Raw genomic sequence first — 115,343 nt, forward strand, 5'->3', positions numbered from 1 at the left:
AACAAATATGATGATGCAAATTTCTTTTCTGCGTATGAGCAGATGCCACGATCAGTCAAAGGACTTGAAGCTGCCGGAGAATGGCATGTATTAAAAGAGCTAATGCCAAATCTGCATAATAAGAGAGTACTTGATTTGGGATGCGGTTTCGGCTGGCATTGCCGATTTGCCCGAGAGCAACAGGACAGTTCCGTCGTTGGTGTAGATATTTCTGACAATATGCTTCGAAGAGCACGTGAAAAAACGGATGACCCTTTCATTTCATATATTAAAATGCCAATTGAAGACATCGATTTTTCCGGCTCTGAATTTGATGTGGTTATCAGTTCATTGGCTTTTCATTACATTGAGTCATATGAGGCAATCTGCAAAAAGGTGCATGATTTTTTAAAGCCCGGAGGCACCTTTGTTTTCTCGGTTGAACATCCAATCTTTACTTCTCGAAACGAACAAGCTTGGTATGTAGATGATCACGGAAATCATCTGCATTGGCCAGTTGACAACTATCAATCCGAAGGTGTGAGAGAAACAACCTTCTTAACTGAAAACGTAGTAAAGTATCACCGTACGATTTCAACATATATGAATGACTTGATTTGTGCTGGTTTCAGTATTAAAGCAGTAAAGGAACCGATGCCTTCAGATGAAATGTTAAAAAGTGTTCCTGAAATGTTAGATGAAAATCGAAGGCCCATGTTTTTAATCATTTCAGCAGTAAAGGAAACAATAAATTCTTTTAATGAAGGAATCAAATAAACGGGAAAAAGGCGTTTCTACGAAAGTAGGGACGCCTTTTTAGTTATTAACATTAATTTTTAAGCAATAAAGCGTTGATTATCGGCTTTAATTAGGTAATGATTAAAACAGTAAAATATGGAAAAGAGAACTTTGGAGGAGGGAAATAGGATGGAGAAGGTATTTCCGCTTATTGAAACACGACGATTGATTTTAAGAGAAGTAACAATAGAAGACGCGGGTGATATGTTTAAATATCTATCTGATATGGATGTAGTGAAGCCAATGGGGTTAGATCCATGCCAAACAGTAAATGACGTTTGGGATGAAATTAAGTGGTACGAATCTATATTCCAAGAAGGTTCGGGAATTAGATGGGGAATTACATTAAAAGATTCCGGTAGGGTTATAGGAAGTTGTGGTTTTCTTAATATGGTCACCAAACATCATCGAGCTGAAATTGGATATGAATTAACTAAAGATCAATGGGGAAAAGGCATTGCGAGTGAAGCGTTGGAAGCCGTTGTTCTGTATGGTTATCGTCACTTTCACCTAGAAAGGATTCAAGCTTTAATTGAACCTGATAATCACCCATCCCAAAAACTAGTGGCAAAACAGGGGTTTAGAAGAGAAGGATTGCTAAGGCATTATGAATATACTTGTGGCAAATTCGATGATTTATATATGTACTCACTCATAAAAGAAGATCTAAATGACATTTCCTTTAATTCATTATCATGATTTTAAAAGAAAACGTTGATATCCACTTCAGGCACTCGCTTTCCGCGGGCTGTCGGGGAGCCTCCTCGGCGCTCTTTGCGCCTGTGGGGTCTCCCCTAGACGCGCATTCCCGCAGGAGTCTCGTACCTTCCGTTCCAATCAACTTTGTTTTGAAATTTATATAGAAACCTTTTTGTCTATAAATTGGAAGTGGATTTCATTATATCGTTTTCTGCATATATAAACTCGATAATAATTGAATTTGTTCTACAGTTTTATTGATGATTTGTTAAATTTGAACGTTGATATCCACTCCAGGCACTCGCTTTCCGCGGGTGGTCCGCCCTCGGCACTCTTTGCGCCTGTCGTGCCTCCCCTAGACGCGCATTCCCCGCAGGAGTCTCGTACCTTCCGTTCCAATCAACTTTTTTATGAAATTAGATAGAAACCCTTTTGTCTATATAAGGGGGTACTGAACAGTCTCATCCCGAACCAAGATTTTAAAACAAGACTAGGTTATACTCTAGTTTTTTGTTTTAAGACCCCCTCAATAGATTGAAGAAATTTGGGACACTCCTGCCGAATAACTGACTAGCCAAGACCCCACAGACGCCTGCTTTGATGCGGCTTGGCAGACAGTCTGCGGAAAGGGAGCGGATTTTTGAAATCATCGGGAACGTTTATTAAAGAAAAAACTGCAGGCAAACTCGCTTTTCTTCGAGTTTGTCTACAGTCTGAGACCGCTAAAAAAGCGGTCTTTTTCTATAGCTGAAAATGCATAAAAATTATGTATGTACATGAAATCTTAGTTTCCTTATTTGCTTGTATAATCTCTTTCAACCTTACAAATTCGGGTTGAGTATGACGAGTACCAATCTTTCATACCTTTTTCTTGTGCCTTTTTGTGAGCAGCATTTTCTTTCCAAATCTTTATGGCATCCAGGGACCTCCAATAGGATACGGTAATTCCTATCCCGTTTTGATCTCTTACGCTTTCGACTCCTAAATAGCCATCTTGTTGAGCGGCAAGTTCGTTCATGAATTCCGCGGTTGAATTGTAGCTTTCGGCATCCTTATCGCTTCTTTGAGAAGTGAAAATACAAGCGTAATAGGGTGGTTCGGGAGTATTTGCAAGAAACATGAAATGATGCCTCCTTTTAACTTAATATTCAAAATAATACCACATAGGCGAGAATATGGATAGATGCCCGGTAACGCGGGACCTTGATATCCAGCCAAGAAAAACAAGGAGGTAGGAAGCAGTATAATTCACTGACACGGCAATTTTACGAAAGGGATTTTATTCCTGATTCACGAATATATATTATTTTGACGGTTTTACAAGAAAAGGAGATGGTTTTGTGTGCGGGATTCGTTAGCAAACATTTAGAAAGAGATGCATTTTTACCGAAACAACGCGATATACTTTTGGAAAATGCATTAAAAGATTTATCAGCAAATCCTGATGTTTTGGCAATTTACCTAGCTGGTTCATTAGTAAAAAGAAACGATGATAACTACTCTGATATAGATTTGCACACCGTTGTTAATTCAAAACGGAAAGCAGATTTTTTAAAGGGAAAAAGGAATAGGGCAAATAACTGGGTAAATGTTACATTTCACGAAGACTACAATACTTCTTCACCGTATGTCGTCACTCTTTATAATACCTTTGTGAAAGTGGATAGCTGGTATCACGCATCTGAGGAAATTGTTCCCTCCATCTGGTTAAAAGAGGTTGAAGTCATTTATGCTCCTTTTAATGTTATGAGTCATGTTATTAAGGAATCCGCAAAGCTAGTTTATAAACCTTCAGCTGATGACGTTGAGCATTGGAGAGTTTTGTCCATGAAACATACAGAGCCGTTATGAGAAGAGAAATGTTATATGCACTATCCAATCTTGATAGGATACGGTGGCTGATTGTGTCTGGGTGGTATATGGAAATGGAAGAACATGTAGATGTGCCCTTTGGAGTATGGACAAAAATCGAGGGCAATAGAAGTAAATTAGATGGTAAGCAATTATTCCTGTTTGAAAGTTGGGATTGTGACCGCAATTCAAATGAAATTATTAAAACGTTGAGACGTAGGATTCCAGAATTCCTTAGACTAAATAAATACCTATGAACTCAAGTGGGTGTCGAAACAAATGAACACAATTTCAAAAGAATATTGGCTATGGCTATCTGATACCTTTTATAAAGATTATGGGACATCGTTCATATGAGGCTTATTAAATTACGTAAGCTTAAAATGTGTAATCACTTTTGGAGGGATGAATAGGTGGCAGAATTGGTATATCATGTAGCAGTTTCACTGGACAATTTCATTGCCGACCAAGCAATGTTGGATGGGAATATCAATCATTCTTTATTCTTATTTGAAGGAGATCATGTTCCAGATTTTTTATCCGATATCCAGCAATATGAAGCGGTGTTGATGGGAAGTAAAACATATGAATTTGGATTTCAATTCGGAGCTAAACCGGGTGAACCAGGTTATAAGGGTTTGAAACATTATATATTTTCAAGCTCCCTTCAGTTTGAATCGAATGAGCAGGTAGAACTTATCGAAGGAAACGCCGTTGCGTTTATTAAAAACCTCAAGCAGCAATGTGACGGAAAGCTCTGGCTTTGCGGGGGCGGAGAACTGGCTGGAACGTTATTAAAACATAAACTCATTGATCAATTGGTGCTGAAAGTGAATCCAGTCATAATCGGTGAAGGCATCCCTCTTTTCGGCAGCGTTAAGCCAAGTCTAAAATTAGATTTAGTTGAAATGAAACAATATCCAAACGGAGTGATTAAACCCACATATAATATTATTTATACTTAGTAATATGGTAGAGGGCTGCTAATACTTCATTCGTAAATTCAGGGGGGCTTTCCTTCAATAGTTAGGGCTGCGCTGGCGCAGCCTTTTTCTAATGCAACAAATCTTCATACGGAGGGGCTGAATAGCAGCTCAAGGGCTTTTATTATAATAAAACTTCCATCAATATTATTCTTTTCAGATAGTTTGCCTTATGCAACATAGTTATATATCACTTACTTATATAAAGCGATACAAAAAGGTTGCTATAGACCCACCCATTTTTAAGTTGATATTATATTAAGGTACTTAATTGTGGGGGGAAGTTGAATGGAAGAACAAAAATATAATGACCTCAAATTAGGCGAACGTGGTGCAATCATTAGTATAATTGCTTATATTTGTCTATCAATCATGAAGCTGGCTATCGGATACATAAGCGACTCAGCGGCCTTAAAAGCGGATGGTTTGAACAACACGACTGATATTATCGCGTCCATTGCTGTATTGATCGGTTTAAGGCTAGCTCAAAGACCCCCCGATAAAGATCATGGTTATGGTCATTGGAAAAGTGAAACCATTGCTTCGATGGTAGCTTCTTTTATCATGTTTGCTGTTGGTGTACAAGTTTTAATAGATGCAGTTGCTTCCATGCTTAAAGGTGGAAAGGAATCACCTGACATTATTGCAGGGTATGTAGGTGTTTTATCAGCAATAGCCATGTATTTTGTATACCGATATAATAAAAAGCTTGCTATAAAAATTAATAGTAAGGCCGTTATGGCAGCTTCAAAAGATAATATTTCCGATGCTTGGGTAAGTATTGGAACAGCTATAGGGATTTTCGGTTCCCAATTAAATATGCCTTGGCTGGATTCCCTTACTGCCATCATTGTTGGATTATTAATATGCAAAACAGCCTGGGATATATTCATTCAAGCCTCGCATGAACTTTCTGACGGATTTGATGAAAATAAAATTCATCTATATAAGGATGTAATTACAAATGTGGATGGAGTCAAGGGCATAAAAGAAATTAAAGGGAGAAATTACGGGAATAATGAAGTGATTGATGTTGTGATCCTTGTCAATTCTACCTTGGATATTAAAGAAGCACATGATATTGCGACCCATGTAGAGAAAGTGATGAAGAAAGATCATGGAGTGTATGATGTTCATGTCCATGTTGAGCCCAATTAATTCACTCTTTTTTATGAGCGTTAATAAAATAGGGAATAAATTGGCTTTACAAACATATGAATAATATGCAATCATTAATTCATTACATTGGAAGGAAAAGGTACCTCATACAATGAAGCAGTAATCTTATCAAATAAACAGTAAATCTAAATCTATTTCAATGGGTGTTATCGGTTAGATATATTCAATGAAAATACGCTTCACTATGTTTGCTTACCGGATTTATTGGTGAGTAAAGTGAATTCACTTTTTCATTTGAACAAGAATCTTTTTGATACCCATGTGAGATTTTTAATGATTATGTTTAGAGATGGATTCGTCTGTTCGTTTATAGGTACTAATTCATATACAACTACTTTTTCTGTTGTCAAATCAGATGAGGTATACTTGGTTTATGTATATTAATTTAGTAACAGGCGATCTCTCTCTAGAAAAATAGAGGGGGATTTTTTATGTTATTTTTAAAAGCGAATGATTTAAAGAAAAGCTACGGGAACCGTGAAGTTATTTCCGTTGATACACTTCATCTTTACAGTCATGACCGTGTTGGGTTAGTTGGTAGGAATGGAGAAGGAAAAACGACCCTTCTTTCTATACTAGCGGGGTTTAGGAAACCCGATTCCGGTCATATAGAGAGCTATGGAACAGTCAGCTATATCCCGCAAATAGAAGAAACTGAACAAGAAATAAGCGGGGTATTGACGAGCATATGGAAACTGCCCAATGAGAATCAAGAAATCATAAGCGGCGGTGAACGTACTCGAAGAAAAATCGCCGCAGCTCTGTCTTCCAATGCGGATGTATTGATTGCGGATGAACCTACCAGCCATTTAGATGTTTCCGGAATTGAACAATTAGAAAAAGATTTAAAGTCTTTTAATGGCGCTATTTTGCTTACTTCACATGATAAAGCATTCTTAAATCATCTGTGTAATACAATATGGGAAGTTGAGCAAGGCAAGGTAACTGTATATGAAGGGAATTACGAGGCGTATATCAAACAAAAGCAAGCAAAAACAGAAAAGGAAAATCAGCAATATGAAGAGTATACCCGCGAAAAGAACCGGTTGAAAAAGGCTGCACAAAACCTCCAAGCCAAATCTGATTCAATTAGGAAAGCCCCTAAACGAATGGGCAATTCAGAAGCAAGGCTGCATAAACGCAGTGCGGGGAAACAGAAGGCGAAATTGAACCGTTCTGCTGAAGCGATTGAAACTCGAATCGAAAAATTAGCAAAAAAAGAAAAACCGAGGGAAGATCCCCCTATCATCTTTGATATTTCAGAATTTCCATCTTTGCATAGCAAAAGGGTCATTCGATTTAATGGCTGTTCCCTGAAAGTCGGATCAAGGATGCTGAAACAACATATTTTTGGAGATGTCCCCTTAGCATGCAGACTCGCCATCAATGGTCAAAATGGTTCAGGAAAAACGACATTATTGAAAAAGATAATAGAACGGCACCCAGATTTATATGTCGCGAAGCCAGCAAAGATTGGATTTTTTGCCCAACAACAAGAAAATTTGAATGAAAGTAAAACGGTTCTTGAAAATATATTGGATGACAGTCCCTACAATCAACCCTTTATTCGTACGCTATTATCACGATTAGCTTTTAAAGGAAATGACGTTCACAAACAAATATCACTTTTAAGCGGTGGGGAAAGAGTCAGGGCTTCCCTAGCAAAAGTTTTTTTGGGAAACTATAATGTTCTGGTTTTGGATGAACCTACAAATTATCTGGATATTCATACTAAAGAGGCTTTAACCGAAGTGTTAAAAGCATATCCAGGAACCATCGTTTTTGTGACTCATGATCGTTCATTGATCCAAACGCTTGCAACCCATTTACTTTCATTTGAAGATGAACCTCCGAGAGTAAGTGCGATCAATCAGGAATCAACAAAATTGGCTAATCGCAAGGATGGTCATCAAGATAAACAGGCCGAACTTCTTATGATTGAAGTGCAAATCATCGAGACACTTGGGAAACTGTCCAGTGTTATGAAGGAAGAGGAAAAAGAGGAATTGGATAGGGAATACCTCCAACTCTTAAACAAGAAAAAGGAGCTTGAAGGTTAAGTGCAATCCATTAAAGGCCCCTCTCAATCGAGAGGGGCCTTTTTTATGGATAAAGAGCGGTTAAAGTAGGTAGAGAGTTATTTTACACTTAAAATACCAATAAAATGGATTAGTAAAATTAATAAAAAAAAGACAGGGAATGTTAAAATTAACCAAGCGCATGAAGGAGAGAATCATCTTGATGGGGATTCGATAAATTTGATCATTTTAGATTGACAAAAAAACCTGTTTATTTTGGATCTGGTTTGAACTAGAAGAGTTGGTAAACAATAGAAGGAGAAAGTAAGTAAGAAGGGGGACAATCATGAAACCACGTATTACTGTCGTTACATTAGGTGTGGATGATTTGGAAAAATCGCTGGAATTCTATCGGGATGGCCTGGGATTTCAAACAGAAGGAATAGTGGGCAAAGAATTTGAGCATGGAGCCGTTGCCTTTTTCGACCTGCAAGAAGGCCTAAAGCTTGCCATTTGGAGTCGAAAGGATATAGCGCATGAGGCCAAGGTTCCTTTGTCTCCGACAAGTTCTACTGAATTTACCATTGGTCACAATGTAGGTAGTAAAGAAGAAGTGAATATTGTGTTGGAAAAAGCAAAAAAAGCTGGCGCGATCATAACCGATCCGGCACATGACACTTTCTGGGGAGGATACTCTGCACACTTTCAAGACCCTGATGGACACCTTTGGGAAGTCGTTTGGAATCCGCAGTGGGACATTAAAGAATAATGAATGCCTGAGTTGGCAGCGTCATCTCCAGAATAAGGAGAATGCAGAAAGCGAATGAGGTAAAAAATTGAAAAAAGCACTTTACCTAGGGGTTAAGTGCTTTTTTTTTGCAACAAAGCATGACTTTTGGTTGGTCCCTCACACTGTCAAGGTTTCCTAACATTTTTATCAGTTACGGCGGCATCTACCGTTCCAGCTTATCTTTCTTCTTTAGTAATCGCATATTTCGCCAACCTGCGCATAAATAATGACTGAGTAACGCCCAGTGCTTTTGCCGCATCGCGGGTTGTTTTATGATGATGGAATGCTTGTGTGATCATTCTTTTTTCGACGCTTTCCAAAACTTCATGTAAAGAATTTCCTGCATTTAAAGAGATTGAAACGTTTTCGCAGACTGAATCGATCAAGCGTTTTGGCAAATCCTGAATTGCAACTTCATTCTCTTTTGCCATAATGACAAGCTGCTCAATTATATTTTCCAATTCTCGTACATTTCCAGGCCAATGATAGTTTTGAAGCACTTCGACCACTTTTGTAGAAAGCACTCGTTTATGGTTATGCAAGTAATTAAACTTCTCCAAATTATACTGAAGGAGACAAAAGATGTCTTCCTTCCGCTCACGAAGCGAGGGTACGCGGATCGGTAAAATATGGAGGCGATAATATAAATCAGCCCGGAATTTCCCTTCTTTGACCATATCCTCCAAATTACAGTTGGTAGCTACAATGATACGCACATCGGCTTTTACCGTTTGGGAAGCTCCAATCGGCATGTACGTTTTATTTTGCAGCAATTGAAGGAGTTTGGGTTGTAAAGAATGTGAGAGTTCGCCAATCTCATCTAAGAAAAGGGTGCCTTTCTCCGCAAGTTTGACAAGTCCGGTTTTGCCGTTCGCATTTGCTCCGGTAAACGCTCCTTTTTGATAGCCGAACAGTTCGGATTCCAGGAGCAATTCCGGAATCGCTGCGCAATTAAGATGGATAAACGGACGATCTTTCCGGTCACTCAGATGATGAATACGTTCCGCTATAAGCGTTTTTCCAACACCTGTTTCCCCTGTAATAAGAACGGTCGTTTCCACACAGGCAACTTTTTCAATTGTTTCCTTGAGCATATCATAGACCCGGCTTTGTCCGATAAAAAAAGGGACTTCTTTGGTCCGTACAAGTTTCGCTTTGAGTTTTTGTAATTCTTGTAAATAATACCGAAAAGCAGAATCCAATTCTTCAATTTTAATTTGAGAACTATAACCGACGAAATCTGGAATATCATAACCCAATGTGACTGCATATTTTGGTTCATCATTCTTGTCCAATATGAGATGTCCTGTAATTACCCCTGTTCCTTCTCCACCTTGTTGAATGACGCTGACATTTTGTTTCTTATCTAAAACTATTTTTGCAACAGACGGCTTGAAGAACCCCTCTTTTTCCAATTGTGAGACGTTTTTTCCGATTAGCTCCTCTTTCTTTTTCCCAATCAGCTTACAGCTCATGTCGCTAACAAAAAGAATCATACCGTTCTTATCGGTTATATAAATAGGTTTATTCATAAAGTTCATGATTTTGAATAAATATTCCGGTTCGATGGTTGACATATTCTGATTCATCACTTGTCTCTCCTTTGATAACGGATGGATCCACCGTTTATTTTGAATCGAAAATAATTCAAAGTTCATCATTATTTTGAGTAGCGTTGATTCAATTTCGATTCATTTGAATCGATTCATAAAAATTATACTCTAAATATTTAGAAGATTCACATAAAACAACCCGTTTACGTCCTTTTTTTATTGTAAAGTGATCTTTTTCTTGGCATAAAACTTGCATAAACAATTTGGTGTAAAGGAGGTTATGAGATCCATAAGAAAACAAAAAATAATGCACTTGAGTTAGTAAATTCGTAAAGAACTAAATTGAAGAACTGTCGTAAGAGGAAGTTGCCTTTTTACAGAAACTTGGTGCAAGCTGCAATCCATTATTTGCTGGGCATCATAAAGGGGAGGTTATGATTTGTGAAGCGTATGGCTGTTCAAGGGGACAACAGGAAGTTCATTTTGTCTCTCCTATTTGTGGGTTATATGGTTTCTTATATGGACCGGTTAGTTATGACTCTTGCTGTGGTACCGATCGGTCAAGAATTCAATCTTAGTCCGGCTGCCACGGGAACAGTAATCAGCGCCTTCTTCTTGGCTTACGCCATCATGCAAATTCCGGCCGGCTGGCTGACAGATCAGTTGGGTTACCGAAGGGTGATTATTTTTTCTATTGTCCTCTGGTCGCTTTTTACAGTCTTCACCGGTTTCGCTTGGTCGTTTACCGCTTTAATCGTGATTCGTTTTTTGTTCGGAATTATGGAGGGGGGATATCCTGCTGCCTGTGCAAAAGCCATCGCTGAGTATTTCCCTCAGAAAGAACGAGGTAAGGCACAGTCCATCTTAATGTCATCGAATTCGTTTGGCGGTCTAATTACGGGTGTTCTTGTGCCAACACTCCTGATCTGGTTAGGCTGGAGGAACTTGTTCTTTGCTCTTGGAGCAGCAGGTGTGATTATTGGAGTACTGCTTTGGAAATACATTCGGAGTCCGATTCAATTGGAAGAAGCAAAAGAACAACAACCAGTAAACAAGGATTCCATGCTCTCTTTATTGAAAATTCGTCAGACATGGGCATTGGTCCTAACGTGGTTTTCAATCAGCATTGCTTCGTGGGGCACGTCTTCATGGTTGCCCATGTATATGGTAACAGAACGCCATTTAGATTTGGTTTCCGCAGGGTTGTTGGGACTCCTTCCGACTACGGCCGCAACTCTGGGAACGGCAGCGGGTGGTTGGTTGCTGGTCAGATTTTCCGGTAGGGAGAAAATGTACTTTTTAATGAATGGACTTTTTTACACAGTATTTTTATTTTTAGCACTCTTCGCACCTAATGTTGGAATGGTCTTTACCTATTTAACACTGTCATCAATCTTTTATGGTTTTGTGTTTAGTGCAGTATACGCACTCCCTCACAAATTGTTTGACAAGAGTGTGATTGGTTCCGCCATTGGAATTATGAATTTGGGATCGATGATTGGTGGATTCATTGCACCGATCATGATGGGTGTACTCATCTCAGCATTAAAAGGTTCTTATGACGGCGCTTTCTGGTTCTTAATTGCGGCTGGTTTGTCCTCCGCGCTGATCGGACTAACCATTCGAAACAGCAATCATGTTTCTCACGGGGACGTGGCTGATCAAATACAGTCGAATGTCAAAGTAAAATAGTGGTCTTTGGCTAATGGGAATACAAATTTAGTAAGGTGGAATGGAAATGTTGATCACGAATATCAGCAATCCGATGGATTAATGCTATAACAAATAACGGGGTGATAATGATGCTAAAAAACTTATTTAGTAGACTTCAAGAGGTATATCCGGAGTTGGTTAGATTTCGCAGAGATCTTCATATGTATCCCGAACTATCCTTCCATGAGGTAAATACCCCAAAAAAGATCGCTGATGTATTAACAAACTTGGGATTGGAAGTAAGAACTGAAGTTGGCGGAAGAGGAGTAGTTGGAATCCTGAGAGGAGGGAAACCGGGCAAAACAGTAGCGCTGCGGGCGGATTTCGATGCATTGCCGATATCAGACGAGAAAGACGTGGAATACAAGTCCCGTATTTCTGGGGTGATGCATGCCTGCGGCCATGATGTTCATACAGCTGCTTTGATTGGAGTAGCCAAAGTATTAAGCGAAGTGAGGGATGAGCTCGAAGGAAATGTTGTCTTTATCCATCAGTTTGCGGAAGAGGTAATTCCAGGAGGAGCAAAGTCCATGATTGAAGATGGCTGTCTGGATGGAGTCGATGTCATTTATGGAGCCCATGTATCTTCCATTCTCCCGCTTAGTATTGTTGCAGTTGGAGAGGGATATTTAATGGCGGCCGGGGATACATTTGAAATTGAGATTTATGGGAAAGGCGGGCATGGAGCAGCTCCTCATTTGACGGTAGATCCAATTGTGGTGGGTAGCCAACTGGTGCTCAATTTGCAGCAAATCGTCAGCCGCCGCGTTGATCCATCTAAAACAGTTGTTGTCTCGGTTGGTTCTTTTCAAAGCGGACAGGCTTCTAATGTCATTCCCGACACGGCCAAAATTACCGGAACGGTACGAACCTTCGAGGAAAGCGTTCAAGATTTGATAGAAAAAGCCATTGGGCAAATTGCAACATCCACCTGCGAAGCCGCAGGAGCCACTGTGAAATTTAAGTACGAGAGAGGATATCCCACTTTGTGGAATCATCCGGATGAAACAATAAAAGCGGACAAGTTAGCAAAAGATCTTCTGGGAGAGGAAAAAGTGATACAAATCCCGCCGTATACGTTAACGGGAATGGAAGATTTCGCCTTTTATCTGCAGAAGGTTCCTGGAACATTTTTCTATGTGGGAGGTGCGAATCCGGCGATGAATGCGATATACCCGCATCATCATCCGAAATTTGATGTAGATGAAGAGTCAATGTTGTACATCGGAAAAATGTTTATTGCATTGGTTTTTAATTATCTCTCAAACAGTATTATTGATGCTGATTCTATTACTCAAGTAGAAGCTTAGTAGAAATCAATTACGTTTTGTAGGCTGAATTGGCTGAAAAACTAGAACCCCACAAAGCATAGTCATTAGAACTTGTTTATAGAAAAATAAGAGGTGATCGTATGTTTGCTGATGTTGTATTTTTAAACGGACAAGTCATTACCGTCGATTCGGGCAATCGGATCGCAGAAGCAGTTGCCGTTAAACGTAACCGAATAGAAGCCGTCGGAACAAACAAGGAAATCAAACGTTGGATTGGAGAAAGCACCAAAGTGATGGATTTGCAAGGTAGGACTCTACTGCCAGGATTTATAGATTCGCATTTGCATCTACTCGGTTATGGACTTACAAGGCTAGCGATTAATTGCAAAGACGCATCGATTCAATCCAATGCAGATTTTATCGGTGAATTGAAACGGAAGGCGGAATCTACCCCTGAAGGAGGGTGGATCGTAGCAGTAGGTTACAACGAAATGTTCATGTTGGAAGGGCGGTACCTAACCCGCAATCAGCTGGATGAGGTGTCGACGGAACACCCGATTCTAATTGTGCGACAATGTGGCCACATTATGATTGCGAACAGTAATGTGTTGGAATTGACAGGTGTAAACGACCAATCGGTCGATCCGGAAGGTGGAGTGTTCGGTCGGGACGAGTCCGGGAGATTAAACGGGCTACTAGTGGAAGCAGCCATGGATCCGGTAAAACGTGTCATGAATCCGACGGAAGAGGTCTTGGCCAGAGCGGCGGAAATCGCTTCGCACGATTTCGTATCGTTAGGCATTACGACAATTCATGATGCGGGTGGGTACGAGCCGGTCAATCTTCGCATCCTGCAGCAAGCGGTTCGTTCTGGCCGCTTAAAGGTTCGAGTGTATGCAATGGTCGTTCACGAGCCTAACTTTATCCGAATGAGAGAGACGTGCCTGTCCACTGGGTTCGGCGACGATCGATTTCGTATCGGTCCGGCGAAAATCTTTATAGACGGTGCCAGCACCGCGCCGACGCTTGCGACGCGTCAGCCATATGAGACGAATCCGGAAGACAGCGGCATTCTGTACTACACGCAAGAGAATATGAACGACGCGCTCATCGCAGCCCATCGAGATGGTTATCAAATTACGGCTCACGCCCAGGGCGATCGGGCGATCGAGATGTTGTTGAATACGTTCGAAGAAGCGCTTAGACAATATCCGCGACACAATCACAGACATCGAATCGAGCATGCCGGTTTGGCGATGCCCGATCTCATCGAGCGAATGGCTAAATTGGGCATAGTGACCGTTCCTAACCCGAACTTTTTCACTGAATTTGGAGATATATACATTAAACACTTCGGCGCTCGCAGCGACTATTTTTACCCAATTGGAGCCTGTTTAAAAGCTGGCATTGTCGTAGCAGGCGCCTCGGACAGCCCGGTCTCGAACTGCAATCCGCTTATCGGCATTCATGGGGCGGTCAACCGACTGACGCCGTCCGGCGCGGTCATTGGGGAAGAGCAGAAAATTTCCGTCATGGAAGCGATTAGGCTGTACACTTGGAACGGAGCCTACGCAAGCTTCGAGGAAGACCAAAAAGGAAGCATCGAGGTAGGGAAATTAGCCGATTTGATTGTGCTAAACGACCGAATATTGGATGTAACAATCGACAGTATTGATCAATTACGGGTTGAAATGACGATGATTGACGGGGAAATCGTTTACGAGCTGGGGAAATCTCCGGATGCAAATGATGCGTTGGAAGAAACCATTAATTTCATTATGTAAATATTCAACTACGCTATATCATTCTATTTTAAAAAGTGTAAAGAAAATATATGAATTTGATACTAGGAAAAGAAAAAAATGAGCTCTAGACTAGGCTAGTCTAGGGCTACAGATTGTCATAAAAAATTCCTTTTAAAAAAATGTGATTTCAAAAAAGAAAGCAGGAAATTGACAATGATCAATTTCCTGTTTTTTTTTAGTGTTCTAGGGGAAGCCACGAGAACACCTCTTTTTTCAGCAGAGGCTAATTAACTGCACTATGTATTCCTATGATTTAAAAGTTTGTAACAGAAACCATATTTTCAATAAAAATATTGACATAATCAATATAACGTTATAATGTTTATTTATTGTAATTGTTTGTTTTTTCAGACTCTTATTTAAAAGGGGGAAAAGTTATTGAATAATTTTATGGGGATACTAGAAATGAAAGTGCTTCCAGTTGCAAACAAAATTGGTTCACAAAGACATCTACTGGCAATCAGGCACGGTGTTCTAGCAACACTTCCACTGACGATCATTGGCTCATTCTTTGTTATTTTGTTGAATTTTCCAATCGATGGATATGATGAATGGATTGCACCTTATCGTGCTGCTTTGGATGTTCCGTTTCGGTTTACAGTGGGAGCAATGGCTTTATATGCAGCTTTTGGGGTGGGGTCAGCTCTTGCTGGCCATTATAAATTAGATCAGCTCAGTGCAGGCCTTCTTTCAGTCTTAGCTTTTCTGATTACATGTGTTGTGCCTACCCAAGTCATGGAATCCGTTCCAGGAGTGATAGAAGCGGGCCGCTGGTTACCTATCAGCTCTTTGAGCGCAGCCTCTTTATTCGGAGCAATAGTAACATCGCTGATTTCCGTTGAGATTTTTCATTTTTTAATTAAACGCGATATAAAAATCAAATTGCCGGAAAGCGTTCCGCCAATGGTTTCGAATTCCTTTGCTGCCCTTATTCCAACATTAGTCGTGGTTCTTCTTTTCTGGGGCATTCGTTATGGTTTAGGCTTTGACATTAACTCAATCATCACCACTTTGGTGTCTCCTCTTAAAAATTTATTGGTTGGTAATAGTTTAATAGGTGGTCTGCTTACAGTCTTTCTCATCGTTTTCTTCTGGTCGCTGGGAATTCATGGACCGGCCATATTAGGTCCGATCATAAGGCCAATGTGGGATTCGGCAATCCTCGAGAACATGGATGCATTTGCAAGAACGGGTAATGCGGCGAATTTGCCCAATCTATTTACCGAACAATTCATTCAATGGTTCGTATGGATCGGCGGGGCAGGATCGACCTTATCGCTTGTAGTACTGTTCTTATTTTCAAAATCAAAGTATTTGAAAGAACTGGGTAAACTGTCCTTTGTTCCAGGGATTTTTAATATTAACGAACCTATCATTTTTGGAGCGCCAATTGTCATGAACCCCATTTTAATGGTTCCGTTCATTGTTGCTCCCTTGGTAAATGTCATCGTTTCTTATACATTCTTTCAATTAGGGTTGATACCGATGATAATGGCTAAACTGCCGTTTACGGTCTTTAGTCCAATTGCAGCTGTCATCAGTACAAATTGGACAATCATGGCCGGGGTTCTGGTTATATTGAATTTCGTCATCTCATTAATGATTTACTTTCCATTTTTCAAGATGTTCGAGAAGCAACATCTACGTGATGAAAATAAAATAGAAGCGGGACCAGAAGATAAAAAAGCGGGCATTAAATATGCTTGAAATAATTTTCGCAACCCTATCATTTATAGGGGCTCAAATCATTTTTTCCAGAACAGGGCTAGGTGAAAAATTAACACCCTGGAAATCGGTTGGCCTGTCTATTTTAATCATTAGCTTTTCAATCATTCTGTTTAGCGCATTGGGATCGACTTATTATTTAATTGTCATTATACCAACGGTTATTTGTTCTGTAATGGTTTCCTCCCGCTACCGTGACTATTTAATGGGTTTACAGGCCAAGCGGGCTCAATGGAAAGAAAGTAGAAAAGGAGTGAATGATAGCTTATGAGAAGATTGGGTATTTCAATTTATCCGGAACATTCTACACCTGATAAAGACAAGCAATATATTAAACTTGCACATGGTTACGGTTTTGAACGAATTTTCACATGTTTATTATCGGTTTCAAAACCTTATGAAATGGTCATGGAAGAATATAAAAATATTATTTCTTATGCGAAAACATTACATATGGAAGTCATTCTTGATGTTGCGCCTGCCGTTTTCGACAAGTTTGATATTAGTTATGATGATTTAAGCTTTTTCGCAGAAATGGGAGCTGACGGTGTTCGTCTAGACCTTGGGTTCGATGGCCTGAAAGAAGCTAAAATGACATATAATCCTTATGGATTGAAAATCGAATTGAATATGAGTAATGATGTTGATTATTTATCGAATATTCTGACGCATCAGGGGAATAAAAATCTAATGATTGGCTGTCATAATTTCTATCCCCAAAAATTCACAGGTCTCCCTTACGACTTTTTCATCTCCTGCAGTAAACGTTTTAAAGAACATGGCATTCGTACAGCTGCATTTGTTACTTCACAAACTGGTGATATAGGTCCTTGGAGTATAAATGATGGATTATGCACATTAGAACAGCACCGTGAACTTTCTATTGATGTACAGGCCAAGCATCTCTGGGCAACTGGTTTAATTGATGATGTCATCATCGGGAATGCTTACGCGAGTGAAGAGGAATTAAGAATGCTGGGTTCATTACAGCGTGACATGATCGAGCTGAAGGTAGAACTTCATTCGGATGCGTCTCCAATTGAGCAAAAGGTTGTATTGGATGCATTACATCTTCGCCGTGGTGATATCAGTGATTATATGGTCCGTTCAGTCGAGGTTCGGAAAAAATATGCAAATGAAGATTTTGCAGTCCGGGAAAGTATCCCACAGCGAAAAGGGTCTGTTTTCATCGGCAATGATTCTTTTGGTAAGTACAAAGGGGAACTTCAAGTCATTTTAAGGGATATGCCATTGGATGAACGAAAAAATGTAGTCGCCCATGTAGTAAAAGAAGAACATTTTTTAATGGATTATATTAAACCATGGGGAACATTTAAATTAATTAAATAACCTGTATCTAATTTTTAAGGAGGAATTCGGATGAATATATTATTATGCTGTTCTGCAGGAATGTCCACTAGTCTATTGGTTAATAAGATGGAGAAAGCGGCGGCGGAAGAAGGATTGGACGTGAAAATCCAGGCGATTGCCACTATGGAAGTAAGGAATCACATAAATGAAGTGGATGTTATACTTTTAGGTCCTCAAGTTCGTTATTTACTTAATGATATAAAGAAAATAGGGGATGAAAAAGGAGTACCTGTAGATACGATAAATCCAATGCATTATGGATCATGCAATGGCAAGGAAGTATTGCGTACGGCCCTCCAATTAATTTCAAAATAACATACTATCAAAAGGGGTGTTAATATGACGAAAACGAAAGAGGATCTATCAGAATTATCATTTCAATTAATTCTCCATAGCGGGAATGCACGCAGTTGTGCAATGGAAGCCATCGCCTTGCAAAAACAAGGTAAATCAAGCGATGCCCAAGATAAATTAAAGGAAGCGGAACATGAGTTTGTTGCTGCACATAAAATCCAAACCGCATTGATTCAACAAGAAGTGAACGGTGAGAAATTCGAAATTCCAATGCTTCTGATTCATGCTCAAGATCACTTGATGACTTCCATGACAACAAAAGATTTAGCGATAGAAATCGTGGAATTACACGAGAAAACACAAAAGAACTAACAATATTCAGGAGGTTGCTGCGGCAGCCTTTTTCTTATGGCATGAAAGGATCACTCAAGATTAGGATTCTCCGAAATTTTAAATTATACTAAGGTTCATGGCAGTAGCAAATGATACTGACACAGATTACGAAGGTTAATCATGATAGAAAGCAGTACTAGGTAAGCCATAACAAACAACTAATTAGCAAGGTCAATCATGATATAAAAGGGGAGAAAAATATGCAAAGAGTCAATCTAACTGAGGATTTTAGTCTTTCACGCATTGTACACGGTATGTGGAGATTGGCAGATTGGAGATTTTCTACCGAGGAAATCCTATCTCTTATTGAACATGGAATGGATCGGGGCGTCACTACATATGATCACGCCGATATATATGGCAGCTATACGTGTGAGGAGATTTTTGGGAACGCACTTTCATTAAAGCCATCTTTACGAGATAAAATGGAGATCGTTACGAAATGTGGCATAGTGCTTAAATCAGAAAACCGTCCATCTCATAAAAGTCACCATTACAACACTAGTAAAACCCATATTATCAAGTCTGTTGAACAATCTCTTATGAATCTTAAAACGGATTATATTGATCTGTTACTTATTCATCGTCCGGATCCCCTGATGGACCCGGCGGAAACGGCTGAGGCGTTTAATCAATTAAAAGAATCAGGAAAGGTCCGTAACTTTGGCGTATCGAACTTCAAGAAACTGCAATGGGATATGCTTCAATCTTATCTTGAATACCCGCTTGTGACGAATCAGCTGGAACTTTCTGCGTATAATCTTGAAAACTTTGAAGATGGAACCATTAACTTATGTCAGCAAACGGGCGTGGCTCCAATGGCATGGTCACCACTTGCTGGAGGAAGCATCTTTGAGGAATCGAATGAAAAGGCTGCCCGCTTAAGAAAAACGTTAGAAATCGTAAAAGAAGAAATCGGGGCAAATGGAATAGATGAAGTGATGTATGCATGGCTGTTGAGACATCCTGCAAAAATCATTCCGATTGTTGGATCCGGTAGGAAAGAACGATTGGACAGCGCCATTGAATCACTGAACCTAAGCATGGAAAAAGAACAATGGTTTAACATTTTAACCAGCTCGATGGGACATGATATTCCGTAATGATCCTAACCTTTGAACGCAAAGAATGGAACTTCCCAATAGGGGGTCCCATTCTTTTTGCGTGAAAAAATAATTGGGGATTATTCAAGTTAATGGTAAACAAGCGAGGCCACTAAGTGATTAGTGGCCTTTGCTAATTAAAGATTGGTCTTGGCAGAGAATTTTTTTTATTTCCCAAAAAAATCTTTCATTTCAACTATAAAGCCTTGAGTCGAACAGCGGGACATATGTCCTTTCCGGAATCTTTTATCTGTTATTTAATAATGGAAAGAAAGAAGGTGGGAGACACTGTGAAAGGGATTTTCTTATCATTTTTAGGCGGAGCTTTCCTAACGTTGCAAGGTGTAGCCAATTCCCAGATCAGCCGGGACCTTAGCACGTGGCAAGTAGCAACAATCACACAGTTCATTGGTTTCATCATCGCCGGGTTGATTTTAATTATGATGCGTAAAGGGGATTCTCTAGAATTAAAAAAAGTTAAACCATTGTATTTGTCGGGTGGAACCTTAGCAGCGGTGATTATTTTCAGTAATATTTCGGCTTATAAACAGATCGGAGTGACTTTTTCGGTGTCAGCTCTATTGCTGGCTCAGCTAAGTCTTAGCTTTGTCATTGATAGCAAAGGGTGGTTTGGGGTAACGAAACAGAAGATGCAACTACCACAGTTCATTGGGCTTGGGTTGATGATGGCAGGAATCATTTTATTAGCGTTATAATTGTAAGGATATAAGTAATAGGCAGGAAGTGAATTTTAATCAGATGAAAGATATAATGGATTCGGAAAAACTCGATCACTATTTGAAGGTCCATCAGTTGAAAAACATTTTTAATGGAGCCTTGATGCCCTATTTATCTCTCTACCAGGTTGAGTCAGGTGAATGCATTTGCTCCCAAGGAGATCGAGTGAATTATTTGTACGTGCTGGTTAAGGGAAAAGTTAAAGTGTATACGACATCAGTTGAAGGCAAGAATCTGATCCTGTCATTCAAGACCCCTCTCGAAGTAATTGGCGATATTGAATACATACAGGGAATCGATATCATTAATACTGTTGAAGCGGTATCGGATGTCTATGTAATCGGCATCCATCATCAATGGTTAAAAAAGTATACCGAAGGTCAACCGGCCTTCCTCCAATTTTTACTAAGGGTCATCACCCAGAAGTTTTATGTTAAATCCAAGTCACTTAGTTTCAATTTAATGCATCCAGTTGAAGTAAGGCTTGCAAGTTACCTCCTATCTGTCTCGTTCGATGAAACAAATGCCCAAATTACTGGAAGGTTGAATACAGAGAGCTTGAAGGATACCGCAAACTTTATTGGGACAAGTTACAGGCACCTGAATCGAGTCATCCTGCAGCTTTGTAGGGACGGTTTGATTGATCGGTCCGATGGGTTCATCCAAGTTAAAGACTGGGAAGGGTTAAAGGCACTGTCAAGCCATAATATCTATGAGTAGATAGTTTATATGATTTGGAGGAGGCGTTACGATGTTACTTGGATTAAGTTGGGCAATCCTTGCGGGTTCACTGGTCAGTTTACAAAACGTTTTCAATAGTAAAGTAAATGAACATGTCAATCCATGGTCAACGACTACACTTGTATTAGGGTTGGGCTTTCTTGCCTCGTTTTTAAGTGGGTTCGCATTTGAGGGAATGGAGCTTTTTCAACTGCATAATATGAAGCCCTGGTATTGGCTCAGCGGGTTGGTTGGCATAGGCGTGGTCATTTGTGTGACACAGGGAGTTAAGCTGCTGGGACCGACCTTCGCCATTTCAATCGTGATGGCGGCACAGCTTGTATTTGCTCTAGCTTGGGATTCCACAGGTTTGTTGGGGCTGGAGAAGGTTCCCTTTACATTCAAGCAGTTGGCGAGTATCCTGATTATCATTGCTGGGATGATAATATTCAAAATAGGAGGGAAAAGGAAAACGGCATCTTGAAATGCTCAAAAAAGACTATGGTTTGGTCACGAGGTATTCAAAGTAGGATGGAAACATTGAATGGAGCGATACACATGAACAGGTACAAAGCTTTATTTTTTGATATAGATGATACACTTTTAGATTTTCGGAAGGCTGAAAGTGATGCACTGCGCTTACTTCTCAAGGAGCAACAAGTATTGTATACACCGCAAGCGGAATCGCAATATAAAACAATCAACCACAACCTTTGGAAGTCATTTGAAAAGGGGGAAATATCGCGGGATGAGGTAATCAATACACGATTTTTAACTTTTTTTAAAGAATATGGCCGGGCGGTGGACGGGGTTGCACTGGAAAAAACCTATCGTAGTTACTTGGAACAAGGGCACAAGGAGGTTAATGGGGCACATGAATTGGTAGCGAATTTAGAGCTGCACTACGATTTATATATTGTGTCAAATGGAGTCTCCAGGACCCAAGATAAACGCTTGCGGGATTCGGGCTTGCATGCATATTTTAAACAAATTTTCATTTCAGAGGATACTGGATATCAAAAGCCGATGAAAGAGTTCTTTGATTACGTATTTGCCTGTATTCCTGATTTTAAACCGGATCAAGGATTGATAATCGGGGACTCATTAAGTGCAGACATAAGAGGAGGACAACTTGCCGGCATGGATACCTGCTGGTTTAATCCTGAACAGAAGCAGAATGAAACGGGAATAGAGCCAACCTACGAAATCAAGCAGCTTAGTGATCTATATTCCATAATCAACAAAGAATGTGACTTGAGTTGCAAAAGCTAGTTGCTATATCATTGTACTCGCAATCAGTACATAGACGATAAAGAATAGATAAATAATCAAGTATAACCTGAAGAAAAGAAGTGAAATAAATGGCTGAGCCCTTAAAGGATTTATATAATGAAACGTTCATTCGTGAATTCGGTGAAAAAGTAAGAGGGGTCCATCAGTCCTTCTCTACTGAATCGTTTGTAGAGGAAGTGATTGATGAGTATTGGGACGAGAGGAAGTTAAAAGAACGAATTAGACATATTTCCATTACTCTTGGAAAGCACCTTCCTAGTGATTATCAAGAGGCTTTGGGTATATTGTATCGACTTGATAAGGATTGTGAAGGTTTTAGATATTTATTTTTCCCAGATTTTGTCGAGGTACATGGATTGAGTAAGAAAGATTGGCCGTTATCGCTTGATGCGTTGGAGCGGTTTACTTCAAAGTCCTCCTCCGAGTTTGCAATCCGTGCTTTTATCTTGCTTGATCCCGTTTTTATGATCGAGAAGATGAAGGAATGGACCAAGCATGATGATGAACATGTCCGTAGGCTGGCTAGTGAGGGGTGCAGGCCCAGGTTACCTTGGGGACAAGCTTTACCGATGTTCAAATCCGATCCGGCACCCGTCTTGGAATTAATTGAGAACCTGAAAAACGATCCATCCCTATATGTTCGCAAAAGTGTTGCCAATAATTTGAATGATATTGCCAAAGACCATCCGAAAACCGTAATAGAAACAGCCAAGCGCTGGCATGAAAGCGGAGAACCCAACACGATTTGGATTATTAGACGGGGATGCAGGACCTTAGTTCGCCAAGCAGATCCAGAAGTCCTTTCTTTATTTGGATACACGGATATATTGAATAATTCGAATATCATTACAAACGCTTTTATTAGAAATGAACCAGACTCGATTTTTATTGGGGAAACCAGTGAACTTTATTTCGGGTTTCAAGTGCACGCGAAGAATACGGAGAAACTTCGTATTGAGTACGCCATCGATTTTGTGAAAGCCAATCAGAAGACATCGCGTAAAATATTCCTTTTGGCAGATAGGAATTTCACGGATGGAGAACGAGTCGAGAGAGTGAGAATCCACAATTGGAAGGATTTGACCACTCGTCGTCATTACACGGGAATCCATCGAATATCCCTTCTCGTAAACGGAGTGGAAGTTGCAGAAACACATGTAAAACTAAACGCTGAATCTTAATTGTTTATTGATAATATCGAATGAACAGAACAGTAATACTTCTATTTTAAGTCAAAAAAACTGTAGACAAACTCAATTATATCGAGTTTGTCTACAGTCTGAGAGGAGCACCCTAGCTCCTCTTTTTGTTATTTAGATATAAGTGCAGATTATTCATTTTTCACCGATTTTGAATACACTTCGTTAAAATCGTTTATCGCATCAAAAGGCTTATACGTTTATTTACATCAAATCCAAAAAGTTGGATAGTTCCGATTGCTGCGCAAATTATTAATTAACAGTGCAAGGAAAACGATTATCACGGAGCCAATTAACACAGGCGTAAATAAATAGCTCCAGCTATAATGACCAAGCATAACAACAAGTGGGTCTGCCCCTGCTGGTGGGTGCGTCGTTTTTGTCAGCATCATCACGGCAATTGCTAATCCGACAGCTAAGCCGATTGCCCATGGCTCATCGCCTATAAATTGATAGGAAGCTAAACCTACGAATGTTGAAATAAAATGGCCGCCAATAATATTCCGTGGCTGTGATAACGGCGCGTTCCATAGCCCGAATGCCAGTACACAACTAGCACCAAATGGAGCCATTAACCACACTGCAGATGTCATTTTTGTTAAAAGAATTAAAGCGAAAATTGTTAAAAATCCACCGATTAGCCCGGTTATTGCGTCTTTTACATTTATCTGTAAAGGACTTTTTCCTTTTCCCTTCATTTTAGATAAATACCGTATATGAAATGAACGTGTTTCTTGTTGTCTCGCTACTGTTATGCGGTCCATTATTCCCCCTCCTTTAATGTACATTTACACTTTACACGAAATAAACTAACCTGTCAAAATCATTTTTAACAGTTAGTTAAAAACTGCAAAAAAAACCAACTCTTTTATTAAGTTGGCTTTTCATTCATCATCAGATTTCCGTTGTTGAAATCGGGCGACCTTTTTTCTATTACCGCATATTTTCATAGAACACCATTTGCGTCTTCCACTTTCATCAATAAATAACAGTACGCAATCATTATTCGAGCATCGCTTTAATGAGGTCAGCTTATTTTCTTCAATTAAAGTTAATACGTCAAAAGCAATATAAGATAGCAGGATATCTTCTGCTTTTCCAACAGGGATGGGAACCAGTTTTTGATCCATTAATTTATAAGTGAATGGTGCCTTATCGATTTTTTTTTCTAAAAAAGCGATAAAATCATCAGGTATCGGATTCCCATCTGCTATTATTTCGAATTGTCTTCTTAAAATTATACGCATTTCTAATAGACATACTAATACCTGTCCGATTCTCTCTTTAACTTTTAAGCATAGCCGATCATCCCACAATGAGTTTTGCTCTTTTATTACAGTAAGCCAGTCCAGCACATCACGTTCTGATAGTAATAAGTCTTGCCGTTGGCCACGACTGACCAGTTCCGTATTCACTAAATCCAGAGAAAGATTCCCTGATATAAGTGGAAATTTATTAGTTTCAGACATAAGTTCATCTCCCATTTCCCTGCTAAAATCTAACCATTAAAATATTAATTGAGAGGTTATATCTTCATTATACCTTATTTCTGAATTTTTCAGCTACTCGTCTTAAATTACGGGATAATATGAATGCTATCAAAATCCAAATGAGCAAGAACAGAATCGTAAATGAAAGGCCATGATAATCAATTCTTTTAAAGTCAGGAAAAAAGTTATTGACAAAACCTGTACGTACAGGATAATATGAAAGCGTATACAGAACCTATACGTACAGGTTATAAAATCAACTATATTTTGCTTTCTAGGGAAGGGAAGTATTGAAATGGGTAAATACACAGAACCAGCAAGGGATTTGCTCCAACATGTCGGAGGGAAGGAAAATATTGCGACGGTTACGCATTGTGCGACAAGAATGCGATTTGCGTTGAAAGACCCCGCTAAGGCGGACGTAACGAATATTGAATCGATTAAGCTAGTAAAAGGAACTTTTACACAAGCTGGCCAGTTTCAGGTCATAATCGGGAATGAAGTATCATCGTTTTATAATGAATTCGTTTCCATGGCTGGTTTACAAGAAGCGTCAAAAGAAGATGTGAAAAAAGCGGCTAAACAGAATATGAGCTGGCTACAGCGTATGATTGCACATCTAGCTGATATTTTTACCCCACTGATTCCTGCCATAGTCGTTGGCGGACTCATTCTTGGATTCCGCAATATCATTGGCGATATCAAAATGTTCGAAGACAGTACGAAGACTCTTGTTGATATTTCACAATTTTGGGCAGGGGTCCACGCCTTCCTTTGGCTGATAGGTGAAGCTATTTTTCATTTTCTTCCTGTTGGGATTACATGGTCCATCTCGAAGAAAATGGGCACAACTCAAATTCTCGGCATCGTCCTTGGTTTGACCCTGGTTTCTCCACAACTTCTTAATGCATATGCAGTGGCAAACACAAAGGCAAGTGACATACCTTTTTGGGATTTCGGTTTTGCCCAGGTCGATATGATCGGCTACCAGGCTCAAGTTATCCCAGCAATACTTGCAGGGTTCGTCTTGGCGTATTTAGAACGGTTCTTGAGAGATAAAGTGCACAATTCCATTTCCATGATCGTCGTTCCATTTTTCGCTTTACTTCCAACTGTAATCATTGCCCATACCATTTTGGGGCCATTAGGCTGGAAAATCGGTTCAGTCATTTCAACGGTTGTATATTCCGGACTGAATTCATCAGTTGGCTGGCTATTTGCTGCCGTCTTCGGCTTTGCCTATGCACCACTTGTCATAACAGGCCTGCATCATATGACAAACGCAATCGATCTTCAGCTTATGAGTGAACTAGGCGGAACGAATCTATGGCCAATGATCGCTTTATCCAATATTGCTCAAGGAACGGCCGTGCTTGCGATGATTTACATCAACAGAAAGGATCAGGAGGAAAGACAAGTTTCCATCCCCGCCACAATTTCATGTTATCTAGGTGTAACAGAGCCAGCCATGTTCGGAATTAACCTGAAATACGGCTTTCCGTTTTTAGCCGGTATGATTGGTTCACTTTTCGCAGGCATCATTTCAGTCGGATCTGGAGTAATGGCAAACTCAATTGGTGTTGGGGGGATCCCAGGTATCCTTTCCATCCAGCCAAAGCATATGGGAATGTTTGCACTCGCTATGCTGGTTGCTTTCGTTGTGCCATTCATTTTGACTATAGTATTCTCCAAGCGCCCTCAAATGAACTTGAAAACAAGAACGAAAGCAACGAAATTAAATGCGTAATAATGCGGAGGGGGAGCATTCTCCCTCTTTTTTATCATAGAGACAAAAAGATACATCCGGGAAAGCAGAGGAGGATTTACAATGAAGGATTTTAAAAAAAGTACCATCTATCAAATTTATCCGAAGTCTTTTAAGGACTCCAACGATGACGGCATCGGGGACATAAATGGTGTTATAGAAAAACTTGATTATCTGAATAAACTGGGAGTGGATTATATTTGGCTGACTCCATTTTATCGTTCACCTCAGAATGATAATGGATATGATGTAGCGGATTATACATCCATCGATCCTGTTTTTGGGACGATGGATGAATTCGAAAGATTGGTGAAGGAAGCTAATTCACGGGATATCCAAATCATGCTGGATATGGTATTCAACCATACATCAACAGAGCATGAATGGTTCCAAAAAGCATTGGCTGGAGAAAAAGAATATAAGGACTATTATATTTTCAGGAAATCGAAAGATGGAGAGCCCCCTACGAATTGGATTTCGAAATTTGGAGGCCCTGCATGGGAATATGTAGTCGAACATGATGAATATTACCTCCACTTGTTCGATCGGACACAAGCTGACCTTAACTGGGAAAATCCCAGAGTAAGGCAGGAAATCTTCAATGTAGTAAACTTCTGGATGGATAAAGGTGTCAAAGGATTCCGTTTGGATGTCATCAATCTTATTTCGAAGCCTGACTTCTATGAAAATGACAAAGATGGAGATGGACGATGTTTTTATACAGATGGTCCTAAAATTCATCAATTCCTTAAAGAGATGAATGAAGAAACTTTTGGGAAGGATGTAGAGGTGATGACTGTAGGGGAAATGTCATCGACGACCATTGACCATTGTATCAAATATTCATCTCCAGTTGAAAAGGAGCTGTCCATGGTATTCAGTTTCCATCATCTAAAGGTGGATTATAAGGATGGGGAAAAGTGGTCACTTGCAGATTTTGACTTCAGGCAGTTAAAGGAGATCCTAAGCAGCTGGCAATATGGGATGCAAGAAGGAAATGGGTGGAATGCCCTGTTCTGGTGCAACCATGACCAGCCGAGGATCGTATCAAGGTTTGGGAATGATCAAGAGTATCAAAAGGAATCTGCCAAGATGCTGGCAACAGCCATTCATATGCTTAGGGGAACCCCTTATATTTATCAAGGGGAGGAAATAGGGATGACCAACCCGAAATTCAATGATATAGGACAATATCGGGATGTGGAATCGATTAATTATTACAATATTTTAAAAGAGGCAGGCAAGGATGAAAAGGAAATAATTGAAATCCTTCAAGCTAAATCCCGTGATAACTCGCGAACTCCCATGCAGTGGGAAAATGCGGAGCATGCAGGCTTTACAAAAGGGACGCCATGGATTTCAGTACCTGATAATGCTAAGGTCATCAACGCTGAGCAGGCACTGAAGGATCAGGATTCCATTTTTCATCATTACCAAAAACTTATATTCTTACGCAAGAAACATGATATCATTGCATATGGGGACTATCAGGAAATTCTTGGCGACCATGACCAATTGTTCGCCTATGTACGCAGTTATGAAGACGAGAAACTTTTGGTCATCAATAACTTTTATGCAAAAGAAGCATCCTTCGAAATTCCAAAGGATATAGACCTATCAGGATACAACTCAGAGCTCCTTCTCTCAAACTATATCGATTCGAAAGAACTTGCAGGTGCTTTTATGCTCCGTCCCTATGAATCGGTTGTCTATTTGTTGAAAAAGGACGAGTAGCAGACTTAGAAAAATATATTGTGGTGATGAAATGAACAGCAAATATCTATCGCTATATGGTGATATCGTTTCAAAAATTGAAGAAGGAACCTTTCCGACAAATTCAAAGCTTCCTTCTGAAAGCAGCTTTATGGAAGAGTATGACATATCCAGGGATACTGTAAGAAAGTCCTTACAGTTGCTTGAACAAAATGGATATATCCATAAAATCAAAGGTAAGGGTTCCTTTGTCTTGGATTTCAGCAAATTTAATTTTCCTGTAGCAGGGTTGATTTCCTATAAAGAAATGGTGGAAAAGTTGAATTTGCATTCCAAAACGATCATTCATAAGTTGGAGCTTGAGGCACCCGACTCAAAAATGACCAAGCTTCTTGATTTAACTGATGATGGTAAAATATGGAAAGTGTTCCGGGTACGGCAAATCAATGGGAAGAAAATCATACTGGACAAAGACTATTTCAAAAGCGAGTTCGTAACTAATCTGACAAAGGAAATTTGTGAGGATTCGATTTATGGATATATCGAAAAGGAACTCGGGCTCCAGATTGGTTTTTCCAATAAGGAAATTACCGTGGAGCCATGCAGTGAAGAAGATAAACAATTATTGGACATTGAAGAATTCGATATGGTGGCAGTTGTGAAAAGTACGGTCCATTTAATTGATGGAAGCTTGTTTCAATTTAGCGAATCCAGGCATAGACCCGATAAATTCAAGTTCACAGACTTTGCACGAAGGACTTGGTAAAGGTTAAAAGTATATCATGGTAGACAAATATACAAATGTAAAAACAATTAGGTAGAAAAAGACTGTGGAATTTTATTCAATGGTAGGTTGGATTCTTGAAAGTTCAGCTCCATTTAAAAGGTAAGGTTGCCGTGCCGGTCTTTTCTAATGTAGTTCAAGGTATCGTGTTTTTCTTATAATTTTTGAATGAGCGGGGGCAGGAGGATTGTCAAACCATTAGTTTGACGATCCTTCTGCTTGTTTGGGATTATGGGAACCATTTAGTAAAACAACCCCCCCAATGATTAATACTAAGCCACCCAATGTAGTGATACTAAATGGCTCATCCCATAATAGTACACCAATCATTGCTGTTAAAGCTGTGCCTATTCCTGACCAAATGGCATATGCTAAGCTTAACGGAATTGTTTTTAGACATAAAGATAAGCTATAAAATGCTATTCCAAAACCTATTATAACCCCAAAAGAAGCGAATAAATGAGTGAATCCTTCAGACAACTTAAGCATGGTCGTACCAAATACTTCGCTTATGATAGATATTCCTAAAGCTATGTATCCTTTCATAATATTACCTCCGATAACTAGAATGTTAGTGAGAGCTCCCACTTGAGAGTTTCAAAACAACCACTCCTCCTATGATCAGGACTAAACCTAAAAATTTTTTCAGGTTAAAGCTTTCTTTATAAACGATAACTCCTACTAAAGCAGTTAAAGCTGTGCCTATTCCCGACCAAATGGCATAAGCCGTTCCAAGCGGAATGGTTATTAGAGATAACGAAAGGCAATAGAAAGCCAAACACATTCCTATTACCACACCAATGGAAGGGAATAACTTTTTAAATCCGTTTGATACTTTTAACATCGAACTGCCAAACACTTCACTTAGGATAGCTATGGCCAAAAATGCATAAGGATTCAAGATGAACTCCTCCTAAATATTGAATACTATTTTTTATCACTTCCCCCAAGAATCTTATCATCTAAAGGACTCATATTAAACTAATACCACCTATAGTTAGTCACATATTTTCTAACATAGCAGAATATATCCTACCTTTCTCAAAATTAGGCTGAAAGTGATACAATAAGCCACTTTAGTCTTGGAACCTGAAAGCAACATATAAGAAGGTCAAACAGTAATTATTAGGATTTTTGTCGAATTATTCGCATAGCTGCAAAAGAGTTTTAAAAAACAAAACTTTAAAAAGTATAGGGAGTTTGCATTTAGACAGTTGTTAATCCCTTGAATGTCAATTTTCAAAGGTTGAAGGAAGGAATTAATAAAAACCCCGAATCGGGGTTTTTTAATTAATATCTTAACATTCTTCTCGAAAATCTAGGGGGTTGAGGAACTCCACAAACAAAGCTTTGGGAATAACACTCTTTCACGATACTTCGGGTATGTGGTATATATGTGTTGAAGTGTTTATTCACGGTAGTTGTATGTGTCGGGTGAAAAACTGGAATCACAGTGTTAATGACATTGGATTTAACATATTTCTTTGTTGGTGAGATTTGAGGTGGATTATACTGAGTGGGCATTCTGTGAGGTGGGCAATGACCGCCTTTCGGATGCCCCCAGGGCTTAATATACATTTAAACACCTCCTGGATTTTTTTTGAAAGTCATTCTTAGTTTATGAAAATAATTGATAAAGGGACTGGTATAAATGCCTTTATCAAAAATTCTTGGGCATATCAGATATTTACTCATTTTAACAAAATTGAATAAACATTAATTTAAACGAATTCGGTTAATCGCTTGACCAACAAATGACTTGTGTCTTTTCCGCCAGTTATTTTCCTTGCTTTTTTCCAAGCCCCATTCAGGAAATGTGGATAACCGTAATGCGGCAAATAATTGCCAGAAGGGTAAGTTTGTAAAATTCACCTCTGGCATCATGGATTTATATTGATTGGTGAAGTCATTCATCGCTTGCATTCCATAATGATATAAAATTTCGAGTTGACTATTGGCAAGGTCAGCCAAAGGGTCCCCTAAGCCTGAGTCTTCCCAATCAATAATGGAAACTAGTTTATCCTCTTTCCATAATATATTTCCTGGCCAATAATCACCATGAAGGATTACTTCTTTATTGATGGAGCGTAATGGCATGAAAGATTTTAACAAATCTCTAATTAAGCTCTGATTTAATGTTTCGTCCAGGATTACCCTATCTTTAGTATTTAACATCTCGACATATGTATTTTCTAGTTTAGGCAGAAATGATAAAGATAGATTTGCACAATCAACACGATGGATTTTTGCTAGATTGATAGCCAATTGTAAGATATGATCATTAAGGTTTGAAGGGGTGAATTCTGACATACCCTCAATAAACTCGATAAGTATACATGGCTTGGAAAAAATCTCGCAGGATTGCTCGAAGTAATATGGCATCGGTACAGGTAAACCGGCAGCATTCAATATCCCTAATAGCTTGTATTCATCTGCTGCAATATTTGGATTCCGTTTCAAGTCAATACCACCATGCTGACGAGCGATCATTTTTACGATCCGCCCTGAAGGTTGTAATATTTCAAGTCCTGTCACCTGCGCAGAAATACCGCCATTTAATTCCCATGCACGAATTAGCTTGTTTCCTTGATCAAACTTTTGAACCAATTGCTCAAACTTACCATATTCATCCATCATACTATCTCTCCTTTTAAAATCCCGTTCAATGTTTAGGAATTTAAGTTCACCTTATATTAAGTGTCCATTTTTCCAATAACTTTCTTAAAAAAGAATACATTTAGCATTTGACTAAATCTTCAATAAATGAAACCAAAAGCTTGATACACACGTAAAGCAATGTAAACAAAGTGAGGTGTGAAGACATTGAAAATAGAAAAATATAAAGTGGAAACACCAAAAGGGGCGTTACAATATAATATTAGTGGAAACGGCCAACCTAATATAGTTTTAATTAACGGTGGTTCGGGACCGATAGAGGGGTGGACGAAAATCCTACCGGCAATTTCGGAATCCTCATCAGTATTTTCCTATAATCGTTTTGGTGTTGCTGGCAGCGATAAACCGAAGGAAAGCCAAGACGGGATGAGTATTGTTAATACTTTACGAGAAGCATTAACAATCGTGGGGTTTGCCCCTCCATACTTGTTGGTTGGACATTCGCTAGGCGGATTATATGCTAATTTATACGCCCGACTTTACCCAAATGAAGTAGCGGGAATCGTTTTTTTAGAATCCAGTACCCCGAAAGATATTAGCCTTAATGAATATCAAGGCAAGGCAGTTAAAACCATTAATAAGATGTTCAAGATGTTTGATTCCTTATCTTCACATAAACAATTCAATGAAGTTAATTTTGTGGAAAAAACCGTGAATCAAATCCATCAAACTGATACTTTTCCCGAAATACCTGTATTTGTCATTACTGGTGGACAGGAAAATCGAATGATGCCAGAGGAAGTTCGAAGAAAACGACTTGAGAATCAATTGGAATTACTTTCATTGTCAAGAAACAGCAAACACATTGTAGCTGAAAAAAGTGGGCATTTTCCACAATTATCAGAACCAACCATAGTGATTGACTCAATCAATGATTGTGCAGAAGTAATGAATAAAACAAACAATAAAAATAAATGAATATGCTTTTTGTTAGAGTATTTTTGTTGATGTTGACTTTTTTTAAAATCTCTCTATCTCTTTCATCACTCTGTTTAAAGGTGGCTTATGCTCCATTAATTCCTGATATCAAAGTTATAAAAATGGAAGAAAGCTTTTTCAAAAGATTCTCGTTCATTGGGCGAATATCATAATATATAATATGCCATAAACACCTTTAGGGGTGTATTTTTTTTGGGGATGGCCGCCGGGAAGAGGAATTCTATATTATTTTGAAATTACATTAATCCGATAGTTATGTGTACAAGCTTTTGTTAATACGTAACATAAGATTAATAGAGGTGATAGAAATGGTAAAAGTATTTATTGACCCCGGCCATGGCGGTACAGATCCAGGCTCGGTGGGGAATGGATTGAGAGAAAAGGATTTAACTTTATCCATTGCAACTCGAATCAAAGACATTTTATTAATAGAATATAATAACGTTTCTGTAAAAATGAGCAGGACCCAAGATACGTACCCCTCCTTAAACGATCGTACAAATGCAGCGAACGCGTGGGGAGCTGACTTTTATCTCTCCATCCACATTAATGCTGGCGGCGGAACTGGGTACGAGGATTACATTTATACGTCCTCTAACCAGATAACGAAAACGTATCAAGATCATATTCATTCAGAAGTCATGAAACTTATCAACATCCAAGACAGAGGACAAAAAACAGGAGATTTACATGTGCTCCGTGAAACGGACATGCCTGCACTCCTGACTGAAAATGGATTTATCGATAATGTCAATGACGCATCCAAATTGAAAACGGCATCCTTTATCGAATCACTGGCTCGCGGACATGTAAACGGTTTAGTTAAATGCTTCAATCTTACAAAGAAAAGTACAGCTGTATACCACACTGTCGTTAGTGGGGATACCGTATATTCCTTAAGCGTTTCTTATGGAAGTACGGTTCAGCAAATTAAAGATTGGAACGGTCTTGACAGTCAGTACACCATTACAGTAAACCAGAAATTGCGGGTGAAATGAATAATTAATAATTAATAATTAACTGGCTAATTTATTCATAACTTCCAGAAAGCACACCACGCAGGAAGCCCTTCTCAAAAAGAGAGGGGCTTTTCTTGGTTCAGGAGGTTCAGGAATATGCATGTAATGAAATAATCATGTACATTCTACCGTACTGATTTGATCCATTACTTCGATAATAGAGGAAGGGGTGTAGGGGGAATTTAAGAACTGGCATAGATACCAGCATCCATACAAAGGAAAATAATAAATTTGCACAGTAGGCAAAAGTGGACTTTGTGCAAATGGGAGTCACTTTCTGGCTGTATATATAATTGCAGTTTATCAGGAAACAAGCCTCTGACGGGATTCGAACCCGCACTCCTTTCGTAAGCATAGGCTAGGGGAGAACACGCTTCCCTACGGATTTTCACCGGCAGGAATTCCACCTGCCTCAGCTTATTTGCTTTTCGGTGCTTCTGAAACCCTTACCTTGCGACCCGGGGCTACAATGTTTTCCGGCGCTCTTCCCTTCTAGAGCTACAGAGGCAAATGCTTATCATTCAATTATAAGATTTTATATGAGAGTGTGAACCCAATAATAAAAATATGATAATTTGATTACCCAATATAGGCAATTTTATTGTTTCTGCATGTAAAGAAAATTACTGGAAAAAGCGTCCTAGGACGCATATAGTTTCCAAATACATTCACTCAATGATATGAGTAAGCTAAAGAAAAATACTAAAAAGCACAAACCATGATGGCTTGTACCTAAAATGTAGAATTGAATCTATGTATTGTTGCACATTATTCATTTATTTTCATTTTCGTCAAGAAACCCTCGAGATGGATATTAATCGTATATTTTAATGGCTTGAACCACTTTTCCTAAAATTCGGACTCTATCATTTTTGATGTTATAGGTTTTTTCTTCATAAAAAGGATCTGTGCTGCAGGGAGTGAGTGTGATGTTTTCTTCAATGATATTCACTTTTTTGACCGTAGCATCGTGACCATTTACTAAAACCACACCAATTTTTCCGTTTTCGACGTAGGTTGTTTTTTCAACGAGAATCAATGATCCATCACTGAATTCTTTGTTCATGCTATTGCCATTCACTCTAAGGAAAAAATATTCTTTATTCGATTTTAGCATCGAATTTAATGTCGGCATATAGGCTTCTATATATTCGTTTGTAAAATTAGGCTCTCCAGCAGGGATATTTCCGTAGACACCAATTAATCTTACATTCTTTTCATTTAGAAATTCCATTCCAGGATTATTTCTAACGATAGGTGCTCCTTCAATGAGGTGGGATAGGGGTATTTCAAAGCATGTCGACATCATGCTCAATTTATCCATTAAAGGTTTATTACGTCCGGATTCCCAAGCTGATACTGCCGTTGGGGCCACTTTTAATATATTTGCCAAATCTTCTTGTGTCATTTTTCTTTCTTTTCTTAACATTTTAATCCGTTCACCAATGTGCATATTTCTTCACCTCTTACTTGAATATACACTATGAGTGAAAGTGAGTAAACTTAAAGTGCGTGAATTTTTCGAAAAATTGTTGGTAACTATACTTCAAGTGTGATATTATTTTTTTAGACAGGTGGTGACAAGATATGACAAACGTTAAGTTCACACTTAAACAAGCGAGGAAGTATAAAGGATTAACTCAAGATGAAATGGCTAAAGTGCTGAAGATGGCCAAGAGGACTTACATTGACTATGAGCAATATAAAATTCCTTTACGAATCGATAAGGCTTATTTATTTGCTGAATGTGTAGGATTCTCGATTGATGATATCATTTTTTTTGATCCTCACCTACACTTCAAATGTAGTTGAAGGTTCAAGTGTACCATCATTTCTTCACCAGATGGGCCATTCGGAATGTAAAGTCTAATCAATACAATCCTAACTTACATGGTACAAGATTCAAGAAATGATGGAAAGAAGGTGAAATAAGTGGAAAGGTAAATTAATTCTTTTGAAGTTGCAGTAGGAGTTGCCGCTGTTAGTATATTTAAGATTGGAAAGGAAATTCGTGGAGAGGTCATTTTAGTACACGACGGTGTTGTCAAATTGTACAATTGGAAGGACGAACTTATCACTGAAATTATTGATACTGTTCTCATGGGGAATAAGGGTATGTAGGAGGGGGGATTGCTTAAAGGAGAAAAAATCCAAACTTCTCACGTTCTTAAAAAAAGGTCCAGCTGTATCCCCAATTGGAGCATGCTGATATTTTGTATGAAATAGACGATTGATACTTGAGATCCTCATGAATGACAGCCAATTGCTGTGAAAGTATTTTATTTAATTAAGGAATAGGACGGACTTCAAAACACCATGAATAGGAGCAATTGGACAATGGCATATTCGAAGGAAAAGTCAATATGGATGAACAAGCCCTCTATCCTTTGCAGGATAAGGGCTTGTTCTCTTTTTTCGTGAATATGAAGCATTCGATTTAGTACGTCTTCATAAAAAGAAAAAGACTGCATCCATAAATGAATTGAAGGTTAGTCTTCATACTTTATCTCCATTTTTAATGAACTTCTTCTAGTTTTTTTCTCCCATCTTTATGAAGATAGCAGGTAATGGTATGCAAACGTACAAATATATACTAATGAAGGCATGGGAAGGAGAGCATTGATAATAGGATGAGTTCGAAAAAATACCACAGGATATTGGAGGAGATAACAATTGAAAAGGAATGTAATCAATTATGTCGTTTTTCTTGTCCTCATTCTAACCATATTAATTGTGGCTAAGCCAGACATTTCCTCAGCCGGAAAATTGAAACCGCCCTCCGAAACCTTCAGTCCAGGGGATTGGTTTCTAGGAAGTATTCCTCCCAATCTTGACACAGAGAAACCACCGATCGTGTTTGTTCAAGGGAAAAACAGCAGTTCAACCAGCTGGTACGGTGAAACGGAATATCATGGTGTCAATGATATGTATACCAAGGCGTATGAAGCAGGCTACCAAACTGTTTTTGTTCAGCTTCATGATTCAGCTGGAAATGGATCAGTGAGCCAATATGCTAATGGAAGGCTCTTAGCTCAAATGCTTTCAGAAATTAGTAACCATTTCGGGGGCGAAAAAGTAAATATTATAGCTCACAGCAAAGGAGGGCCAGACACCCAAGCTGCTCTAGTACACTATGGAGCACACCAATATGTTGGAAGGGTCATCACTTTAGCTTCTCCACATCATGGTTCTTACTTAGCTGATTTGGCTTATAGCTGGTATGCGGGCTGGCTTGGTTCCTTATTAGGTCAAAAAGATGATGGAACTTATTCCTTACAAGTTGGTAAAATGGCGGAATTTCGTTCTGTCACAGATAACCATGTTAACGCTCGTAAAAACATGTATTTTACTGTGGCAGGTATGAACAGAGGCCCGGTTCTTTCAGCTTTATCAATGGGGGGACAATATTTATCTTCATATGGAGAAAATGATGGTCTAGTGAATGTTTGGAGTACAAAAATACCTTACGGAACACATTTATTTACGGATCCCAACTTTGATCACGACAATATTCGAGTCGGTTCAGCTGTATTTTCAAGAATTGAACCCTATTTAAGAAGCACTTCCATCGCTGGGGTTCCTGAATTTAATGTCAACTATAAAGAACGAGTAGAAGATGATGTCATCACAACCGCACTCGCTCAAACCGTTCTGGGTGATGTCCTGAAACAAAATGTCTGGATCGAACAAAGTTTCCATGTAAATGAAGCAGCCCCAGGTAAAATAACCATATATACAGCCTCAAATGATGTTGAGGTTGAATTAATTTCTCCATCCAATAAAAAGTATTCACCTTCCTTAAAAGTTCATTCAGCACAGAATGAAATTTCCTTTTTTAATGGCGCAACCATCCAATCATTCAATAGAAATAACCTTGAAATTGGGGACTGGAAAGTGCGAATGAAGACTAAATCGCCAAAAGACGCCTACTTGTTCACAGCACAATTTAACGAAAAGAATCCCATTACATTAAGTATGGCCGGTAAAGTCAAGCAAAAAGATGCAAAATTTTTAATAAATAACCCAATGAATGATAAAAAAAGGCCTATCAGCACAACATTTTTGGTTCATCTAATAGATGAAAGCGGTAATGAAATTAGTGAAAAAAGCTCCATTAAGATAATGGATACCGAAAATTTTACTGGTGCCCTTCCAGAAGTACCTAAGTCAGGTGTTTATAATGTAACAATTGATGTCAAGGAAAAAAATGCGGATGGTACTGAAAGAATCCGGACGCTGATTCGTTCGGTCTATATTGAGAAATAGTGAAAGGCCTTCTCTTAATTGGGAGGGTATCAGAATGTAGATAAATTCGCATCAGGGGAGACCCCACAGGCGCAAAGAGCGCCGAGGGCGGACGCCCGGGAAAGCAAGTGCCTGGAGTGGAAATCAACGTTCAAGTTTAAGAAACCCTCAAAAAAAAGTCCAGCCGTTTTCAGAAATCAGCTCCCTTTCCGCCGACTCACTGCCAAGCCCCCTCACCGCATGCGTCTGTGGGTCCCGTCTAGCTAGATATTCGGCAGTAGTTTCACAATTTTCTTCAATCGAGTGAGGGTTTCCTCAGTATAAACGAGTAAAAAACATGAAGGATAACCAAGTTTACTTTTAAAATCATGCTTCGAGGTGAGAGCATTACGAACCTCCTTTTGTCGACAGCTAATACCTTCTCTTTATTGAGAAGGTATTATTTTGATGAAATGAGAGGGAGGTGCGAAATGATAGGGTTAACAAGGGTGATGGTGATTCAGCCAAAGGAAACAGCCAGGTGGTAATTGTTAATTTTAGGTGTAAATTTATGGGCGTTATATGGGGATATAATCAAGTCAGGTCTCCTGGAAATAATAAGGATTGATGAAATGCAACGAGGATAACCTGTATAGATTTAATCCGTCTTTTGATAGGACTCTCTATAAGACAAAATACCAGTTTTGAGTGCAGCATAATTGCCTATGCTTGCATAGCCATAAAACCAGCCCATGAAAATTCCTGCAACCAAATGATGACGATGGCTAATGAAAATGGAAATGAATAATCCAAGACCCAAAGCGATGCTTGGGATAAATTTAGGAGGAACATGAAACATGACCTTTATAAGTTGAGTAAGAATCATGATGGTAGGAATGGCTATCACTGCATCCCAAAAGTTTGTATGGATGGTTGGGAAGTCCATAATTTCACCACCTTAACATTGAAAGTTTTTAAAATTAATTTTTACTATTTATCAAGGTTTTATACCATAGTATATGAATACATATTTAAAAATTAATTATTGAAAGGTTATACAAAATAAGTTTTGAAGATTTTCAGAGTTCAATTTAAAATCCATAAATCCATTAATTTTTGGATTGACGGCTTTTTCTGTAATGGTTTAATAAAACGCGGAGAGAGCCACTTTAGGCATGTTATCCATAGTAAACAATTTTCTGAACTTTCTTTGTTGGACAAGCTGTAACCTTTCCCATAGTTTAGAATACGATAAGAATGAAGATAAACAGTAAATAATAAAGTGTTTCTAATAATGGGGAGTTCTTATGAGCAAGGAAACGTTTATTAAGGAAATTGCTCCTTATGCCCAGAAAATTCAAAAGGAATTTAAAATTTTACCTTCTGTTGTCATTGCACAAGCTTGTTTGGAGAGTGGATATGGGACAAGCTTGTTAGCAAATCAAGGAAAAAATATATTTGGTACAAAAGGTGACTTTAAGGGAGAGTCTGTCATTATTCAAACAATGGAATATGTCAACGGTGTGCCCGTTCAAGTATGGAACAAATTCAGAAAATACCCAACTGGAAGAAAGTCTTAGAGATCTTGCCAATCTATATGAAATGGGGACTTCGTGGAATAGAAGTCTATATACAGCTGTAATTGGAGAAAAAGATTACAAAAAAGCACTCAAAGCAATATTCGATGCGGGTTACGCCTCGGACCCGAAATATATAGAAAAACTGGTAAACCTAATCGAAACAAGCGATTTAACTAAATATGACGCAAACATCGAAGAGGTTTATCATATTGTCAAAAAGGGGGATTCAGTCTCTGGGCTTGCAAAGGCATATGGTTCAACACAAGTACAGATTCAGCAGTGGAATGGCTTGGTCGATCTAAACCTTATAAAAGTGAACCAAAGTTTAGAGTAAAATGAAATTTAACTGGGAGCGGTAATTTACCGCTCTCCTTTTTTAGTTGAAATAGGTTTCTTTCGAAAGTACATATATCAAGACAGTCAATAATATCCTTTCATCCGATATAAAGGATGTTAATATTCCCATGAAAAATTGATTCTATTAAAAATATCTCAAAATCTACTCTTCCATATGCATATTGAGAGAATCTGGGACATAAATTAAACAAACAAAAAAAAAGCGCGGTTAGCGCTTTTAGTGTATTTGTCTATATAAGCCTATTACTTTTCCAAGTATCGAAACATCTCGTAAAATAATTGGTTCCATATTTGAGTTTTCAGGCTGAAGCCTTATGTAATCCGGTTCCTTAAAGAATCGTTTTACAGTGGCTTCATCATCTTCAGTCATGGCCACGACGATATCTCCATTATTGGCACTGCTTTGTTGTTTCACGATGACATAATCTCCATCATGAATTCCTGCTTCGATCATACTTTCACCCATGATTTCCAGCATGAATACATGGTCATCATGTGGAACCATGCTTTCAGGAAGCGGAAAGTATTCTTCTATGTTCTCAATGGCCGTTATAGGCATGCCCGCTGTTACTTTTCCAAGTAACGGCACGTTCACGACATTAACTTTGGGAATATTGTTCGCTTCCTCGGAATTCATTATTTCAATGGCCCTTGGCTTGGTTGGGTCACGTCTAATCAGGCCTTTACTTTCCAGGCGGGATAAATGTCCGTGTACTGTTGAACTTGATGCAAGTCCCACTGCTTCACCAATCTCCCGTACGGAAGGTGGATACCCTTTTTGTCGGACCTCTTCTTTAATGAAATCAAGAATATCTTGCTGCCGTTTTGATAGTTTAGTCATTTGTGCACCTCTTCCCCAATGTTCTTTGCTACATTATAGCATGGCCCCCAACTCTATACAAACATAAGTTCGAATTTTGTTGTTGACTGAAACAAACGTTCGTATTATAATTCGATCATAACATACGAACGAACATTCGCTTTGGAGGGAAAATAATTATGAAAAAATTATACAAAAATTATATTTATACGATTCTATTAGCGGGATCAGTATTCATCTTTTCAGTTTTATTCTCTTGTACATTGAACAATGATCAAAAAAAAGATTTCCTTTCTATAGAAGTAAGTGAAGGTGACACCCTTTGGGGAATTGCTGAAGAATATGAAGAAGCAAATTTGACAAAAAAAGAATTCATTGGTTGGATAGAAGAGCATAATGGAGTCAGGGCGGATTCGATTAAACCTGGTCAAGTCATCGTCATACCGGTTAAAGATGAGGAACTTGTCCAGAATTTGGCCAGTGAGCAGTAAGTAGTGAAGGTAGGGTATTATGAAGGCGGTAATCTATTGTAGGGTCAGCACAGAAAAAGAGTCACAGGAAACATCATTGGCAAGGCAGGAAGATGAATTAGTCAAATTGGCAGAAAAGATGGATGTGGAAGTTGTTTCCATAATAAAAGAACAGGCAAGTGGTTATGAGTTGAATCGGGATGGCATTTTTGACATGCTCGAACTATTTAAAACCAAAGAAGCTGAAGTACTATTAATCCAGGACGAAACAAGACTGGGAAGAGGGAATGCCAAAATAGCCCTTTTCCATGTCATACTTAAAGAAGATGTGAAAATTTATACACTCTCACACGATGGGGAGCTTGAGTTATCGGATTCGGATGCCATGGTCATCCAGATAGTCGGTATTGTAGAAGAATATCAAAGGAAACTACATAATCTTAAAATAAAGCGCGGGATGATAAGAGCCGTTGAAAAAGGGTACCGACCTCAAAAAAATCTTCAGAATCAAAGGAATTCCACTGGAAGGGACCGTATGGAAATTCCTATTGAAGAAATTATTAAACTTCGGGCCAATGGATTGACATTCTCAGAAATCGCAGCCACTTTAAGGGGCTTTGGATACAATGTATCTAAGGCTACTGTGAACAGGCGTTTTCTCGAACATCAAATGAATACAAAGGAAAGTAAATCATAGAACTTGTAATTTCGCTATTTTTTTAATACCATGACAATATCCGCAGATTATGAAGGAGCGAAATTATGTTATCAAAAGAAAAAATAGCCCGTATTAATGAACTTTCTAAAAAGGCAAAGGCTGAAGGTTTGACGGAAGCTGAGGCGAAAGAGCAAACTCAATTGAGAAGTGAGTATTTGGAAACATTCAGAAAGTCCATGACTGATACGTTGGAGCATGTGAAAGTCGTGGATCCAGAAGGTAATGACGTCACTCCTCAAAAGATAAAAAATATAAAAGAAAAAAGAAATTTACATTAATTCTTGGATTCTTCTGATGGAACATTCCATTTAAGGATTCTATTAGCATTTAGGAATGAAAAGAGAATGCATTCATGTATGTATTCTCCTATTTAGTTTAATCTAAATAGGGGACTTCTTTTATTTCTAGAAAATTGTAATATTCGGGCAGTAAATGGTGATTTTAGTTGTGATATTATGCTTGTCACTATAATATAAAGAGGTACATTACAGGAAGGGATGTTTTTACGATATGTTAGATAAATTAGATGCACTTTCTATTAATACGATTCGTACATTATCAATTGATGCAATTGAAAAGGCTAATTCTGGCCATCCAGGTATGCCAATGGGTGCAGCGCCGATGGCGTATAAACTATGGACCGATTATATGAACCATAACCCGAAAAATCCAGATTGGTTTAATAGAGACCGCTTTGTTCTTTCAGCTGGTCATGGGTCTATGCTGTTATACAGCCTTCTTCATTTATCGGGCTATGGCTTATCTATCGATGATTTGAAAGGCTTCCGTCAATGGGGCAGTAAAACTCCAGGACATCCTGAATACGGACATACGGCTGGTGTAGATGCAACTACCGGGCCGCTTGGACAAGGTATCGCAATGGCGGTCGGAATGGCAATGGCAGAACGTCACTTGGCAGAAAGCTATAACCGCGATTCTTATAAAGTGGTCGATCATTATACATATAGCATTTGTGGAGATGGAGATTTAATGGAAGGCGTTTCTGCAGAAGCAGCTTCATTAGCTGGACATCTACAACTAGGAAGACTTGTTGTTTTATATGATTCTAACGATATTTCCCTTGACGGCGACTTAAGTCAGTCATTTAGTGAAAGCGTGGCAGACCGGTTCAAATCTTATGGATGGCAATATATCCGCGTTGAGGATGGGAACGACCTTCAGGAAATTGCTAAAGCGATTGAAGAAGCGAAAACCGAAGATGCACGCCCAACATTAATCGAAGTGAAAACGGTTATTGGTTACGGTTCACCAAATCGTTCAGGTAAATCTGCTGTTCACGGCGCTCCGCTTGGTGCAGATGAGCTGAAATTGACAAAAGAAGCATATAAATGGACATTCGAAGAGGACTTCCATGTTCCTGAAGAAGTGTATTCACACTTCAATGAAGCTGTTGTTGATGCAGGCGCTCAAAAGGAAGCAGCTTGGAATGAATTGTTCAAAAATTACAAAGAAGCACATCCTGAGTTAGCACAGCAATTGGAGCTTGCCATCAAAGGTGAACTGCCTGCTGAATGGGATCAGGAAATTCCGGTCTATGAAGAAGGTAAGACATTAGCGTCCCGTGCATCAAGTGGGGAAGTACTGAATGCGATTGCCAAAAGGGTTCCTAGCTTCATTGGGGGTTCTGCGGATTTAGCCGGATCTAATAATACTGCCATCAAAGGTGAGACTGATCTATTACCTGGTAATTACAGTGGCCGTAATATATGGTTCGGTGTACGTGAATTCGCTATGGGTGCGGCTTTAAATGGAATGGCACTTCATGGTGGACTAAAAGTATACGGAGGAACATTCTTCGTATTCTCTGATTATCTACGTCCTGCCATAAGAATGGCAGCACTAATGGGATTGCCAGTAAACTATGTTTTCACTCATGACAGCATAGCTGTAGGGGAAGACGGCCCGACTCATGAGCCAATTGAACAATTAGCATCATTGCGCGCAATGCCTAACCTAGGGGTAATCCGTCCGGCTGATGGCAATGAAACGGCAGCAGCTTGGAAAGTGGCTATGGAGTCTACAAATAAACCAACTGCTCTTGTACTGACTCGTCAAGGTTTGCCAACAATAAAAGACACTTCCGAAACTGCGTATGAAGGTGTTTCAAAAGGGGCTTACATCATCTCTGCTTCTAAGAAAGAAGTAGCCGATGCATTACTTCTTGCGACTGGTTCAGAAGTGAACTTGGCTGTGGAAGCACAGAAAGCTTTAGCAAACGAAGGAATTGATGTTTCGGTAATCAGCATGCCATCATGGGATCGATTTGAAACTCAATCTAAAGAATATAAACAAAGCGTAATCAATCCGGCAGTGAAAAAACGTCTAGCTATCGAAGTGGCTTCACCGTTTGGTTGGGATCGTTATGCAGGTGATGAGGGTGAAATATTGGCCATCAATCATTTTGGAGCTTCTGCACCAGGCGGTAAGATCATGGAGGAATTCGGTTTCACTGTAGATAATGTAGTTGCTCGTGTTAAGGAAATGATTAAATAATAGTAATGTGGAACTGACACCAACTAACTTGGTGTCAGTTTTTTTACAAAAACAATCTTATTTTATATTGAATGTGCTCTATTCTAAAGGAAATCTTCCATTCGACAAAAAAAGAAGAAAATTTCTCCAGTAAACAACATATCTTTTTAGTTTGTCAATATATAATGAGAATAAATAAAATTCGTTTAAATGTGTCAGTTAAAGGGGAAAGTTATCAATAGTGGAAAATAGTGGAGATGGTCCTGGTGGTTAGATGTTTTCTTGACTAAAATAGGAAAGCTAGGAGGCATTGGCTGATGAGAACCTATCAGATTTATTTAATCGAAGATGAATTTGCCCATCATTATTATGGAAGAGAAAAGCTATTTTTCAATTTGTTTTTGGAGTATATTCAAGCAAGGGGCAGACTGAAGAGTATTTTGCAAAAACAAATCGAATATGTCACCAAAACAGTCCCGATTATCCAGTTGCAGTTAGCAATTGAACAACGTTTGCAAAAAAAGATGAATTATTGGGCTCAAAATGGAAAATACTATTTAGAAAAAACAAACGGATCAAGTAAAGCAGATTTAATTATTCAGAATGAGTCCATTACTCTTAAAGCTGAAGGAGACTATGAAGCGGAGACGGCCTTCTTTGAAAGTATTCGAAAATATGAAGCGAGTTTTCTGGCCATTGATTTTGAACATGAAAAATACGGTTGGTTAAAACCGATAAAAGAAAGAAAATTTGTCTAAATGGGGGACTTTTCGGTAGCGGGTATTGTATAATAACCTTTGGTCTAGTACACTGATGTTAGACAACACGAAGGAGGAAATAGTATGTGGGTTTACATTCTAGTTGGCGTACTGGCATTGATTGCTGGAGTAGTGCTGGGATTTTTCATCGCTCGTAAATACATGATGGATTACTTAAAGAAAAATCCGCCAATTAACGAACAAATGTTGAAAATGATGATGATGCAAATGGGTATGAAACCATCCCAAAAGAAAATTAATCAAATGATGAGCGCCATGAATAAACAACAAACAAAATAAGATAGCATGAAACCTTGATATATCAATGTTCTTGGAAGATTGGATGCAAAATTTTATATAATATCGATATGGTTGATCCGTTTATACTGAACTTTCCACCGATTTTATATAAAATTTTGGTTTATCTTTCATTTTTGTTTCTTAAACCACTTTTTCTGAATGAATGGTTCAGTAAAGGTGGTTTTTGTTTTTGAATTTATAGATAAAAGCATAACATTATTTACTGATTGAAGAAATTTATAAAGAACTCATAGTTAATAAATTATTAGTGTGAAAGGTAAGTCCTCATTCTATGTGAGGGCTTTTTTATTTGGAAAGTAAACACGCAAACAGAAAACAATACTTGTCCACACCTTCTATCAAAAGATGCATATACAGTATTAAGGAGGGTGTTAGAATGATAAATGATTTTGTAAAAAAATGCTTTGAGGATACTTGTTCGATGTGGTTTCCTAAATGTGAACATAAATTTGAACACAAATGTAAATTTAAAGACAACAAATGGGAATCTAAATTCAAATGGAAATCCAAATGTAAATGTAAAAAATAAAAATCTTTTCTATTAATCTTTTTATTAAAGCACTTAACCAATAAAGAGTCAGTGAATATATAAAATTGATTAAAGTTAGCATCCGAGTAATCGTGTGTTTTTTATTTTATTGCACATAACCTGAATTGGTCGAGTGCTTTTTTGTATTTATATAGGATGGTTTTATTTCTGATGCCCAAATTAATTTCATAAAGGATCTATATTCATCATTCGCACCGTTATAAACCATATATGTCTTAATATTAAAAGAATCAAAATTTTTTTCAGTAAAATCTAAAGATGAAAAAAGAATGATTGAATCGTTGTCATTAATTGTGAATTTAGTTTATCTATAATTAAGGTTTAGGTTATTCAATAGTTTTTACACCGAGTCTTTTTGTCTTTAACTTCGGCAATATTAAAAGAGTAAAGTGGGGAATTCATTGCAATAATAATGTAATCAACAAAGTTGAGGAACCTGTTGAGTTTTTTGAGTTGACATTATCAACTGTAAATATTAATATTACAGTAATCTCCTTGAGGAGGATGCATAAAGTGAATAGTGATTTTACAATAGCTGTGCATAGTTTGGTCTATTTAGCTTATTTACCAGATCATATGGCAAGCAGTGAGTCTATCGCAGAAAACGTTTGTACAAACTCGGCAAGGATTCGGAAAATGATGAGCTGCTTAAGAAAAAAGGGATTTGTTAAGACAAAAGAAGGTGTGGGCGGAGGCTATATTCTAGACTGTAACCCTGAAGAGGTAAGTCTGGCGGATATTTATATAGCGGTCTCACATGGAACCTTGAAACCAAAGTGGTGTACAGGTGATCCTGAGAAAAAATGTGTCATATCTTCCAATACCCAGGTAGTCATGGATCAAATATTCGATGAAGCTGAATTATATTTTGAAAAATATTTAGAAGATATAACTCTAAGCACTTTTTTGGAAAAAATTAAACAATGTCCATAATATTGATTTAGTTTTTTCTTTGTACTAAATGTATATTTTATTATTACAGTTAATAACTATAGTTTGAATATCAAATGAACATATAAGGGGTGTTAAGGAAATGGTTGAAAATAATCAGTTCATAAATGGGGATTGGGTACAGGGAAAATCAAGAGATGGGGAACTTATCCATGGTTTCATTGAAACCGTAAGTGATGATCGAGAAATCGTTAAAGTGAATGTGGTGGAAAGTGACAATGAAAAAGCTGTTGGGAAATCGATTTGGATTCCGAGTAAATGGACCGAAAAATTGCCAGATCTTGAAATCAGTAATGAAACTCATCTTTTGGCCTTAATTGATTTGGCGTTACTTTCTAAAGATGAAACATGGTTTATGGAGTTATCCGGTAAATTGGAATCCATCAAAATCCATCCAAAAATAAATGCGAGGAAATCTGAATTTTTTATGCCGGGAAATAGAATCGCAAAAATTGATTTAAATAGATGATGAGTAAAGACCATAAATATTTCGGATAATACAAGGAGGAAATGATCATGACAATAGAACATGTAACAGATGATAATTTTGCTAATGAAATCAAGGAAGGTTTAGTATTGGTTGATTTTTGGGCACCGTGGTGCGGTCCGTGTAAAATGATTGCCCCAGTGCTTAATGAAATAGACGTGGAAATGGGTGATCGGGTTAAGATCGTAAAACTTAATGTGGATGAAAATTCAGATACGACAAGCGAATATGGAGTGATGGGAATTCCAGCTCTAATTTTATTCAAAGATGGAGAAAAGGTAGATCAAGCTATTGGCTTCCAGCCAAAAGAAGCCATTTCGGCATTAATCACAAAACATGCATGATTATTATCATAATATGCGCATGTGTATTGTGAATTAAGGACTTATACCAACCAACATGGTGGGTAACTAAATGGAGGATTACTAAATGAATTCTAACTATACACCATTATTTGAATCGTTCAATTTAGGAAAGAAATTAGAAGTGAAAAATCGATTGGTGATGGCGCCTATGACAAATTTCTCTTCTAATCCTGACGGGACTGTAACTGACGCTGAAGTTAACTATTATGAACGTCGGTCAAGCGGGGTTGGGATGGTTATAACGGCATGTACTTACGTGACGGATAATGGCAAAGGTTTTCATGGGGAATTTGGCGGAGATCAGGATGAATTGATACCTAGTCTAAGTCGTTTGGCATCAGCGATTAAAGCGAAAGGTGCAAAGGCAATTCTTCAGATTTTTCATGGCGGCCGTGAGGTTCCACCGGAATTAATACCAAATGGCGATGTTGTCAGTGCAAGCAATATTCCATCGGAAGGAGAAGGGAAAGCAGTTCCGCGCCCACTATCTGAAAAGGAAATAGAATCGATTATTCTCGACTTTGGTGAAACCACCCGACGTGCCATTGAAGCGGGATTTGACGGTGTCGAGATTCACGGTGCAAATGGTTACTTGCTACAGCAATTCTTTTCGCCTCATTCAAACCGTCGTGAAGACAAGTGGGGAGGCTCCCTTGAAAAGCGCCTGACTTTTCCATTAGCGGTTGTGGAGGAAGTGAAAAAGGCTGTTGCTGAACATGCCAAGGATCCGTTCATCGTAGGATATCGTTTTTCACCGGAGGAACAGGAAACACCAGGAATCACCATGGAGGATACACTTGCATTAATTGATGGACTTGTAACAAAGGATCTGGATTATCTTCATGTTTCATTAATGGATTTCTGGTCGAAAGCAAGACGGGGAGCCGAGGTTGACCGACCTCGGATAGAGATTATTAAAGAACGTATCGGAGATCAAGTTCCCTTAATTGGTGTTGGTTCCATCTATACAGCGGATGATGCGATCAAAGCACTGCAATCGGGGGTTCCGTTAATCGCATTAGGCCGTGAAATCATAATCGATCCGGAATGGGTACAAAAAGTGGAACAAGGCAGGGAAGCTGAAATCGTGACAAAAATAAACAAAGATAATCAGCAGCAACTTGATATTCCAGACCAATTATGGCAAGCGATCATCCACTCTCCAGGATGGTTTCCGGGGATTGATTAAATAGACGTTCATATATTAGTGAAATAAAAAATGCATAATGGTTTTCATAAAACCCCGGATAAGGTAGACATATAAAAGTGTTCCTTATCCGTTTTTTTTTTATGTTAATGGAAAGTCATTTATTTGAATGACAATCTATTAAGTGAATTTCAAATTAAATCCTTAAAAGAATGAATAACTGAGCATTCTATTTCTAAGCTGTTTCGGAAAATAAAAAAAAGGGAAAGAATTACGAATTTTCATTGACCAGCAATTAAGTCCAACGGCAGATACATTTGGGAATTTTGGTGAGAAAAGGGACTTTCTTTACGGAACGCTTGGAAAAGTAAGGAGGACACCGCTCTTCCAGGTCACAGTCATTAGAGGAACAACATAGGAAAGCCCTTACATCAGAAGAGCAACCATTAATGGCTGCTTTTCTGGTGTTATCTTCTTTTTAACAGAATAGCTAATATCAAAGATATTTGCAGAGTAATGATAAGTAAAAGAGACAATATAAAATGTTCATCTAAAGATGCATCATAGCTAAAGATAAAAAATAAGATTATTGATATTACTAGAATGAAAATGAAATTAATAATGATTTGCCTCATGGTTCCCCAGCCCTGATATCATATGAACCAGCAACACCAGCACTTGGTTCCCAATTACTTGGAGAATACTTGATTGCATAATCTATCCAACGCCCATTTCCTTGTTGATCTTGAGAATATCTGTGCTGGTGTTGTTTTACTTTCCCTCCACTAGTTGGCAGATACAGTCCTGAACTTGAAGGGAAACCAATTGTCATTTTATCCACTAAAGTATATGAAGGTGTTTTTAGCCAATGAAAGTTACCGTATATATAAAATTTCTCTTCTTTTGAACGATCACTTTTTACTTTATATACAGTTCCCCCTAGTTTTAAAGTTGTTGAAGCGATAGATGCAAAAGTACTGATTTGCGCTGGTTTAGTAACTTCTGGATCATATATAACCATAAATTCCGATCCAGAATTTATAACTTGAGCCTCCTCTTCAATTAATCGTCTTGAAACTTCAACAGGTAAATCCTCGGATTCTTCTTGAGTATTGCCGACTTCATTTACAAGATAATCCAACTCTACTGGTGTCAGTGTTTCTTCGCTAACGCTTGAACCATTTTCCTTGGCAAATCCTACTGCAGCAAGACTAAAAGAAAATAAAAATACTGCTATAAATTATAAAAACTTCATTTATTTTTATTTTGCCCCCCTTTTTCTTTTTATTACTGGATTTTCCTGTTTTCAAGTGTTAAAAATTATTAATCGAAGTATGTTTAGGAAAGAGTAAATGATTATGTCATCACTCGGGGATTAATATTGTTTATCTAGGTATGATCTTTTTTTTACTAGAGTCTATGTATCTATCGTTTGTATACTGAAAGCCATAGGAACAAATTAAAGTACCATTGATTTCTATTTTCTCCAGGAGGGGATAGTAGCACTTTAACTGTCTCTGAGGGAATATATATAATTAGTTCTATAAAAATAGCGGTTTTTTGATTCAGTGAGGACACTACGGAGATAAAAGAACATTAGGTTATAATCAATCTCATTATTACTGTACACTTTTTTTCCTGATTTTGAGTTTTAGTTTTTAGTCATGTTAGTTCAAATTAGGAACTTTTGTTTTCGATCCGGAATTTCATTTTTTCTTTTATTTAGGCACTAGTCCTGTGAAAATCTGCATCAATATGGAAGAGGAGCAACGGAATGAAAAGGTTTCGAAAGTATTCTATAATTTAATGGCATTATTCCGACTCATTTGTGAAAATTACCGTTCAACAGTGATGTACAAGTAGTTTGTATTTCAATATTGAAACCATCTAATTTAAATATGGGACAACCTATGTTCCTATTTCCTCAACACTATAATTGAAATATCCATTACTCGAGTTTTAAGCTTTGATAACCAATATAAAAATTTCTGAGCAATGGGGAAAAAGAAAAAACACGGAGTGGTTTTATCCAACTCCGTGTTTTTCATAATGCAGGGATTAGCAAGCCCAAGCGATTTCCTTAAAAAAGAAAGGAATCAAGTGAGTATGGGCCAGCTCCGGTTATCGCAACGCCAATAGCAACTGCAAGAATGGCAAGATTATATTCATAACCGTTTTGAGTTGCCCAGTAGCCATTTGCTCCATGGACTTTAACGATCGCAACAAGCATTGTAAGTGCAATTAATATACCTGCAAAGGGTGTAAGGAGACCTAAAGCAAATAAAGCTCCGCCAATTAGCTCTGATAGACCGGCAAATAGGGCCATGGTAACTCCTGGCTTCATGCCAATCGAATCAAACCAGCCTCCAGTACCTTTCAAGCCATGACCGCCAAACCAACCAAATAATTTTTGAGCTCCATGTCCAACAAACGATAACCCGATTACTACTCGAATAACTAATAAACCTATACCAATCATTTATGATTCCTCCTGGAATTATATTTTGAATTTAGATATCTTTGATTCGAGATTTATATCAAAAAAATAAGAGATTTTATCTCGAATTAATTTATCTTAAATTAAAGATAATATTTTTTGAACGATTTGTCAAACACAATTTTTATCATTTTCACCTTTAATAATTGAAGTTCCTTTTGCTTTTTTTGTGAAAATTAAATGAGATGAAAAAAACCTTGCTAAACATACAATATAATAGGGAACTGCGTAAAATCTTGAGAGGGAAAACTAGCGTCTGCATAAGAAAATAAGGGAGAATGTTCAATGTCAGCTATTACAATTAAAGCGGTACTTCAAGCAAACTCAAATTAAGAGGAACTTCTGCTTCAGAATCTGTAGGGGGAGGAAACTCCTTCACGTGAAGATGAAGTGTTTATTACCTATGATATTCTTCAGAAGATAATTCTGGCGTATTTATTTTTTGTGAGTCTTGGAAAGACCAAAGTGCACGAGAGATCACATAAAATCCAATCATTATCAAAAATACGGAATCCTTGATTGAAGCTCGTGAATTATCTCCCTATACATTTTATAAAAGGTAGTCTTGTGATCACTGTTCCGGACGGTTCTTTCATCTTAGCTGGATCTACTATTGTTCTTGTTTTGACAAACTAAGCACCGACATCCGATGGTGATACTGCTACATGATTCATATGCATTATTTTAATTGAAAAAACAGGAAAACAGGCAGCGCACTTAGCGCTTGCCTGTTTTTTTAAATAGCAAAGGTCATGCTTAAGTATTTCAAATTGAGAAATAGTGTAAAAAGGGGAGATTGACTGAAAAATATTTCATATAATAATATATGTGGTTATCAATGGGAGATGAACTGAGTTAAAAACCTGTACCGGTTTTATAAAAAAGTTCATTATATTTATTTAATAATTGATCAAGTTGCTGGCTATATTCAACGGCAACATGCGAGTTTAAACCATCTTTAGCGACAATCTTGATAAGTTCATTTCTCTTTAATTCAATCTGTTCGAGAAATTCATTCTTTTTAGCCATTATATTTCCTTTCTGGCCCCAACATTTATTCAAGGTACCCTTAATTTATGTGTCCGTTGTAAAATCTGTATGAATATAACAATTATATCGGCTTGGACTAATGAATTCAAATAAGTTAACTTAATCCGTCACCCCATCCAGTTATAAGCAATTGGTTGTCATGAAATATTCACAGTTCCATAAATGTATTTTTTTATCTTATTTGTTACAATGTTTATAGGTTGACATACATAGGAGTGAGCTTATTTGAATGATATTAATATGTTTTTAGCATTTGGGGCGGGCTTTCTTAGTTTTATTTCGCCATGTTGCTTACCGCTATATCCGGCCTTTTTATCTTATATCACTGGTATGAGTGTTGGTGAAATCAAATCCGAGAACGCCATGCTCCAAAGAAGAAGCATGCTGCATACTTTATTCTTCCTTCTTGGGTTTTCTCTGGTTTTTATTGCAATAGGTTTTAGCACAACATACCTAGGTTCTTTTTTCGCGAATTACAAAGAATTAATTCGTCAGATTGGTGCCATCCTGATTATCATTTTTGGTTTATTCATTGTAGGAATCTTTCAGCCGAAATCTTTGATGAAGGACAGTCGTTTTGAATTTAAGAATCGACCTAGCGGATATATAGGTTCCATTCTTATCGGACTTGCCTTTGCTGCTGGATGGACCCCTTGTGCCGGTCCGCTATTAGGTGCTGTCATTTCACTGGGGGCAACTAATCCTAGTGCTGCCATGAGCTATATGACTGCCTATATTTTAGGATTTGCCATACCGTTTTTCATATTATCCTTCTTTGTCGGAAAATTGAAATGGATCAAAAAGTACAGCCAATACATCATGAAGATTGGCGGATATTTGATGATTGTAATGGGTGTAATTTTGTTTTTTAATTGGATGACCAAAATAATTGCAGTCCTGTCTAGACTATTCGGTGGCTTTACGGGGTTTTAGTCCATAATAAGCTATTTTTTCAATAATATTCTATTTGAATTGCCTGCTGTTAGGTCTTATGGTGTGTTATTTCTTTCTTTTTTTGTATCATTTCTGTTGATTATGCGTCTAAATTCATATATCCTAAAAAATATTATATATAAAAATCATTATATTTCTAACGCGTGCTTTTGTTTTGAATGAGGAGAAACAGCTATGGTGATTCTAGGTATAAGAGAATGACACTTTCAATTTGAATCTTGACCTTGTAACGATGGATATTACCATGCTAATCATGAGCGGGCTGGATGCCGTTAAAGAAATTAAGATGGAATTTCAGGCTGCAAAGGTTATATTGTGCTCTGCCATGGGTCAACAAAAAATGGTTGTCGTGGCTATAAAAGCCGGGTCGCTAGATTTTATCTTCAATCCTTTTGACGAGGGCAGGGTATTGGATGACAAAAGGGCGCTTAATTAATGACACTCTCCTTGTTTATCTCAAATAGGTAATATATACTTTGTTTATAAATTGAAGTCATATATAATTTTTAAGGGTACTTACCTATTTTTAGTTTAAAGGGATGGTTAAGAGATGATATATATATCAACAGGTATAGCGATTGTGATGGCTATAGGTGTTTTCATGTTACGGATGAAGGAAACGAAAAAACCAGTGAATGAAAAGAAAATCATCTTACCGCCTCTGTTTATGAGTACGGGTGCTTTGATGTTTATTTTCCCGATGTTTAGGGTGACTCGATACGAATTGTTGGAGGCTCTTGTTGCAGGGATGTTATTTTCCATCTTATTGATTAAAACATCTAAATTTGAAGTTAGAGATGAAAAAATTTATATTCTGCGCTCTAAAGCGTTCATATTCATATTGATTGGTCTTATGGTGATTAGACTGGTGGCGAAACTGATGCTGGGAAGCACGATTGAAATCGGTGTATTGAGCGGAATGTTTTTCTTACTTGCTTTTGCGATGATCGTTCCGTGGAGAATTGCCATGCTTTACCAATATAAGAAAGTTAAAGCAGCCAGTTTCGGCGGAAGTAGCATGCTGTGATTCATGTATTATAGGATTTAATCAAAACGATAATCAAAAAACCTGAGTCGATATTCATAATGACTCAGGTTTTTCATTTGCCCGGAGAATAAAAAAATCAAACCAAAAACCTAGTAATTTCATCCGGATTATATTATATTATATTAGTATTATTATTATTTTACTTAAGGAGGAAACGGTTCATGTTACAAATGATTGTGTTCGGGATTATTTGTGGTTTACTGCTGGGATTTGTGCTTCAAAGAGGCCGTTTCTGCGTTGTTGGTGCATATCGTGATTTGATTTTAGCTAAAGATGGACGGATGTTCTTAGCTACATTTATTGTTATAGCGATACAAAGTATTGGTGTTTATGCATTAAATGATACAGGGGTCATTCAGTTAGGAAATGATGGTTTTCCTTGGTTGGGAACAATCGTCGGTGGCTTTATTTTTGGTATTGGTATGGTTCTGGCAGGAGGTTGCGCCACTGGAACATGGTATCGTGCCGGGGAGGGAATGATCGGAAGTTGGGTTGCCCTTTTTGGATATATGCTAGGGGCAGCCATGACGAAATATGGTGTATGGAAAGTGGCTGGAGATAATCTGTTATCTTATCGTACAAGTGATACGTATATTCATGAAACATTAACTGTTTCGCCATGGGTGCTTGTGATTATTGTGACACTATTGGTTGGCATATTGGTGATTCGTGAATTGAGAAAACCGAAACTTCCAATCTTTAAAATGAAACCGAAAAAAACGGGATTGGCCCACATCTTATTCGAGAAACGGTGGCATCCCTTTATTACAGCATTATTGGTGGGGATTATTGCAATCATGGCATGGCCGCTAAGTGCAATGACAGGCAGAATGTTCGGACTTGGAATCACAGCGCCTTCCGCGAACATTCTAACTTTCCTTATAACAGGAGATGATGCGTTAATCGATTGGGGTACGTTTTTAGTATTGGGTATTTTCCTTGGTGCTTTCATTGCCGCCAAAGGGAGCGGGGAATTCCGTTGGCGTTTGCCTGATATGAAAACGTTACGTAACAATGCAATTGGCGGTGTAACCATGGGATTCGGTGCAAGTGTTGCCGGGGGATGCACAATCGGAAATGGTCTGGTGAATTCGGCGCTATTTGCTTGGCAGGGTTGGATCGCAATTGTCTTTTTCCTGCTGGGTACATGGGTAGCAACTTATTTCATGATTATCCGTAAGCAAAAGCAGACAGCGGCTGCATCCCAAGTGGCTTAAAGTACGAGTCAAAAATTTTTTAATCAAGGAGTGTAATATAAATGGCAAAAGTATTGGAAACGACCGGAATGGTATGTCCATTCCCTTTAGTGGAAGCAAAAGAAGCGATAGTGGACATGGCAAAAGGAGAGGAATTGATCATTAATTTCGATTGCACACAAGCAACGGAGAGCATTCCGCGTTGGGCTGCTACCGAAGGTCATGAAATCACGGAGTTTGAGCAAATCGATGACGCTAAATGGCGTATAATCGTGAAAAAGGGAAAGTAAATTGATTTGAAGTAAACGTGCTCGGGTTTCCTGTGCACGTTTTTTTATTTTTTCCAAGGTTGAATAATTGGCGTTCAAAGTTTCTAGTGATAACATGTCTTTAACCACTTTTTTAAGGAGATGTTGATAATGGTAGATGAGGTCATTTTAAACGATGTTCCACTGCAGGTTACTGATTTTCTTTCTGAAACTGTAAGAGATTCTGAAGGTAAGGAAGTCAGAAAAGTCAGTTTCAATTTCAAGGTTACACATAGTGAATATCATGATATTACAACACTGCTTTATCAAATGGTATTTGATTTAAAAATTCCACAGTCAAACGAGGAGTTTCGAGCAGAGATCTTTAACTATGCAACTTCAGTCACGAATCTCTATGAAGAAAATGCGGTGGGGGATTTTTCGCTCGTCTTGCTGGAAGTGAACGGTCAGGAATGATTGTATTGCCAGTCTTGTAAAGATATGGGTTACTGTCTATAATAATAGTGACGATCATTCTATACATATGAGGTGGTACTTTGCTTAGTGGATGGTTTTTATGGTTTATTCTATTTTGGGTAGCCCTTTTAATTATATTAATGAGCATAGGTGGCTTTTTCATGTTTCGAAAGTTCCTGAAAAGATTTCCTAAAGAAGATGGGAAATCCGATATGGATTGGGAAGAATACTATTTGGACCAAACAAAGCACCTATGGTCAAAGCAGCAAAAGGAATTACTAGAAGATTTAGTGAGCCCTGTGCCAGAACTTTTTCGTGACGTTGCACGTCATAAAATCGCGGGAAAAATCGGCGAGTTGGCGTTAAAGGAAAAAGCGGGCGACATTACGGAAGATTTAGTGATACGCGGCTATATCATAGCCACACCAAAGCGTGACCATAAATTTTTACAAAAAAAATTAGCTGAAAGAAAGGTGAATATGGGTCCATATGAACACTTATTCAGCTAACGAGGAAAAAGCAGACTCTTTTGGAGTTTGCTTTTTTTATTCTGAATAATTCAAAAGAATGGTGCAGTGTGGTAAAAATTAGAACGTTTGTACCCAAACCATGCTATTCGTTAAATTTTTGATATAATAATAGTAAGTAAAAATTAGGACGGAGTGAAACTATGAAATTTATCCATACGGCTGATTGGCATTTAGGGAAAATTGTTCACGGGGTACATATGACAGATGACCAAAGGCATGCACTCTTGCAATTCATAGAAATTGTCGAAGAGGAAAAGCCAGATGCGGTTGTGATTGCCGGTGATCTATATGATCGTTCCGTTCCGCCGACTGAAGCGGTAGAGCTTCTTGATGAAATCCTTTATACGATTAATGTGAAAATGAATACACCGATCGTTGCGATATCGGGAAACCATGATTCTGCGGAAAGGCTTGCATTCGGTTCATCATGGTATCGTCATAGCCAGTTATACATTCATGGGAAAGTGACAAAAACTTGTGAGCCGGTTCGCATCAAAGGCGTGAACTTTTATTGTGTTCCATATGCAGAACCTGGTACGGTCCGCCATCTTTTTGAAGATGATAGTATCCATTCACATCAAGCAGCGATGAAGCGGATAACAGGAACGATTGCCGAAAATTTCAATAAGGATGAGCCGAATGTTTTCGTAGGACATGCTTTTGTATTAGGCGGAAAAACGAGCGATTCGGAAAGGGTCTTGTCGGTAGGTGGTTCTGGCTGTGTTTCATCCGACTTATTCGATGCGTTCGATTATACGGCACTTGGGCATTTACATAGTCCAGACGCGATACGTCATCCAAAGGTGTTTTACTCTGGATCACTATTAAAATATTCTTTTTCTGAGGCCAAGCAGAATAAGTCGCTTTCCATCGTCGATATGCAGGAAGATGGAAGCTTTGATATACGCTATCGTTCTTTGGCACCCAAGTTCGATATGAGGGAAATATCAGGGGTTATGGATGAGTTACTCGATCCCGCTTTCTATCAATCGCAAAAAAGGGATGATTATTTGAAAATAACACTAAATGATGAGGGGGCACTCATCGATCCTATCAACCGCCTGCGTCAGATTTATCCGAACGTACTACATCTAGAGCGAAAATGGGATTTGACCGACCTTAGAAGAAAAAAATCCTTCTCTTCTGTAAAAGATGAACGGAAATCAGAATTGGACCTGTTTGAAACGTTTTATCAAGAAATGACAGATCGGGACTTTGATTCTCAAAAGCAGGATTTGATGGTTTCGGTAATTGAGGCTGTTAAGAAAGAGGAGGCTTTGAAATGAGACCGGATATTTTAACGATGCAAGCATTCGGACCATATGCAGCAAGGGAAACCATTGACTTTAATTCCCTTGGAGAACGGACCATGTTTGTCATTTCTGGAAAGACAGGCGCAGGGAAAACAACGATATTTGATGGGATTAGTTTTGCGATATATGGAAAAGCCAGCGGTGAAGATCGAAGCGGGCAAGATTTGCGAAGTCAGTTTGCCGAAGATGATATGTTGACGGAAGTATCGTTACAATTTACCCTGCGTGGAAAAACGTATTTGGTGACCCGGTCGCCGCAGCAGGAACGCAAGAAAAAAGCAGGTGAAGGAACAACAACGGTTGGAGCAAAGGCTGAATTATATGAGATATTGGCCGAAGGGAAAAAATTGCTGGGTGCAAATGTACGAGAAGTTGAAGAAAAAATCAAAGTACTCATTGGACTTGATGCGAATCAATTCCGGCAAATCCTGATGATTCCACAGAATGAATTCCGAAAACTGTTAAATTCCGATAGCAAGGATAAAGAACAGATTCTCCAGAAATTATTTCATACTGAACTTTATAAACGAATAGAAGAAAAATTAAAAGAAGAGGCTTCCATCCTAAGGAAGAAAAGTGAAAAAAGTGCTCAGCGGCGAATTGAATTAATGAAAGGCATCCAGCCTGGCAATCATGAAGAATTGCAGGCACAATTACATGTGGAAGAGCCTAATGAACAGCAGGTCTTACCATTGTTACAGGAAGTCATTTTGCAAGCCGCAGAAAAAAATGAGTATATAAATAAACATATACAGGAAAAGCAGAAAGCTCGTGATCAAGTAAACCAGGAACTTTCAAAAGCTGTTGATTTATTAAATCGATTTTCTGAAAAAGAAAAACTGCGAAAAGAAAAGGAGGCCCTTGAAGCAAAGCTGCCAGAAATGGAACTAGTGAAAGTCCAAATGAAAATGGCACACAAAGCGGCTTCGCTTGAAAAGCAGGAACAATACTATTTAAGAATTGGCAAACAAGTACAAGATGCGAATGCCGAACTTCAAAAATTAAGTGAGCAGTCCGAGAAGTTACAGACTGAATGCATCGAGAAGCAGGATTCCTATGATAAGGAAATGTTGAAGGAAAATCAAAGAGAGCAGGCAGTCAGAACTGTTCTTCAGCTTGAGCAGGTAAAAGAGGCTGTCATGACTTTTGCAAGCTTAAAAGCACAGGTTACTTTAGACGAAAAAGAGTGGCAAACTAGTAAACGACTTCGTGAAAAAACAGTTTCTGAACATCTGTCGATTGAAGCGGAAGCAGAGAAAGTTACTCAAGAAAAAACAGAAGCGGAAAAAGCGGCTGTTCTTTATCGTGATCAGGAAATTGAAGCAGAAAGAAATAATCAATCGTTATCGAAAATTAAAAAGCTTCAAGAAGTTCTTTATGAAATCCAGAATACGAAACGAGTTCTGGATGAAAAGAATAATCGGTTCCAAGAGTTACAAAGAATACAAATTCAGGACAAGGAGAAACTGGAAACCTTGAACCGAAACTGGCGATCAGGCCAAGCGGGTATGCTTGCTTCCATGCTGCACTCTGGAGAAAATTGTCCTGTGTGCGGTTCGCAAAGTCATCCAAAACCAGCGCAAATGCATGAGCATATGCCGACGGATTTGGAACTGAAAGAGCAAGAAAACAAGCTGAAAACTGCAGAACAACAAAAAAGCCAAGCTGAAAGTGAATATTATCAAGTGAAATCAAAATATGATGCACTGGTAGAGTCTTCACAAGAAAAGCTTAGTGACTTACAAAATGACATGCCGGAGTTTAGGCATGAAGATATTGATGAGCATTTGCTACAGTTTGTACAAAAAGGAAAAGTGCTGCAAGAGCAGCTAAAAGAATTGATGCGGAAAAAATCTGTATTCAATGAATTGGAAAAAAGGTTACTGGATTTAAAAGAGAAAGCATCCCAGCTTAAGGATAATCTGATCTCTTTAGAAAGAAAAGAAGACCAAGGGAAAACCAAGTACATTGAAAACTCAACAAAACTAACAGGATTAACCGATTCCCTGCCAGACGGAATACGGACAGAGGAAGAATATAATGCAGCTTATCAAATGGCTGTAAAAACACAGAAACGCTTACAAACGGCCTTGGAAGATGCACAAAAAAACCTTCAACTGGTGAAGGAAAGAGAATCGGCCATCATTGCAAAAAAAGAATCCCTAAGTGGAAATATAGAGGCTTTAAATAAAGAATTGAAAGAGGAACGGGAAAAGTTAATTACGGATATGACCAATCAAGGTTTTTCCAATTATAAAGAATATACGGCAGCCAAAAAATCGGAAGCGGCTCTTGTAAATTTGGAGGACCAAGTTCAGCAGTATAATCAAAATTGGCAAAGTGTATTGAGTCTTTTTCATGATTTGGAAATGAAATTAAAGGATGTGACCAAACCGGATCTTGAAGGATTGAAAAAGACTTTCGATTTTATAGATGAAGAATTGGAGTCGTTACGCCAAAATCAGAATGAATTACAGGCTGAAAAGCGGACTAACGAAGAAATCGAAAGGAAATTGGCGCAAATCAGGGAAGATCAGAAAAGTTTGGATGAAAGGTACAGTATCGTCGGTCATCTGTCTGAGATTTCCAAAGGTCAAAACTCGTTCAAAATAACTTTTGAACGCTATGTACTGGCTGCCTTTTTAGATGATATCTTAAAAGAAGCCAATTCAAGGCTGCTGAAAATGACAAGCGGCAGATATCAGCTGTTGCGAAAGCTTGATCCTACACGCAGGAATATCCAAAGTGGTCTGGAGTTATCTGTGTATGACCAATATACAGGACATGAGAGGCATGTCAAAACCCTTTCGGGAGGCGAGAGCTTTAAGGCCTCCCTTGCACTTGCCTTGGGTCTTGCGGATGTTGTCCAGCAGAATGCTGGAGGAATTTCACTCGAAACGATGTTCATCGATGAAGGTTTCGGTACGCTCGACCCTGAATCTCTTGATCATGCGATTGAAGCATTAATGGATATACAAAGCACGGGAAGATTGGTCGGGATAATTTCCCATGTCCCGGAATTGAAAGAAAGAATAGATGCACAGCTTCAAGTCATTTCGACACAAAATGGAAGTCGAACGTCCTTTTATTTTGCCGGATAAACAAGAAAAAAGAATGGCTAAGGTGAATGTGATTCCCTAGGCCATTCTTTTTTTATGGACGAATTACTCAATGTTAATATCTTCAGCTGTTTTTCCGGGGGAAAACTTATGGATGCGAATCACCAATATCGGATTCGAGAATTCAGCGGAAATTCTTCGTGAGCAAATCGAAAAGGGGAAAGGGATCTTTCTCTGTGTGGGTAGTGCATCTTCTTTTTTTTCAAGAAAATGCTTATCAGTATCGTCAACGGTGATCGATAGCTCATTATCACATAGGCAAACTTTTATATCTTTCACATCATGATTTTCCAAAACCGCTTCCACCATATACTCATCGTCACTTTCGTATATATCAATTGAAAAAAGTTGATGATCCAACGCACAAGTTTCCGGATCCAGAAAAAAACTTTTTACCCATTCATCAAACTTTTCTACCTCATTCATTTGCGATCCATGTTGATTGTCTTGCATGTTGATACCCCCGGTTTTCCTTTGATGTATTATATGTTGGGGCAAGAAGAATGGTGATTGAAAAAGTGTAAAAAGCAACCAAATACTTTTGAAAAGTAATCAAAGCAATGAAACGACGGGTGTGTGGGTATTAAAGGGAATTAAAAAGTAGAAGTAAGTTAATAAAATGATGACCAATTCTATATGAGTTGGTCATTTCTTTAAAATCGATCAAGTTGATTTATTAAGCTCGTATCCTACTACCATCTATATCTTAATCTTTGAAACCAGATTTTTACCGCTGTCAAAATGAACAATCCAGATCATTGTTAATGCATTACAAATGTCATGTTAAATGTAATTTTTTAAAAATTTACCAAAAATAATTGCAATTCTGAAAATTAAGTAGTATATTATGTAATATAAACGGAAGGAAATAAAACGTAATACAAAAAAACAGAGGAGTGTTGATGAATGAGTACAGCAGTCGAAACGAAGCAAACGCTTACAATTCAAAAAAACAAAGAAACTGGAGTAGCGGAGGTACATCTTCATATTAATAAGACTAATGCCTATACGCTTGATTTTTACAAAGAATTAAATGCTGCAATTGATGATATTCGTTTTGATCCAGATATGAAAGTAGCTGTTTTAATGAGCGATATGCCTAAATTTTTCTCGGTCGGAGCGGATATTAACTTCCTCAAAGCTGCTGATCCGGTTTTTAAAACACAATTCTGCTTATTCTGTAATGAAACTCTTGATAAAATTGCCCGTTCACCGCAAATCTGGATTGCATGCTTGGAAGGTCACACAGTAGGTGGCGGACTGGAAATGGCGATGGGTTGTGATCTTCGATTTATGGGTGATAAAGCAGGGAAAATCGGTTTACCGGAAGTAAACCTTGGGGTCCTTGCAGGTACAGGAGGGACACAACGTATGGCTAGATTAGTTGGTCATTCCAAGGCAATCGACCTGAATATCACAGGGGAGTCTATTTCACCTCAGGAAGCTAAGGAAATACGATTGGTAGATCGGGTTTTCCCACAAAATGAAATACGTGAAAAAACATTGGAATATGCCAAAAATGTCGCAAGTAAAGCTAGTTATGCAGTAACCAATATTAAACTATCGATAATGAATGGTAAAGAAATGCCTTTAAACGCGGCGATCCGTTATGAAGGGGAAATACAGAATCTTTTATTCCGCTCTGAAGATGCTAAAGAAGGTTTAGCTTCCTTCCTTGAAAAGCGTGAACCACAGTGGAAAGGTAAATGATGAATTTGTCCTTTTAAAAGTAAAGAAGCAATATCGGTTCCTGCCGATATTGCTTTTTTAATACAAAAGACTTACGGAGAGATGGTGAATATATAATGGAAGGAACTCGTATGAAAAGGCGTGTCAACGAAACGAAATTTCAAATACAATGGGGTGATACAGACCGGGCAGGGATTGTCTATTATCCCAATTATTATAAATGGTTTGATTTAGCTGGACATAATTTTTTTCGTTCTATAGAAATGAGCCCGAAATATTTGGAAGAAGAAAAGAAAATTATCATTCCACTACTGGAAGCTAAATGCTCATTTGAAAAGCCATTGTACTATGATGATGAAGTTATCGTATACACCCATGTGGAGGAGTTGAAAACAAAGACGATTCAATTTCATCATGAAGTATATTGTGGGGAAAAAAGGACTGGATATGGATATGAAATTCGCGCCTGGACTTCCATCGAGGGTGACGGGTTTAAGGCGGTTCCCATTCCAGAAAATATAAAAAGATTATTAATGGGTAACTAGCAAATGAAGGGATGTTTATCTCCGACAAGTTTGAAAATTGAGCCAATTTAGATTACATTAAGAAGAAAAGGCTTTATGAGAACAGGAGAGTCAACATGAAACCAAGGTCATTATTGTATACACTTTTTGGTGATTTCGTTCAATTCTACGGTGGGGAAGTATGGATTGGCACACTTATTAAAATGATGAGTCATTTTGGGATTTCTGAATCCTCTGTACGTGGAGCGATTCTACGGCTCGTTCAACAGGATTTAATAACCGGAAGGAAAATAGGAAATAAAAGCTATTATTCGTTAACACAAAAAGGGAAACGCAATATGGATGATGGTGTCAAGCGTGTTTACTCAATTCGGAATAACCAATGGGATGGTTTGTGGAGAGTGGTTACATACTCCATTCCTGAGGAAAAGCGTGTCCTAAGGAATCAAGTGCGTAAGGAATTGAGCTGGACCGGTTTTGGGCTTTTGTCCAATAGTATTTGGGTAAGTCCCAACCCATTGGAAAAACAGGTTCTAACACTTATGGATACATATGATTTAAAGGAATATTTGATTATATTCAGTTCAAGTCAAGTCATCACCCATTCAAATGAAGAGATTTTACGTGCTTGTTGGAATTTAGATGAAATAAACAAAAACTATTTAACTTTCATCCAGCAATATGAAACGAAGCTTCATGACATGCAGCAGGCTGTTTGGGAAGATAGAATTTCAAATGAGGAATGCTTTTATGAACGAACCGGGATTGTGCACGAATATAGAAAGTTCCTTTTCTTGGATCCTGGTTTCCCTCTTGATTTGTTACCTGAGGACTGGCATGGAATCAAGGCTAGGGAACTATTTTGGAATATTCATCAGCTTATATCGGTCAAAGCAGTGAAATATTTTGAATCGATCATGGAATATCCGCCTGATAAAGAGGGATATGTAAATCGTGAGAAAGCAATCAACCCTTTTTCAGAAATCTATCATGATTGATTTAGAAGAGGAGAGGTTTCATGCCAACAATTCTTGTTACCACCCATATCTATTTGAATCGTCTATCGGGACGGGGGATCGAAGGGAAGTATTGCTCGCCTTTTAAAGAGGAGAACTCGTTTTTAAGGGGTCCTGACAATGACTGAGCCTTCAGGAAACTATCAACCATTAACAGATTATTTAATACGTATCGGGATACCCATACCGTTCCCCATGAAGCATGTTTATTGTTATTTATTTCGCATGAAAGAAGAAATCATTCTGGTGGATGTCGGTTTTCCAACAGAAGCCGCCAAGAAGTATTGGGAAAAAGTCTTTAAAGACCTGTCCATTAAACCAACAAATATATCAAAAATCATCCTGACCCATTTTCATCCGGATCATACTGGTTTGATCAGCTGGATGCAGCAAAAAACCGGTGCACGCGTTTATATGAGTAATGTGGAAGCCAAGATGATTAGAACTGTGTTTGGGGGTAGTACAAAACAGGCTGAAGCAACATATGACTTATTTGGTAAACATGCTGTTCCAGAGCCTTTGTTGACGAAAGTGAAAGAGAACGTAATGTTTCTTTCAAATAAAGTGAATCCACTTCCTAAAATTGAGGATTTTGAAGATGCATATTTAGAAAGTCCTGGAGGAAGATGGAGCGTCCAAACATATAGTGGTCATGCTGAGGGGCATTTATGTTTTTATCAAGAGAGTCAGAAAGTCATGTTAATAGGCGATGTAGTCTTGAATAGAATCACGCCTAATATTAGTCTTTGGCCCAATTCCGATCAAAATCCTTTAAAAAGTTACCTTTCAACTTTGCATCGACTTGGTGATCTAGATGTGAGCATTGCATATCCCGCCCACGGAACACCAATAGAAAATCTTGCACAGCGAGCTAAGGAAATCATTGAACATCATAATGAACGATTAGCAACCATTTTAACCATTCTGGAATCAAGACAAGTGGCGTACGATATTACGGAAAAGCTTTTTCAACATAAGAAGTTAACTGATCATCAATGGAGATTCGCCATTGCAGAAACGTTAGCGCATCTGGAATACTTAGTTGAAGAAAAAAGAATTCAAAAAATCTCGGATGGCCGAATGTTTCGATATGAGTTATAAACAAATAAAGCGAGATGCCCTATAGTGCATCTCGTTTTATTTGTTTTCTGAAAAATCTGATAAAGTGTTGACTAACCAGATAAAGTAAATTATTATATTACTTATATAAGACGGTGGTTAAAAAAACATAATATGATAGGAGAGGGAGAAATGACAGATTCTACAAATGATTTAATGAGCAAGGTTCAAGCCGGTTTTGTGGTGGAGAAAGTTGAAGATATGGATGAAAATTATAAAAAAGCATTGAAACAAACTTTGATGATCGTTGGGGATACAGAATTATTAAGTGTCCCGCCACTTTTGACTGTTTATAAAGATGCCCCAAATTTAAATTATAAAATTACGGCACTTGCAGTGATGCAGGATGAAATCGGCCATGCGCATATTGCCTACAGGCTATTAAAGGATTTAGGGGAAGATGTACAATCCATGTTGTATGAGCGATCACCAAATAGATGGAAGAATCCCTATGCTTTTGATTTTAAATTGGATAATTGGGTCGAGCTAGGAGTATTCAATGGCTTATTTGATCGAGCAGGATACACCTTATTGGGAGATGCACACCAACATACGTCATATGGGCCTTGGAAACGGGCATTGGTCAAAGTTGATAAAGAGGAACTGTTTCATTTAAGAAACGGTGAAATCATAATGAAGGCAGCCATGAAAAATCCAGAAACAGCTAGGCAGGTTCAAGAAGCGATTGATTGGATGTTTATCATGTCCCTCGAATTCTTCGGTGTAGCCGATAACTTAAAAAGCAGGTCATCCCAGTTGGATTACAAATTGAAAGGAAAAACGAATGATGAATTAAGGCAGAAATGGATGTCAACAGCTGTTCCTTTCTGTGAATCTCTTGGACTTGAAATCCCTGCCAGATACAATTCAGAGACTGGGAAGTATGAATTGAAAGTTCCTTTCCCGTGTAAATTCGATGAGGAGAACAAACGGTGGAAATATGATGAACCTGATACTTGGAATAATGTCATCAAGCGTTTTAAGCAGCGAGGTCCGCAAAATCAGGAGTTCGTTAACCGAATTCAAAAGGGGCATCAGTTACTTGAAGCCTATCGAAATGAGGCGATCTAGATGGGTGAGATGTTATATAAGGATCCCGTTCTAATCCTTGCGTTACAAGAAGTGACTGATCCAGAATTTCCGATTAGCATCGTCGATATGGGATTGATTTATGGCGTTGAAAAACAAGGGAATACAGCATATGTAACAATGACATATACTTCAACAGGATGCGGATGCATGCAGTGGATTGAAAGCGATATCAAAAAAAGGCTGCTACAAGAAGAAAGTGTTCATGAAGTGGAAATTGAGGTGGTTTGGAGTCCTGCATGGACGGTCGACCAAATGAGTGAAGCAGGCAGGCAGAAATTAAAAACTTGGGGGGTTAGTTCAAAATGAGTGATAGTAAAGTCCAAAACTATGAATATGATGTGCTTTCCCGAATCAATCGTGGTGACGATTTAATGCATATTGGAACCGTTGAGGCCAATAGTGATGAGTTGGCGCGTGTTTATGCCCGGTATATTTATGATGAAGAAAAATGGGTGGAAATGTATATAGTCAAACGGGAAAACATGATTTGCATTAGAGAAGCAGAACCATTTTTTAAGAAAAGGGTGGTTTAATATGATGAATTACACAAAAGTCAACGCTGAATTGATTACTCTAATAGAAACAATTGCTGATAATAAGTTCATTCTAGGGGATAGACTTGTAGAGGTCGGTGTCAGTGGGCCAAATTTAGAAGGAACACTTGCTGCAATTGCAATGGCCCAGTCAGAGCTAGGGCATGCACGTCTTCTCTATAACTGGGGAGAGAGTTTGAAAAGTGGTAAAGGGAACAAGAAGGATGTGAAGGAACAAACGGGTAAAGCGTTTGACAGTATCGTTCAAATAGAGGAGTGGATACAACTGATTGCAGGGCTCTATTCTATGAATACGGCACTCAATATATTGATAACCGCTTTAACCAGCCACCAAAGGGGCAGTGAAATCGAACTGCAATTCAATAAATTGGCAAGAGAACAGTTAGAGCATATATTATACTCGAAAAACTGGGCACTCAAGTTACTGAATGATGGAGGTTCAATTCCTGCCCGTTTCGGGAGAGCTTTTAAACTTTGTGAACAAGAAATAATTACTTGGTTGAAACAAGTGGAAAACAATAGTGTGCTTATTGAAAACGAGATCCTTCCTGTAAATAGTAATTTAGTAAACTCCTATAAGGAAGCTTTGATCCCGCGTTTAAGGGACGAGGAGATAATAAATGCCCGTTGAAAAGGAAAATCCGACATGTCCATTTTGTGATGGCAAAAAAGTTGAATTATATTCATCCTTCGGTACTGCACAGCTCGTTAGGCAATACTATTGCATAAGCTGTAAAACGGTTTTTGAAAGTATACGTTGGAAAGGATCGTTCTCTACTGATCGACCTCATGAACCTTCTGATCTGAATGGGTAGTCATTACTTGTTAAGAGGGATGTCTTATCAGAAACCTGTTCAGTGCATTTTGCACTTATGAATGTGTAAAATACGGAGGTGGATATCAGAATATAAATTTCATAGTCTGATGGAATTACTTTACCCTTGATTGGAGGTTTGACTGATTTGAAAGCGGTTACTGAATGAAAAAGAGCATTGTCAGGAAGGGGATTTGCTCAAGATTAAATTCGTACAGTGTTTCCAAATGAATGGCCTTTTCCACAAAGAAGATTTTGAAAATGGAAGGTTAGGGAATTGATTAATCCGGCTTTGTAATGGCAGCCGTCTTCTTTTTGGAATAAAAGAAGACGGTGGAATGACACTTGAAAACCAGTAGCTTTTTGAGGAGGGTAAATGTGTGATAAAAACCGAATGTAAAATTAGAGGATTAGGCTCGATGTACAATGCTTCCTATAAATTCTTTCAGAAAAATATTGAAGCAGGCAGAGGGGATAAAACCGCTATTTATTATGAAAATCAATCTTATACCTATCAAGAAATCGATACCCTTGGCAATCAATTTGGTGCGGCATTAAAAGAACTGGGCATAGAGATGGAACAGCGCGTCCTGCTTATATTACATGATTCTCCAGAATTCATCATAAGTTTCTTCGGTGCAATAAAGGTTGGGGCAATACCGATTCCATCCAATACACTTTTGCCGACAAAGGATTATACGTATCTTTTGAATAATAGCCGTTCCAAAGTGTTGGTTACTACTTGTGAACAGTGGGAGAAGTTAAAGATTGTTAAAAACGAACTACTTTTCCTGAAGTGTGTCGTCTTGGTTGATGGGGATGATCAGAACCTGAAGGAAGATAACGAATATTCTTTCCATAGTCTTACTCGCAGACAGAATAAAGACCTGCCGCCTTGTTTTAGCAACATTAATGATCAAGCGTTCTGGCTCTATACATCAGGAAGTACAGGTGAGCCAAAAGGGGTTATTCACCTTCAAACCGATATGGAAGAAGCTTTCAAAAACTACGCCAAGAACATTTTGCAAATTACCGAAAATGACATTACTTTTTCGGCTTCAAAGCTTTTCTTTGCTTATGGTTTGGGAAACGCGATGTATTTTCCTTTTGGAGCCGGGGCTACCACTGTTTTAATGCCAGACCGACCGACTGCAGAAAAGGTGTTCGAGACGATAGAGAAGTATCGTCCAACCATATTTTTTGGTGTCCCGACTCTGTATGGATCGATGCTCAATTACCTTGAGAAGACTAAGGAAACCTATGATCTTTCTTCAGTTAGACTTTGCGTATCGGCAGGAGAAGCACTGCCGGCTTCTTATATCGAACAATGGAAGAGAGTTTTCGGATTGGATATTATAGATGGAATTGGTTCGACCGAATCACTTCATATATACCTTTCCAATCAGGTAGATGATATTCGGCAAGGAAGCACAGGAAAAATCGTTCCCGGCTATGAAGCTAAAATAGTGGATGAACAAGGAAATGAAACTCAGGTGAATGAAGTGGGAGACCTTTTGATTAAGGGAGATAGCATTGCAGCCTCTTATTGGAATCTTAATGAAGAAAACAAAAAGAAGTTTATTGGTGATTGGCTTATGACAGGAGATAAATACTTTAAGGATGAAGATGGCTTCTTTTGGTACGCGGGCCGCAATGATGACATGATGAAGGTAAATGGGATCTGGGTATCACCAATAGAAATTGAAAACGCCCTATTATCACATCCCGATGTACTGGAAACTGCTGTTATTGCTGTAAAGGATGAAAATGATTTAATAAAACCCAAGGCCTATATAGTATTGAAAGCAAGTGCGGATCCAGATGAAGGAAGGAAAGAGGAAATAAAAGGATTTGTAAAAAAAGTGTTGGCACCGTATAAGTATCCCCGCGTCATTGAGTTCGTGAACGAGTTACCAAAGACTTCGACAGGAAAGATACAAAGATTTAAATTAAGAGAGCCAGAGATCAAATCACAATCGTAAACAAGAAGGAAGATTCAATCTCCATGAATGTGGACTTAAAATGAATGTCTACAAATTATAATGGGGGATTCATTCAGCATGAAAAAATGTTCAATTGTCACTTGAATGGTGGGGGCGAGGAAAAGTGAATGCAAAAGCATACCGGAATGAATTGGTTGAAGTGGCGCAAGGAAAACGACCCGCAGATATGTTCATTAAAGGCGGAACGGTTATTAATGTTTATTCTGGTGAATTTCTTCAGCAAAATATTGCGCTGTATAAAGATTGCATTGCATACGTAGGCCAAAATGAAGTGAAGATAAATGAAAATACCACTGTAATAGATGCCAATGGTTTGTATGTGTCTCCAGGATTCATCGAAACTCATGCACATCCCTGGGTTATATACAATCCTATAAGTATCACCGCAAAAGTATTGCCGTTGGGGACTACCACTACAGTGAATGATAATTTATTTTTTTATTTGCACTTGGGTCACTCGGGCTTTAAAAGGCTTCTAGGCGAGTTGAAGAACCTGCCAGGGAATTTTTTTTGGTTAATAAGATTAGTTTCACAGGCTAAATATCCAGGTGAAAGGGACTGGTTCAATAAAGAGGACATAGAGGACCTTCTTTCGCTTGAAGAAGTACTTGGAACGGCAGAAGTGACTCGTTGGCCTTTACTATACAAAGGGGATCCAGTTTTACTCGATATTATAGATGCAGCTAAGAAAATGGGGAAAGTAGCTGATGGGCATAATGCGGGGTGCTCTTATGAAAAATTAAATTCTATTGCAGCTTCAGGTATAAGTGCCTGTCATGAAGCGATAACCGCGGAAGAGGCCCTTGATCGTTTACGGTTGGGTTTATGGACAGTCCTAAGAAATAGTTCGCTTCGTCCGGACTTGTCAAAAATAATAAAGCTGATTACAGATGGACAGGTAAGTACGGGCAGGATTTTGATGACTACAGATGGTCCGCATCCATCCTTTATTGAAAAAGAAGGATTCGTCGATGGACTTGTCAGGCAGGCTGTGGAACATGGAGTCCCGGTTATGCAAGCTATTCAGATGGTTACCATCAATGCGGCTACATACCTTAAACAGGACGATTATATTGGCGGCTTGGCTCCGGGTAAAAAAGCGGATATATTATTGTTGCCTGATTTGGTGCAGTTTCGTCCAGACTTAGTGATCTCAAACGGGAGAATTGTTGCAGAAAAAGGAGAGTTGACGATCCAGATGCCAGATTTGGATTGGGATAGGCATTTACCTAAAAATACATTTTCCTTTTCACGAGGAATTCTGGCAAATCATGATCTGTATCTATATCCACACACCTCATCAAATGATTCAGTCCCTGTTATTCATTTTGTTAGTAATGTAATAACCGAACGGAAAAATTTGGTACTCCCAGCCAAGGATGGTTATGTCGATCTTTCGGCCCAAGAGGGACTTATGTATGCAGCTCTTATCGATAGAAAGGGGGAGTGGGTGACAAAAGGTATTTTAGAAAAGTTTGCGGTGGATTTAGATGGGATGGCCTCAACCTTTAATACGACGACTGACTTGCTTACCATCGGTAGAAATCCAGAGGCAATGTCAATAGCAGCTGCGCGTGTTCATGAAATGGGAGGCGGTGTGGTCATTGTTGATGGAAAAGAAATCATACTCGAAATTCCTTTACAGCTTACAGGAATGATGACTTCTGATCCTTCATTTGATATGGCGGTAGAATTTAATGATAAATTATTAAAGACGCTCCAAGCAAGAGGGTATCCTTTTCACGACATTTTGTATACTTTATTATTTTTAACTTGCGACTTTCTTCCTGGGCTGCGTTTAAATCCCTTTGGGCTATACGATGTGAAAACCGATAGTATCTTATTTCCTTCCACATCCATGACGAACTTATTAAACGAAATGAAAGCTTAGAAAGGAACAAATGATATTAGTATTTAATTTTGCACATATATTAACTAGGAAGAATCCGACTATAAACAAAGAATGGGACAAAGTTGTTGTACGCGAACAGCTAGTGTGAATACCTAAGATTGGAGAGTATGGTAAATAGTTTTTATGACAAAAAGTATCTATTACTCCAGTAAATAATACTTTTTAAGAGCATGAAAAATTACAATTGACTTTGAATAAAAAAAACGGCCCTAAAGGACCGTTTTTTCTTATGATGAAAATAACCGTGTATCCTCTTACTTTTTGAAATAATCCATAAAATTATTGTATTGATTCCATATGTTGTTGTTGTTGTTTTTCTAACTGTTTAACTAAGACTTGTATAAATTGATTCTGCAGCTCTAACTTTTCCTAAGCATGGAAGTATCGATGTGATTGTATGAAATATAACTGTCCTTGCTGTGGATATAAAACATTATTTTAAGAACCTCCAGGAAAACATAATATTTGTAATTTCTGTTTTTGGAAATGGAGGAGTATAAAGAAAACTTTTCTTTCTTACATAATCCCATATTTCTTAACCTATAAATATTATTTATGGTTTATTAAATAATGAACAGATTAAGCTTAGGTCAACTCTACAATAAGTCTTGTTCAACTAATGGGTGCGTTAGTTTAATAAATTTAATTCAGGTCGATTCCTTAACTTGGAAATCGGCTTTTTGATTTCGGATAGTGTCATAACTTAGTATCAAATATCAAGCCTAAAAGTGTCACTTTGACCAATAATACGCGCTTACTTTAAGCGTTATTTTGCACATCCGACTTTAAAAACCCAGCTATCTTCACATTAGAAGATTAGCTGGGTTTCTTAATTATTTACACCTATAGCTCTATTCTGATCCTTTTAGAAAAAATTTTTCATACCGATACACATGCTTTTTTAGACTGAAGATGTTCAAATTTTTGCACCAGAGCCCGTTATATTATAATTTTCATATTTACGATGAATTGCGTATAATGAGATTTATGAAAGGTTTACATAAATTTAAATAAATAAAAAGTGTAGAATTGGTTTCATTCTATTCATGTAATCTCTGTATAAGCAATTACTCTATAAAAGGTGAAATAATTATGATAGCTAGTCTTATGAAGTCTTGGACAATATGGATGAAAATTGGAGTAATTTTATTCGGGGTATTCTTACTATCGTGGTTGGGTCCTGACGAAATTGGTCTTACTGATTTGCTTATTTCATTAAGAGAAGGTGAAGAAACAGGAAATACGTTAATGCTTGCCGTTTTTTTGTTAGTGTCTTTAAATACAGTTTTAGCTTTGTTTCATTATATTGGTGCACTGCTGTTGGGAGACGAAATCGGTGATCGTTTAAACCGTCCATGGTTAAAAATTATCATTCCTCTTATTGTTATTCCTCTCGACTATATCGTGATAAATGCTTATTATTCTTTAACATACTCATTTAGCTCATATGCGTTGTTATTGTTGTTAGCAATCTTATTATTGCAAGCCTTTGAAAAGGATAGGCTAAAGCCAATTATTAAAACGATTATTTGTTCTCAATTAATCTTTGGGATTGAATGGCTGAATGAGATTCCTTCTTTATCTAAATATGGATTTGGCCAAGGGTCGATTTCAAAGGAATTAAAAGATATAGCGGTTCAAATTGGATTTGAGCAATCTTTAACATTATACAGTTTAACTTTGTGTTTAATTTTTGTTATTAATGCTGTTATTTTAGCTGTGTATTTTTCATTAGCTGAACAAAAGTGGCGGATAAAGCAAGAGCTTCATTATGCGCAGTTAGAAGCAATGCAGTCAAGATCAGGACGAGAAGCACTATATCTGGTCCATGATTTAAAAACACCGCTCACGGCAATTGAGGGGCTAAATTCGTTAATTAGTTTGAAAGTGGACGATTCTAAAATTAAAGAATATTGTCAAAAGATTTCATCATCGATTCATTCCGTTAGCGACATGATTTCCGAGATTTTATATGATGATAAAAAACATTGGTGCCGTATAAAAGATTTAGTTGAATACGTCGAAGCAAGCAGACTTAGCGGGACAAATCTTAATCTGAAGGTAGACTTTCAAACAAATCCTGAAATCAAAATTTTAATTAATAAAATCCGAATGACAAGGGCATTAGTGAATTTAATTGACAATGCTTACGATGCAGTGAATGGAATAGAAGATGGAAAGATTTTGCTTAAGGTAAAAACCTATGAAAATGAACTTTGGTTGGGCGTATCAGATAATGGGAAAGGGATTTCACCTAAAGAGCAGGAGAAAATATGGAAAGCTGGGTTTAGTACGAAATCGCACCCAGGGATGGGATTAGCTTTCGTACGACAAGTTGCTAAAGGACATGGTGCATCTTTAGAAATTGACAGCAAGCTTGGGCACGGGACAACAATTTGGATTAAACTAGCTGAGAGGAGTGTGTCAAGATGAACATTTTAGTCATTGATGATGATGCATCAATTCAATATATGCTAAGTGAAATTTGTAAATTTGCCGGCTGGAATGCAGATACGGCTAACAACGGAAAAGAAGGGTTAAATGTGTTTGCAGAAAAAGGAGCAGATGTTGTTTTAGTTGATTATCATATGCCGGAAATGGACGGAATAAAAACAGTGGGTGAGCTTCGTAAACTTAATGCTGATGTTCCGATTCTTGTATTAACAGTCGATGAACGACAGGAAATTGCTGATCGCTTTCTTGAAGCAGGCGCAACAGATTTTGCATTAAAGCCTGTAAAAGCGCCTGATATGATTTCAAGAATTCAACTGCATGCTCGTCTTGCAAAATTAACTCAATCAGCTCCGCAGCAAAAATCCAGTGAAGAAAAGGATGTATTTGTAACAAAGGGAATTAGTAAGAGAACACTTTGTCACGTTAGTGATTTTCTACATTCTAATCGTGAACCTTTATCTGTTGATACAATTTCTAAAGAAGTTGGTTTGGCTTATCCGACCGTCTATCGCTATATTATGCATTTACTTGATGAAGGAAAAGTAGAAATTATTGTGAGTTATCAAAAAATAGGAAGACCGAAAAATTTATATCAATGGATTGTTGACTAAAAACTGCCTTAATACAAGGCAGTTTTTTATTATAATGGGGGTCTCCGTTGCTGCACACCCAGCTAATGGAGCAGGACTTTTTTTCTTTTTTTTCTGTATTTTTATATTTTCTGATAATATAAAATTATTTTACAACACTAAAGATTCTTTTAAATTTAAATGCCTTCATTGAACGTCTTCGAATAAAATGAATGAATTTATAAGTTAATGCTCATTTAGATTTTGCTATCTGATTCTTTTTGCAACAGAGTCAATAAAAAATGTAAACGCTTACTGATGATGGGTTGGATGGCATGAGTGGCCATCGTATTAGGCGTAGGTGGAACGAATCAATAATTTGTCTATTAAAATAAAAACCATGCAATTATTTTGTGAATGTAACGATTGGTGGATGGTTTAATATTTAACCATATTTAGGGGGACTTTATTATGCAAGCAATATTAAAAAATGATGTTCAGCAGCCAAACCAGTCCAGGAAAAAGCATCCTCCAGGACTATATATGCTGTTCGCGACTGAGGCATGGGAGCGCTTCAGCTATTACGGAATGAGAGCAATACTTGTTCTTTACTTAACGGCAACTGTTGTAAACGGCGGGCTTGGAGTCGACAAATCTACGGCTATGGGCATATACGGATTCTTTACTGGTGCCGTTTATATTACGCCAATGATTGGCGGATACTTAACTGACCGTTTCATAGGCAGAAGATTGGCGATCACGATTGGTGGCATTTTAATGGCGCTTGGTAACTTTTCGCTATTCGCAAGTCAGAGTTTGACAGCGCTTTACATTGGCCTGGGTTTATTGATTATCGGTAATGGTTTCTTCAAGCCAAACATCTCGACAATTGTTGGTGATCTTTATGAAGATAACGATCCGCGTCGTGATGGAGCTTTCACCATCTTCTATATGGGTATTAACGTAGGGGCTTTCTTCGCACCATTAGTAGTTGGACTTATGAGTTATAAATATGGGTTCTTGACAGCAGCAATTGGCATGATTGTAGGACAGTTAGTTTTCAACTTATTCGGCAATCGCTATTTAGGTGATATCGGTAAAGAACCTACTGGTAAACCGGATGTAACAGCTGGTCAAAAATCAGCTGCACCGTTAACGAAAAGAGAACAAAAACGTACAGCGGCAATCGTGATTTTGGCAGTCTTCGTTATTGCGTTCTGGGCCGCTTTCGAGCAGGCAGGAAGTTCATTGACATTGTATGCTAATGACCAAATTGATCGGAATGTATTTGGTTTTGAGGTTCCAACTGCTTGGTTCCAATCATTGAACCCATTATTCATCGTGATTTTAGCGCCAATTATGTCTGCTTTATGGTACAAGCTTGGCAGCTCAAAACGCGGTGACTTAAAAACTCCAACGAAGATGGCTCTTGGTTTAGTCACTGTTGGTTTAGGTTTCTTAGTACTGCTTCCTGCTGTTATGTATACAGGAAACGATACAGCGCTGAAAGTAAACATCCTGTTCATGATTGTAACGTATTTCCTTCATACATTAGCAGAATTAATGATTTCACCAGTTGGTTTATCAATGGTAAGTAAAATTGCTCCAATCAAGCTTGCTTCTCTTCTAATGGGAGTATGGCTGGCAAGTTCCGCGGTAGCTAATATGGTAGCTGGCCAATTAGCTGCATATACACAGTCTTTAGGTTACCTGGAAATATTCAGTGTAATTGGTATTGTAACAATTGGTTTAGGTATTGTATTATTGCTTATTTCGAAGCCAGTAGCAAAGCTAATGGAATAATTAGAAAAGGAGCTGACCCAAAAGGCACATAATGTGCCTTTTAGGTCGAGCTTTTTTATTTAGTGTAAAAAAATAAAAGAATAGGTCCAAACTGGTGTAAGAGGAGTCTCGACAACGACCCAAACCAGAAAAGAACGATTCTCTTATGAAACATAATGATCTTTCTTTTAAAGAGTATACCATGGATAAACGGTTTCACTGCAAGAAATCCATCCAACTTGCTAACACTCAAGTGCACATCATATAAAGTTTAGACCGCTGGGGACAAACTATAAAGTAAAAGAGCTTTTTACCGATTTGGAAACGCGTGGAAATTATTTATAAATACTAATATCTTCGGAAGTGATGAAAATAGATAAATATTCAGTCGTAATTAACAGAAAATTCTTAATTAACAAGAAAATAAGTATATAATATTATAAAACAGTTATCTAAGTTATGGGTCACTATTTCTTAATTAGGAGGCGATACTCTTAAACATGTACGTAATTTTATTTTTTAGAAAGGGAATAGTAGTAGGATGAAAAAATAGAGAAATTTATTAGTCTAGAAAGGAATTAAAGCAGCTACATTAGCCGCTGAGAATGCGGGTTTAGGTATTGCGTTTCCACCCATTCGTTCAATGTTCATTTTATTGGAATTCTCTTCTATTACAGCGTTTTGGAAGGTCAACTGTATGTAGCGGTGCTTGCTGGGGGAGCATATCATACAGACTATTTTTAACGATGTGGTTTGTTCGACGTTTTAAAATTAAAGCGCTTTCAACAAAATTTGTTCAGCCTATTAGCCAGTCATTTCGTGTTGTATTCTATTTAACTATGTATTAATTATTTAATTTATAAAAAAAAATCACTATATATAAATACTGGAGGTTTTAGGATGAAAAAGAAAAAAGCATTATCCGGCCTGATGGCTGTAAGTTTACTAACCGTAATTCCGTGGAGTTCTGGACATGCTGAGAAACCTCAATGGACAAATGTTAATACATATGAGGAACAGGACGGAAGCAAGTTTAATAGCGAAAACTATGACTTTGTGAAATTCTCACAAATTGGTTCCAAATTAAAAGAGATAGAAAAACGTTCAAACCGTGTGAAAGTTGAAGTCCGTGGAACATCAGCTGATGGAAACCCACTCTACGTTGTCACGATTGCTGACCCAACAACGCATGGGAAGTTCGGAAAAGTGAAGGCACTTAGAAAGCAAATGTTTAAGAATCCAGGCAAAGCTCAAGAATGGGTTGCCAATAATCCTGACTTTAAAGTTCCAATCATGATTAATGGTTCTATTCATGGGACTGAATTTGTCGGAAGCGATGCAATCCTTCAATTAATTGAACGTTTTGCTACCCAAAATGATGCAACAACCAAAGACGTTTTAGAGAATAATATTCTTATTTTCAATGTCGTACAAAACCCTGATGGACGTATTGATGCCACCCGCTTTAATGGCGAAGGAATTGACATAAATCGTGACTTTATCACCCAATCACAGCCAGAAACAAAAGAGATGGTTGAGCTCATTAAAGAATGGAACCCGATGGTGTTCCTTGATACTCATGGTTATGTGAAAAATTATCAGCCGAATCTGCAGGGGTTAATTGAGCCTTGTACGCCACCGCATAATCCTAATTACGAGTATGACTTATACGGAAAATGGGCCTATAAACAGGCAGAAGCGATGGAAGCGGAAATAATGAAGGATCAGGAGAACTATTCAGGATCCTTGTATCAAAACATGAAAGGTACATATATTCCGCTGCGCGATGACTCCGCTGGCTGGGATGATTACCCACCAATTTTCACACCAATGTATGCGATGTATCATGGTGCTTACGGTCATACATTAGAAGCTCCAACAAATGATTGGGATGGCGTACGATGGATGTATAATTCGATTATGGGGGCACTGAAATTTGCAACAGCTAACAAGCAATCCATGATTACTGATCAAATTGAAGTTTTTAAAAGAGGAATTAACTTTGACCATCCTTTTCATAAGGAAGGGTTATTTCCAAAAGCCTACATACTTCCACTAGACCCTAAGGATCCGACTGTTACGAATAAGGCTGTAAATCATTTGATCAATAATGATATTGAAGTTGTTCAAGCTTTGAATGCATTTGAAGCGGATGGATTGTCATATCCAAAAGGAACTTATCTTGTTGAGATGGATCAGGCGAAGGCCGGATTAGCAAACACGATGCTTTGGGATGGGGAAGACATCACGAACGATACTCCAGCAATGTACGACATTTCCGCATGGAGTTTACCGGAGCTTTGGGGATTCGAGGCAGTTGCCACACAAAATCCTATTAAAGTCAATGCAACGAAAGTAAACCAAATTACAGGTCAAGGAAAGGTTTCAGGAAAAGGACCGTTTCTGATTCCTAACAGCTCTGTCCAATCTGTAAATTTAGTAAATGCATTGCTTAAGCAAGGAATACCTATTGTACGTGATGCACAAGGTAACTTCTTTGCAAAAACAGTAGCTAATCAGGTATCAGCAGCGGTGAAAGAATCTGGGTTACAGGTTGGAACTGCTGATGTACCAGCAGATGCAGTGGCTATTACGTCTTTAAAAGTGGCTATATTAAAGGATGGAGGTATGGGTAAACAGAAATCACACGCAGGAACAAAGCTCGCTTTGAAAAGACTAGGTTTTGATGTGACAGAAGTTACGCCAGTTGAAGTGGCTGAAAATACCCTTAACGGTTTTGATATTTTTGTCTATAGTGGAACGGAAAGTCTCATTTCTACCAATCTTTCTGAAGCTAATAAAGAATTTGGATTAAAGAACGAAGGGCAACTTAAGGCGTTTAAAGAAAATGTGACAAGCTTCTTAAATGAAGGAGGAAAATATATAGCTGTAGGTGCTGGTGCATCTAGAGCAACTAAGACACTTGGTCTTACAGATGACATCATTAATGTAGGAGGTTCCAACAGTAATGGTATTGTAAAAGTTGATTATGTGGGAATCGGTTTAACAGCTGGTTATGGAGAGGATGATATCGGCTTTGTCTATCGTCCAACATGGTTCACGGGTACGGATAATGATGAAGTCGTCGCGACCCTTGCAGATTCAGATAATTTCTTCGTAGCTGGTCACTGGAAAAATAACATAACTGCCAAGGGCCAAGCTATAATAGTAAAGGAACAGAATAAAGATGTAACTCTTATTGGTTTAGAAGCAGGATTCCGCGACCACCCGGATTACTTGTTCCGTCTTCTATCTAATGCAATTTTCGAAAAATAGTAGAAATAACCAAAGCCGGATTCAGCAATGAATCTGGCTTTGGTTATTTGAAAAATACTGAAACTTTACTCTGAACTCATTACTTTTATATCATCTTAATATATATGAATAGCAGTCTTTTAGAACCGTTTTTTTTATTTATTGTTAAGATTGTGAAAGAACGTACTTAACCTAACGGGTGCGTTAGCTTAAGATCGGAGCTGTCTTTAAGGCAGCTTTTTCTTTTTTCAACTGAAATGAACGAAACTGTCAACCCACCACACTCAAACGAAATTCTTAATAGGTTGTGACAATAGATCTGGATAATTCCGCGATATATAAGACGGTGTTTGCCGTTCAATGTAATTCTTCTCTCTTCTAGAATACAACCTACAGGCACTTTGTTGATTTGCCTGATGGAGTGGCAATGGGGTGTTGCATTATGGGATGATATAGTTCTACTGCTATGTGTGTTCCACAGAAAAACCGACTTATGGCCAAGTTATCATAAATGATGGGAGTAAACTCGCAATTTCAAATGGTTTTGGCAGCAAACCTCCTTATGGACTATCTGTAAAACCATTGACAATTAGCAATAGGTAATTATCGGTAAGTTAAAATCATGAAGTTGAAGAAGAATCTCAAATAGCATAGCCTGCAAAAAAGAACGCAAACTAAAAATACTGGTTGCCGATAACGAAAAAAGATAAATTTCACAGTATCTTTAATATAGTGTATTTATTATTGTTGGCATCCAAGTCATATAACTAAATCAAACTACAGGGGTGGTAGAAAAATGTCTAAAAATAAAAATAAGCAATTGAAGAATAATGACGCTTTACCTAAAACGGATGTAGAATTTGCGAATAATGGACTTGAAAAATTAGCATTAAAAGCCCAGGAACGCAAAAAAAAGTAAGCATATGTGACTTTCAAACTGTCCCTCAAAAAAAAGATATTTTTAGGGGATACTAAAATTACCGTCCCAAAATCAACAATTTTTTTCCTTATATCTTGTAGAAGAAACTCTTCAAAAAAAGCCTTTGCTCCATAGGAGTAAAGGCAAGAATTTATCATTTTATTTTTCGTAGATACGCTTATCCTTTAAGAACAACAGGGAAAATTTCACTAATCTATAAGACTGACACAATATCCTCTCAATCCATTCTGTTGTAAAATTCACTAGGACTACCATTCCCCTCATGAAATTAACTTATTAGTTCTTTTCTAATTTATCCCATTCTACTACTTGTCCATAAAGCTTAGCATGAACTATATTGTTCCCAAGGATAATTTGCAGTTAAAAATGCAGCCAATTCCTTACTTTTTTGTTTCCTTTCCTTACGAATTCTTGCTCTATCAGGTGCGGTTTCATGTAATTTTCGCTCTTCTTCTGTTTCTGGAATGACTTGTGGAACACGTGTTGGCCGGTTATGTTGATCAAGTGCTACGAAAGTTAAAAGTGCAGTTGCTGCGATTTTACGATTACCGCTTTTTAAGTCTTCTGCAATAATTTTCACAAAGACTTCCATTGACGAGGTACCTGTCCATGTTACATAAGATTCAAAGGAGACTGAATCTGTTGTTCGAACTGGATGTAAAAAATCAACTGAATCTGTTGAGGCAGTTACACATTCCCTACGGCTATGACGCGCTGCAGAAGTTGAGGATACCTGATCCAAGTGGCTCATCAAACGACCGCCGAACAAAGTGTTATGATTATTTACATCATTTGGGAAAATGCGACTTGTTCTTATAACTCTTGATTCTTTACAATATTTAGTTTCCATTTAAATATCTCCCTTTAATTTATACTCTTTATATCTATTCCTAAAATAGTGAAACTGTCTCATTCATATCGATTCGATTTTGAACAAGGTTCTATTATGTCTATCTTCCTTTTTATAATCCTGATTAGTTTAAAGAAGGAATGTAAAGGTTATAATTAGCGAAAGATTCTGAATTTTTATGATTTAACTAAATCAAAATCATTAAAATAAATTACTTCTGTTAGGATTTTATAACCCTGCATACTGCTGAAAGCATCTTTAGCTTCTTTTTCAGAGTCAAACTCATATATTTTAATGTTGTTCTTTGAATGAACAGTGATTACCCACATAATAGGCCTCCAATAAAAAGTTTTCTAAATCTGTTCTTCCATTAGATGATTTTATAACCATTGAAAACGAGAAGATTCAGCGGTCTTTCTTCTTCAAACAATAAGCTGCTATTCGCATGATGACTTAGTCTATAAATGGTTCATTATTTTAGGGTTAAGAACATAATTTGTGTACCTCCTAAGTTTTTAAATCTATATTAATTCACAATGCAAGTATCGTGCCAACCTGTAACTCGCAGAATTCAAAGAGTATTAGCGACTTTAGACTGCCAATTTTTTTTGCATGAATAATTTTTTGTTTGGAGATAGCAATATATTTTTGCACCTATCTACCACTTTCACAAAAAGGATTTAGCTGTGTATATTCAACCAAATTTTCTTTAATAAAATTACTTAAATAAATTATGCAGTTTAGTTCCTTCATCAGCTAGAGGGTGCTTTACTTCAATTAGGGAGTTGCTGGGCAGCCTTTTTCTTATGCAACTATGCGGCAGGTTAGTTTTTCTTAGTCTTTTTTATTTTAAGTTCTCGTAGATACATAATTTGAAACGATCTCCAAATACGCTCGCTAAAGAGGCGAAAAACAAATTAATTGGATTTGATACCTTTGAAGTGCGCGACCGACAGATCTAACTGGTAGAAATACATAATTAGGATAAGAAATACAAATTGCGGCTTTCATAGTTCCTGCTTTTAAATCAGGTAAGGAAATTAAAGCGGCTATTAAATAAATTATGAAAAGGTTAGGTTTTTAGTTTTTACTGTCGCATCGGTTTTATTAGAATTCGTAGTATAAAATGGGTTAATCGTATTATTCAAAGGTTGCTTTTCATTGTTTTTCTCTTTTACCTGGACAATCCTTACAAGATTAGATGACCATTTTTTTACCCGAATTTAATTGCACTTCCTGTTGAGGTGTATTTACCTGCTTGTTTTTCTTCACCTTAAAGTGATAAACGGAATAGCAACCAAAGAAAAATGCTCCTCAGCAATAAAGGGTCATTCGCTGCTCGGGAACAAATGCTAGACTAATCAAGACGATACAGTTTGTTATTAAAGCAAGTATGGGGATGAATGGATAAAGTGGTACTTTAAATTTTCTACCTTTCCACCCTGACGGATATATAATCTTCTAAAGGCAAGAAGTGAGGCCGAAATGGCTATCCAGCCAATTTTGTGCTCCTAATCCTGCAAGGGAGAGAAGAAAGACAAACATTGTTTTTGCAGCTACTACACTTGAAAGTAAAGACAACCCGGCTATTGCAAGGGTGATAAATAAGGCATTTAATGGAATCCCTCTCTTATTTACCATACCGAGCTTTGGACTTACCATACCTTCTCTAGAAAGCTAGTACAGCATACGTGTCGCCGCATAAAGGCCGGAGTTTGAGCCGTAAGAATGATAAAGTTCATAATGTCAGCGGCATAGTGACCTCAATACTATCTAGTACAACAACGAATGGACTTTTAACGATTCTTGCTTTTTCCCTTGGAATCATCCCTGAGAGTACAGTGACTGAAAGCACAAAGAAGAAAAGATTTCGCCAAACGGTTTGTTTGATAGATTTAGGTATGACCTTTTCTGGGTTTTCACTTTCTCCTGCTGCGATTCCGATTAACTCTGTGCCCTGGAACGAAAAGTTCACGGTAATCACCATAATAAGTAAGGCTGATATTCCATTTGGAAAGAGGCCTTCATTGAAAAAGTCGGAGAAAAACGGTGACTCTTATCCACCTTTCATATAAATATTGCAGCACCGCCAACTACGATAAACAGAATAATGGCTAATACTTTTATGCTTGAAAAAACAAACTCCAATTCCCCAAATGCCTTTGCTGATTTGCTATGAGTATACCCTGTTCTTAAAAGTGTAAAAAACATTTACGGACGTTCTTTGTCTTACAGATACATTTACGAACGGTTTGATAGAATAAGAGATAGAATTAACATGGAGAGGTGTAAAAAATGGTTGTTCGTAAATTGGGATACATATAAGTTAGTTGCAAGGATCAACATGAAGAACGACAACTTCAAGCCATGTTGGGATAATGGACTTAAAGAACGAGATATCTAGATCTTTACAGGATGGTCCGATCGATTGAACCAGTTATGTGGCTTGGATGGATTCTTGAATTCAGCGCTGGAAAAATCAGTCTACGAATGCGCAAAAGCTAAAAAATCTTGGAATGGAAGTTGAGCTATAGATTTTATATTTTTTTACTCGTAAGCCAAGTTTCAATAAATGCTGCACTTGCCCATCCTTAGCTGGAAGGGCTTTTCAAATTTTATAATACACCATGGATAAAATCAAAATCACGATTTGTGAGTAAGTATAATCTATAATATGGTAATAAACTACTTTTCACCATCGATTGAAAACCAACCAGTGTCTGTAAAAATTCAATAATGAATTATTGGTATTTCGATGAATCCTCTACAGATAGGCATTATATGTGAATAAAATTCATTTATGAATTGACTGATCTTAATACTAAGCGATTTTACACAAGAATAGGACTTGGCATGCAAGTTGCATAATCATAATAATAATATAAATCAAACATGCACGATAGAAATTCGTTTATATGTGGAGGGATAATGGTGCGAAAAACGATAAATAAACCATGGGAGCAGTGGTATGTTGAAAGAATGAACTCTATGAAGCTACCGGAAATATCCGTCTATTCACTGCTTGATATAACAGTAAGTAAGTTTCCACACCATACAGCCATCATTTATGAAGACGAGTCAATGGATTATAAGAATCTAAAAATGCAGGTAGACAAACTTGCAGGTACTTGGAGAGAAATGGGCTTTGTTAAAGGTGAACGGATTGGTCTGATGATGGCAAACCACCCTTATTTCATTATCAGTTATTACGCTGCCCAGGCACTAGGTCTGTTAGTTGTACAAATTAATCCCATGTATAAACCACGGGAACTATTGCAAATTTTAATAGACTCGGATACCAAGAATATTGTATTTGACGAAACGGCCGCAAATACAATCGAAGAAACGAAAACGATATATGAATTTGATGTTTGCATTGGCACGGAAAATAATCAAAATGGTTCTTATTCCCTTCAAGCGATGATTGAAACTGGGGAGGCTATTAGGAAGCCCGAAATGATAAGCCCGCATGAAGATACTGCAGTCATCCAATATACTGGCGGCACCACAGGGAAGATGAAGGGTGTCATGCTTACTCACCATAATTTAACCTCAAATGTCGTGCAGAGCTTTGAAATGTATGGGGATTCCTTGAAACCTGGCGAAGAAATCGTTTTGGCAGCTACGCCTCTTTACCATGTTTATGCAATGACAAGTGCAATGAATCTAGGTATCTATATTGGAGCTGCCATCCTCTTATTTCCTAAATTCGAACTTCAAGATGTACTTGCAAAAATAAAAAAGTATCGTCCGACTTTCTTTCCAGGAGTTCCTAAGATGTACAATGCATTCGTCAATCATCCTGGAATTGAAAACTATGGACTGAATTGTTTAAAAAGTTGCTCTTGTGGATCGGCGCCCCTGCCGGTTGAAGTAATTAAGCGATTTGAGGAGCTGACAGGTGCCAAAATCGGAGAAGGTTTCGGTTTGTCGGAGGCTTCACCTTCCACTCATCGTAATCCGCCTTTTGGAAAAAGAAAAATAGGAAGCATTGGCATCCCTTTTCCTGGCACGGACTGTATGATCATTGATGATGAAAATAATGAAGTGCCTAACACAAGCGTCGGGGAGTTGCTTATAAAAGGCCCCCAAATCATGAAGGGTTATTGGAATAACGAAGCCGAAACCAAAAAGGCCTTACAGAATGACTGGCTATATACTGGCGATCTTGCTGTGATGGATGACGAAGGATATTTCTATATAGTCGGCAGAAAAAAAGAAATGATCATCGTCGGCGGATTCAATATTTACCCTCAGGAGGTAGAGGGAGTTCTGTATGAACATCCGGCAATTAAAGAGGCAGCTGTGGTGGGCATCCCCCATAAAGAAAAAGGCGAAATTGTGAAAGCGTTCATCGTACCTAAAGAAAGCGCTTCCGTGGATCTTGAAGAAATAGAAGGATATTGTTATTCCCAATTGACGCCTTATAAGGTACCAAAAGTATTTGAATTGAGAAAAGAACTTCCGCGAAATACAGTGGGGAAACTATTAAAAAGATTGTTAGTTAAAGAAGAATTGGAAAAGGAATGAAAGATAGGGAATGTGGTTAGCTCATCCAACCATTTATGATCAACTCTACGTTGGATGGTATACGAATTTGTATACAAAAATAAAGAAGAGGAGGGATTCATATGCGTTGGGTTGTTCTCATTCTATTATTCTTTGGGGCCGTCATCAATTTTGCAGATAAATCTATCGTGGGTCTCGCAGCGGTTCCTATCATGAAGGAATTCGATCTTTCCTATGCGGAGTGGGGCCTTGTTGGAAGCAGTTATTATTGGCTCTACCCAGTAACAGGTATTTTTGGGGCAGCATGGGCTGATCGGCTGGGGGCTAAAAAAGTACTGGGCTTCATCATGCTGACATGGACAGTTTTGCAATTCGGGGTTTTAGCCATTACCGCTCTTCCTTTTTTAATTCTATACAGGATTTTACTGGGCGCATTCGAAGGGCCGTATAGCCCAATTGCTTACAGTCATGCCGATAAGTGGTTTCCGCCGAAGCTGAAAGGATTTGCCAATTCGGTAGTGGTTGGCGGAGGAACAGTTGGTGCGATGATTGTGGCACCGATCCTCGTTTCCTTAATTACGATATTCGGCTGGAAGGCTGCCTTTGCCGCTCTTGGTGCAGCAAGCCTTGTTTGGTTCTTCCTCTTTCAATTTTTAACAAAGGAAAATCCAGTTGAAGTATATGAAAATGTACAAAAGAAAAAGAAACCAAGACTAGAAAAAATAAAAGTGAAAGACTTTTTGTTGTTACTGGCTTCACCTACTGCTTTGTTTACTACACTCGCTTATTTTTCAACGTATATTTTAGTTGTTTGGTTTTCTGTTTGGCTCCCGATTTATTTAGTGGAGGCCATAAAAATGACTCCCGGTCAGATGGGAACCAGCGTTGCGGTAATTGGAGTCGTTTCCGTATGTATTTATATGGGTGTATCGATGGTGTCTGATTATTTATTCAAGAAGAATCAGAATTGGCGGTCATCGAGGGTATTTGTCGTCGCGGGCGCTATGATTCTTGGTGCATTGTTCTTTTCCTCAATCATGGTGTTTCATAATCCAATCTGGGTGATAGTCGCCATGTGTTTAGCAAAGGGTCTTACATATGCCATTTTACCGATAGGACCAACGATCATGATCAATGAAATGCAAGAGCGGGGGGGATTGATGACAAGCATCTTAACATCTTCAGGGAATATAGCAGGCATTATTGCACCTCTGTTAACTGGCTATATCATAAGTTTAGCTGGAGGAAATCAACTATTGGGTTATAACTTATCGATATTGTTCATGGCCATCCTTGTCCTGGCTTTTGGCATCCTGTTTGCGATATTCGTAAAACCTGCCAAATTAAAAGGGAATCATAAAAATAAAAGTTCGGATGACTTTGATCTTAAGTCCTCATAAGCATGGTCTAACCTGCTTACATTCAATGAAACTAGTGAAATGAAGGAATGCCTGCACAAAATGGTGTGAATAAAAGGAAAAGGAGCGGATGGGGAAATGAATAGAGATGCCGTCATAGTTTCTGCAGTTCGAACAGCAATTGGAAAACAGGGAGGAGCACTTGCATCGGTTCCAGCCCACATTTTTGGGGCAGAAGTGATGAAAGAAGCCATAAAACGAGCGAATGTCGAACCTAGAATGATAGATGATGTCATCATGGGGAATGTGTTAAGCGGGGGTGGAAACATAGCCAGGTTAACTGCTCTGGAAACTGGTCTCTCGATTCATCTTCCGGGACTGACTGTCGACCGTCAATGCGGATCGGGAATAAATGCTGTCAACTTAGCTGCACAAGCGATTCGGTCAGGCGAAGGCGATGTCTATATCGCCGGTGGGGTCGAGAGCATGAGCAGGGCGCCATACTTGATGGATCGTCCGGAAAAAGCATATAGTGCAAAGCCACCGCAGTTCAGAAAGTCCCGGTTGTCCCCAAAAGAGATTGGCGATCCCCCAATGGGAATCACGGCTGAAAACTTAGCGGAAAAATATGAGGTCAGTAGGGAAGAACAAGATGAATTCGCTCTACAAAGTCAAAAAAATATGGCCAGAGCCGTTGAAGAGGGCCGTTTCAATGAGCAAATTGCGCCAATTTACATTCCCGTCAGAAAAGGTGACGAAATCGAATTTAAATTGGATGAACATCCACGACCGAAAATAACGAAAGAAGGGCTAGCCAAATTATCTCCTGCGTTTTTAGAAGGCGGGTCCGTAACTGCAGGCAATAGTTCGGGATTGAATGATGCCGCGTCAGCCTTGGTCATAATGTCGAGGGAAAAAGCGGCGGAATTGGGGATTAAGCCTTTAGCGACGATTAGGGCCCAGGCCGTTGCAGGGGTAGATCCAAATTATATGGGCATAGGACCTGTTCCTGCTATAAAAAAGGTAATGGAGAAATCAGGGCTTTCCTTAAATGAAATGGACATTATTGAAATTAATGAAGCCTTCGCCGCTCAAGTCATTGCTTGTAATAGGGAGCTTGATATGAATCCCGCAAGAGTGAATGTGAACGGGGGAGCCATTGCACACGGACACCCATTAGGTGCGACGGGTGCCATCCTCATGACGAAAGCGGTATATGAATTGAAGCGTTCAGCCGGAAGATTTGCTCTTATTACAGCTTGCATTGGAGGCGGACAGGGAATTGCTACGATAATTGAACGTGAAGCCTGATTTTGTATGAGTGAGGACTCTAATTTACCAGAATACAATGAATTCCATTAAATGATTAGAAGACACAGCATTAAGCCCTATATTCCATAAGAAGAAAACTTGTCAATGGCTACTATACTTGAACAGACCTAAGGAGGAATAAACTCATGACAATCACTTTAACCAAGGAAATGCAGCAAATGAAGGAAATGATCCGTAATTTTGTTGAAAGGGAAGTGGAGCCCTACGCCATACAAATTGAAGAAGAAGATGCCATCCCGGAGCATTTGGTGGAAAAAGCAAAAGACCTTGGCTTATTCGGGATAAGCATTCCTGAACAATACGGTGGAATTGGCTTAAATACGGTGGGAAAAGCTACCGTATTAGAGCAGTTAGGAAGGACCCATAATGGTTTTGTTTCATTAATAAGCGCTCACACAGGGATTGGAAGTACAGGTCTGGTTAAGCTTGCATCCGAACATTTGAAAAATAAATACTTGCCTGAAATGGCAGCAGGCACGAAAATTGGCGCCTTTGCTTTATCTGAACCTGGAGCCGGATCGGATGCAACCAATTTGGCAACAAGTGCAGAAAAGAAGGGTGATTACTGGGTGATGAACGGGACGAAACATTTCATCACTAATGGGCCGATAGCTGATGTTTATACAGTATTCGCTTTAACGGATAAAGATAAAGGGGCAAAGGGAGGGATTACTGCTTTTTTAGTAGAAAGAGATTTTCCTGGTTTAATTGTCGGCAAAAAGGACAAAAAAATGGGGTTAAGAGGATCATATACCTCACAGGTCATTTTCGAGGATTGTATCATACCTGAAGAAAATGTTATCGGCGAAGTTGGAATGGGATATATCTCTGCCCTTAAAATTTTAGGTGAAGGGCGTGTAGGATTGGCTGCAAGAGCAGTGGGATCAAGCGGGAAATTAATTGAATTGTCAGCTAAATATGCAAAAGAGCGCATTCAATTCGGTAAACCAATCGCGGACAACCAAGCGATTCAATGGATGCTTGCTGATATGGCAACCGAAACGGAAGCCGCAAGAGCATTGACGATGATGGCGGCGCAAAAGATTGATGAAGGAAAAAAAGTGATCAAGGAAGCATCAATGGCAAAACTGTTCGCTTCAGACGTTTTTAATCGGGTGGCGGATAAAGCGGTTCAAATTCATGGCGGAATGGGATATATGGCTGAATATCCAGTTGAACGTTTTTATCGGGATGCCCGCATAACGAAGATCTATGAAGGAACGAATGAAATCCAACGTTTAATCATTGCAAGGAATGTCCTGGAAGAGTGTTAAGTGTTTACTGTTTTATTCGGGCAGGTAGTCTTTTGCCCATGTATCTGGATTTTTAAGGGGGAGGAACGAAATGGGAGAAGATATCGTGATCGTGAGTGCTGTACGAACACCAATTGGAAGGTATGGTGGAGCATTTAAAGAGATTAGTTCCGGTCATTTGGCGAGCATTGCCATTAAAGAAGCGATCAAGCGGGCGAATATTGCAGCTGAACAAGTAGATGAAGTCATTTTCGGGGAGGTTAGGCAAACGACCGAATCCTCGAATGTTGCGAGAGTGGCAGCACTGCGCTCAGGGATCCCCGATTCTGCACCGGCTTTTACGGTAAACCGGTTATGTGCATCAGGAATGCAGGCCATCACCTCAGCAGCACAGCAGATAAGCTCAGGTCAAGCAAATATAGTTGTTGCCGGCGGTACGGAAAGTATGAGCCGCGCACCGCTTTATTTAAGAAGTGCGCGTTTTGGGGGAGACCGGACTAAACTAGTGGATTCTAATACTGAAGCTGGACAGCAACCACAAGAAATTTATGGAAAAAGTTTAGGGATGGGAATCACCGCTGAAAATGTCGCACAGCGATACAACATTTCCAGGGAAGAACAAGATGCCTTTTCAGTGGAAAGTCAACGAAGAGCGGCGCGAGCGATAGAAGAAGGAAAGTTCAAGGATGAGATCGTTCCTGTCCAGGTCTCTGACAGGAAAAGTACGGTTACCGTTGAAACGGATGAATATCCACGCCCGGAAACCACGATGGAAAAGCTTGCAAGCTTAAAACCGGCATTCAGGGAAAACGGAACCGTCACTGCAGGGAATGCTTGTGGCCGTAATGACGGGGCTGCTGCATTGGTATTAATGAAAGCCAGTGAAGCGAAACGGTTACAAGTACAGCCAATCGCAAAGATTGTCGATTGGGCGACTGCGGGAGTTCCTCCTGAAGTGATGGGAATTGGTCCAGTACCAGCCGTCGGAAAACTTATGGAGCGCACCGGGAAAAAAGTAGAGGAAATTGGGCTTTTCGAATTAAATGAGGCGTTCGCTTCACAGGCATTGGCAGTAATCAGGGATTTATCGTTAGATGAAAACAAGGTTAATGTAAATGGGGGAGCCATTGCACTTGGGCACCCAGTCGGTTCGACTGGCGCCCGGATCGTGACAACGCTAATATATGAAATGATTCGCAGAAAAGAAAGATATGGAGTTGCTACACTTTGTGTTGGCGGCGGACAAGGAATGGCTATCATGATTGAAACGGTATAGGCCAACGATAAAGGAGTGGAAACCCCATACGTTTCTGCTCCTTTCCGTATATAAGTTTAATCGTGTAAAAGTGAGGGGGAGGAAGATTGCCTGTTGAAGTGGAGGATATTCGGAATCAATTCGAAAGTAGTGCATTCTTTTCACATATAGGGTTTGAAATCATTCGGTTTGAAGAAGGGAATGTAACTATAAAGTTAAACATTGAAGAACATTTACTTAATGTTAATGGAACACTTCACGGGGGCATTCATGCTACCATGCTGGATACCATACTAGGAATGGTGACTCGATCCGTTACCAAATCTAAAGTCGTGACGACAAGTTTAACTGTACATTATTTAGCCAGCATATCGAGCGGGGAATTATTTGCTGAAGCAAAAGTCCTTCAAAAAGGATACAAAATTGCCTTTACTGAAGGAGAAATAAAAGATACTGAAGGCAACATCATTGCAAAGGGAACAGGAATTTTTAAAATCATTCGTGAAAAATGAGGCAAGGATGATCAAAGTTGGCTTGCCTATGTTCCATTTTATTAGAAAAGAATGAGGTGTGAAAAAAATTGACTAGAAACTGGCATGGATTTTATCCGAAAGAAACTCCTGCTGAAATTGACATTCCGTTATTGTCATTATCTGGGCTCCTGGAACGTTCAGCCCGACATTACCCAACCTGCAAAGCCGTAATAGATGGGGAGCGGGAAATGACATATATGGAGTTGAAGAGTGCCTCAGATCGTGTTGCTGTGAATCTATACAACCGTGGATTTCAAAAAGGCGATCGTATAGCAATCATGCTGCCAAATTGTCTAGAATATATCATTGCCTATTATGCCATTCATCGTTTGGGAGGTGTGGTCGTTCAAGTGAACCCACTGTATCAGTCGAGTGAATTGGATTATATATTACGGGATTCAGAAGCAGAATGGTTCATTGGACGTGAGGAACAACGGGGAAAATTAGTGCTAACAAGTTTCTCTGAAAGGTTAACGTTCATATCTGCCGAACAATTAATGGAAGCTGGAACGGATTTATCAAGGAAAGATATGGAACTTCCTGCTCTGGCTATCGATCCCAAGAAAGCTGTGGCTGTACTTCAATATACTGGGGGGACTACAGGAAAATCAAAAGGGGTCATGCTCACGCATTTTAATTTGATCGCTAATGTATATCAAGACTTTGCCTTCACGGCAAATGCCCTTAAACTCCAAAGGCCTGGCGAACGGATGCTTGGATTGACCCCACTATTCCATGTGTTTGGTAATGGGCGATTGAATAGTGCTATTTATGCCGGATCAACTTATATCACCTTAGAGAAATTTGAAATAAACAAGGTGGTAGATTTGATTCGTAAACATCGGCCAACCATTTTTCCTGGTGTCCCGACCATGTATATTGCTTTACTGAACCACCCGGATTTAACGGCGGACGACTTAAGCTGTTTTAAGTACTGCAGCTGTGGTTCAGCTCCGCTCCCGATAGAAATCATTCATCAGTTTGAAAGAAAATTACGGGTTACAATATTAGAAGGATTTGGAATGTCGGAAACTTCACCCACTACCCACCGCAATCCAGTTATAGGTCAGAAAAAACCAGGAAGTATCGGAATTCCTTATCCTAATACCGATGCTAAAATCATCGATCTGAAAACAGGCATTGATGAATTGCCAGCAGGCGAGATTGGCGAACTGATCATTAAAGGTCCGCAAGTAATGAAGGGATATTGGAAAAATCCAGAGGAAACGGCAACGGCTTTACGGGATGGATGGCTTTACACTGGGGATATCGCGACGATGGATGAAGAAGGATATTTTTATATCGTAGGCAGGAAGAAAGATATGATCATTGCAAGCGGTTATAATGTTTATCCAATCGAAGTTGAAGATATTATTTATCAGCATCCAGCCGTAAAAGAGACATGTGTATATGGGGTTCCGGATTCTTACCGTGGGGAAACGGTAAAAGCGGCCATTGTCTTAAAGAAAGGAAAGTCAGTCCCGGAGCAGGAAATCAGGGAGTTTTGCGTGCAACGACTGGCCAGATATAAAGTGCCGCGAAGTTTTGAGTTCAGGGAACAACTGCCAAAATCAGCTGTTGGGAAAATATTGCGTAGAATATTGATGGAGGAGGGAACGCAGAGCACTACTGCCGGGGAGAGATAAGCATATCAGTTATAGTTTGGGAGTTCATATGAAACCCTAAATAAGTGAAACCTTTTTTCGAGGTTCCCCTTATTTAGGGTTTTCTATCATATCTTTATAGTCTATAAAACTACTTTCCTTTTAGGGGAATTTCAAATGAAGTCCCATCCACCAATAATTCATGGGACTCACCATCCGCTATATCATCAGTAGTGAATGAAAAGGAATCGAGCCGCTCGAAGTTTTCATCGGGATCAACCAATAAGCCAATTGTGCCTTTTCTTGTTTCTCCTGGTTGGTAATCTGATCGACTTACTTTTTTTGTCCCCATAAAAGTATCTCCAAAATGGATGAAATTTTTAGAAGGCACATCATATGTAAGATCATCATTGAAAGTAACATTTTCCATGCTGAAGAACTGAAGTTCCTTCGAATCTTTATTTTCAACAGAATAAGTTATTTCTAGATAAGAAACCTCTTCATCAATATCCGTTTTAGATAACGCAGCCTGTTGATCGATTTCCTCCATGGATAAATTCTCTTTATAGTATACCGAATAAGCCTCATCAAAACTCAATCCCGTATAGGGCTTGAGCTCATCCTTTACTTCATCTGTGAGTGAAGATAATTGAATCCTGCGGATATCCTTGATTGTGATGACCATGGGTGCCAATTCAAATGACTTATTAATAGACTTCGATTCTAGTAATGTGAATGTTCCCCAATTTTTTTGGCGAACCTTATCGCCAACTTTTTCAAGATGGGTCCCGCCATATTCCTGCACTTCAGGAATTTTGGATTCCTTGGCTTCCGCATTTTTCCCTTTTTCAGTTTTATCACTCTCGAAATAATTGAAGGTAATTACACTTAAACAAATAAGAAATAATCCAACAATCGTTGAAATGATCCATCTTTTACGGATACTTCATCACTCCTTGTTGTAAACCATTGATGTCAAAGTATAATATACCATTTTTTTGCAAATGGTGGGATTGGGTATTTGAAGAAATTAAAAGGCAGGAGCCCGGTAGATTTCCGGGTTCATGTCCTCAAGGCTTCTTATTTAATTAAAATGTCTAACTTTTGATGATATGTTCCGGCCCTCGAGACGATTGTTCCTCGAACATCTGGCTCTTTTATTCTCCTTTTTGAACACTCGCTAGCGAATAATGTTTTTTTTGTATTTTCAATATTTACAGTCAATATTTGAAATGGTAGTATAATAATATCTATTAAGAATTATCAAAATATAAGGTTTTTTCGAAAAAATCATTTTTTTATTATAATGAAAGTTTTTCTAACTAAAATAATATTATTATAGTTAGAATATTTTGTGTTAATTTTTCTTTAGGGGATGAATGATGATGAGTATCAAAAAAATGTCAAATTCAATTAAGTTAACTGAAATAGTAGAGCAAACATCTAGAATATATGAAGAAGCTGTGAGATTAAGAAGAATGATCCATGAAAATCCTGAACTAGGATTTGAAGAGCATAAAACGGCTGAAATTATTGCGAATTATTTAAAAGAGCTTGGAATTGAAGTGACAACCGGAGTAGCTAAGACAGGAGTTGTGGGTATTCTTCGTGGAGATAATGAGGGGCCTGTGCTTGCATTACGAGCTGATATTGATGCTTTACCTATCCAGGAGAAAACGGATGTAAGCTACAAATCTAAAAATCCTGGGGTTATGCATGCTTGCGGACATGATATGCATACCGCAATGTTACTATCTGCCGCTAATATTTTATCTCAAAATAAGCAACATATTGCGGGTACAATAAAATTCATTTTTCAACCTGCTGAAGAGATGAAGGGCGGAGGAATAATGATGGTTGAGGAAGGAGTATTAAACAACCCTCCCGTTGACCATGCTTTTGCTTTTCATGTTTGGCCTGAATTAGCTTCTGGAACATATGGTTTTAGAAATGGTGCGATAATGGCAAGTATGGATTCTTTTGATGTTGTATTAAAAGGTAAACAAGGTCATGGGGCAGCACCGCATCAAGGAGTAGATGCTATTGTGGGTGCTGCTCATGTTGTAACAGCACTACAAACAATTGTTAGCAGAGAAACAGATCCGGTAGATTCTGTTGTTATTACAATCGGAACAATTGAAGCAGGAGATGGCTATAATATTATTCCTGAAAAAGCTAGTTTTAAAGGAACTGTACGAACGCTTAATGCGAACACTCGTAAGGAAGTGGCTGCAAGTATTCGACGAATTATCGAAGGAGTAGCTTCCGCACTTAAATTAGAAGTTGAAATAAACTATAACTTTACAGTGGGGTATCCTGTTACAATGAATGATTCAAAATTTAATGAACATGCTGCTGCTATTGCTACTGATTTATTTGGAGAAAACTCAGTGCAATGGTTGACAAAACCAAGTATGGCAAGTGAAGATTTTGCTTTCTATTTAGAAAAAGTCCCGGGTACATTTGTCTTCTTAGGAGTAGGAGAAAACCCAGAGGATCCGATGAAGCTGCATAGTGATGTATTTTTACCAGATGAAAAAGCGATGATCCAAGGGATTTCCCTTATTGTAGGCCTAGCTATAAATACTACTGAAAAAATTCAATAAGTAAAAAATAATAAGCAATAATAGTGTTGGTTTTCCTTTTTAGAATCAGCATAATTTGGAGAAAAGGAGTGTAATAAAGTGCAAGGAAATTCTCTGCGTAATTGGAAAATTCATTTATTTGTTTTGATATTAGTCTGTGTTACAGAATTTATTGGCGTAAAAACGTTTAACATCGGGATTGGAGCCATTGCATTATTTCCAATGTTGTATGCATTAATTATCGGAGCCATTATTAGTTTACCTTCTTTAAAAATTTTAAAAATGAAGGAAATGAATGTAGCGGCCAATATTTTAGGAATTTCATTCATGCTTTTTGTAGCCAAATTGGGAATGTTAATGGGGCCTTCATTGCCGAAGATATTTGATGCTGGGCTTTCTTTAGGATTACAAGAAGTGGGACATTTCGCAGGGACAATCCTATTAGGTTTACCAATTGCTTTATTACTCGGAATGAAAAGAGAAGCAGTCGGTGCTACTTTTTCAATCGATAGAGAACCTAACTTAGCCATTATTGCTGAAAAATATGGCTCGGATTCACCAGAAGGACGGGGAGCACTAGGCGTATATGTTTGTGGTACTTTGTTTGGGGCTTTATATCTGTCAGTGTTAGCGAGTTTTTTGGCTCAAACAGGTTGGTTTCATCCAATTTCACTAGCAATGGGTGCGGGAGTAGGTTCAGGTAGTATGATGGCTGCCATGTCAGGAGCATTAGCTGTTATATTCCCAGAATCCGCAAAGGATATCGCAGTTTTTGCTGGTGCTGCAAACTTAATTACAACAATTTTAGGAACATATATATGTGTATTCTTTTCTCTTCCTTTTACAAACTATTTATACAAAAAATTTGAGCCTATTTTAGGGCGAAAGTCAAAAAAAGATCAAATGAAAAATATTGGAGCATAGGACTTAAAGGGGAGATTTTAAATGAAAGATAAAATATTGACTTTTATAATTATTGGAATAATAGCTATTATGGGAAATTGGGTTGGATACAATGTTTCACCAATTGACGCATTACCAGGTATGATGATCATTGTTGCAGTAACGATATTAGGGTTCTTTTTCGCAAAAATCTCCCCTATTAAACTACCAATTGTTATTTGGGTTTCTATGTTAGCCTTATTGATTACAACACCGATTTTTCCAGGAAACGCATCAATCATAAAAGTAACAGAACAAGTTAATTTTATGGCCTTGGCGACCCCTATTTTGGCTTATGCTGGCCTTTCTTTCGGGAAAGATTTGAAAGAATTTAAAAAATTAGGCTGGCGAATAGTTGTTATATCTCTAGTAGTATATACAGGAACATTTTTATTATCAACTCTAGTTGCAGAAGTTGGTTTTAGATTAACTGGTAAATTCCATTAAGTTTTTGTGATCGTGCTACTCGTATTTAACTTAAAACCATGGAAACGAAAAATTGAAAGAGCTTATGACTATAGAACGAAAATTGAAGGTGTCTACGCTGTATGAGATGTAAAAAAGGAGCACAGTTTTACCTTAACTTTAATAGTTTTATAAAATGTCTGATTCTAATGTTATGGAATCAGGCATTTTTTATGCAAAGAAAGCATTAATTTCCCCAGTAAGAACTGATGTTTTCAGTTCTTTCGATTGGTACCTTATTTCCAATGATATAAGATATGATTATCAAAATATCTTACGCAATATATAGCCCTGTATACTCTTTAACATTGAAGCAGCCAGAGGATTGCAGCTGTTTGGTTAGGTATTTTCCTATTAATATTTTATATTAATAGAAAAAGTCCTTTTCAAAATAAAGCAAATGTGGCCAACTGGAAAAAGGTAGTTTAAAACACGGGATTTAGTTAAAGTGATTATTTGGTATTATTTTCATTATGACAGTAAAACAAATGAGCTTGGAGATATTTTTCCAAGTTATTTTTAATGTGAAAAATATTATATTTCACTAGTAAATAGTTAGGTTTTATTTAAAAAAATCTTGTTCCCCTATGTCTCTTCAGTAATTCTAATTATCATTAAAATAGCATAGCACCTCCATTTGAATCTTTTAAATCAACCCTTTTATTAATTTAGCCAAAAATATGCGATGGATTAATTATATCCCCGGTTAGTGGTGATGGAGGAAATAGGGGTGTTACAGTCGAGATATGTGGAAAATAGACATGTTTTCTCAAATTTCGCCCAGCAGCATTTGGCATGCTTATGTCAGGGATATTCCTATATTTGATGTTTACATCGACCTCCTTAGTAGCTGCAATGGTATATTTGAATCTTTGTATGGTCTTTAAAAGCTTTGCCTTTACAGTTGCTTTTGCTTTGCCGCATAAAATCATGTCTAAAAAGGTTATCGGTTCCGCAATGAGAGTAATTAATATGGGAGCATAGGTAGCAGGTTTCATATCACCTCTTGTCATGGACTTTATCATCACCCTTACAGGATCCTACAATGGGGCATTTTGGTTCTTAATCCTCAGCTATAGTACAAGCCTTTTTATAATAAAGACATATCATATAACGAAGGGGAAATCTTGAAAAACTGAGAACATGCATTTATTCTTCTATTGTTTTTTCATCCAAGGAACCCCATCTCTCTATTAACAAATTTTTAAAAAGGAGACGTTTAGGGAATGTGGCCATTTGACAATGGTGAGGAAAGGATACATCAGCCGAATAAAAGTACAATGCTGTCCCGGCAAGAGATAAAAGCCATAGAGTCCTGGATATCTCAAATAGGGATATTCCAATTTTATAAAACAGTTGGACAAAAAATGTCTACTGCCAGAAAAACGCTAAAGTTCAAGTATAAAATCATTGGGCATGGATTTAACCGGGTCGTCTATGATTTAAATAATGGCTATATATTAAAAGTGGCATTTTCAGAAGTAGGCTTAATAAGCAATGCAAATGAAGCCTATTTATATAATAACTGTAATGAGGAAGTCAAAAAGTATTTATGTCCGGTTAAGGAGCATGGGACGGGCTGGATTATCATGAAGAAGGTGGACACGAAAGTGCCGTTTGCAATCAAGGAATATACGAAACTGATCAAATTGGAATTAAAATTCCTGAGGTACGGTATTATACCAATAGATTTGCGTTTAGATAATGTCGGATATAACGAGAATGATGAAATGGTTGTCATTGATTATGGTCTATTCACCATGGATCTCAAAAGCCCTGTGCTGCGATGGTTTGTTTGATGCTGTGTCTGCCCAAAGAAAATATAAAATGGAAATTACATTAATGTGATTTGGCGAAGCGGTGAATCTTGTGGACGTTCTTGATTTTATCGAATTGTCTAAATGAAAGAAGCATGTTACGACGGGCTTTTTTGTGCAACATGCTTTTTTATCATGTTTAAAGGACCATAACTGATGACACAACGCTTGCCACCTTTTTATCATTTTGAAATAAATCTGCGAGTACATAAGCTGTTTTTTTTCCGATTCGGTCTACTTTTGCTTCAACCTGTACGTCTCCTAATCTTACTGGTCGATGAAAGGTAGTATGTAAATCAATGGATGCGAAGGATTGTCCGATACTTAATTTAGATGATATCGCATAAGCCATTATAATATCTGCTGCAGAAGTGACAAATCCACCCATAGCAACACCATTTCCGTTGATGAATTTTTCATCTACTTTCCATACTCCCCTTGCAATTCCATCATGGGCATAATTTGCTTCTATCTGTAACGTTAGATCACAATTCGGAGGTTGTTTCCCCTCCGTTATAACTTGTAAAAGTTCGTGTCCTTTAAGTGATTTCCCCATTGAATTGCCCCCCTTGAAAAAGTTGAAACTACAATACAGAATATTCTAACATATTTCTTGATATTAGATGTCAATGAAGTTGTCAACTTTACAAATAAAGTAATTAAACAATGAAGAAGGGAGCGGATTATCTGAAATCAACTGGAATGTTTTATTTGATTGTTTGTAAAATCAGAACATTGATTTCCACTCCAGGCACTCGCTTTCCGCGGGCGGTCCGCCCTCGGCGCTCTTTGCGCCTGCGGGGTCTCCGTTGGACGCGCTTTTCTAAGCAGGAGTCTCGTACCTTCCGTTCCAATCAACTGGAATGTTTTATAGAAAAAAATTGTAGGCAAACTGGCGTTTCTTCGAATTTGTCTATAGTCTGGAGAATCCGAATGATCTCATCCAAAACCAAGGTAATAAAAGAAGACTTGGTCATCCTTCATGGATTTTCACTATATAGAATGATACCTCAATAGATTGAAGAAATTTACGACACTCCTGCCGATTAACTGTGGCCAAGACACCACCGACGCTTGCGGCGAGGAGACTTGGCAGACAGTCGGCGGAAAGGGAGCGGAATTTCTGAAATCAACTGGAATATTTTTTTATAAAGAACTGTAGGGAAATTTGAAATTAACAATTATCAAAAAAATCAAAAACCTTCTTCTATTTCTAAAAAAATTGTGATAGTGTATAAAACAAAGAAGTATTACCTTCATCATTTTATTGAAAAGAAGTATTTAATTCATCAGAAAGGGGTTATATTTTGGAACATCTTCCTTTTAAATTATTAGTAAAGGAAAAATTTGACCATCTATCGGCAGGTCAAAAAAAAGTTGCCGCATACCTGATTGAAAATTTGGATGAGGCTGCCTTTAAAACGGCATTTCAAATTGGTAGGGAAGCGGAGGTTAGTGAAACGACGGTCATTCGGTTTTCCTATTCCTTAGGATTTGAAGGATTTAGTAGAATGCAGGCCAGGATTCAAAAACAGCTGCTGCACCAGAATCAAATAGACATATCCAATAATGATTCCATTCTCCGCATTGATGATAAGCAAGATCCATTTACTAAAGTGATAGAAAACGAAGTTCATATTTTAAGACATCTATTAGATCATACGAACGTTCAGGATATCTGGAAAGCAGTCGATGTCCTGATCCAGGCTGACCAAATATTAATTGCAGGGCATCGGATTTCCCATGCTGCCGCCTATTGGTTCTCTTATACGCTAAGTTCATTAAGGGAAAATGTAAGTTTATGTTCACCAACAGGTGACTTCTATGAAAAGTTTTGTAATCTCACTAACAAGTCTGTCGTAGTGGTTTTTTCCTTTCCAAGATATGCGAATGAAACATTAAAAGTTGCGGAATGTGCCAAAGAACAAGGAGTTTCTTTAATTTCAGTTACAGACCGCCTCCTGTCACCTGTTGGCCGCATCTCTGATATTGCACTGACAACTGAAGAAAACGCAGAGACCGGAACCAATTCAATCGCTTCCGTTATTAGCTTATTGGACTTGGTTATTGCAGGCATACATCAAAAAGACGCAAAACGGATATATACCCATCAGCAAAAGTTAGAAAGGCTATATTCAAGTTATGAAGTGTTTAATGAATGAGTTTTTAATAAAGTTAAAATTCTTGTAAAGGAGACGCATCATCATGAACCCGAATCAATATATTGATCAGCAACAAGAATCATTGAAAAAGTCCTACCATGACCTGCATTCTTTGGCTGAGCCAAGCTGGCAGGAGGAAAGGACGTCTAGCTATATAATTAATTGTCTTAAGAAAGCGGGAATAACCCTAAAAACATTTCAAAGCCATTATGGAGTCATTGCCGAGATTCCAGGCATCTCAAAAAAGGTTGTGGCATTAAGGGCTGATATGGATGCACTTGTTCAGGAAGTAGATGGTGTTGTAAAGGCCAATCATTCATGTGGACACGATGCACATAGCACAATGGTTTTATATACAGCATTGTCCATTGCCTCCAGCGGAATCCGGCCTAAACACACTCTCCGATTTATATTTCAGCCTGCGGAAGAAAAAGGAGAAGGCGCTCTTCAAATGATCAATGATGGCGCGCTGGAGAATGTTACATATTTATTCGGGGTACATGTAAGACCCAGTACGGAGGTTCCTTATATGAAAGCTTCCCCCGTCATTGTCCATGGTTCTGCCGAAACAATAAGGGGAACAATCAAAGGTATTCAGGCCCATGCATCCCGTCCGCAAGATGGAATAAATGTCATCGAGGCAGCAGCTTTGCTTGTCCAAAAGTTACAGCAGATTAATCTGGAAACCGAAACTCCTTATTCCATCAAAATGACTCAATTTGAAACAAACAACAAAGCATCAAACGTTATCCCGGAAACAGCTGTCTTTGCAATTGATGCCAGAGCTCAGTCAAATGATGTTATGAATGAACTAAACCGCTTAACAAAGGAAGCTATTGACCAGACAATGGAACAAACTGAAACATCCATCTCATGGTCTGCGGAGGAATTCGTCCCAGCGGCGAGCTTGCATGAAAAAGCCATAAAGCTGGCTGAAATTGCAATAGGAGATATACTTGGGACGAAAAATGTTGTTCCAGTCTGTGTTTCTCAAGGAGGAGAGGATTTTCATTTTTATACAGCCCAAAATCCTGATATAACAGCAACCATGATAGGATTAGGCTGCGATTTAACGCCTGGTCTGCACCATCCGGATATGAAATTTAATCTAGAAGCACTTATTTATGGAACGAAAATTTTAATTAACACAGTAATGATGGCGGCAGGAGAATAAAATTTTTCACTTTAAAAATTAATGAAGGGGTGTTTTATGGAAAATACCGCACAAACATCACAAACTGGTGGCCAAGCAGCCACAGATGAAAAACAACTGGAGCGCAAGCTGAAACCAAGGCATCTTTCCATGATTGCAATCGGCGGAACCATTGGAACGGGACTATTTTTAGCAAGCGGTTCCATTATTCATACTGCTGGTCCGGGAGGAGCTGTAGCTGCCTATATAATTGCAGGAATCATGGTTTTCTTTCTGATGACAAGTTTAGCCGAAATGGCTGCCCTTATTCCTATTACAGGCTCTTTCAGTACCTATACATCAAGGTTTGTCGACCCGGCATTAGGATTTGCGATCGGATGGAACTATTGGTATAACAATGCAATCGTGGTCGCTCTTGAATTAGCAGCTTCCTCCCTGATTATGAAATATTGGCTGCCTTCTGTTCCGGGCATCATTTGGAGCGCCTTATTTCTTGCAATAATATTTGGTCTGAATATTTTATCGGTAAAAGGATATGGAGAATCAGAATTCTGGTTTGCCATTATAAAGGTTTTAACGATTATCATTTTTATAGCAGTAGGTTTATTAATGATTGTAGGAATCATGGGAGGGGATGCAGTAGGTTTTGAAAATATCACCAAGGGAGAGGCACCGTTTAAAGGAGGCTTTTTATCCGTTATAAGTGTCTTTATGGTGGTTGGGTTTGCCTTTCAAGGCACAGAGTTAGTGGGAATTGCTGCCGGCGAGAGTGAAAACCCTAGAAAAAATATACCAAAGGCTATTAAGCAAATCTTCTGGAGACTGCTCTTGTTTTATGTATTGGCGATAATCGTGATTGGGTTTTTAATCAATTATAATGATCCGCGTTTGTTAAGCTCGGATATTGAAGATATTGCGGTAAGTCCCTTCACTCTAGTTTTTCAAAACGCAGGGCTTGCGATTGCTGCCTCCGTTATGAATGTGGTAATTCTTACTTCTGTTCTTTCTGCGGGCAATTCCGCCATGTACGGAGCTTCCAGGGTCCTTTGGGTGCTGGCTAAAGAAGGAAAAGCCCCTTCATTTCTAAAAAAAGTGAATTCAGGGGGCATTCCAGTGAACGCTGTGTACTTTTCTACCATCGTTGGGATGGCAGCTTTTCTAACCTCTCTTTTCGGTGAAGGCACTATTTATACTTGGTTATTAAATGCGGCAGGATTATCCGGCTTTATATCCTGGTTAGGAATTTCGATTACACATTATCGTTTCCGGAAGGCGTTCATTGCACAAGGAAGAGATTTGAAAGATTTACCTTATGTATCAAAATGGTATCCATTCGGTCCAATATTAGCAACATTTTTATGTGTTACGGCTATCCTGGGACAAAATTACTCTGCATTTTTCGGCCCTGAGATTGACTGGTATGGAATTTTAATTTCATATATCGGGCTTCCTTTATTTTTCCTGGCATTTCTAGGTTATAAAATCGTAAAGAGAACAAAAATGATTCCATTGCAAGAGGCTGATTTCAGTAAAGTGGAATAATCTCTTTGTAAAAAAAAAGTAGGAAATTATTTCATTTTAAGAAAAACTATTTAAATTATAGCTCCAGTGCCTAGCCACGACAAGCCGTCAGCTGAGGAACTAACTTGTCCATCTATGTTGGATGATCTAGGCGCTTGTGCTTTTCCTAGGAGGTTGACCATGACGAAAACACAGGAAATTGTAATTCGTTCTCTTCATAGAATTGAAGAGTTAGAGGATGTAAGAAAGCTAGAGTCTGGCATTTGGGGAGAAACCGACTCAATCCCTTCACACCAAACCATAACAGCAGTGAAAAACGGTGGTTTGGTTATAGGAGCTTATTGCGAAGGGAAGCTGATTGGATTTCAATACAGCTTTCCGGGATTCAATGGGCAATCAGCCTACCTTTGTTCACATATACTAGGAATAGATGAGCAATTTCGCAACAAAGGTATAGGGGAGAAGTTAAAGTTAGCACAACGTGAGGAAGCGATAAAGCTCGGCTATTCCCTTATTACTTGGACTTACGATCCATTAGAAAGTGTTAATGGGTACTTAAATATAGCCAAGCTTGGTGGGGTATGTGCCACATATATCGCAAACTGCTATGGTGAAATGGATGATCTATTAAACAGTGGAATTCCTTCTGACCGCTTCCTTGTCGAATGGCATATTGGCAAAAAAGATACAACGGATTCTAGTGGAAGGGGAATATCGCTGGACTTTGTGATAGAAAACTCGCTTATTCAATGGGATACCATTGAAAAGGGAGTGCCTGTTCCTACTTTCACTCTTCCGCTGCCTGAACAAGAATGTGATACAGCTTTTGTGGCCATTCCAAAGGACTTCCGAACAATAAGAGTCACAAATATTCAAGCGGCCAATGAATGGCGATTGAAAACCAGGGACATTTTTACCGATTTATTTCAGCAAGGATGGCAGGTAACGGATTTTATAAAGAATTCCATGACCGAAATTCCCGTTCAATTTTATATGCTAACAAGGAAATGAACTAGTAAGGATTAATATAATGTTTAGTAATTTCAGGCTGCTTCAGCCTATTAAATAAAAAATTGGTAAGACTGTGTCTTTTAACAGTTTTATCACAAAAGGAGAATTTCCAAGTGAAAATTAAACAAGTTATTCTACGACATCTTAAGCTGGACTTGCTTGAACCTTTTACAACTAGCTTTGGGACGGAATACGATAGGGATTTTATCCTTGTAGAAGCCAAAAGCGATGATGGAATTTCCGGTTGGGCTGAATCGGTTGCGATGCTCGACCCTCTGTATAATGAAGAGACCTTAAAAACAAACTGGCATATACTCGAGGATTATCTGATTCCAATTATTCTTAAAAATGAAATCAAACATCCGGATGAACTCTCTGAAAAATATTTCACCCATATTCGCGGCAATTATATGGCAAAAGCCGCTTTAGAGGGGGCTGTATGGGACTTGTATGCGAAAAAGCAAAATGCTTCTCTCTCGAGTGTGTTAGGTGGAACAAAAAAGAAAATTGAAGTAGGGGTAAGCATCGGAATAAAGGACTCGATCGATTCGACTCTAGATATGATTGAAGCTTGTCTACGTGAAGGCTATAAACGTTTTAAACTTAAAATCAAACCGGGCTGGGATGTTGAATTAATAGACAAGGTCCGAAAAGTATATCCTGAAATCCCGCTCATGGCAGATGCAAATTCAGCTTATACATTGCAAGATATTGACCGGCTACTCGCCTTGGATGATTTTAATTTAATGATGATAGAACAACCGCTTGCCTATAATGATATCATTGACCATGCAGATTTACAGTCAAGGTTAAAAACACCTATTTGCCTCGATGAAAGCATTCACTCATTAGAGGATGCAAGGAAAGCAATTAAATTAGGCAGCTGTAAAATTATTAATATTAAGATTGGCCGTGTTGGAGGTTTGACTGAATCCAAGAAAATCCATGATTTATGTCTTGAACATGAAATTCCGCTATGGTGTGGGGGGATGCTGGAATCAGGCATTGGAAGAGCGCATAATATTGCAATCACTTCACTGCCAAACTTTACTCTTCCTGGAGATACCGCAGCTTCCTCCCTCTACTGGGCAGAAGATATTATTGACCCTGAAGTTACAGTGGAAAACGGAATAATCATGGTTCCAGAATTGCCCGGAATTGGCTATGAACCAAGCGTGGAAAAAATTGATAAGTATACTATACACAGTCAAACATTTAATTTAAGTTAGAAGTTGAAAGAAACGCGTAGGGTAGTTCCTACTACAACATCTATTTTCCTTACATAAAGGCATGATTCCCCAAGAAGGGAGCATGCCTTTTTTTATTTACAAACCATTTACCACTCAATATTGTAATTGGACATTCTGCTATGTTTAGAATCTCCATTATCCAAGCTTCGTATGAAGTGATTTGGTTCAAGCGTTATGAGATGCACTTTAGCTTTTCTTATATACTTTAAAAAGTTATCATAATAGAGTCTCTGTACATTGTATATATACACATTCATGATACAAAACTGTATGTATAGATAAAAGGAGTGAGGCGATGCGAAATTTACATATTATCTGTGCCGTTATAACCGTCTTCCTTTTCTTTTTTGGCTGTTTCTTTCCTTTAACAGTGTATTCGGAAGCCCCAAAAGTGATAAGGGTTGCAGGGGATAATAACTTTCCGCCTTTCGAATACTTGAGCGATTCGGGAGTTTATACCGGTTTTAATGTGGATATAATGAACGCCATTTCTATCGAGACAGGCATTAGGTTCGAATACTATCCTATGCCTTGGAATGAGGCAGTACAAGCTATGCGCTCAGGAAGAGTGGATGCGATTCAAGGTATGAAGTACAATCAGGAACGTGAAGAAAGTTATGATTTTTCTGCTCCGTATTTCACAAGTTCACAAGGGATTTTTGTGTTGAAAGATAACATGTATATCCGAAAAATTGAAGATCTTAAAGGCCGGAAAGTAGCCGTACAAAAAGGTGATGTTGCCAGCGGTCTATTAAGCAAGGTCGATCGTTTGGAATTGGTGGAAACTAATAATCAACAAGAAGCCGTTCAGTCGTTGATCGACGGAAAAGTGGATGCTTTCATTGGAAATCGGATTACGGGTCAATATTTCTTACAGAAAAATGAGCAGCAATCACTCATTAAGATTGTCGGTGAGTCACTTGAAACCACAAATTATGCTGTAGCTGTGATGCCGAAAAACAAAGAGTTGCTGACACTTTTCAATCAGGGAATTTCTCAAATAAAGAAAGATGGAACGTATGACAAGATAGAGAAAAAGTGGTTCGGGGAATATATACTGCCGAATACTCAACGACTACGCAAAACGCTGTTGTATTTGGAAATTGGTCTTTTTCTTACCTTCATTGTAATTTCTCTCATCTTATGGTGGAATCTCAGCCTTAAACGAGAAGTAGCTAAGCGAACCGAGCAAATTGAGCACGTGAATAAAGACTTGGAGGAGAAGATGCTGCTACTTGAGGAAAACATCCACTTTCAGCAGCAAGTATTAAACAGTGCCTACAGTTCACTAATTACACTGAATCAGCAAGGTCTTGTATCAATGATTAATGTTAGGGCCATGGAATATTTGGAGTTGGACGGTAATGTTGTTAGAAAACCTTTTCAGGATCTGCCCATTGCCTGTTTTATCCCAGAGAAGGTGATTAAGGCTGCGTTAGAGAAAAAGAGAGTATTCTTACAAAAGAAAACGGTGTGGTCTCAGTATGCGAGCAAAAAAAGGCATATTACTTACAGCGTGTATCCAATTCAGACTATGGGGGGAGAAAGTGTTGGTGCGGTGTTGAATTTTTTCGATATTACGGAACAAAAACAGCTTGAGAGAAAAGTGGCTCAAGATGACCGATTGCGTTCATTGGGACAACTCGTGGCGGGTATCGCTCATGAGATAAGAAATCCGTTAACGGCGATCCTTACCTATACGCAATTACTGCCGAAAAAATTTGCAAGCGCAGATTTCCGTAAGTTCTTTTCCGAACAGGTTACTAGTGAAATTACCCGACTTAATACATTGATTAACGATTTGCTCGATTACGCTCGCCCTAAAAAATCAGAGCCTGCCACTTTTTCGCTGAATGAGACCATGGAAGGGATTGAGCTATTGCTTAAGCCGAAAATCAAAGAAAAAAACCTGCGTATTGTTCGTGAGTTCGCTGGAGAAATTCAGACAACTGCAGATACACAGCAGATCAAACAAGTACTGGTGAACGTCATTCTCAATGCCATTCAGGCGTCCAATATAGGGGGAACCCTTATTTTCCGGGCATATTATCGGGATATGTTCACCGTCGTTGAAATCGAGGATGAAGGCATCGGCATTTCGGAAGAAGACATTGATAAGATCTTTGAACCGTTTTATACCAGGAAACCAAACGGGGTCGGGCTTGGTCTTTCTATTTCGTATCAGCTTGTCAAAGAAAACGATGGTACTATTGAGACAAGAAGTGAAGAAGGAAAGAGAACAGTGGTGACCATTTGTTTAAAGCATTAATAGAGAAAGGGTGAAGACGATGCACGATATCATGATTATTGATGATGAGCCAACCATTTGTCAGTCACTTACGTTTGCATTGGAAGACCAGTATCACGTTTATTCGTTTACAGACCCACGTGAAGCGCTTCCACTTCTCGAAAGAGCAGAAATCGCCATCGTTTTGCTGGATTTGAAAATCGGGGAATACAATGGGATGGAAGTGTTAGAAGAAATCAAGCGCCTCTCCCCCTCGACAGTTGTCATCATGATGACGGCCTATGGTACCATACCATCTTCCGTAGAAGCAATGCGTAAGGGGGCGTTTTCATACGCAACAAAGCCTCTTCATATTGATGAATTGGAAGTGCTGATGCAAAAAGCAGAAGAAGTGTATACCCTTCAGTCCAAAGTGAAATGGCTGAGTGAAGAATTAGATAAGGTGGCAGGTGTGAACGGCCTTATCGGTGAAAGTTTGGCAATGCGCAAAATATTCTCCCTAATCGAAAAAGTGAAGGATATCGATTCTAACATTCTCATAGAAGGGGAAAGTGGAACCGGTAAAGAAGTCGTCGCCAGAACGATCCATAATCAAAGCAAGCGCAGAAACAAAAAGTTTCAGGCAATTAATTGTGCCGCCATTCCGACTCACCTGTTGGAATCAGAACTATTTGGATACGAAAAGGGCGCATTTACAGGGGCGACACAGCGGAAATATGGACTTTTTGTGTTGGCGGAAGGAGGAACAATCTTTCTTGACGAAATCGGTGAGATGGATTTGGCGCTGCAGGGGAAAATTTTGCGCGTTCTACAAGAGAGAAAGGTAATGCCCGTTGGAGGGATAGAAGAAGTCAGCATCGATGTCCGTATTATTGCTGCGACAAACAGAGACTTGGTCAAAGAAGTAAAAGAAAATCGATTTCGTGAAGATTTATATTACAGATTAAATGTGATTCCGATTCACCTTCCTGCTTTACGTGAACGAAAAGAAGACATTCCGTTGTTGTTGGAATTTTTCATTGCAAAAATCGGTGATAGAATGGGAAAACCTGTAGAAGGAATTTCCCATGAAGCGCTGCAGCTTTTACAGCAATATGACTTCCCAGGAAATATTCGGGAACTGCAGAACGTGATTGAAAGAGCAATTGCGCTTACGAATGAGTCTTATATACAGAAAGCCGATTTACCTTCCGATATCCAAAAAAGTTCGCGCGCATTTTTCGGCAACACTTTAATCCCTGTCTATGTCGGCGAACCGCTTGAGGAAATCGAAAAAAGAGTGATTCTTCATAACCTTGCCGCTTTTAACGGTCATCAAAGGAGGACCGCGCAAACAATTGGCATCGGTGAGAGGACTTTGCGAGACAAGCTGAAGAAATATCGGGAAGAAAAGTAGGCGGAAATTGCCGAGCGGCAATTTTCGCCTACTTTTTATTTTGCATATATCTTAATTATCCACTGTTTTTAAGGCGATGAACCTGGCATGAAACTTGCTTGATTAATATTGCAGTACAACCATTAAGCAGAATGGAGGGAATATAGATATTACACCATAATGGTCTACAGTGCTGGACTGGGAGTTACAGTGCAGCGGAAGCGGGGATGTGCAAAATGCATCAGGTTGTATAAGTCAATAGCCTATCAGCGTTTAACGAAAACTAAAAGGAAAAGCCATTGCACCTGATCTTTTATTATTGTACAACCCGAAATTGATTGGCGATTGCACATATGAAGTATTTTTATTAATGGGGAGGAAAAATAAATGTATGCGTTACCAAATATGGATTTATGGAAAGGCAGAACAGATAGTCTAATAGACAAAGATGAATTTAGAATTCATCAAATAGTTAAAGATAATCAAATAACATCAATAAATAAAACATGTGGAATAATAGGGTTCTCTTGTGAAGAAGGCGTACGCAGGAATAAAGGAAGACTTGGAAGCAAAGAAGCTCCGAATGAAATACGTAAATCCTTATCTTCTTTATCTTGGCACGGCCAATCAGCAGATAGTCTAGTTGATTTCGGAAATATCATTTGTGAAAATCAACAGTTAGAAGCAGCACAAGCTGAATTAGGAAGTCACGTAGAGAAAATATTAACTAAAAATATGTTTCCTGTTATATTGGGGGGCGGACATGAAACCTTTTATGGTCATTATCTAGGAATTAGGTCGAGTGTTGGACCCAATGCTAAAATAGGCATTCTTAACATTGATGCGCATTTTGACTTACGCTCTTATGAGGAAATAACTTCTTCCGGAACGATGTTTAAACAAATATTAGAGCATGATCAGCAAGCTAGTTATTTGCCTATTGGCATTCAACGTTATGGAAATACAAAAAAATTATTTGACACTGCAACTTCGCTTGGTTGTTCTTGGATATTGGAAGAAGAATTAGTAGATGAGATTTCTGAGGAAAATGAAAATAAAATTCTGAATTTTATAAATCAACATGATTATATTATATTAACACTTTGTATGGATGTAATAAACGCTTCTGAAGCACCAGGTGTTAGTGCACCTTCCTCATTTGGTCTTACTGGAAAAATAGTTAGAAAATTAATTCGTAAAATTACTTCACATACGAAAACTATTTCATTTGATATCTGTGAAGTAAATCCATCATTAGATTGTGATAATCGCACTGTAAAACTAGCTGCAAACCTAATAAATGAAGTATTCATGAGTGTGGAAAGGAGATTGACAAAATGAGCATCGAGATTAATCAAACGATCACTATTTTTTTAGCGATACTGCTTTTAGCAATAGGCGGGATTATCGTTAAAAAAGTCAAATTATTTAAACACTTTTGTATCCCTGCACCTGTTGTTGGGGGATTACTTTTTGCAATAGTCGCTACAAGTCTTAAAACCTTTCTAAACGTAACGATTTCATTAGATACGACACTCCAGGGATTATTTATGTTAACATTTTTTACGACTGTTGGATTGGGTGCCAGTTTTCAACTAGTAAAAGTCGGCGGTAAATTATTATTAATATATTGGTTATTATGTGGGTTTTTGGCCTTTGCTCAAAATTTAATTGGCATTTCTTTAGCACCCGTTTTTGGGATTGATCCATTGATTGGTATGATGGCAGGAGCAATTTCCATGGAAGGGGGTATTGGTGCAGCTACAGCATTTGGTGGAACCATTGAATCACTAGGAATTCAATCTGCCCAAGCAATTGGAATAGCAGCAGCTACTTTAGGATTAGTATTTGGTGGATTAGTTGGAGGTCCCACTGTAAAGTATCTAATTAATAAACACAAATTAACACCAAGCAAAGAAGATATTGAAATTCAGGAAAAGAAAGAAATGGAAGACAAAATAGAATTAAATGTAGCTTCATTTATGAAACAAGTATTAATACTGACATTTTGTATGGCTTTAGGTTCATATCTAGGAGAGTTATTTTCGGCGAAGACAGGCTATGTTTTACCGAATTATGTTGGAGCAATGATAGTGGCTGTAATTGTTCGGAATATTTTAGATAAAATAAATGGAAAAATTATCGAAATGCCTAGTATTAATTTTATTGGAGATATTACTTTAGGTATTTTCTTATCAATGGCTTTAATGAGTATAAAACTATGGGAAGTTGCTGACCTTGCTTTACCTATTATTTTAATTGTGGTGATACAAGTAATATTCATTATACTTTTAAGTATATTCATCATGTTTCGTTTCCTTGGCAAAAACTACGATGCGGCTGTTATGGTTGGAGGGTTTATCGGACATGGTATAGGGGCTACGCCAAATGCTATGGCCAATATGTCAACAATCACTGCTAAATATGGACCTTCAAGTAAAGCGTATTTAATCGTTCCGATAGTGGGTGCATTTCTAATAGATGTTTTTGCCATGCCAATTATCATTATAAGTATTAATCTATTTAAATGATAATTTGACTTTATTATGGAATGAATTTCATATATGCTAGCCTTTGTTTATCGGGGTTATTAATGCACGAAAAAAGTGGTTTTAGTGCAAAGCCCGAAATGGTCAAAATAAAATAAAATAAGAATATAGTTTTAATACCGAATATTTTTATACCAAAAACATTCGGTATTGATTTTTTTATATCGAAATTGTCCATGAGTAGGTAATTCACAATGGTTTTTCTGTATGCATTATTAATGCAGCAGAACCCCATCAATTTAAAGTAGGGTATGAGCGAGCTTGTGTGTATCGTATCGTTTCACATCATGATCTAGTAAGAATGAATTTATGCTACGATGATCAGAGACCAGTAGACTTAAGCTCAGTTATGGCTCTATGTTAATCGTATCCACCCTATTGGCAATACACCAATCTTGATCTGCACTCTGGTCTATATTGTTTTCAACTGAATTAAAGTAATAATAAAAGGGGAGAAAATAGTTGTCATATTCACTAAAAATAATAAGAAAAAGTGAACAAATAACTAGTCTTTGGTCAGGTGGTAAAACAACTCAACTTGGAATTTATCCTGAAGATGGAGATTACTCGAAGCGTGATTTCCAATGGCGGATAAGCACCGCAGATGTCGAGGTGGATGAATCCTTATTTACTCACCTTCCAGGCATTCAGAGAATCATAATGATCCTTGATGGTGAAATGTTGCTGCAACATAAGGGAAAGCACCGTGTGCATTTACACCCATTTGAACAGGATCGGTTTGATGGAGGCTGGACAACCCGAAGTATTGGGAGGGTTACGGACTTTAATTTGATGTTAGCAGAAGGATGCGAAGGAGACCTTAGCACGATTCATTTGAATAATGGAATCCATTCTGAAGTGTTGGATAATGGGGAATCTTTGAAACGATTCGACGCCTATTATTGTTTCAAAGGAAAAAGCAGAATGAGTATAGATGAAAAAGAGACTATTGTTTTAGAGCAAGGTGACTTCGTAATCTTAAACATAGATCATTTATGCAACAATTTAAATATAAAGTTATCCAATTACGAAGACGACTCATCTGCAACCATTATAAAGGTAAGTATTTTTTATTGATAGAAATTCTGGTTTTAGTGCAATAAACATTCACTAGAAGTATAGTATTCATTCAAATTTTGCGGTAAAAGGCATTTCCAAATAACTTTTGTAGGAGAGCTGCAGTCAAAACGCGGATATATTACATAACCAAGACGAGTACGCTGCAATCGATCATGTAAAAGTACAGTCGTAAAGTTCCCAAAAAGTAAAGGTTTAAAGGTTGACGGTATTGTAGGTCCGAATATAAATAAAGTATTGGGTATGAAAAAGCAGACATCCAACGTAGCTAATGTGAATAAAACATGCAATAAATCTACAGCGATAGTGAGTGAAGCAAAAAAACATTTGAATGTACGGTATGTATGGGGTGGAACCACTCCTAAAGGTTTTCGATTGCAGCGGATTCCTAAAGTACGTATTCGAAAAAGGTGCAGGCGTCACTTTACCAAGAACGGTATCTGGAATTTATAAAAAGGGAGAAAAGTTGCCAGTTTATTTAGAGACTGGCTTTTATTTATTGTCCAATAAAGGATACGATATTGAGATGTCCTATGATGAATAAGGCTGCTGGTATAAACCCCCACCCATGCTATGTATCAAAGTAACTTTTGACCAAGTTTTTCCGAATGTTCAATAAGATTTATATCCTAGTTTTTCATGACGGGATACATCCTTTTAAAATGAAAAATAAATAGACGAGTTGCCTCGTCTACCCATTACTTATGAAACTGTTGATTCATCCTGCTTCTTTTCAACTGTCGTTAACTCAGGATTTCCCCCTTCATCTTTATCTTCTTCCTTTACTAACCCATTGGTTGCACTTTTGAATTCAGTTAAAGTACGTCCAAAAGCCCGGCCGATTTCCGGCAATTTCTTAGGACCAAAAATGATCAAGGCAATGATAAGTACTAAAATTAATCCAGGAATACCGATATTTGAAAACATATAGAATCAGCTCCTAATATTGAAATCCTACCGTTCGTAAAACATGGAAGTAGCATCGTGTCACTAGGTTGGATGCAGGCAAATGCCATTCAGGTGCTATACCACAACTTCAATCCCTTAAAATTTCACAAAAAATGCAGTAAAGTACATGATCAATAGTCCAATCGAGAATCCAGAAAGGTTTAACCATGAAACAGATGCTTCGTTATGTGTTCTATGATCTTCAATGAGCATTTTAGTTATTACATAAATTACTTGAAGAATGGCCCCTGCACCAATACCCAGGAACAAAGCGCCCCAAATTGGAGAG

General features: G+C 38.3%; 108 protein-coding genes and 5 pseudogenes (2 of these 113 cut by a window edge). 90 read left to right on the forward strand and 23 right to left on the reverse strand.

Annotation, left to right across the window (positions count from 1 at the left end; genetic code table 11):
- On the forward strand, nucleotides 1-756 hold the 3' portion of the coding sequence (locus NYE63_RS09855; RefSeq protein WP_342604978.1) for a class I SAM-dependent methyltransferase. It extends 9 nt beyond the left edge of the window; 756 of the gene's 765 nt are visible here — the last part of the coding sequence; its start codon lies off the left edge, out of view; its stop codon occupies nucleotides 754-756.
- 150 nt (nucleotides 757-906) lie between these two features.
- Nucleotides 907-1,476, forward strand: a complete 570-nt coding sequence (locus tag NYE63_RS09860) for a GNAT family protein (RefSeq protein WP_342604979.1) — start codon at nucleotides 907-909, stop codon at nucleotides 1,474-1,476.
- Nucleotides 1,477-2,269: 793 nt separating this feature from the next.
- Here the strand turns inward: NYE63_RS09860 and NYE63_RS09865 are convergent.
- Nucleotides 2,270-2,596 carry an antibiotic biosynthesis monooxygenase gene (locus NYE63_RS09865; RefSeq protein WP_342604980.1) on the reverse strand — a complete coding sequence of 109 codons (327 nt, stop codon included), beginning with the start codon at nucleotides 2,594-2,596 and terminating at the stop codon, nucleotides 2,270-2,272.
- An 83-nt stretch (nucleotides 2,597-2,679) separates the two neighbouring features.
- Here NYE63_RS09865 and NYE63_RS09870 point away from each other — a divergent pair, with 83 nt between their 5' ends.
- From NYE63_RS09870 to NYE63_RS09895, 6 genes are all read left to right on the forward strand, one after another.
- Nucleotides 2,680-3,327, forward strand: coding sequence for a hypothetical protein (locus NYE63_RS09870; protein WP_342604981.1), 648 nt, complete (start codon nucleotides 2,680-2,682; stop codon nucleotides 3,325-3,327).
- A 74-nt stretch (nucleotides 3,328-3,401) separates the two neighbouring features.
- Complete coding sequence (locus NYE63_RS09875; RefSeq protein ID WP_342604982.1) at nucleotides 3,402-3,584, forward strand: hypothetical protein; 183 nt, start codon at nucleotides 3,402-3,404, stop codon at nucleotides 3,582-3,584.
- A 156-nt stretch (nucleotides 3,585-3,740) separates the two neighbouring features.
- Nucleotides 3,741-4,292, forward strand: coding sequence for a dihydrofolate reductase family protein (locus tag NYE63_RS09880; RefSeq protein ID WP_342604983.1), 552 nt, complete (start codon nucleotides 3,741-3,743; stop codon nucleotides 4,290-4,292).
- Nucleotides 4,293-4,598: 306 nt separating this feature from the next.
- Entirely contained in the window at nucleotides 4,599-5,468 is an 870-nt protein-coding gene (locus tag NYE63_RS09885) for a cation diffusion facilitator family transporter (protein WP_342604984.1), read from the forward strand.
- 452 nt (nucleotides 5,469-5,920) lie between these two features.
- Nucleotides 5,921-7,549 (forward strand): ABC-F type ribosomal protection protein, encoded by a 1,629-nt coding sequence (gene abc-f / locus NYE63_RS09890; RefSeq protein WP_342604985.1) that lies wholly within the window; start codon nucleotides 5,921-5,923, stop codon nucleotides 7,547-7,549.
- Nucleotides 7,550-7,853: 304 nt separating this feature from the next.
- The gene (locus tag NYE63_RS09895; protein ID WP_342604986.1) at nucleotides 7,854-8,276 is read left to right on the forward strand and encodes a VOC family protein; all 423 of its coding nucleotides are present in this window, start codon (nucleotides 7,854-7,856) and stop codon (nucleotides 8,274-8,276) included.
- A gap of 197 nt (nucleotides 8,277-8,473) precedes the next feature.
- On the opposite strand, the gene NYE63_RS09900 is transcribed toward NYE63_RS09895, so the two are convergent.
- Nucleotides 8,474-9,886 (reverse strand): sigma 54-interacting transcriptional regulator, encoded by a 1,413-nt coding sequence (locus tag NYE63_RS09900; protein ID WP_063234616.1) that lies wholly within the window; start codon nucleotides 9,884-9,886, stop codon nucleotides 8,474-8,476.
- 414 nt (nucleotides 9,887-10,300) lie between these two features.
- Between NYE63_RS09900 and NYE63_RS09905 the strand changes: the two genes are divergently transcribed.
- The 14 genes from NYE63_RS09905 (at nucleotide 10,301) to NYE63_RS09970 (ending at nucleotide 23,457) form a co-directional block, all read left to right on the forward strand.
- Nucleotides 10,301-11,542: an MFS transporter gene (locus tag NYE63_RS09905; RefSeq protein WP_342605722.1), complete on the forward strand. Its 1,242-nt coding sequence runs from the start codon at nucleotides 10,301-10,303 to the stop codon at nucleotides 11,540-11,542.
- Between the two features lie 110 nt (nucleotides 11,543-11,652).
- The gene (locus NYE63_RS09910) at nucleotides 11,653-12,873 is read left to right on the forward strand and encodes a M20 family metallopeptidase (protein ID WP_342604987.1); all 1,221 of its coding nucleotides are present in this window, start codon (nucleotides 11,653-11,655) and stop codon (nucleotides 12,871-12,873) included.
- A 101-nt stretch (nucleotides 12,874-12,974) separates the two neighbouring features.
- On the forward strand, nucleotides 12,975-14,618 hold the full coding sequence (locus tag NYE63_RS09915; protein WP_342604988.1) for an amidohydrolase: 1,644 nt from the start codon (nucleotides 12,975-12,977) through the stop codon (nucleotides 14,616-14,618).
- A gap of 399 nt (nucleotides 14,619-15,017) precedes the next feature.
- Nucleotides 15,018-16,346: a PTS sugar transporter subunit IIC gene (locus tag NYE63_RS09920; protein ID WP_342604989.1), complete on the forward strand. Its 1,329-nt coding sequence runs from the start codon at nucleotides 15,018-15,020 to the stop codon at nucleotides 16,344-16,346.
- Nucleotides 16,339-16,635, forward strand: coding sequence for a hypothetical protein (locus NYE63_RS09925; RefSeq protein WP_342604990.1), 297 nt, complete (start codon nucleotides 16,339-16,341; stop codon nucleotides 16,633-16,635). Before NYE63_RS09920 ends, NYE63_RS09925 begins: the two co-directional genes overlap by 8 nt.
- Complete coding sequence (locus NYE63_RS09930) at nucleotides 16,632-17,714, forward strand: MupG family TIM beta-alpha barrel fold protein (protein ID WP_342604991.1); 1,083 nt, start codon at nucleotides 16,632-16,634, stop codon at nucleotides 17,712-17,714. Before NYE63_RS09925 ends, NYE63_RS09930 begins: the two co-directional genes overlap by 4 nt.
- A 30-nt stretch (nucleotides 17,715-17,744) precedes the next feature.
- The gene (locus NYE63_RS09935) at nucleotides 17,745-18,050 is read left to right on the forward strand and encodes a PTS sugar transporter subunit IIB (protein WP_342604992.1); all 306 of its coding nucleotides are present in this window, start codon (nucleotides 17,745-17,747) and stop codon (nucleotides 18,048-18,050) included.
- Between the two features lie 24 nt (nucleotides 18,051-18,074).
- Complete coding sequence (locus NYE63_RS09940) at nucleotides 18,075-18,401, forward strand: PTS lactose/cellobiose transporter subunit IIA (RefSeq protein WP_342604993.1); 327 nt, start codon at nucleotides 18,075-18,077, stop codon at nucleotides 18,399-18,401.
- A 221-nt stretch (nucleotides 18,402-18,622) separates the two neighbouring features.
- Nucleotides 18,623-19,525 (forward strand): aldo/keto reductase family oxidoreductase, encoded by a 903-nt coding sequence (locus tag NYE63_RS09945; protein WP_342604994.1) that lies wholly within the window; start codon nucleotides 18,623-18,625, stop codon nucleotides 19,523-19,525.
- Between the two features lie 290 nt (nucleotides 19,526-19,815).
- Nucleotides 19,816-20,241: a DMT family transporter gene (locus NYE63_RS09950; RefSeq protein WP_342604995.1), complete on the forward strand. Its 426-nt coding sequence runs from the start codon at nucleotides 19,816-19,818 to the stop codon at nucleotides 20,239-20,241.
- 43 nt (nucleotides 20,242-20,284) lie between these two features.
- Nucleotides 20,285-20,983, forward strand: coding sequence for a cyclic nucleotide-binding domain-containing protein (locus NYE63_RS09955; protein ID WP_342604996.1), 699 nt, complete (start codon nucleotides 20,285-20,287; stop codon nucleotides 20,981-20,983).
- Between the two features lie 31 nt (nucleotides 20,984-21,014).
- The gene (locus NYE63_RS09960; RefSeq protein ID WP_342604997.1) at nucleotides 21,015-21,467 is read left to right on the forward strand and encodes a DMT family transporter; all 453 of its coding nucleotides are present in this window, start codon (nucleotides 21,015-21,017) and stop codon (nucleotides 21,465-21,467) included.
- 74 nt (nucleotides 21,468-21,541) lie between these two features.
- The gene (locus NYE63_RS09965) at nucleotides 21,542-22,255 is read left to right on the forward strand and encodes a YjjG family noncanonical pyrimidine nucleotidase (protein ID WP_342604998.1); all 714 of its coding nucleotides are present in this window, start codon (nucleotides 21,542-21,544) and stop codon (nucleotides 22,253-22,255) included.
- An 89-nt stretch (nucleotides 22,256-22,344) separates the two neighbouring features.
- Entirely contained in the window at nucleotides 22,345-23,457 is a 1,113-nt protein-coding gene (locus NYE63_RS09970; RefSeq protein WP_342604999.1) for a DNA alkylation repair protein, read from the forward strand.
- Nucleotides 23,458-23,684: 227 nt separating this feature from the next.
- On the opposite strand, the gene NYE63_RS09975 is transcribed toward NYE63_RS09970, so the two are convergent.
- Entirely contained in the window at nucleotides 23,685-24,239 is a 555-nt protein-coding gene (locus tag NYE63_RS09975; protein ID WP_141995040.1) for an HPP family protein, read from the reverse strand.
- A gap of 120 nt (nucleotides 24,240-24,359) precedes the next feature.
- Complete coding sequence (locus NYE63_RS09980) at nucleotides 24,360-24,944, reverse strand: CGNR zinc finger domain-containing protein (RefSeq protein WP_342605000.1); 585 nt, start codon at nucleotides 24,942-24,944, stop codon at nucleotides 24,360-24,362.
- 316 nt (nucleotides 24,945-25,260) lie between these two features.
- On the opposite strand from NYE63_RS09980, the gene treP reads away from it, so the two are divergent.
- The 3 genes from treP to treR all read left to right on the forward strand — a co-directional run bounded on the left by treP (nucleotide 25,261) and on the right by treR (nucleotide 29,209).
- Nucleotides 25,261-26,712 (forward strand): PTS system trehalose-specific EIIBC component, encoded by a 1,452-nt coding sequence (gene treP / locus NYE63_RS09985; protein WP_342605001.1) that lies wholly within the window; start codon nucleotides 25,261-25,263, stop codon nucleotides 26,710-26,712.
- An 81-nt stretch (nucleotides 26,713-26,793) separates the two neighbouring features.
- On the forward strand, nucleotides 26,794-28,464 hold the full coding sequence (treC, locus tag NYE63_RS09990; RefSeq protein ID WP_342605002.1) for an alpha,alpha-phosphotrehalase: 1,671 nt from the start codon (nucleotides 26,794-26,796) through the stop codon (nucleotides 28,462-28,464).
- 31 nt (nucleotides 28,465-28,495) lie between these two features.
- Nucleotides 28,496-29,209, forward strand: coding sequence for a trehalose operon repressor (gene treR, locus NYE63_RS09995; RefSeq protein ID WP_342605003.1), 714 nt, complete (start codon nucleotides 28,496-28,498; stop codon nucleotides 29,207-29,209).
- Nucleotides 29,210-29,425: 216 nt separating this feature from the next.
- On the opposite strand, the gene NYE63_RS10000 is transcribed toward treR, so the two are convergent.
- The 4 genes from NYE63_RS10000 to NYE63_RS10015 all read right to left on the reverse strand — a co-directional run bounded on the left by NYE63_RS10000 (nucleotide 29,426) and on the right by NYE63_RS10015 (nucleotide 31,864).
- The gene (locus tag NYE63_RS10000) at nucleotides 29,426-29,773 is read right to left on the reverse strand and encodes a multidrug efflux SMR transporter (RefSeq protein WP_342605004.1); all 348 of its coding nucleotides are present in this window, start codon (nucleotides 29,771-29,773) and stop codon (nucleotides 29,426-29,428) included.
- Nucleotides 29,774-29,798: 25 nt separating this feature from the next.
- Nucleotides 29,799-30,128 (reverse strand): multidrug efflux SMR transporter, encoded by a 330-nt coding sequence (locus NYE63_RS10005; protein ID WP_342605005.1) that lies wholly within the window; start codon nucleotides 30,126-30,128, stop codon nucleotides 29,799-29,801.
- 389 nt (nucleotides 30,129-30,517) lie between these two features.
- Nucleotides 30,518-30,805 (reverse strand): CotD family spore coat protein, encoded by a 288-nt coding sequence (locus NYE63_RS10010; RefSeq protein ID WP_342605006.1) that lies wholly within the window; start codon nucleotides 30,803-30,805, stop codon nucleotides 30,518-30,520.
- A 138-nt stretch (nucleotides 30,806-30,943) separates the two neighbouring features.
- Nucleotides 30,944-31,864, reverse strand: coding sequence for an aminoglycoside phosphotransferase family protein (locus NYE63_RS10015; protein WP_342605007.1), 921 nt, complete (start codon nucleotides 31,862-31,864; stop codon nucleotides 30,944-30,946).
- A 186-nt stretch (nucleotides 31,865-32,050) separates the two neighbouring features.
- Here NYE63_RS10015 and NYE63_RS10020 point away from each other — a divergent pair, with 186 nt between their 5' ends.
- Together NYE63_RS10020 and NYE63_RS10025 are read left to right on the forward strand one after the other, a co-directional pair.
- Entirely contained in the window at nucleotides 32,051-32,821 is a 771-nt protein-coding gene (locus NYE63_RS10020) for an alpha/beta hydrolase (RefSeq protein WP_342605008.1), read from the forward strand.
- A gap of 329 nt (nucleotides 32,822-33,150) precedes the next feature.
- Nucleotides 33,151-33,840, forward strand: a complete 690-nt coding sequence (locus NYE63_RS10025; protein ID WP_342605009.1) for an N-acetylmuramoyl-L-alanine amidase — start codon at nucleotides 33,151-33,153, stop codon at nucleotides 33,838-33,840.
- Between the two features lie 835 nt (nucleotides 33,841-34,675).
- On the opposite strand, the gene NYE63_RS10030 is transcribed toward NYE63_RS10025, so the two are convergent.
- A complete protein-coding gene (locus NYE63_RS10030) occupies nucleotides 34,676-35,314 on the reverse strand; it encodes an XRE family transcriptional regulator (protein ID WP_342605010.1) in 639 nt (212 codons plus the stop codon).
- Between the two features lie 134 nt (nucleotides 35,315-35,448).
- Between NYE63_RS10030 and NYE63_RS10035 the strand changes: the two genes are divergently transcribed.
- Both NYE63_RS10035 and NYE63_RS10040 read left to right on the forward strand, forming a co-directional pair.
- A complete protein-coding gene (locus NYE63_RS10035; protein WP_063234642.1) occupies nucleotides 35,449-35,673 on the forward strand; it encodes a helix-turn-helix transcriptional regulator in 225 nt (74 codons plus the stop codon).
- Between the two features lie 921 nt (nucleotides 35,674-36,594).
- Nucleotides 36,595-38,127 carry a hypothetical protein gene (locus NYE63_RS10040; RefSeq protein ID WP_342605723.1) on the forward strand — a complete coding sequence of 511 codons (1,533 nt, stop codon included), beginning with the start codon at nucleotides 36,595-36,597 and terminating at the stop codon, nucleotides 38,125-38,127.
- Nucleotides 38,128-38,743: 616 nt separating this feature from the next.
- Here the strand turns inward: NYE63_RS10040 and NYE63_RS10045 are convergent.
- Nucleotides 38,744-39,031 carry a hypothetical protein gene (locus NYE63_RS10045; RefSeq protein ID WP_342605011.1) on the reverse strand — a complete coding sequence of 96 codons (288 nt, stop codon included), beginning with the start codon at nucleotides 39,029-39,031 and terminating at the stop codon, nucleotides 38,744-38,746.
- A gap of 361 nt (nucleotides 39,032-39,392) precedes the next feature.
- Between NYE63_RS10045 and NYE63_RS10050 the strand changes: the two are divergent.
- Nucleotides 39,393-39,774 (forward strand): annotated as a pseudogene (locus tag NYE63_RS10050) (glucosaminidase domain-containing protein); the annotation flags it as partial.
- 99 nt (nucleotides 39,775-39,873) lie between these two features.
- The gene (locus NYE63_RS10055; RefSeq protein WP_342605724.1) at nucleotides 39,874-39,999 is read left to right on the forward strand and encodes a LysM domain-containing protein; all 126 of its coding nucleotides are present in this window, start codon (nucleotides 39,874-39,876) and stop codon (nucleotides 39,997-39,999) included.
- Nucleotides 40,000-40,239: 240 nt separating this feature from the next.
- Here NYE63_RS10055 and lexA read toward each other — a convergent pair whose 3' ends face one another.
- The gene (lexA, locus tag NYE63_RS10060; protein ID WP_342605012.1) at nucleotides 40,240-40,863 is read right to left on the reverse strand and encodes a transcriptional repressor LexA; all 624 of its coding nucleotides are present in this window, start codon (nucleotides 40,861-40,863) and stop codon (nucleotides 40,240-40,242) included.
- Nucleotides 40,864-41,021: 158 nt separating this feature from the next.
- On the opposite strand from lexA, the gene NYE63_RS10065 reads away from it, so the two are divergent.
- The 10 genes from NYE63_RS10065 (at nucleotide 41,022) to NYE63_RS10110 (ending at nucleotide 49,144) form a co-directional block, all read left to right on the forward strand.
- The gene (locus NYE63_RS10065; RefSeq protein ID WP_342605013.1) at nucleotides 41,022-41,333 is read left to right on the forward strand and encodes a LysM peptidoglycan-binding domain-containing protein; all 312 of its coding nucleotides are present in this window, start codon (nucleotides 41,022-41,024) and stop codon (nucleotides 41,331-41,333) included.
- A gap of 19 nt (nucleotides 41,334-41,352) precedes the next feature.
- The gene (locus NYE63_RS10070; RefSeq protein WP_144479593.1) at nucleotides 41,353-42,009 is read left to right on the forward strand and encodes a recombinase family protein; all 657 of its coding nucleotides are present in this window, start codon (nucleotides 41,353-41,355) and stop codon (nucleotides 42,007-42,009) included.
- Nucleotides 42,010-42,074: 65 nt separating this feature from the next.
- A complete protein-coding gene (locus tag NYE63_RS10075) occupies nucleotides 42,075-42,308 on the forward strand; it encodes a DUF896 domain-containing protein (RefSeq protein ID WP_063234649.1) in 234 nt (77 codons plus the stop codon).
- A 232-nt stretch (nucleotides 42,309-42,540) separates the two neighbouring features.
- Entirely contained in the window at nucleotides 42,541-44,544 is a 2,004-nt protein-coding gene (gene tkt, locus NYE63_RS10080; protein WP_342605014.1) for a transketolase, read from the forward strand.
- Between the two features lie 296 nt (nucleotides 44,545-44,840).
- Nucleotides 44,841-45,281: a sporulation inhibitor of replication protein SirA gene (sirA, locus tag NYE63_RS10085; RefSeq protein ID WP_342605015.1), complete on the forward strand. Its 441-nt coding sequence runs from the start codon at nucleotides 44,841-44,843 to the stop codon at nucleotides 45,279-45,281.
- Between the two features lie 84 nt (nucleotides 45,282-45,365).
- The gene (locus tag NYE63_RS10090) at nucleotides 45,366-45,581 is read left to right on the forward strand and encodes a YneF family protein (protein ID WP_034312934.1); all 216 of its coding nucleotides are present in this window, start codon (nucleotides 45,366-45,368) and stop codon (nucleotides 45,579-45,581) included.
- Nucleotides 45,582-46,665: 1,084 nt separating this feature from the next.
- Nucleotides 46,666-47,085 (forward strand): Rrf2 family transcriptional regulator, encoded by a 420-nt coding sequence (locus NYE63_RS10095; RefSeq protein WP_063234652.1) that lies wholly within the window; start codon nucleotides 46,666-46,668, stop codon nucleotides 47,083-47,085.
- Between the two features lie 100 nt (nucleotides 47,086-47,185).
- Nucleotides 47,186-47,572 (forward strand): IDEAL domain-containing protein, encoded by a 387-nt coding sequence (locus NYE63_RS10100; protein WP_342605016.1) that lies wholly within the window; start codon nucleotides 47,186-47,188, stop codon nucleotides 47,570-47,572.
- A 47-nt stretch (nucleotides 47,573-47,619) separates the two neighbouring features.
- Nucleotides 47,620-47,934: a thioredoxin gene (trxA, locus tag NYE63_RS10105; protein WP_063234654.1), complete on the forward strand. Its 315-nt coding sequence runs from the start codon at nucleotides 47,620-47,622 to the stop codon at nucleotides 47,932-47,934.
- Nucleotides 47,935-48,019: 85 nt separating this feature from the next.
- The gene (locus tag NYE63_RS10110; protein ID WP_342605017.1) at nucleotides 48,020-49,144 is read left to right on the forward strand and encodes an NADH-dependent flavin oxidoreductase; all 1,125 of its coding nucleotides are present in this window, start codon (nucleotides 48,020-48,022) and stop codon (nucleotides 49,142-49,144) included.
- A 589-nt stretch (nucleotides 49,145-49,733) separates the two neighbouring features.
- Here the strand turns inward: NYE63_RS10110 and NYE63_RS10115 are convergent.
- From NYE63_RS10115 to NYE63_RS10125, 3 genes are all read right to left on the reverse strand, one after another.
- Nucleotides 49,734-50,243: a hypothetical protein gene (locus tag NYE63_RS10115; RefSeq protein ID WP_342605018.1), complete on the reverse strand. Its 510-nt coding sequence runs from the start codon at nucleotides 50,241-50,243 to the stop codon at nucleotides 49,734-49,736.
- A gap of 939 nt (nucleotides 50,244-51,182) precedes the next feature.
- Nucleotides 51,183-51,581 carry a DoxX family protein gene (locus NYE63_RS10120; protein ID WP_063234657.1) on the reverse strand — a complete coding sequence of 133 codons (399 nt, stop codon included), beginning with the start codon at nucleotides 51,579-51,581 and terminating at the stop codon, nucleotides 51,183-51,185.
- A gap of 873 nt (nucleotides 51,582-52,454) precedes the next feature.
- On the reverse strand, nucleotides 52,455-52,628 hold the full coding sequence (locus NYE63_RS10125; protein ID WP_076368851.1) for an aspartyl-phosphate phosphatase Spo0E family protein: 174 nt from the start codon (nucleotides 52,626-52,628) through the stop codon (nucleotides 52,455-52,457).
- Between the two features lie 246 nt (nucleotides 52,629-52,874).
- Between NYE63_RS10125 and NYE63_RS10130 the strand changes: the two genes are divergently transcribed.
- The 9 genes and pseudogenes from NYE63_RS10130 to NYE63_RS10170 all read left to right on the forward strand — a co-directional run bounded on the left by NYE63_RS10130 (nucleotide 52,875) and on the right by NYE63_RS10170 (nucleotide 61,516).
- Nucleotides 52,875-53,582, forward strand: coding sequence for a cytochrome c biogenesis protein CcdA (locus NYE63_RS10130; RefSeq protein ID WP_063234658.1), 708 nt, complete (start codon nucleotides 52,875-52,877; stop codon nucleotides 53,580-53,582).
- A gap of 241 nt (nucleotides 53,583-53,823) precedes the next feature.
- Nucleotides 53,824-54,039: pseudogene (locus tag NYE63_RS10135) on the forward strand (response regulator); the annotation flags it as partial.
- Between the two features lie 114 nt (nucleotides 54,040-54,153).
- Entirely contained in the window at nucleotides 54,154-54,630 is a 477-nt protein-coding gene (locus tag NYE63_RS10140; protein ID WP_342605019.1) for a cytochrome c biogenesis protein CcdC, read from the forward strand.
- 182 nt (nucleotides 54,631-54,812) lie between these two features.
- A complete protein-coding gene (locus NYE63_RS10145) occupies nucleotides 54,813-55,868 on the forward strand; it encodes a YeeE/YedE family protein (RefSeq protein WP_342605020.1) in 1,056 nt (351 codons plus the stop codon).
- A 41-nt stretch (nucleotides 55,869-55,909) separates the two neighbouring features.
- Nucleotides 55,910-56,137: a sulfurtransferase TusA family protein gene (locus tag NYE63_RS10150; RefSeq protein WP_048685981.1), complete on the forward strand. Its 228-nt coding sequence runs from the start codon at nucleotides 55,910-55,912 to the stop codon at nucleotides 56,135-56,137.
- A gap of 129 nt (nucleotides 56,138-56,266) precedes the next feature.
- Nucleotides 56,267-56,572, forward strand: a complete 306-nt coding sequence (locus tag NYE63_RS10155) for a DUF3219 family protein (RefSeq protein ID WP_342605021.1) — start codon at nucleotides 56,267-56,269, stop codon at nucleotides 56,570-56,572.
- Nucleotides 56,573-56,652: 80 nt separating this feature from the next.
- Nucleotides 56,653-57,081 carry a DUF2621 domain-containing protein gene (locus NYE63_RS10160; protein WP_034312903.1) on the forward strand — a complete coding sequence of 143 codons (429 nt, stop codon included), beginning with the start codon at nucleotides 56,653-56,655 and terminating at the stop codon, nucleotides 57,079-57,081.
- 161 nt (nucleotides 57,082-57,242) lie between these two features.
- Entirely contained in the window at nucleotides 57,243-58,388 is a 1,146-nt protein-coding gene (locus NYE63_RS10165; RefSeq protein ID WP_342605022.1) for an exonuclease SbcCD subunit D, read from the forward strand.
- Nucleotides 58,385-61,516: an SMC family ATPase gene (locus NYE63_RS10170; RefSeq protein ID WP_342605023.1), complete on the forward strand. Its 3,132-nt coding sequence runs from the start codon at nucleotides 58,385-58,387 to the stop codon at nucleotides 61,514-61,516. Before NYE63_RS10165 ends, NYE63_RS10170 begins: the two co-directional genes overlap by 4 nt.
- A 63-nt stretch (nucleotides 61,517-61,579) precedes the next feature.
- Here NYE63_RS10170 and NYE63_RS10175 read toward each other — a convergent pair whose 3' ends face one another.
- On the reverse strand, nucleotides 61,580-61,987 hold the full coding sequence (locus NYE63_RS10175) for an Hsp20/alpha crystallin family protein (RefSeq protein WP_342605024.1): 408 nt from the start codon (nucleotides 61,985-61,987) through the stop codon (nucleotides 61,580-61,582).
- 453 nt (nucleotides 61,988-62,440) lie between these two features.
- Between NYE63_RS10175 and NYE63_RS10180 the strand changes: the two genes are divergently transcribed.
- The 17 genes and pseudogenes from NYE63_RS10180 (at nucleotide 62,441) to NYE63_RS10260 (ending at nucleotide 81,236) form a co-directional block, all read left to right on the forward strand.
- Nucleotides 62,441-63,244 carry an enoyl-CoA hydratase/isomerase family protein gene (locus NYE63_RS10180; RefSeq protein ID WP_342605025.1) on the forward strand — a complete coding sequence of 268 codons (804 nt, stop codon included), beginning with the start codon at nucleotides 62,441-62,443 and terminating at the stop codon, nucleotides 63,242-63,244.
- 110 nt (nucleotides 63,245-63,354) lie between these two features.
- Nucleotides 63,355-63,768, forward strand: a complete 414-nt coding sequence (locus NYE63_RS10185; protein ID WP_342605026.1) for a thioesterase family protein — start codon at nucleotides 63,355-63,357, stop codon at nucleotides 63,766-63,768.
- A gap of 95 nt (nucleotides 63,769-63,863) precedes the next feature.
- Complete coding sequence (locus NYE63_RS10190) at nucleotides 63,864-64,745, forward strand: PaaX family transcriptional regulator C-terminal domain-containing protein (RefSeq protein WP_342605027.1); 882 nt, start codon at nucleotides 63,864-63,866, stop codon at nucleotides 64,743-64,745.
- A 20-nt stretch (nucleotides 64,746-64,765) separates the two neighbouring features.
- On the forward strand, nucleotides 64,766-64,891 hold the full coding sequence (locus NYE63_RS10195; RefSeq protein ID WP_342605028.1) for a hypothetical protein: 126 nt from the start codon (nucleotides 64,766-64,768) through the stop codon (nucleotides 64,889-64,891).
- Entirely contained in the window at nucleotides 64,884-65,864 is a 981-nt protein-coding gene (locus tag NYE63_RS10200) for an MBL fold metallo-hydrolase (RefSeq protein ID WP_342605029.1), read from the forward strand. The genes NYE63_RS10195 and NYE63_RS10200 overlap by 8 nt, the downstream gene beginning before the upstream one ends.
- 150 nt (nucleotides 65,865-66,014) lie before the next feature.
- On the forward strand, nucleotides 66,015-66,953 hold the full coding sequence (locus NYE63_RS10205) for a Phenylacetic acid catabolic protein (RefSeq protein WP_342605030.1): 939 nt from the start codon (nucleotides 66,015-66,017) through the stop codon (nucleotides 66,951-66,953).
- Nucleotides 66,954-67,280 carry a metal-sulfur cluster assembly factor gene (locus NYE63_RS10210; protein ID WP_342605031.1) on the forward strand — a complete coding sequence of 109 codons (327 nt, stop codon included), beginning with the start codon at nucleotides 66,954-66,956 and terminating at the stop codon, nucleotides 67,278-67,280.
- The gene (locus tag NYE63_RS10215) at nucleotides 67,277-67,507 is read left to right on the forward strand and encodes a hypothetical protein (RefSeq protein ID WP_342605032.1); all 231 of its coding nucleotides are present in this window, start codon (nucleotides 67,277-67,279) and stop codon (nucleotides 67,505-67,507) included. Before NYE63_RS10210 ends, NYE63_RS10215 begins: the two co-directional genes overlap by 4 nt.
- A 1-nt stretch (nucleotide 67,508) precedes the next feature.
- Complete coding sequence (locus NYE63_RS10220; protein ID WP_342605033.1) at nucleotides 67,509-68,159, forward strand: Phenylacetic acid catabolic protein; 651 nt, start codon at nucleotides 67,509-67,511, stop codon at nucleotides 68,157-68,159.
- A 602-nt stretch (nucleotides 68,160-68,761) separates the two neighbouring features.
- Nucleotides 68,762-70,324 (forward strand): benzoate-CoA ligase family protein, encoded by a 1,563-nt coding sequence (locus NYE63_RS10225; RefSeq protein ID WP_342605725.1) that lies wholly within the window; start codon nucleotides 68,762-68,764, stop codon nucleotides 70,322-70,324.
- A gap of 187 nt (nucleotides 70,325-70,511) precedes the next feature.
- The gene (locus tag NYE63_RS10230; protein ID WP_342605726.1) at nucleotides 70,512-72,236 is read left to right on the forward strand and encodes an adenine deaminase C-terminal domain-containing protein; all 1,725 of its coding nucleotides are present in this window, start codon (nucleotides 70,512-70,514) and stop codon (nucleotides 72,234-72,236) included.
- Nucleotides 72,237-72,654: 418 nt separating this feature from the next.
- Nucleotides 72,655-72,744, forward strand: a pseudogene (locus NYE63_RS10235) (CPCC family cysteine-rich protein); the annotation flags it as partial.
- 605 nt (nucleotides 72,745-73,349) lie between these two features.
- Nucleotides 73,350-74,690, forward strand: coding sequence for a HAMP domain-containing sensor histidine kinase (locus NYE63_RS10240; RefSeq protein ID WP_342605034.1), 1,341 nt, complete (start codon nucleotides 73,350-73,352; stop codon nucleotides 74,688-74,690).
- A complete protein-coding gene (locus tag NYE63_RS10245) occupies nucleotides 74,687-75,322 on the forward strand; it encodes a response regulator (RefSeq protein WP_342605035.1) in 636 nt (211 codons plus the stop codon). Before NYE63_RS10240 ends, NYE63_RS10245 begins: the two co-directional genes overlap by 4 nt.
- Nucleotides 75,323-75,751: 429 nt before the next feature.
- Complete coding sequence (locus NYE63_RS10250; RefSeq protein WP_342605036.1) at nucleotides 75,752-77,083, forward strand: peptide MFS transporter; 1,332 nt, start codon at nucleotides 75,752-75,754, stop codon at nucleotides 77,081-77,083.
- An 879-nt stretch (nucleotides 77,084-77,962) separates the two neighbouring features.
- Complete coding sequence (locus tag NYE63_RS10255; protein WP_342605037.1) at nucleotides 77,963-80,338, forward strand: M14 family zinc carboxypeptidase; 2,376 nt, start codon at nucleotides 77,963-77,965, stop codon at nucleotides 80,336-80,338.
- A 775-nt stretch (nucleotides 80,339-81,113) separates the two neighbouring features.
- Nucleotides 81,114-81,236: a hypothetical protein gene (locus NYE63_RS10260; protein WP_285847439.1), complete on the forward strand. Its 123-nt coding sequence runs from the start codon at nucleotides 81,114-81,116 to the stop codon at nucleotides 81,234-81,236.
- A 343-nt stretch (nucleotides 81,237-81,579) separates the two neighbouring features.
- Here the strand turns inward: NYE63_RS10260 and NYE63_RS10265 are convergent, their stop codons facing one another.
- Both NYE63_RS10265 and NYE63_RS10270 read right to left on the reverse strand, forming a co-directional pair.
- Nucleotides 81,580-82,107, reverse strand: a complete 528-nt coding sequence (locus NYE63_RS10265) for an acyl-CoA thioesterase (protein ID WP_089364314.1) — start codon at nucleotides 82,105-82,107, stop codon at nucleotides 81,580-81,582.
- Between the two features lie 176 nt (nucleotides 82,108-82,283).
- The gene (locus NYE63_RS10270; RefSeq protein WP_342605038.1) at nucleotides 82,284-82,436 is read right to left on the reverse strand and encodes a hypothetical protein; all 153 of its coding nucleotides are present in this window, start codon (nucleotides 82,434-82,436) and stop codon (nucleotides 82,284-82,286) included.
- Nucleotides 82,437-82,994: 558 nt separating this feature from the next.
- Between NYE63_RS10270 and NYE63_RS10275 the strand changes: the two are divergent.
- Nucleotides 82,995-83,167, forward strand: a pseudogene (locus NYE63_RS10275) (HU family DNA-binding protein); the annotation flags it as partial.
- A 137-nt stretch (nucleotides 83,168-83,304) separates the two neighbouring features.
- Here NYE63_RS10275 and NYE63_RS10280 read toward each other — a convergent pair.
- A pseudogene (locus NYE63_RS10280) lies at nucleotides 83,305-84,285 on the reverse strand (amino acid permease); the annotation flags it as partial.
- A gap of 753 nt (nucleotides 84,286-85,038) precedes the next feature.
- On the opposite strand from NYE63_RS10280, the gene NYE63_RS10285 reads away from it, so the two are divergent.
- From NYE63_RS10285 to NYE63_RS10315, 7 genes are all read left to right on the forward strand, one after another.
- Nucleotides 85,039-86,637, forward strand: a complete 1,599-nt coding sequence (locus NYE63_RS10285; protein ID WP_342605039.1) for a long-chain fatty acid--CoA ligase — start codon at nucleotides 85,039-85,041, stop codon at nucleotides 86,635-86,637.
- A gap of 101 nt (nucleotides 86,638-86,738) precedes the next feature.
- A complete protein-coding gene (locus NYE63_RS10290) occupies nucleotides 86,739-88,016 on the forward strand; it encodes an MFS transporter (protein ID WP_342605040.1) in 1,278 nt (425 codons plus the stop codon).
- A 96-nt stretch (nucleotides 88,017-88,112) separates the two neighbouring features.
- Nucleotides 88,113-89,285 carry a thiolase family protein gene (locus NYE63_RS10295; protein WP_342605041.1) on the forward strand — a complete coding sequence of 391 codons (1,173 nt, stop codon included), beginning with the start codon at nucleotides 88,113-88,115 and terminating at the stop codon, nucleotides 89,283-89,285.
- Between the two features lie 146 nt (nucleotides 89,286-89,431).
- Entirely contained in the window at nucleotides 89,432-90,580 is a 1,149-nt protein-coding gene (locus NYE63_RS10300) for an acyl-CoA dehydrogenase family protein (RefSeq protein ID WP_342605042.1), read from the forward strand.
- Between the two features lie 70 nt (nucleotides 90,581-90,650).
- The gene (locus tag NYE63_RS10305; RefSeq protein WP_342605043.1) at nucleotides 90,651-91,835 is read left to right on the forward strand and encodes a thiolase family protein; all 1,185 of its coding nucleotides are present in this window, start codon (nucleotides 90,651-90,653) and stop codon (nucleotides 91,833-91,835) included.
- Between the two features lie 86 nt (nucleotides 91,836-91,921).
- Entirely contained in the window at nucleotides 91,922-92,326 is a 405-nt protein-coding gene (locus tag NYE63_RS10310) for a PaaI family thioesterase (RefSeq protein ID WP_063235466.1), read from the forward strand.
- A 68-nt stretch (nucleotides 92,327-92,394) separates the two neighbouring features.
- Entirely contained in the window at nucleotides 92,395-93,993 is a 1,599-nt protein-coding gene (locus NYE63_RS10315; RefSeq protein ID WP_342605044.1) for a long-chain fatty acid--CoA ligase, read from the forward strand.
- Nucleotides 93,994-94,102: 109 nt separating this feature from the next.
- On the opposite strand, the gene NYE63_RS10320 is transcribed toward NYE63_RS10315, so the two are convergent.
- Entirely contained in the window at nucleotides 94,103-94,756 is a 654-nt protein-coding gene (locus NYE63_RS10320; RefSeq protein ID WP_342605045.1) for a hypothetical protein, read from the reverse strand.
- 580 nt (nucleotides 94,757-95,336) lie between these two features.
- On the opposite strand from NYE63_RS10320, the gene NYE63_RS10325 reads away from it, so the two are divergent.
- The 3 genes from NYE63_RS10325 (at nucleotide 95,337) to NYE63_RS10335 (ending at nucleotide 97,925) form a co-directional block, all read left to right on the forward strand.
- Nucleotides 95,337-96,557, forward strand: coding sequence for a M20 family metallopeptidase (locus NYE63_RS10325; RefSeq protein WP_342605046.1), 1,221 nt, complete (start codon nucleotides 95,337-95,339; stop codon nucleotides 96,555-96,557).
- Nucleotides 96,558-96,635: 78 nt separating this feature from the next.
- Entirely contained in the window at nucleotides 96,636-97,460 is an 825-nt protein-coding gene (locus NYE63_RS10330) for a DUF3100 domain-containing protein (protein WP_342605047.1), read from the forward strand.
- A 21-nt stretch (nucleotides 97,461-97,481) separates the two neighbouring features.
- Nucleotides 97,482-97,925: a hypothetical protein gene (locus NYE63_RS10335; protein WP_342605048.1), complete on the forward strand. Its 444-nt coding sequence runs from the start codon at nucleotides 97,482-97,484 to the stop codon at nucleotides 97,923-97,925.
- Between the two features lie 686 nt (nucleotides 97,926-98,611).
- On the opposite strand, the gene NYE63_RS10340 is transcribed toward NYE63_RS10335, so the two are convergent.
- Nucleotides 98,612-98,956: a hypothetical protein gene (locus NYE63_RS10340; protein ID WP_342605049.1), complete on the reverse strand. Its 345-nt coding sequence runs from the start codon at nucleotides 98,954-98,956 to the stop codon at nucleotides 98,612-98,614.
- Nucleotides 98,957-99,169: 213 nt separating this feature from the next.
- Here NYE63_RS10340 and NYE63_RS10345 point away from each other — a divergent pair, with 213 nt between their 5' ends.
- Nucleotides 99,170-99,742 carry a hypothetical protein gene (locus NYE63_RS10345; protein ID WP_342605050.1) on the forward strand — a complete coding sequence of 191 codons (573 nt, stop codon included), beginning with the start codon at nucleotides 99,170-99,172 and terminating at the stop codon, nucleotides 99,740-99,742.
- 157 nt (nucleotides 99,743-99,899) lie between these two features.
- Here NYE63_RS10345 and NYE63_RS10350 read toward each other — a convergent pair whose 3' ends face one another.
- Nucleotides 99,900-100,316, reverse strand: coding sequence for a PaaI family thioesterase (locus tag NYE63_RS10350; RefSeq protein WP_148359348.1), 417 nt, complete (start codon nucleotides 100,314-100,316; stop codon nucleotides 99,900-99,902).
- Nucleotides 100,317-101,067: 751 nt separating this feature from the next.
- On the opposite strand from NYE63_RS10350, the gene NYE63_RS10355 reads away from it, so the two are divergent.
- The 11 genes from NYE63_RS10355 (at nucleotide 101,068) to NYE63_RS10405 (ending at nucleotide 114,650) form a co-directional block, all read left to right on the forward strand.
- The gene (locus tag NYE63_RS10355; RefSeq protein ID WP_342605051.1) at nucleotides 101,068-101,922 is read left to right on the forward strand and encodes a MurR/RpiR family transcriptional regulator; all 855 of its coding nucleotides are present in this window, start codon (nucleotides 101,068-101,070) and stop codon (nucleotides 101,920-101,922) included.
- A 43-nt stretch (nucleotides 101,923-101,965) separates the two neighbouring features.
- Nucleotides 101,966-103,096 carry an amidohydrolase gene (locus tag NYE63_RS10360; protein WP_342605052.1) on the forward strand — a complete coding sequence of 377 codons (1,131 nt, stop codon included), beginning with the start codon at nucleotides 101,966-101,968 and terminating at the stop codon, nucleotides 103,094-103,096.
- A gap of 36 nt (nucleotides 103,097-103,132) precedes the next feature.
- The gene (locus tag NYE63_RS10365) at nucleotides 103,133-104,617 is read left to right on the forward strand and encodes an amino acid permease (RefSeq protein WP_063235476.1); all 1,485 of its coding nucleotides are present in this window, start codon (nucleotides 103,133-103,135) and stop codon (nucleotides 104,615-104,617) included.
- A gap of 159 nt (nucleotides 104,618-104,776) precedes the next feature.
- The gene (locus NYE63_RS10370; RefSeq protein ID WP_342605053.1) at nucleotides 104,777-105,607 is read left to right on the forward strand and encodes a GNAT family N-acetyltransferase; all 831 of its coding nucleotides are present in this window, start codon (nucleotides 104,777-104,779) and stop codon (nucleotides 105,605-105,607) included.
- A gap of 113 nt (nucleotides 105,608-105,720) precedes the next feature.
- Nucleotides 105,721-106,836 carry an o-succinylbenzoate synthase gene (menC, locus tag NYE63_RS10375; protein WP_342605054.1) on the forward strand — a complete coding sequence of 372 codons (1,116 nt, stop codon included), beginning with the start codon at nucleotides 105,721-105,723 and terminating at the stop codon, nucleotides 106,834-106,836.
- Nucleotides 106,837-107,152: 316 nt separating this feature from the next.
- The gene (locus NYE63_RS10380) at nucleotides 107,153-109,126 is read left to right on the forward strand and encodes a transporter substrate-binding domain-containing protein (protein WP_342605055.1); all 1,974 of its coding nucleotides are present in this window, start codon (nucleotides 107,153-107,155) and stop codon (nucleotides 109,124-109,126) included.
- A gap of 19 nt (nucleotides 109,127-109,145) precedes the next feature.
- Complete coding sequence (locus NYE63_RS10385; RefSeq protein ID WP_342605056.1) at nucleotides 109,146-110,501, forward strand: sigma-54 dependent transcriptional regulator; 1,356 nt, start codon at nucleotides 109,146-109,148, stop codon at nucleotides 110,499-110,501.
- 366 nt (nucleotides 110,502-110,867) lie between these two features.
- Nucleotides 110,868-111,821, forward strand: coding sequence for a formimidoylglutamase (gene hutG, locus NYE63_RS10390; RefSeq protein ID WP_342605057.1), 954 nt, complete (start codon nucleotides 110,868-110,870; stop codon nucleotides 111,819-111,821).
- Nucleotides 111,818-113,011, forward strand: a complete 1,194-nt coding sequence (gltS, locus tag NYE63_RS10395; protein ID WP_342605058.1) for a sodium/glutamate symporter — start codon at nucleotides 111,818-111,820, stop codon at nucleotides 113,009-113,011. Before hutG ends, gltS begins: the two co-directional genes overlap by 4 nt.
- Nucleotides 113,012-113,491: 480 nt before the next feature.
- Nucleotides 113,492-114,106 (forward strand): HutD family protein, encoded by a 615-nt coding sequence (locus NYE63_RS10400; RefSeq protein WP_342605059.1) that lies wholly within the window; start codon nucleotides 113,492-113,494, stop codon nucleotides 114,104-114,106.
- A gap of 340 nt (nucleotides 114,107-114,446) precedes the next feature.
- Entirely contained in the window at nucleotides 114,447-114,650 is a 204-nt protein-coding gene (locus NYE63_RS10405) for an NlpC/P60 family protein (protein WP_342605060.1), read from the forward strand.
- 158 nt (nucleotides 114,651-114,808) lie between these two features.
- Here NYE63_RS10405 and NYE63_RS10410 read toward each other — a convergent pair whose 3' ends face one another.
- A complete protein-coding gene (locus tag NYE63_RS10410) occupies nucleotides 114,809-115,033 on the reverse strand; it encodes a twin-arginine translocase TatA/TatE family subunit (protein ID WP_230162983.1) in 225 nt (74 codons plus the stop codon).
- Between the two features lie 117 nt (nucleotides 115,034-115,150).
- Nucleotides 115,151-115,343: the final stretch of a ZIP family metal transporter gene (locus NYE63_RS10415; RefSeq protein WP_342605061.1), read on the reverse strand. Its footprint extends 977 nt past the window's final position; the window shows 193 of its 1,170 coding nt (coding positions 978-1,170); its start codon lies off the right edge, out of view — the gene reads right to left on this strand; its stop codon occupies nucleotides 115,151-115,153.

Origin of the sequence: Peribacillus sp. FSL E2-0159, assembly GCF_038643155.1 — a bacterium.
GTDB lineage: Bacteria > Bacillota > Bacilli > Bacillales > DSM-1321 > Peribacillus > Peribacillus simplex.

Coding starts and splice junctions, on each gene's coding strand:
- NYE63_RS09925 (WP_342604990.1), top strand. CDS start 16,339: ATGCTTGAAATAATTTTCGCAACCCTATCATTTATAGGGGCTCAAATC.
- hutG (WP_342605057.1), top strand. CDS start 110,868: ATGTATGCGTTACCAAATATGGATTTATGGAAAGGCAGAACAGATAGT.
- gltS (WP_342605058.1), top strand. CDS start 111,818: ATGAGCATCGAGATTAATCAAACGATCACTATTTTTTTAGCGATACTG.
- NYE63_RS10165 (WP_342605022.1), top strand. CDS start 57,243: ATGAAATTTATCCATACGGCTGATTGGCATTTAGGGAAAATTGTTCAC.
- tkt (WP_342605014.1), top strand. CDS start 42,541: ATGTTAGATAAATTAGATGCACTTTCTATTAATACGATTCGTACATTA.
- NYE63_RS10270 (WP_342605038.1), bottom strand. CDS start 82,436: ATGTGGGTAATCACTGTTCATTCAAAGAACAACATTAAAATATATGAG.
- NYE63_RS10335 (WP_342605048.1), top strand. CDS start 97,482: ATGAAAGATAAAATATTGACTTTTATAATTATTGGAATAATAGCTATT.
- NYE63_RS09945 (WP_342604994.1), top strand. CDS start 18,623: ATGCAAAGAGTCAATCTAACTGAGGATTTTAGTCTTTCACGCATTGTA.
- NYE63_RS10010 (WP_342605006.1), bottom strand. CDS start 30,805: ATGTATATTAAGCCCTGGGGGCATCCGAAAGGCGGTCATTGCCCACCT.
- NYE63_RS09970 (WP_342604999.1), top strand. CDS start 22,345: ATGGCTGAGCCCTTAAAGGATTTATATAATGAAACGTTCATTCGTGAA.
- NYE63_RS10250 (WP_342605036.1), top strand. CDS start 75,752: ATGCAAGCAATATTAAAAAATGATGTTCAGCAGCCAAACCAGTCCAGG.
- abc-f (WP_342604985.1), top strand. CDS start 5,921: ATGTTATTTTTAAAAGCGAATGATTTAAAGAAAAGCTACGGGAACCGT.
- NYE63_RS10410 (WP_230162983.1), bottom strand. CDS start 115,033: ATGTTTTCAAATATCGGTATTCCTGGATTAATTTTAGTACTTATCATT.
- NYE63_RS09965 (WP_342604998.1), top strand. CDS start 21,542: ATGAACAGGTACAAAGCTTTATTTTTTGATATAGATGATACACTTTTA.
- NYE63_RS10380 (WP_342605055.1), top strand. CDS start 107,153: ATGCGAAATTTACATATTATCTGTGCCGTTATAACCGTCTTCCTTTTC.
- NYE63_RS09865 (WP_342604980.1), bottom strand. CDS start 2,596: ATGTTTCTTGCAAATACTCCCGAACCACCCTATTACGCTTGTATTTTC.
- NYE63_RS10145 (WP_342605020.1), top strand. CDS start 54,813: ATGTTACAAATGATTGTGTTCGGGATTATTTGTGGTTTACTGCTGGGA.
- NYE63_RS09975 (WP_141995040.1), bottom strand. CDS start 24,239: ATGGACCGCATAACAGTAGCGAGACAACAAGAAACACGTTCATTTCAT.
- NYE63_RS10065 (WP_342605013.1), top strand. CDS start 41,022: ATGAAAAAATTATACAAAAATTATATTTATACGATTCTATTAGCGGGA.
- NYE63_RS10370 (WP_342605053.1), top strand. CDS start 104,777: ATGACGAAAACACAGGAAATTGTAATTCGTTCTCTTCATAGAATTGAA.
- NYE63_RS09935 (WP_342604992.1), top strand. CDS start 17,745: ATGAATATATTATTATGCTGTTCTGCAGGAATGTCCACTAGTCTATTG.
- NYE63_RS10185 (WP_342605026.1), top strand. CDS start 63,355: ATGAAAAGGCGTGTCAACGAAACGAAATTTCAAATACAATGGGGTGAT.
- NYE63_RS10305 (WP_342605043.1), top strand. CDS start 90,651: ATGGGAGAAGATATCGTGATCGTGAGTGCTGTACGAACACCAATTGGA.
- NYE63_RS10025 (WP_342605009.1), top strand. CDS start 33,151: ATGGTAAAAGTATTTATTGACCCCGGCCATGGCGGTACAGATCCAGGC.
- NYE63_RS09885 (WP_342604984.1), top strand. CDS start 4,599: ATGGAAGAACAAAAATATAATGACCTCAAATTAGGCGAACGTGGTGCA.
- NYE63_RS09905 (WP_342605722.1), top strand. CDS start 10,301: ATGGCTGTTCAAGGGGACAACAGGAAGTTCATTTTGTCTCTCCTATTT.
- NYE63_RS10300 (WP_342605042.1), top strand. CDS start 89,432: ATGACAATCACTTTAACCAAGGAAATGCAGCAAATGAAGGAAATGATC.
- NYE63_RS10340 (WP_342605049.1), bottom strand. CDS start 98,956: ATGACAAGAGGTGATATGAAACCTGCTACCTATGCTCCCATATTAATT.
- treC (WP_342605002.1), top strand. CDS start 26,794: ATGAAGGATTTTAAAAAAAGTACCATCTATCAAATTTATCCGAAGTCT.
- NYE63_RS09860 (WP_342604979.1), top strand. CDS start 907: ATGGAGAAGGTATTTCCGCTTATTGAAACACGACGATTGATTTTAAGA.
- NYE63_RS10120 (WP_063234657.1), bottom strand. CDS start 51,581: ATGATTGGTATAGGTTTATTAGTTATTCGAGTAGTAATCGGGTTATCG.
- NYE63_RS10140 (WP_342605019.1), top strand. CDS start 54,154: ATGATATATATATCAACAGGTATAGCGATTGTGATGGCTATAGGTGTT.
- NYE63_RS09930 (WP_342604991.1), top strand. CDS start 16,632: ATGAGAAGATTGGGTATTTCAATTTATCCGGAACATTCTACACCTGAT.
- NYE63_RS10125 (WP_076368851.1), bottom strand. CDS start 52,628: ATGGCTAAAAAGAATGAATTTCTCGAACAGATTGAATTAAAGAGAAAT.
- NYE63_RS10350 (WP_148359348.1), bottom strand. CDS start 100,316: ATGGGGAAATCACTTAAAGGACACGAACTTTTACAAGTTATAACGGAG.
- NYE63_RS10175 (WP_342605024.1), bottom strand. CDS start 61,987: ATGCAAGACAATCAACATGGATCGCAAATGAATGAGGTAGAAAAGTTT.
- NYE63_RS10210 (WP_342605031.1), top strand. CDS start 66,954: ATGGGTGAGATGTTATATAAGGATCCCGTTCTAATCCTTGCGTTACAA.
- NYE63_RS10195 (WP_342605028.1), top strand. CDS start 64,766: ATGCCAACAATTCTTGTTACCACCCATATCTATTTGAATCGTCTATCG.
- NYE63_RS10190 (WP_342605027.1), top strand. CDS start 63,864: ATGAAACCAAGGTCATTATTGTATACACTTTTTGGTGATTTCGTTCAA.
- NYE63_RS10015 (WP_342605007.1), bottom strand. CDS start 31,864: ATGATGGATGAATATGGTAAGTTTGAGCAATTGGTTCAAAAGTTTGAT.
- NYE63_RS10365 (WP_063235476.1), top strand. CDS start 103,133: ATGGAAAATACCGCACAAACATCACAAACTGGTGGCCAAGCAGCCACA.
- trxA (WP_063234654.1), top strand. CDS start 47,620: ATGACAATAGAACATGTAACAGATGATAATTTTGCTAATGAAATCAAG.
- NYE63_RS10230 (WP_342605726.1), top strand. CDS start 70,512: ATGTTCATTAAAGGCGGAACGGTTATTAATGTTTATTCTGGTGAATTT.
- NYE63_RS10260 (WP_285847439.1), top strand. CDS start 81,114: ATGTCTAAAAATAAAAATAAGCAATTGAAGAATAATGACGCTTTACCT.
- lexA (WP_342605012.1), bottom strand. CDS start 40,863: ATGACTAAACTATCAAAACGGCAGCAAGATATTCTTGATTTCATTAAA.
- NYE63_RS10150 (WP_048685981.1), top strand. CDS start 55,910: ATGGCAAAAGTATTGGAAACGACCGGAATGGTATGTCCATTCCCTTTA.
- NYE63_RS10035 (WP_063234642.1), top strand. CDS start 35,449: ATGACAAACGTTAAGTTCACACTTAAACAAGCGAGGAAGTATAAAGGA.
- NYE63_RS10000 (WP_342605004.1), bottom strand. CDS start 29,773: ATGAAAGGATACATAGCTTTAGGAATATCTATCATAAGCGAAGTATTT.
- NYE63_RS10090 (WP_034312934.1), top strand. CDS start 45,366: ATGTGGGTTTACATTCTAGTTGGCGTACTGGCATTGATTGCTGGAGTA.
- NYE63_RS10385 (WP_342605056.1), top strand. CDS start 109,146: ATGCACGATATCATGATTATTGATGATGAGCCAACCATTTGTCAGTCA.
- NYE63_RS10255 (WP_342605037.1), top strand. CDS start 77,963: ATGAAAAAGAAAAAAGCATTATCCGGCCTGATGGCTGTAAGTTTACTA.
- NYE63_RS09960 (WP_342604997.1), top strand. CDS start 21,015: ATGTTACTTGGATTAAGTTGGGCAATCCTTGCGGGTTCACTGGTCAGT.
- NYE63_RS09900 (WP_063234616.1), bottom strand. CDS start 9,886: ATGAATCAGAATATGTCAACCATCGAACCGGAATATTTATTCAAAATC.
- NYE63_RS09940 (WP_342604993.1), top strand. CDS start 18,075: ATGACGAAAACGAAAGAGGATCTATCAGAATTATCATTTCAATTAATT.
- NYE63_RS10345 (WP_342605050.1), top strand. CDS start 99,170: ATGTGGCCATTTGACAATGGTGAGGAAAGGATACATCAGCCGAATAAA.
- NYE63_RS10405 (WP_342605060.1), top strand. CDS start 114,447: ATGTATGGGGTGGAACCACTCCTAAAGGTTTTCGATTGCAGCGGATTC.
- NYE63_RS10070 (WP_144479593.1), top strand. CDS start 41,353: ATGAAGGCGGTAATCTATTGTAGGGTCAGCACAGAAAAAGAGTCACAG.
- NYE63_RS09910 (WP_342604987.1), top strand. CDS start 11,653: ATGCTAAAAAACTTATTTAGTAGACTTCAAGAGGTATATCCGGAGTTG.
- NYE63_RS10200 (WP_342605029.1), top strand. CDS start 64,884: ATGACTGAGCCTTCAGGAAACTATCAACCATTAACAGATTATTTAATA.
- NYE63_RS10240 (WP_342605034.1), top strand. CDS start 73,350: ATGATAGCTAGTCTTATGAAGTCTTGGACAATATGGATGAAAATTGGA.
- NYE63_RS09915 (WP_342604988.1), top strand. CDS start 12,975: ATGTTTGCTGATGTTGTATTTTTAAACGGACAAGTCATTACCGTCGAT.
- NYE63_RS10220 (WP_342605033.1), top strand. CDS start 67,509: ATGATGAATTACACAAAAGTCAACGCTGAATTGATTACTCTAATAGAA.
- NYE63_RS10100 (WP_342605016.1), top strand. CDS start 47,186: ATGGTTGAAAATAATCAGTTCATAAATGGGGATTGGGTACAGGGAAAA.
- NYE63_RS10215 (WP_342605032.1), top strand. CDS start 67,277: ATGAGTGATAGTAAAGTCCAAAACTATGAATATGATGTGCTTTCCCGA.
- NYE63_RS10180 (WP_342605025.1), top strand. CDS start 62,441: ATGAGTACAGCAGTCGAAACGAAGCAAACGCTTACAATTCAAAAAAAC.
- NYE63_RS10110 (WP_342605017.1), top strand. CDS start 48,020: ATGAATTCTAACTATACACCATTATTTGAATCGTTCAATTTAGGAAAG.
- NYE63_RS10045 (WP_342605011.1), bottom strand. CDS start 39,031: ATGGACTTCCCAACCATCCATACAAACTTTTGGGATGCAGTGATAGCC.
- treP (WP_342605001.1), top strand. CDS start 25,261: ATGGGTAAATACACAGAACCAGCAAGGGATTTGCTCCAACATGTCGGA.
- NYE63_RS10360 (WP_342605052.1), top strand. CDS start 101,966: ATGAACCCGAATCAATATATTGATCAGCAACAAGAATCATTGAAAAAG.
- NYE63_RS10225 (WP_342605725.1), top strand. CDS start 68,762: ATGTACAATGCTTCCTATAAATTCTTTCAGAAAAATATTGAAGCAGGC.
- NYE63_RS10030 (WP_342605010.1), bottom strand. CDS start 35,314: ATGCACATTGGTGAACGGATTAAAATGTTAAGAAAAGAAAGAAAAATG.
- NYE63_RS10325 (WP_342605046.1), top strand. CDS start 95,337: ATGAGTATCAAAAAAATGTCAAATTCAATTAAGTTAACTGAAATAGTA.
- NYE63_RS10205 (WP_342605030.1), top strand. CDS start 66,015: ATGACAGATTCTACAAATGATTTAATGAGCAAGGTTCAAGCCGGTTTT.
- NYE63_RS09875 (WP_342604982.1), top strand. CDS start 3,402: ATGGAAGAACATGTAGATGTGCCCTTTGGAGTATGGACAAAAATCGAG.
- treR (WP_342605003.1), top strand. CDS start 28,496: ATGAACAGCAAATATCTATCGCTATATGGTGATATCGTTTCAAAAATT.
- NYE63_RS09895 (WP_342604986.1), top strand. CDS start 7,854: ATGAAACCACGTATTACTGTCGTTACATTAGGTGTGGATGATTTGGAA.
- NYE63_RS09955 (WP_342604996.1), top strand. CDS start 20,285: ATGAAAGATATAATGGATTCGGAAAAACTCGATCACTATTTGAAGGTC.
- NYE63_RS10265 (WP_089364314.1), bottom strand. CDS start 82,107: ATGGAAACTAAATATTGTAAAGAATCAAGAGTTATAAGAACAAGTCGC.
- NYE63_RS10290 (WP_342605040.1), top strand. CDS start 86,739: ATGCGTTGGGTTGTTCTCATTCTATTATTCTTTGGGGCCGTCATCAAT.
- NYE63_RS10245 (WP_342605035.1), top strand. CDS start 74,687: ATGAACATTTTAGTCATTGATGATGATGCATCAATTCAATATATGCTA.
- NYE63_RS10075 (WP_063234649.1), top strand. CDS start 42,075: ATGTTATCAAAAGAAAAAATAGCCCGTATTAATGAACTTTCTAAAAAG.
- NYE63_RS10170 (WP_342605023.1), top strand. CDS start 58,385: ATGAGACCGGATATTTTAACGATGCAAGCATTCGGACCATATGCAGCA.
- NYE63_RS10155 (WP_342605021.1), top strand. CDS start 56,267: ATGGTAGATGAGGTCATTTTAAACGATGTTCCACTGCAGGTTACTGAT.
- sirA (WP_342605015.1), top strand. CDS start 44,841: ATGAGAACCTATCAGATTTATTTAATCGAAGATGAATTTGCCCATCAT.
- NYE63_RS10295 (WP_342605041.1), top strand. CDS start 88,113: ATGAATAGAGATGCCGTCATAGTTTCTGCAGTTCGAACAGCAATTGGA.
- NYE63_RS09980 (WP_342605000.1), bottom strand. CDS start 24,944: ATGTCTGAAACTAATAAATTTCCACTTATATCAGGGAATCTTTCTCTG.